The organism is Streptomyces sp. NPDC051109 (assembly GCF_044455885.1).
Lineage (GTDB): Bacteria > Actinomycetota > Actinomycetes > Streptomycetales > Streptomycetaceae > Streptomyces.
The window spans coordinates 286,948-402,290 of the sequence record NZ_JBITFF010000006.1; the positions used below are offsets into that span (position 1 = coordinate 286,948).

92 protein-coding genes and 1 riboswitch (1 of these 93 running past the window's edge) are annotated in these 115,343 nt (G+C 72.8%); of the genes, 19 read left to right on the forward strand and 73 right to left on the reverse strand.

Annotated features, from left to right (window positions below; translation table 11 throughout):
* The first annotated feature begins 454 nt into the window (after window positions 1–454).
* Window positions 455–1,483, forward strand: a complete 1,029-nt coding sequence (gene sepH / locus ACIBAD_RS14410; RefSeq protein WP_398906753.1) for a septation protein SepH — start codon at window positions 455–457, stop codon at window positions 1,481–1,483.
* A gap of 54 nt (window positions 1,484–1,537) precedes the next feature.
* Here sepH and ACIBAD_RS14415 read toward each other — a convergent pair whose 3' ends face one another.
* Entirely contained in the window at window positions 1,538–2,392 is an 855-nt protein-coding gene (locus ACIBAD_RS14415) for a sulfurtransferase (RefSeq protein WP_398906755.1), read from the reverse strand.
* A 175-nt stretch (window positions 2,393–2,567) separates the two neighbouring features.
* Between ACIBAD_RS14415 and ACIBAD_RS14420 the strand changes: the two genes are divergently transcribed.
* Window positions 2,568–3,365: a VOC family protein gene (locus ACIBAD_RS14420; RefSeq protein WP_398906757.1), complete on the forward strand. Its 798-nt coding sequence runs from the start codon at window positions 2,568–2,570 to the stop codon at window positions 3,363–3,365.
* Window positions 3,366–3,484: 119 nt separating this feature from the next.
* On the opposite strand, the gene ACIBAD_RS14425 is transcribed toward ACIBAD_RS14420, so the two are convergent.
* The 24 genes from ACIBAD_RS14425 to ACIBAD_RS14540 form a co-directional block, all read right to left on the reverse strand.
* Entirely contained in the window at window positions 3,485–3,886 is a 402-nt protein-coding gene (locus ACIBAD_RS14425) for a DUF4357 domain-containing protein (protein ID WP_134070523.1), read from the reverse strand.
* A gap of 186 nt (window positions 3,887–4,072) precedes the next feature.
* Entirely contained in the window at window positions 4,073–5,551 is a 1,479-nt protein-coding gene (locus tag ACIBAD_RS14430; protein ID WP_398906759.1) for an aldehyde dehydrogenase family protein, read from the reverse strand.
* 40 nt (window positions 5,552–5,591) lie between these two features.
* On the reverse strand, window positions 5,592–6,485 hold the full coding sequence (locus ACIBAD_RS14435; RefSeq protein ID WP_134070525.1) for an isocitrate lyase/phosphoenolpyruvate mutase family protein: 894 nt from the start codon (window positions 6,483–6,485) through the stop codon (window positions 5,592–5,594).
* Window positions 6,486–6,576: 91 nt separating this feature from the next.
* Window positions 6,577–7,167, reverse strand: coding sequence for a thiamine pyrophosphate-dependent enzyme (locus ACIBAD_RS14440; protein ID WP_134070527.1), 591 nt, complete (start codon window positions 7,165–7,167; stop codon window positions 6,577–6,579).
* Complete coding sequence (locus ACIBAD_RS14445) at window positions 7,167–7,691, reverse strand: hypothetical protein (protein WP_376018118.1); 525 nt, start codon at window positions 7,689–7,691, stop codon at window positions 7,167–7,169. The genes ACIBAD_RS14440 and ACIBAD_RS14445 overlap by 1 nt, the downstream gene beginning before the upstream one ends.
* A 21-nt stretch (window positions 7,692–7,712) precedes the next feature.
* A complete protein-coding gene (locus tag ACIBAD_RS14450; RefSeq protein WP_134070529.1) occupies window positions 7,713–9,035 on the reverse strand; it encodes an ATP-grasp domain-containing protein in 1,323 nt (440 codons plus the stop codon).
* On the reverse strand, window positions 9,032–10,081 hold the full coding sequence (locus ACIBAD_RS14455; protein ID WP_134070531.1) for a hypothetical protein: 1,050 nt from the start codon (window positions 10,079–10,081) through the stop codon (window positions 9,032–9,034). The genes ACIBAD_RS14450 and ACIBAD_RS14455 overlap by 4 nt, the downstream gene beginning before the upstream one ends.
* Before the next feature lie 49 nt (window positions 10,082–10,130).
* Complete coding sequence (locus ACIBAD_RS14460; protein ID WP_398906764.1) at window positions 10,131–10,988, reverse strand: TauD/TfdA family dioxygenase; 858 nt, start codon at window positions 10,986–10,988, stop codon at window positions 10,131–10,133.
* A 43-nt stretch (window positions 10,989–11,031) separates the two neighbouring features.
* Window positions 11,032–11,436 (reverse strand): hypothetical protein, encoded by a 405-nt coding sequence (locus ACIBAD_RS14465; protein ID WP_134070535.1) that lies wholly within the window; start codon window positions 11,434–11,436, stop codon window positions 11,032–11,034.
* Window positions 11,433–12,815 (reverse strand): cation:proton antiporter, encoded by a 1,383-nt coding sequence (locus ACIBAD_RS14470; RefSeq protein WP_398906766.1) that lies wholly within the window; start codon window positions 12,813–12,815, stop codon window positions 11,433–11,435. The genes ACIBAD_RS14465 and ACIBAD_RS14470 overlap by 4 nt, the downstream gene beginning before the upstream one ends.
* Complete coding sequence (locus ACIBAD_RS14475) at window positions 12,808–14,115, reverse strand: GTP-binding protein (RefSeq protein ID WP_134070539.1); 1,308 nt, start codon at window positions 14,113–14,115, stop codon at window positions 12,808–12,810. The genes ACIBAD_RS14470 and ACIBAD_RS14475 overlap by 8 nt, the downstream gene beginning before the upstream one ends.
* 2 nt (window positions 14,116–14,117) lie before the next feature.
* The gene (gene cysD / locus ACIBAD_RS14480) at window positions 14,118–15,038 is read right to left on the reverse strand and encodes a sulfate adenylyltransferase subunit CysD (protein ID WP_134070541.1); all 921 of its coding nucleotides are present in this window, start codon (window positions 15,036–15,038) and stop codon (window positions 14,118–14,120) included.
* A complete protein-coding gene (gene cysC, locus ACIBAD_RS14485) occupies window positions 15,035–15,580 on the reverse strand; it encodes an adenylyl-sulfate kinase (protein WP_134070544.1) in 546 nt (181 codons plus the stop codon). Before cysC ends, cysD begins: the two co-directional genes overlap by 4 nt.
* Window positions 15,577–17,571 (reverse strand): inositol monophosphatase family protein, encoded by a 1,995-nt coding sequence (locus ACIBAD_RS14490; protein ID WP_398906769.1) that lies wholly within the window; start codon window positions 17,569–17,571, stop codon window positions 15,577–15,579. Before ACIBAD_RS14490 ends, cysC begins: the two co-directional genes overlap by 4 nt.
* Window positions 17,537–18,805 (reverse strand): MFS transporter, encoded by a 1,269-nt coding sequence (locus tag ACIBAD_RS14495; RefSeq protein WP_398906771.1) that lies wholly within the window; start codon window positions 18,803–18,805, stop codon window positions 17,537–17,539. The genes ACIBAD_RS14490 and ACIBAD_RS14495 overlap by 35 nt, the downstream gene beginning before the upstream one ends.
* Before the next feature lie 148 nt (window positions 18,806–18,953).
* Window positions 18,954–20,000 carry an aspartate carbamoyltransferase gene (gene pyrB / locus ACIBAD_RS14500; RefSeq protein ID WP_134070548.1) on the reverse strand — a complete coding sequence of 349 codons (1,047 nt, stop codon included), beginning with the start codon at window positions 19,998–20,000 and terminating at the stop codon, window positions 18,954–18,956.
* A 138-nt stretch (window positions 20,001–20,138) separates the two neighbouring features.
* Entirely contained in the window at window positions 20,139–21,248 is a 1,110-nt protein-coding gene (locus tag ACIBAD_RS14505) for a TauD/TfdA family dioxygenase (RefSeq protein WP_134070550.1), read from the reverse strand.
* Window positions 21,249–21,325: 77 nt separating this feature from the next.
* Window positions 21,326–22,600 carry a hypothetical protein gene (locus tag ACIBAD_RS14510; RefSeq protein WP_134070552.1) on the reverse strand — a complete coding sequence of 425 codons (1,275 nt, stop codon included), beginning with the start codon at window positions 22,598–22,600 and terminating at the stop codon, window positions 21,326–21,328.
* A complete protein-coding gene (locus tag ACIBAD_RS14515; RefSeq protein ID WP_398906774.1) occupies window positions 22,575–24,530 on the reverse strand; it encodes an alpha/beta hydrolase family protein in 1,956 nt (651 codons plus the stop codon). The genes ACIBAD_RS14510 and ACIBAD_RS14515 overlap by 26 nt, the downstream gene beginning before the upstream one ends.
* Entirely contained in the window at window positions 24,527–25,549 is a 1,023-nt protein-coding gene (locus ACIBAD_RS14520) for a histidinol-phosphate transaminase (protein ID WP_134070556.1), read from the reverse strand. The genes ACIBAD_RS14515 and ACIBAD_RS14520 overlap by 4 nt, the downstream gene beginning before the upstream one ends.
* A gap of 43 nt (window positions 25,550–25,592) precedes the next feature.
* The gene (locus ACIBAD_RS14525; protein ID WP_398906776.1) at window positions 25,593–26,837 is read right to left on the reverse strand and encodes a hypothetical protein; all 1,245 of its coding nucleotides are present in this window, start codon (window positions 26,835–26,837) and stop codon (window positions 25,593–25,595) included.
* 334 nt (window positions 26,838–27,171) lie between these two features.
* On the reverse strand, window positions 27,172–27,996 hold the full coding sequence (locus ACIBAD_RS14530) for a DNA-binding protein (RefSeq protein ID WP_134070561.1): 825 nt from the start codon (window positions 27,994–27,996) through the stop codon (window positions 27,172–27,174).
* A 43-nt stretch (window positions 27,997–28,039) separates the two neighbouring features.
* Window positions 28,040–28,207, reverse strand: a complete 168-nt coding sequence (locus tag ACIBAD_RS14535; protein WP_166682036.1) for a hypothetical protein — start codon at window positions 28,205–28,207, stop codon at window positions 28,040–28,042.
* A gap of 595 nt (window positions 28,208–28,802) precedes the next feature.
* Complete coding sequence (locus tag ACIBAD_RS14540; protein ID WP_134070563.1) at window positions 28,803–29,837, reverse strand: LuxR C-terminal-related transcriptional regulator; 1,035 nt, start codon at window positions 29,835–29,837, stop codon at window positions 28,803–28,805.
* 97 nt (window positions 29,838–29,934) lie between these two features.
* Between ACIBAD_RS14540 and ACIBAD_RS14545 the strand changes: the two genes are divergently transcribed.
* Window positions 29,935–31,323, forward strand: coding sequence for an FAD/NAD(P)-binding protein (locus ACIBAD_RS14545; protein WP_398906779.1), 1,389 nt, complete (start codon window positions 29,935–29,937; stop codon window positions 31,321–31,323).
* 12 nt (window positions 31,324–31,335) lie between these two features.
* On the opposite strand, the gene ACIBAD_RS14550 is transcribed toward ACIBAD_RS14545, so the two are convergent.
* From ACIBAD_RS14550 to ACIBAD_RS14570, 5 genes are all read right to left on the reverse strand, one after another.
* Window positions 31,336–31,893 (reverse strand): NUDIX hydrolase, encoded by a 558-nt coding sequence (locus ACIBAD_RS14550; protein ID WP_134070565.1) that lies wholly within the window; start codon window positions 31,891–31,893, stop codon window positions 31,336–31,338.
* Between the two features lie 80 nt (window positions 31,894–31,973).
* Entirely contained in the window at window positions 31,974–32,624 is a 651-nt protein-coding gene (locus ACIBAD_RS14555; protein ID WP_134070567.1) for a thymidine kinase, read from the reverse strand.
* Between the two features lie 78 nt (window positions 32,625–32,702).
* Window positions 32,703–33,905 carry an alkaline phosphatase family protein gene (locus ACIBAD_RS14560; protein WP_398906782.1) on the reverse strand — a complete coding sequence of 401 codons (1,203 nt, stop codon included), beginning with the start codon at window positions 33,903–33,905 and terminating at the stop codon, window positions 32,703–32,705.
* Window positions 33,905–34,510, reverse strand: coding sequence for a DUF5998 family protein (locus ACIBAD_RS14565; RefSeq protein WP_078988504.1), 606 nt, complete (start codon window positions 34,508–34,510; stop codon window positions 33,905–33,907). The genes ACIBAD_RS14560 and ACIBAD_RS14565 overlap by 1 nt, the downstream gene beginning before the upstream one ends.
* Window positions 34,511–34,574: 64 nt before the next feature.
* Entirely contained in the window at window positions 34,575–37,349 is a 2,775-nt protein-coding gene (locus ACIBAD_RS14570) for a GNAT family N-acetyltransferase (protein WP_398906785.1), read from the reverse strand.
* Between the two features lie 184 nt (window positions 37,350–37,533).
* Between ACIBAD_RS14570 and ACIBAD_RS14575 the strand changes: the two genes are divergently transcribed.
* Complete coding sequence (locus ACIBAD_RS14575) at window positions 37,534–37,815, forward strand: HPr family phosphocarrier protein (protein ID WP_053691473.1); 282 nt, start codon at window positions 37,534–37,536, stop codon at window positions 37,813–37,815.
* 173 nt (window positions 37,816–37,988) lie between these two features.
* On the opposite strand, the gene ACIBAD_RS14580 is transcribed toward ACIBAD_RS14575, so the two are convergent.
* The 4 genes from ACIBAD_RS14580 to ACIBAD_RS14595 form a co-directional block, all read right to left on the reverse strand.
* Window positions 37,989–38,654 (reverse strand): GntR family transcriptional regulator, encoded by a 666-nt coding sequence (locus tag ACIBAD_RS14580; RefSeq protein WP_398906787.1) that lies wholly within the window; start codon window positions 38,652–38,654, stop codon window positions 37,989–37,991.
* A 158-nt stretch (window positions 38,655–38,812) separates the two neighbouring features.
* On the reverse strand, window positions 38,813–39,607 hold the full coding sequence (locus tag ACIBAD_RS14585) for a M23 family metallopeptidase (RefSeq protein ID WP_134070573.1): 795 nt from the start codon (window positions 39,605–39,607) through the stop codon (window positions 38,813–38,815).
* A gap of 13 nt (window positions 39,608–39,620) precedes the next feature.
* Window positions 39,621–39,779: riboswitch (cyclic di-AMP (ydaO/yuaA leader) on the reverse strand.
* Window positions 39,780–39,963: 184 nt separating this feature from the next.
* Window positions 39,964–41,331 carry a pitrilysin family protein gene (locus ACIBAD_RS14590; RefSeq protein ID WP_134074351.1) on the reverse strand — a complete coding sequence of 456 codons (1,368 nt, stop codon included), beginning with the start codon at window positions 41,329–41,331 and terminating at the stop codon, window positions 39,964–39,966.
* Between the two features lie 20 nt (window positions 41,332–41,351).
* Complete coding sequence (locus ACIBAD_RS14595) at window positions 41,352–42,701, reverse strand: pitrilysin family protein (protein ID WP_166682037.1); 1,350 nt, start codon at window positions 42,699–42,701, stop codon at window positions 41,352–41,354.
* Window positions 42,702–42,948: 247 nt separating this feature from the next.
* Between ACIBAD_RS14595 and ACIBAD_RS14600 the strand changes: the two genes are divergently transcribed.
* On the forward strand, window positions 42,949–45,405 hold the full coding sequence (locus ACIBAD_RS14600) for a DNA topoisomerase IV subunit A (RefSeq protein WP_134070577.1): 2,457 nt from the start codon (window positions 42,949–42,951) through the stop codon (window positions 45,403–45,405).
* A gap of 100 nt (window positions 45,406–45,505) precedes the next feature.
* Entirely contained in the window at window positions 45,506–47,596 is a 2,091-nt protein-coding gene (locus tag ACIBAD_RS14605) for a restriction endonuclease (protein ID WP_398906791.1), read from the forward strand.
* 13 nt (window positions 47,597–47,609) lie between these two features.
* On the opposite strand, the gene ACIBAD_RS14610 is transcribed toward ACIBAD_RS14605, so the two are convergent.
* Together ACIBAD_RS14610 and ACIBAD_RS14615 are read right to left on the reverse strand one after the other, a co-directional pair.
* Complete coding sequence (locus tag ACIBAD_RS14610; RefSeq protein ID WP_398906902.1) at window positions 47,610–48,770, reverse strand: CobW family GTP-binding protein; 1,161 nt, start codon at window positions 48,768–48,770, stop codon at window positions 47,610–47,612.
* A gap of 89 nt (window positions 48,771–48,859) precedes the next feature.
* The gene (locus ACIBAD_RS14615) at window positions 48,860–50,026 is read right to left on the reverse strand and encodes a citrate synthase/methylcitrate synthase (protein ID WP_134074354.1); all 1,167 of its coding nucleotides are present in this window, start codon (window positions 50,024–50,026) and stop codon (window positions 48,860–48,862) included.
* A 55-nt stretch (window positions 50,027–50,081) separates the two neighbouring features.
* Here ACIBAD_RS14615 and ACIBAD_RS14620 point away from each other — a divergent pair, with 55 nt between their 5' ends.
* From ACIBAD_RS14620 to ACIBAD_RS14630, 3 genes are all read left to right on the forward strand, one after another.
* Window positions 50,082–51,323: a citrate synthase gene (locus tag ACIBAD_RS14620; protein ID WP_134070579.1), complete on the forward strand. Its 1,242-nt coding sequence runs from the start codon at window positions 50,082–50,084 to the stop codon at window positions 51,321–51,323.
* A 507-nt stretch (window positions 51,324–51,830) separates the two neighbouring features.
* Window positions 51,831–53,447 carry an ATP-binding protein gene (locus ACIBAD_RS14625; protein WP_398906793.1) on the forward strand — a complete coding sequence of 539 codons (1,617 nt, stop codon included), beginning with the start codon at window positions 51,831–51,833 and terminating at the stop codon, window positions 53,445–53,447.
* Window positions 53,444–54,160, forward strand: coding sequence for a response regulator (locus ACIBAD_RS14630; protein ID WP_134070581.1), 717 nt, complete (start codon window positions 53,444–53,446; stop codon window positions 54,158–54,160). Before ACIBAD_RS14625 ends, ACIBAD_RS14630 begins: the two co-directional genes overlap by 4 nt.
* Before the next feature lie 27 nt (window positions 54,161–54,187).
* Here ACIBAD_RS14630 and ACIBAD_RS14635 read toward each other — a convergent pair whose 3' ends face one another.
* The 3 genes from ACIBAD_RS14635 to ACIBAD_RS14645 form a co-directional block, all read right to left on the reverse strand.
* Window positions 54,188–55,780 carry a cation acetate symporter gene (locus ACIBAD_RS14635; RefSeq protein WP_398906795.1) on the reverse strand — a complete coding sequence of 531 codons (1,593 nt, stop codon included), beginning with the start codon at window positions 55,778–55,780 and terminating at the stop codon, window positions 54,188–54,190.
* The gene (locus tag ACIBAD_RS14640) at window positions 55,777–56,274 is read right to left on the reverse strand and encodes a DUF485 domain-containing protein (protein WP_398906797.1); all 498 of its coding nucleotides are present in this window, start codon (window positions 56,272–56,274) and stop codon (window positions 55,777–55,779) included. Before ACIBAD_RS14640 ends, ACIBAD_RS14635 begins: the two co-directional genes overlap by 4 nt.
* 150 nt (window positions 56,275–56,424) lie before the next feature.
* Complete coding sequence (locus ACIBAD_RS14645; RefSeq protein WP_398906799.1) at window positions 56,425–58,545, reverse strand: type IIA DNA topoisomerase subunit B; 2,121 nt, start codon at window positions 58,543–58,545, stop codon at window positions 56,425–56,427.
* 445 nt (window positions 58,546–58,990) lie between these two features.
* Here ACIBAD_RS14645 and ACIBAD_RS14650 point away from each other — a divergent pair, with 445 nt between their 5' ends.
* Window positions 58,991–59,224 carry a hypothetical protein gene (locus ACIBAD_RS14650; RefSeq protein ID WP_030154305.1) on the forward strand — a complete coding sequence of 78 codons (234 nt, stop codon included), beginning with the start codon at window positions 58,991–58,993 and terminating at the stop codon, window positions 59,222–59,224.
* Between the two features lie 109 nt (window positions 59,225–59,333).
* Here the strand turns inward: ACIBAD_RS14650 and ACIBAD_RS14655 are convergent, their stop codons facing one another.
* The 8 genes from ACIBAD_RS14655 to ACIBAD_RS14690 all read right to left on the reverse strand — a co-directional run bounded on the left by ACIBAD_RS14655 (window position 59,334) and on the right by ACIBAD_RS14690 (window position 71,861).
* Window positions 59,334–60,314 carry a serine protease gene (locus ACIBAD_RS14655; RefSeq protein WP_398906801.1) on the reverse strand — a complete coding sequence of 327 codons (981 nt, stop codon included), beginning with the start codon at window positions 60,312–60,314 and terminating at the stop codon, window positions 59,334–59,336.
* A gap of 127 nt (window positions 60,315–60,441) precedes the next feature.
* Window positions 60,442–62,025 carry an RNA polymerase sigma factor gene (locus ACIBAD_RS14660; protein ID WP_134070585.1) on the reverse strand — a complete coding sequence of 528 codons (1,584 nt, stop codon included), beginning with the start codon at window positions 62,023–62,025 and terminating at the stop codon, window positions 60,442–60,444.
* Window positions 62,026–62,292: 267 nt separating this feature from the next.
* The gene (locus ACIBAD_RS14665) at window positions 62,293–63,234 is read right to left on the reverse strand and encodes a FadR/GntR family transcriptional regulator (RefSeq protein WP_398906804.1); all 942 of its coding nucleotides are present in this window, start codon (window positions 63,232–63,234) and stop codon (window positions 62,293–62,295) included.
* 151 nt (window positions 63,235–63,385) lie between these two features.
* Complete coding sequence (locus ACIBAD_RS14670; RefSeq protein WP_134070589.1) at window positions 63,386–65,155, reverse strand: ATP-binding cassette domain-containing protein; 1,770 nt, start codon at window positions 65,153–65,155, stop codon at window positions 63,386–63,388.
* 116 nt (window positions 65,156–65,271) lie between these two features.
* Window positions 65,272–66,018, reverse strand: coding sequence for an NUDIX hydrolase (locus ACIBAD_RS14675; RefSeq protein WP_398906806.1), 747 nt, complete (start codon window positions 66,016–66,018; stop codon window positions 65,272–65,274).
* A 69-nt stretch (window positions 66,019–66,087) separates the two neighbouring features.
* Complete coding sequence (locus ACIBAD_RS14680) at window positions 66,088–68,055, reverse strand: glycogen debranching N-terminal domain-containing protein (RefSeq protein ID WP_134070593.1); 1,968 nt, start codon at window positions 68,053–68,055, stop codon at window positions 66,088–66,090.
* A gap of 233 nt (window positions 68,056–68,288) precedes the next feature.
* Window positions 68,289–69,551 carry a DUF4192 domain-containing protein gene (locus ACIBAD_RS14685; RefSeq protein ID WP_398906808.1) on the reverse strand — a complete coding sequence of 421 codons (1,263 nt, stop codon included), beginning with the start codon at window positions 69,549–69,551 and terminating at the stop codon, window positions 68,289–68,291.
* Window positions 69,552–69,701: 150 nt separating this feature from the next.
* Window positions 69,702–71,861, reverse strand: a complete 2,160-nt coding sequence (locus ACIBAD_RS14690; protein ID WP_134070597.1) for a RecQ family ATP-dependent DNA helicase — start codon at window positions 71,859–71,861, stop codon at window positions 69,702–69,704.
* Between the two features lie 365 nt (window positions 71,862–72,226).
* On the opposite strand from ACIBAD_RS14690, the gene ACIBAD_RS14695 reads away from it, so the two are divergent.
* Window positions 72,227–72,859, forward strand: a complete 633-nt coding sequence (locus tag ACIBAD_RS14695) for a hypothetical protein (RefSeq protein WP_134070599.1) — start codon at window positions 72,227–72,229, stop codon at window positions 72,857–72,859.
* A 198-nt stretch (window positions 72,860–73,057) separates the two neighbouring features.
* Here the strand turns inward: ACIBAD_RS14695 and ACIBAD_RS14700 are convergent, their stop codons facing one another.
* The 3 genes from ACIBAD_RS14700 to ACIBAD_RS14710 form a co-directional block, all read right to left on the reverse strand.
* Entirely contained in the window at window positions 73,058–73,711 is a 654-nt protein-coding gene (locus ACIBAD_RS14700; RefSeq protein WP_398906811.1) for a hypothetical protein, read from the reverse strand.
* 59 nt (window positions 73,712–73,770) lie between these two features.
* Complete coding sequence (locus ACIBAD_RS14705; RefSeq protein ID WP_134070601.1) at window positions 73,771–74,481, reverse strand: ribonuclease HII; 711 nt, start codon at window positions 74,479–74,481, stop codon at window positions 73,771–73,773.
* A 69-nt stretch (window positions 74,482–74,550) separates the two neighbouring features.
* Window positions 74,551–75,153: a TetR/AcrR family transcriptional regulator gene (locus ACIBAD_RS14710; protein WP_134070603.1), complete on the reverse strand. Its 603-nt coding sequence runs from the start codon at window positions 75,151–75,153 to the stop codon at window positions 74,551–74,553.
* Between the two features lie 140 nt (window positions 75,154–75,293).
* Between ACIBAD_RS14710 and ACIBAD_RS14715 the strand changes: the two genes are divergently transcribed.
* Window positions 75,294–76,847: an MFS transporter gene (locus tag ACIBAD_RS14715; RefSeq protein ID WP_134070605.1), complete on the forward strand. Its 1,554-nt coding sequence runs from the start codon at window positions 75,294–75,296 to the stop codon at window positions 76,845–76,847.
* A gap of 81 nt (window positions 76,848–76,928) precedes the next feature.
* Here ACIBAD_RS14715 and ACIBAD_RS14720 read toward each other — a convergent pair whose 3' ends face one another.
* The 7 genes from ACIBAD_RS14720 to nrdR all read right to left on the reverse strand — a co-directional run bounded on the left by ACIBAD_RS14720 (window position 76,929) and on the right by nrdR (window position 85,638).
* Window positions 76,929–78,689 carry a DUF4173 domain-containing protein gene (locus ACIBAD_RS14720; protein WP_398906814.1) on the reverse strand — a complete coding sequence of 587 codons (1,761 nt, stop codon included), beginning with the start codon at window positions 78,687–78,689 and terminating at the stop codon, window positions 76,929–76,931.
* A gap of 156 nt (window positions 78,690–78,845) precedes the next feature.
* Window positions 78,846–79,769 (reverse strand): ADP-ribosylglycohydrolase family protein, encoded by a 924-nt coding sequence (locus tag ACIBAD_RS14725; protein WP_134070609.1) that lies wholly within the window; start codon window positions 79,767–79,769, stop codon window positions 78,846–78,848.
* Window positions 79,770–79,780: 11 nt separating this feature from the next.
* Window positions 79,781–80,440 carry a histidine phosphatase family protein gene (locus ACIBAD_RS14730; RefSeq protein ID WP_398906817.1) on the reverse strand — a complete coding sequence of 220 codons (660 nt, stop codon included), beginning with the start codon at window positions 80,438–80,440 and terminating at the stop codon, window positions 79,781–79,783.
* 72 nt (window positions 80,441–80,512) lie between these two features.
* Entirely contained in the window at window positions 80,513–81,118 is a 606-nt protein-coding gene (locus ACIBAD_RS14735) for a YdbC family protein (RefSeq protein ID WP_030859610.1), read from the reverse strand.
* A gap of 32 nt (window positions 81,119–81,150) precedes the next feature.
* Window positions 81,151–82,002, reverse strand: a complete 852-nt coding sequence (locus ACIBAD_RS14740) for an arylamine N-acetyltransferase (protein ID WP_398906819.1) — start codon at window positions 82,000–82,002, stop codon at window positions 81,151–81,153.
* A 102-nt stretch (window positions 82,003–82,104) separates the two neighbouring features.
* On the reverse strand, window positions 82,105–84,993 hold the full coding sequence (locus ACIBAD_RS14745; protein WP_134070615.1) for a vitamin B12-dependent ribonucleotide reductase: 2,889 nt from the start codon (window positions 84,991–84,993) through the stop codon (window positions 82,105–82,107).
* Between the two features lie 132 nt (window positions 84,994–85,125).
* Window positions 85,126–85,638 (reverse strand): transcriptional regulator NrdR, encoded by a 513-nt coding sequence (gene nrdR, locus ACIBAD_RS14750; RefSeq protein WP_398906822.1) that lies wholly within the window; start codon window positions 85,636–85,638, stop codon window positions 85,126–85,128.
* Window positions 85,639–86,111: 473 nt separating this feature from the next.
* Here nrdR and lexA point away from each other — a divergent pair, with 473 nt between their 5' ends.
* Window positions 86,112–86,903 (forward strand): transcriptional repressor LexA, encoded by a 792-nt coding sequence (gene lexA / locus ACIBAD_RS14755; RefSeq protein WP_030154280.1) that lies wholly within the window; start codon window positions 86,112–86,114, stop codon window positions 86,901–86,903.
* A gap of 126 nt (window positions 86,904–87,029) precedes the next feature.
* Here lexA and ACIBAD_RS14760 read toward each other — a convergent pair whose 3' ends face one another.
* The 5 genes from ACIBAD_RS14760 to ACIBAD_RS14780 all read right to left on the reverse strand — a co-directional run bounded on the left by ACIBAD_RS14760 (window position 87,030) and on the right by ACIBAD_RS14780 (window position 95,161).
* Complete coding sequence (locus ACIBAD_RS14760; RefSeq protein WP_398906824.1) at window positions 87,030–89,000, reverse strand: ATP-dependent DNA helicase; 1,971 nt, start codon at window positions 88,998–89,000, stop codon at window positions 87,030–87,032.
* Window positions 89,001–89,052: 52 nt separating this feature from the next.
* Window positions 89,053–90,933, reverse strand: a complete 1,881-nt coding sequence (locus ACIBAD_RS14765; RefSeq protein WP_398906826.1) for an IucA/IucC family protein — start codon at window positions 90,931–90,933, stop codon at window positions 89,053–89,055.
* Between the two features lie 87 nt (window positions 90,934–91,020).
* Window positions 91,021–91,719 (reverse strand): GNAT family N-acetyltransferase, encoded by a 699-nt coding sequence (locus ACIBAD_RS14770; protein WP_134070623.1) that lies wholly within the window; start codon window positions 91,717–91,719, stop codon window positions 91,021–91,023.
* Window positions 91,720–91,725: 6 nt separating this feature from the next.
* Window positions 91,726–93,705 (reverse strand): IucA/IucC family protein, encoded by a 1,980-nt coding sequence (locus ACIBAD_RS14775; protein ID WP_398906829.1) that lies wholly within the window; start codon window positions 93,703–93,705, stop codon window positions 91,726–91,728.
* 16 nt (window positions 93,706–93,721) lie between these two features.
* Window positions 93,722–95,161: a diaminobutyrate--2-oxoglutarate transaminase family protein gene (locus ACIBAD_RS14780; RefSeq protein ID WP_398906831.1), complete on the reverse strand. Its 1,440-nt coding sequence runs from the start codon at window positions 95,159–95,161 to the stop codon at window positions 93,722–93,724.
* A gap of 270 nt (window positions 95,162–95,431) precedes the next feature.
* On the opposite strand from ACIBAD_RS14780, the gene ACIBAD_RS14785 reads away from it, so the two are divergent.
* Complete coding sequence (locus ACIBAD_RS14785; RefSeq protein ID WP_134070627.1) at window positions 95,432–96,607, forward strand: hypothetical protein; 1,176 nt, start codon at window positions 95,432–95,434, stop codon at window positions 96,605–96,607.
* Window positions 96,608–96,702: 95 nt separating this feature from the next.
* Here the strand turns inward: ACIBAD_RS14785 and hflX are convergent, their stop codons facing one another.
* The 6 genes from hflX to miaA all read right to left on the reverse strand — a co-directional run bounded on the left by hflX (window position 96,703) and on the right by miaA (window position 104,751).
* Window positions 96,703–98,208, reverse strand: a complete 1,506-nt coding sequence (gene hflX / locus ACIBAD_RS14790; RefSeq protein ID WP_134070629.1) for a GTPase HflX — start codon at window positions 98,206–98,208, stop codon at window positions 96,703–96,705.
* Window positions 98,209–98,377: 169 nt separating this feature from the next.
* Window positions 98,378–99,823, reverse strand: a complete 1,446-nt coding sequence (locus tag ACIBAD_RS14795) for a M1 family metallopeptidase (protein WP_398906834.1) — start codon at window positions 99,821–99,823, stop codon at window positions 98,378–98,380.
* Window positions 99,824–99,934: 111 nt separating this feature from the next.
* The gene (locus ACIBAD_RS14800; protein WP_134070633.1) at window positions 99,935–102,019 is read right to left on the reverse strand and encodes an HD domain-containing protein; all 2,085 of its coding nucleotides are present in this window, start codon (window positions 102,017–102,019) and stop codon (window positions 99,935–99,937) included.
* Between the two features lie 140 nt (window positions 102,020–102,159).
* Window positions 102,160–103,035 carry a diaminopimelate epimerase gene (gene dapF, locus ACIBAD_RS14805; protein WP_134070635.1) on the reverse strand — a complete coding sequence of 292 codons (876 nt, stop codon included), beginning with the start codon at window positions 103,033–103,035 and terminating at the stop codon, window positions 102,160–102,162.
* Window positions 103,036–103,144: 109 nt separating this feature from the next.
* Window positions 103,145–103,681: a hypothetical protein gene (locus ACIBAD_RS14810; protein ID WP_134070637.1), complete on the reverse strand. Its 537-nt coding sequence runs from the start codon at window positions 103,679–103,681 to the stop codon at window positions 103,145–103,147.
* Between the two features lie 131 nt (window positions 103,682–103,812).
* Window positions 103,813–104,751 (reverse strand): tRNA (adenosine(37)-N6)-dimethylallyltransferase MiaA, encoded by a 939-nt coding sequence (gene miaA / locus ACIBAD_RS14815; RefSeq protein ID WP_134070639.1) that lies wholly within the window; start codon window positions 104,749–104,751, stop codon window positions 103,813–103,815.
* A 173-nt stretch (window positions 104,752–104,924) separates the two neighbouring features.
* Here miaA and ACIBAD_RS14820 point away from each other — a divergent pair, with 173 nt between their 5' ends.
* On the forward strand, window positions 104,925–105,161 hold the full coding sequence (locus tag ACIBAD_RS14820; protein WP_134070641.1) for a gliding motility protein: 237 nt from the start codon (window positions 104,925–104,927) through the stop codon (window positions 105,159–105,161).
* Window positions 105,162–105,184: 23 nt separating this feature from the next.
* On the forward strand, window positions 105,185–105,433 hold the full coding sequence (locus tag ACIBAD_RS14825; RefSeq protein ID WP_134070643.1) for an antitoxin: 249 nt from the start codon (window positions 105,185–105,187) through the stop codon (window positions 105,431–105,433).
* Between the two features lie 61 nt (window positions 105,434–105,494).
* On the opposite strand, the gene ACIBAD_RS14830 is transcribed toward ACIBAD_RS14825, so the two are convergent.
* On the reverse strand, window positions 105,495–106,202 hold the full coding sequence (locus ACIBAD_RS14830; RefSeq protein WP_398906838.1) for a class III extradiol dioxygenase subunit B-like domain-containing protein: 708 nt from the start codon (window positions 106,200–106,202) through the stop codon (window positions 105,495–105,497).
* Between the two features lie 149 nt (window positions 106,203–106,351).
* A complete protein-coding gene (miaB, locus tag ACIBAD_RS14835) occupies window positions 106,352–107,878 on the reverse strand; it encodes a tRNA (N6-isopentenyl adenosine(37)-C2)-methylthiotransferase MiaB (RefSeq protein ID WP_398906840.1) in 1,527 nt (508 codons plus the stop codon).
* Between the two features lie 92 nt (window positions 107,879–107,970).
* On the opposite strand from miaB, the gene ACIBAD_RS14840 reads away from it, so the two are divergent.
* Complete coding sequence (locus tag ACIBAD_RS14840) at window positions 107,971–108,966, forward strand: TAXI family TRAP transporter solute-binding subunit (RefSeq protein ID WP_398906842.1); 996 nt, start codon at window positions 107,971–107,973, stop codon at window positions 108,964–108,966.
* Here ACIBAD_RS14840 and ACIBAD_RS14845 read toward each other — a convergent pair.
* Complete coding sequence (locus ACIBAD_RS14845) at window positions 108,956–109,924, reverse strand: ROK family protein (protein ID WP_398906905.1); 969 nt, start codon at window positions 109,922–109,924, stop codon at window positions 108,956–108,958. The genes ACIBAD_RS14840 and ACIBAD_RS14845 overlap by 11 nt on opposite strands.
* A gap of 126 nt (window positions 109,925–110,050) precedes the next feature.
* Window positions 110,051–111,142, reverse strand: a complete 1,092-nt coding sequence (locus tag ACIBAD_RS14850) for a LacI family DNA-binding transcriptional regulator (protein WP_398906844.1) — start codon at window positions 111,140–111,142, stop codon at window positions 110,051–110,053.
* A gap of 265 nt (window positions 111,143–111,407) precedes the next feature.
* On the opposite strand from ACIBAD_RS14850, the gene ACIBAD_RS14855 reads away from it, so the two are divergent.
* Complete coding sequence (locus tag ACIBAD_RS14855) at window positions 111,408–112,673, forward strand: glycosyl hydrolase (RefSeq protein WP_398906846.1); 1,266 nt, start codon at window positions 111,408–111,410, stop codon at window positions 112,671–112,673.
* Window positions 112,674–112,729: 56 nt separating this feature from the next.
* A complete protein-coding gene (locus ACIBAD_RS14860) occupies window positions 112,730–114,895 on the forward strand; it encodes an endo-beta-N-acetylglucosaminidase (protein ID WP_398906848.1) in 2,166 nt (721 codons plus the stop codon).
* A gap of 24 nt (window positions 114,896–114,919) precedes the next feature.
* Here ACIBAD_RS14860 and ACIBAD_RS14865 read toward each other — a convergent pair whose 3' ends face one another.
* Window positions 114,920–115,343 carry the 3' portion of an ATP-binding protein gene (locus ACIBAD_RS14865; protein WP_398906850.1) on the reverse strand. It continues 989 nt past the right edge of the window, so only the last 424 of its 1,413 coding nucleotides appear in the window; the start codon falls outside the window, past its right edge; it ends in the stop codon at window positions 114,920–114,922.

Consider the following 115,343-nt stretch of genomic DNA (forward strand, 5'->3'; position numbering starts at 1 on the left):
TAGTTCCGTTTCTGGGGATTCTGTGAAGCAGGACACGCGAAATCGGGCGGGGACACAGGTCCCGCCCGATTCGGGGCAGCCCAACTGCCGCCACCCACGACAAGTTCGGCGGCGCGGCGGTCCACCCAGGTGGCCCGAATGGAGTACTGTGGCGAGCCCTGGGGCCGTCCTTCCTTACGGATGTCCGGACTCGGGAGAGGGGGCCGACTGATGGAGAAACGGCACTCGGACCGGTGATGCCGCGGCATTGCACGCATTCCTGATGCGCACAGTAATCATTCGGTCACTGTGTGTGCCCAACAGGTAACCGTGCCATAACGGCGATCAAGGGCGCATGCCCGACACGCCGGTTGAACTCGGCAAGGTTGTGGCAGGCTGCACCCGGGCAGGCCACACTCGACTAGCGGAAGCAGCGACGCACGTGACGTCGGCAGGCACCACCCGGGAGGTCCCCATGCCCGAACTGCGTGTCGTGGCCGTCTCAAATGACGGCACACGACTGGTGCTCAAGGCTGCGGACAGCACGGAGTACACGCTTCCGATCGACGAGCGGCTGCGGGCTGCCGTGCGCAATGACCGCGCGCGCCTGAACCAGATCGAGATCGAGGTGGAGAGCCACCTCCGCCCCCGTGACATCCAGGCCCGCATACGGGCCGGTGCCTCCGCTGAGGAGGTCGCTCAACTCGCGGGCATCCCCGTCGACCGGGTACGCCGCTTCGAGGGCCCGGTGCTGGCCGAGCGCGCGTTCATGGCCGAGCGGGCCCGCAAGACCCCCGTGCGCCGCCCCGGCGAGAACACCGGACCCCAGCTCGGCGAGGCCGTGCAGGAGCGGCTCACGCTGCGCGGCGCCGAGAAGGAGTCCGTGCAGTGGGACTCCTGGCGCCGCGACGACGGCACTTGGGAGGTCCTGCTGGTCTACCGGGTCGCGGGCGAACCGCACTCGGCCAGCTGGACGTACGACCCGCCGCGCCGGCTGGTCGTGGCCGTGGACGACGAGGCCCGTTCGCTGATCGGCGAGGCGGACGACCTGCCGGCGACGCCGGAGCCCAGCTTCCCGTTCGTGCCGCGGATCGCGCGGCTGCCGAGGGACAGGCCGCTGGACCGCGCCCTGGACCGCCAGTTGGAGCGGGCTGCCGCCAGCGCGGCGCCCGCGCCGGAGCCGGAGGAGGAACGGGACACCCTGACGAGCCTGTTGGAGGCCGTACCGAGCTTCCGCGGCGACCTGGTGGTCCCGGAACGCCCCGAGCCCCCGGCGGAGGAGGAGCCGGAGGCGGAGGAGCCCCCGGCGGCCTCGGCGAGCGCCGGCGCAGGCTCCGCTTACGCGGACGTGCTGATGCCGCGCACGGTGGCGGGCCACCGCGACCGCCTGACGGGCACCACGGACCGTCAGGCGGAGGCCGACGGCGTCCGCCCGGGCCGCCGTGCGGCGGTCCCGAGCTGGGACGAGATCGTCTTCGGCACCCGCCGCAAGAAACAGGAGTAGCCCGGGCGGGGCACCGCCCGCCCGGGACGCGGGTCGTGCCGGGCGCAGCCCCCGCTACTGCGGGTCCGGGCCCGTGGCCACGGGCCGGGCCGGGTCCGCGGACCACTCCGACCAGCTGCCCGCGTACAGGGCGGCCGGAATCCCGGCCACCGCCAGCGCGAGCACCTCGTGCGCCCCCGAGACGCCCGAACCGCAGTACACCCCCACCGGCGCCCCGCCCGCGGCGCCCAGCCCGGCGAACCGCGCCCGCAGCGCGTCCGCCGCGAGGAACTTCCCGTCCGCGTCCACGTTCTCCGCCGTCGGCGCCGACACCGCTCCCGGGATGTGCCCGCCGACCGGGTCGATCGGCTCGACCTCGCCCCGGTACCGCTCCCCCGCCCGTGCGTCCAGCAGGACACCGCTGCGCGCGAGCGCCGCCGCCCCGTCCGCGTCCAGCAGCCCCAGCGCCCCCGCGTTTGGCTTGAAATCGCCCTCCGTAACGGTGACGGCATCGGCTGTCACCGGGCCGCCCGCAGCCGTCCACGCGGCCAGTCCCCCGTCCAGCACCCGTACGTCCGTGTGACCCGTCCAGCGCAACAGCCACCAGGCCCGTGCGGCGGCCCAGCCGAGACCCCCGTCGTACACGACCACCGGCGCGTCCGCCGAGACCCCGGAGCGGCGCATCACCGCACCGAACTCCTCCGGCTGCGGCAGCGGGTGGCGCCCGCCGGCTCCCGGCGGACCTGCCAGTTCGCGGTCGAGGTCCACGTACACGGCCCCCGGCAGGTGGCCCGCCTCGTACGCGGAGCGCAGGTTCGGACCGCCCAGCTGCCAGCGGACGTCGAGCAAGGCCGGCGGCCGTGGCCCGGCCAGCTCGTCCATCAGTTCGGCGGCGGAAACGATCACGGGGGGCGCAGAGTTCGCAGTCATACGGCCCATCTTCCTCCCCCCTCCGCAACCCGTGTCACAAGCCCGGCACCGACAGGCCGCACCGATTCGGTCATCTCTCCCCGCGTCGGTGAAACCCGGCCGGTCGAGGCGCGCCGGACCCGCCGTAGTGGAAGCATCTGGTCCGGGATGAGCGACGACGGAGGAGACGGCTGACATGACCGAGGAACCGGAAGAAACGCGGCGCCCGCCCGGCACGCCGTGCTGGTCGAGTCTGATGGTGCGCGGCCTCGGGACCACCGAGGCCTTCTACACCGACCTGTTCCGCTGGGAGTACGAGCCCGGCCCCCAGCCCTTCGGCCCGTACGTCCGCGCCCTGCTCGACGGCCAGGAGGTGGCCGGCATCGGCGAGATGCCGCCGGACCGGCACCTTCCGGTGGCTTGGACCACGTACTTCGCCACCGACGACGCGGACTCGACGGCCGAGACGATCCGCTCCTGCGGCGGCACGGTCGCGGTGGGCCCGCTGGACGCGGGCGGCGAGGGGAGGGTGGCGATCTGCTCCGACCCGCTGGGGGCGATCTTCGGGATCTGGCAGGCCGAGGAGCACATCGGGACCCGGCTGTCCGGCGTCCCCGGCACCCCGGTCTGGGCCGAGCTGGTCACGCAGGACACCTCGACCGTCGGCAAGTTCTACGAGCACGTCTTCGGCCACGAGGCCGAGACGCACGCCACGGCCACCTCCGACTTCGACTACGTGACGCTGCTGCTGGACGGACGTCCGGTCGCCGCCGTGCACGGGGTGGGGCGCTCGCTCCCGCACGACCGGGGCCCGCACTGGATGACGTACTTCGAGGTGGAGGACGTCGACACGGCCGCGGCCCGGGTCCAACGGCTCGGCGGGCGCGTCGTCCAGCCGCCGCGCGAGGGGCTGACCGGCAGGGTGTCCACGGTCGCCGACCCGGAGGGCGCGGTGTTCACGCTCGTCGAGTCGCGGCCCGCGAACGGCCGCTGACCGCCGACGCGCTCGGGCGCCGGGAGCCGGGAAGGGTCGATAAGTCATGCACATGACAAGGATGAAGGTGTGCGGCACGACGGGTGTCGCGTCCGCGGCGGGGCCGGCGGTAACGCTCGTCAGTCCGCTCCGGCTTCGTGCCTGAGGTCCTCGAGGGTCCGCCCGTCCGGGGTGTGCCACACGGTCCAGCCGTTGACCATGTTTCCGGTGACGGCGGTCGCGGCCGTGGACGGCGACGGGAAGGGCGTCTCGCGGCCTTCGACGAGGAGCTTGCCCCGGGGGGTGACCACCGCTGAACCGGCCCAGTCCGTCCCGGGCCGCCGGAGCGCCAGGACCGTACCGGCGGGCAGCAGGCCGGCGTTCATGAGCGGGGCGAGAGGGCCGTGCGGTACGACCGGCTCCGCTGCCTGGAGTCCACCGGCAGCGCCGAGCGTGAGCGTGACGTGGAGCGTCTCGTCCTCGGCGGCATCGACGATGCGCGCTATCAGCGACTTGTCGTAGTGGAAGCTGATCGTGGGCATGCGCCCTCCAGTCGGGTCGGGGAGCGGGGCGCCCGCGCTCTCCCGCGGTTTCAGGGACGAGTAGATCTTAGGGTCACCGGCCGCACCCGAGACCGGGGCGCAGTACCGCGGTCCCGGGACGCCTGAGGTCCGGGACCGCGGTACTCCGTGTCGAACGCTTCGGTCGGCAGCGGCCGTCGGCCGCGGTCAGTACGCGATGCAGGCCGTGCGCCACTCCAAGTAGAAGTCCCACACCTGGGGCGAACACTCGGCCGGCCCGTACTGGGACTCCTTGGCGCCGATGTGGGGCATGTGCGGGTAGGCGCCGACGCCCGGGCGGTTGACGTGGAGCATGCCCGCGTCGATGCGCTCCAGGGCCTCCAGTGCGAGGGAGGTGTCGGCGGTGAAGACGGCCGCGGCCATGCCGTAGCGGACCGAGTTGACGATGCGCAGACCGTCCTCGAACCCGTCGCAGACGAGTACCGACAGCACCGGGCCGAAGATCTCCTCCTGGGCGATGTAGCTGTCCTCCCGCACCCCGGCCAGGACCGTGGGGGCCATGAAGTAGCCGTCGGGGACGCCTTCCGTGAGGCGGTCCCCGCCGGTGACGGCCACGGCGCCCTCGGCGAGCGCATGCCGGGTCCCGTCCAGACAGGCCCGGAGCCGGTCGGCGCTGACCACCGGACCGAGCTGCGCATCGGCGTCGAGGCCGCTGCCCACCCGCAGCGTGGCCGCACGCGCGGCCAGTTTCTCCACGAGTACGTCGTGGACGGCCCGGTCGACGACGACGCGGCTCGTGGCGGAGCACCGCTGGCCCGCCTGCCCGAACGCCCCGGTCACGATGGCGTCGGCCGCGGCGTCGAGGTCGGCGTCCGCGAGGACCAGCGCGGCGTTCTTGCCGCCCATCTCCAGCTGGGTGCGCAGGAACCGCGGCGCACCGGCCGTGTGGATGGCGCGGCCCACCTCCACCGAGCCGGTGAACGAGATCCCGGCGACGGCCGGGTCCTTGACCAGCGCCTCGCCGACCTCGCGTCCGCCGTGGACCAGGTTGAGCACGCCGCCCTGCGCCCCGGCCTCCAGGAAGCAGTCGACGAGCAGGGAGGCGGTGAGCGGGGTGAGGGGGGACGGCTTGAGGACCGCGGTGCACCCTGCGAGGAGGGCGGGAGCCACCTTCCACGCCGGGATCGCCAGCGGGAAGTTCCAGGGCGTGACCAGTGCGACCACGCCGATGGGCTCCCGCCGGGTCAGTGCGAGCGTCCGCGGGTCGTCCGCGGGGAGTGTGGTGCCGCCGAGCCGCCGCCCCTCTCCCGCCGTGTACTCGAGGAGGGCGACCGTCCGGTCCACCTCTCCCAGGGCCTCGCGCAGCAGCTTCCCCTGTTCCCGGGTGATCGCCTCGGCGAACTCCTCCCTGCGGGCGTCGATCAGACGGGCCGCCTTCATCACGATGGCGCCTCGCCGGATCGGCCCCAGGGCCCGCCAGGCCGGGAGCGCGCGTTGCGCGGCCCCGACCGCCTCCTGTGCGTCGGCCGCCGTGGAATCGGGGCTCCGGCTGACGAGATCCGCGAGGTCGCCCGGATTGCGGTTCTCCTGGGTCCGGCCCGATCCTGCGGGGCACCGCTGGTCCGCGATGACGTTCCACACCTCGGCGGTCCGCTGGTCACCGGCCGTTCGGCGAGGCTCCATCATGTTCCCTTTCTGTGGGTCGGCACTCTGCGCTGCGGCAGCGTCAGCCGATCGCGGAGTAGGCGGCGGTCAGCTCGTCGTGGCGCTCCTGGCGGGCGAGCAGCTCGTCCACGTTCTGCATCGCGAAGACGTCCTTCAGGGTGGCGATGGAGCCCTCCACCGTGTAGGTCGAACCCGCGCCGGCGATCTGGGCGAGGACGTCGCGCATCGCGCTGATCGAGGCGCGCAGGCCCTGGTTGGCGTAGATCACCCCGCCGAAGCCGTTGTCCCCGAGCTCGGCGGCCGTGACCTGCGGGTACGTGGTGGGCACGACGATGACCGGGAGCGCTCCCCGGTACGCGGCGCGGAAGGCGTAGACCTCCTCGGCGGTGGAGCGCTTGGAGTGGATCAGGAGGGCGTCCGCACCGGCCGCCTCGTACACGGCCGCTCGGCGCAGCGCCTCGTCCAGCCCGGCACCCGCGATGAAGGCCTCGATGCGGGCCACCACCACGAAGTCCTCGTCGGTGCGGGCCTCCTTCGCCGCGGTGATCTTCGCGGCGAAGTCACCGATCGGGGCGAGGTCCTGGTTGCCCTCGACGAAGCTGTTCATCTTGGGGAACTGCTTGTCCTCGATGCACACGCCGGCCAGCCCGCGGGCCTCGTACGAGCGGACCATGTGGACGACGTTGCCGACACCGCCGAAGCCGGAGTCGCAGTCGGCCAGCACCGGGATGTCCACCGCGCCCGCGATCTCGGCGGCCGCCTCGAGGCATTCCGCCATGGACAGGATGTTCGCGTCCGGCAGCGCGCGGGCGGCGGAGATCTCCAGCCCGCTCGCCCAGATGGCCTCGAAGCCCGCCTCCTCGCCGAGCTTGGCGCTGAGTGCGCTGTGCGCGCCCATGAATCGGGTGATCGAGGAACCGGTGAGGGCGGCGCGCAGCGTACGGGTCTTGGACATGGGTGTCTCCTTCATGAGGATCTCGATGAGGTGGAAGTCGATGGGTCGAGGAGAACGGCCTCGAAGAGCGGAAGGGCGCAAGCTCGGAGTGCTAGCTCGCCGGGCGTCCGGCCGCCGCGCGCACGCGCTCGACGATCTCCTGCGGAGAGTGCGTGACCCGGCGGCCGGGTCCGTCCGCGCGCGGGCCGGTGAGGGCGTGCAGCAGCGTGGGACCGGCGGGCAGCTCGACCGCGCGGAGTTCTTCGGAGGTCTCCACCCGGGCGGCGGCCCGGTAGCCCGCGGCCAGCGCCAGAGCCACGAAATCGGACCGCTGCACGGTGGACTGGCCGCCGGTGCTCTCGTGCATGCCGTTGTCGACGACCACGTGCAGCAGCTCCGTTCCCGAGGCGGCCACCAGCGGGAGCACGCTCAGGTTCATGAGCAGCGAGCCGTCGCCGTCGAGCGCGATCACGGTGCGTTCGGGGCGGGCCAGCGCGAGGCCGAGCGCGACCGGGGCGGACATGCCCATGGAGCCGACGAGGTAGAAGTTCCCCGGCCGGTCGGCGGCGTTGAACAGTTCCCGGCTGGTGAATCCGCAGGTCGACACGATGAGGGCGTCCGGGTGACGGGCGATCATCTCGCGCATGACCTCGGAGAGGCTCAGCTGCGCGGCGGGGACGGTTGCGGCAAGCGGTGCGGGCATCAGATGCCTTCCCGGACGATGAGCACGCCGCAGCGCTGCTCCTTGTCCATCATGTCGATCGCGGTGGAGACGGACCCGGCAGGATCCGCGGGGTCGAGGACCGTGTACGGCAGGCGGAACAGGTCCAGGAGCCGCAGGAGTTCGGCGCCGATCACGTCGTGTTCGACGGCGTCGTTGCCGTCGTGGCCGCGCCAGCTGACGATCAGCAGCACGGGCACGTCGTAGATGAGGTTGAACGAGGTGATCACGTTCAGGCAGTAGCCGAGGCCGGAGTTCTGCATGAGGACCACGGCGCGCTCCCCGGCCACGACCGCCCCGGAGGCGATGCCGATCGCGCTGTCCTCGCGCGGCGCGGGCAGGTAGTGCAGGCCGGCGAGCCGGGGGTCGTCACCCGGCTCCTCCAGCAGTCGGAACGCGCCGTTGAGCAGGCTGCAGGGGACACCCGTCGCGAGGGTGTAGCCATGGTCCACCAGGCTGTGCAGCAGATCGCGGGCCGTGGTCGAACCCGCGGTGGTGGTGTGCATGTTGGCCTTCCGTCGGATGGGTCAGTGGGACGAGGCGGAGAAGGGGACGGGGCTGCCGTCGGCCGGCGAGACGAAGTCGGCGCGGTAGGCGGCCGTCACCCGCTCGGCGGTGGCCAGGCAGGACGTCACGTCCTCGCCCGTCACGAGGAACGTCAGGACGTTGTAGGGCTGCTCGGGCCGCAGTTCCGCGCCCGGGGCGAAGCGCGTCTTGCAGAACACCAGCTCCGGGAAGCGCTCGAGCAGTTCTTCCCGCGGCGTCTGGCCGACCAGCGTGACGGCCACCGGGGGCGGCGGTACGGAGCGGTACAGCGCGTACCGCCGCCCCTGGTAGTTCCCCTCCGGGGAGCGTCCGAGCGCGAGCCGGATGATGTCCGCCTCGATGTCCGCCCCGCTGGCGGCGCGCAGCAGGTGTCCCACCGGGCCGCCCAGACGGGCGTTCAGCTCGATGCAGGCCGGGCCGTCCGGGGTGAGCTTGAGCTCCAGATGGGTCGCTCCCCACCGGATGCCCATGGCCTCGATGATCCGGCCCGCGTGGTCGAGCACCTCCTGGCGCCGGTCGGCGGGCAGCGAGGTGGGGACCACGTCGCCGGTCTCCACGAAGCCGTGCAGCGGGAGCTTGTCCGTGACGCCGACGTGGACGACGCGGCCGTCCTCGACCAGCGATTCCACGCTGACGTAGTCGCCGAACCCCGTCTCCTCGTACCAGGGGGAACCCACGAGGAGCTGCTCCAGGACGAACAGCGCCTCGGGGTCGAACAGCGGCGACGACCGGTACGCCTCCAGTGCCTCGCGCAACCGCTCCCGCAGCTCCGCTTCGTCGTGCACCTTGCTCACGAGGAAGCTGGCTGCGCCGTGAACGGGCTTCAGGACGGCGGGGAAGCCGACGGCGGCGACGGCCACCGGTATGTCCGCCTCGTCCGCGATCTCGTGGAAGCGGACCTTCTCCACCCCGGCGTCCCGCAGCCGGCGCCGCTGTGCCAGCTTCGACTGGGCGGTGCGGACGGTCTCGGGCGGGTTTCCCGGCAGGCCCAGCCGCTGCTGCGCCTCGGCCTGGACCACGATCAGCGGCTCACCGAAGGTGGCCACCCCCTGCACCGGCCGCCGCCCGTGCAGGTCGACGAGCACGTCGGGGATGGTCAAGTGGTCGGCGACGGCCAGCCACTCGCCCGTGAACGACCCGGCCCACTGTCGGCGGAGCCCCTCGACCGCCGCGCCGGAGGCGTTGCCCTCGTACCACACGACGCTCACCTCGGACGTGACCTTCGCGGCCGCCCGCAACGCGGCGTCCGGGGATATCCCTCCGGCGCCGAGCAGGAGGACGAGGTGGGAGGAGTGCTCGCTCATCGCGCGCCCGCCCCGCTGCCGGCCGGCGCGAGGGCGGGCAGCAGCACCTCGCGGACCATGCGCTCCATGTCCTGCTCGTCGTGCGGGTCGACCAGCTGGACGCCCATGCCGCGCCCGACCCGCTCCCGGGCGGCCATCACGTTGCGGTGCGGCACGCCGTGGACCGCGGGGATGGTGATGCCGTTCAGGGACAGCCAGGTGTCCGCCCCGAGCGAGGCCATCGTGTCCGAGGGGACCAGGACCAGGGCGCGGGCCGCGGCGACCAGGTCCGCGTCGCGCAGCACGTCCGGGATGCCGGCACCCCACAGGTCACCGCCGAGTTCGGCGACGATGATCTCCGCGCCCTGCTCGGTCAGCCGCCCCACCAGGTGACGGGCCGAGCCCACCACGGTGTCCGCCGCGTGGCCGTAGGTGGTGGCGAGACCGGCGTCCACGAAGTCGGCCGCGCAGTGCGCACCCGCGTCCGCCAGGGTCAGCAGATCGCGCAGCCGCCCCGTACCGGCCAACTTGGTGACTCCGACGCGGAGTCCGTGACGGGTGGCCAGGTGGTTCACCAGGGCGGAGGCGAACGTCGTCTTGCCGACCTCGGCGGCGGTGCCGCCGATGAACACGATCGGTGTTCCGGCCACGGAGGACGCGGTCTGCGGCTCCAGGCGCACGACGCGGCCTTCGGCGTCCGTGGCGAGACCGACCAGTTCCAGGGCGGTCGCGGTGCCGAGGGAGGCCGGGGAGGAGGCGGCGATGCCGATGACGCCGCCGACCGCCAGCAGGTCGGCCGGGGTCCCCGCCGTGACGGCGAGTCCGCCCTCGGGCAGGCCGCCGTAGATCGAGGTGGTGGAGTGGCGGTCGCCGAGCACGCCGACGATCTCGTCACCGGCCCTGATCCGGACGTCCCGCCCGTGGGTGTTCTCCACCTGCCGGTAGGCCCCCACCTTCACCACACGGGCGATGACGAGGTCGCCCGGCCGTCCGATTCCCTCGGCGGCGGTCAGGTGTGCCGGGAGCGCCTGTGCTCCGCGGGTGCAGCTCGCAATGACTGTGCTCATGTTCCGTTCCAGAAAGAGAAGATCGATGTGTGGACGAGCGCCGGCACGGCTACTGGATGTTGACGCTCCAGATCGTCCGCGGATTCACGGACAGGGCACCGTCGGCCTCGGTCCGGGTGGCCACGACCTCCTGGCGGCCGTGTCCGTAGCGGTCGTTGTCGATGACGACCACGTCACCGGCGGCCATCACGTACACCTGCTGTACGGCGGGGTCGTTCGCGACGTCCTTGAAACGGAGCACTGCCTCGAACCAGCGCTCACCGCCCTTGACCGATTCGGCCGCCGTCCGCAACCGGTCCACGTTCTGCGGCAGTCGGGCCGCGTAGTCGTCCGGCACCGCGGTGCGCCGCGGGCTGCCGGGGACGTAGAGGAAGGGCAGCTCTGAGGCGTCCTCGTCCAGGTGGGACGCGGGGAAGCTCATCGCGTAGCCGGTGAGCAGCCGCAGGTCCTCGACCCAGTGCTCGGGGTGACGGCGCCGCATCTCGGCGAGCACGTCGCCCCATCGCACGATGAGGGACTCGCCGTTGTGGCCGGGCCGGAAGTCCTGCCAGCCCGGGTCGGCCATCAGCATCGCCAGGTGCAGCGGGCGCCGGCGGGCGAAGGAGCGGCCCGAGTGCATCGGCAGGGATCCGGCCTTCTCCTGGACCCGCTCGGTGCCCTCGGACTGCGGCGCGCGGCACCGGACGGTGTTGATGGCCGGGTGCAGCGCGTACGCCGCCTTCGTGGAACCGGCGGCGTAGTTGGGGCAGAGCTCGCCCAGGGCCTCCAGCAGGCCGATGTACCGGTCGACGTCGAGCGGGAAGTTCCGCAGGTACGCGAGCCGGTGGTCGGCCACGGAAGCGGTGGTGGCCGCTTCGATCTCCGCCGGCGAGAGGCCGGCGCAGTCGATGGCGATGGTGTCGAACATGGCGTGCAACTCCAGGGAGGAATGTCGGTCCGGACGGCGGAGGTCAGCCGACGGGGACGAGACCGTGCTCGGCCAGCAGGGCGAGGAGCACGTCGACGGTCGGGGTGGCGGCATCCGGGCCCGCCGGGGCCGTTTCGAGGAAGACGGCGTCGGCCCGCCGGTGGCGGGAGCGAACCCGGTCCAGGTCCGCCGCAGCCCCGTCGGGCGCCGTGACCACGGCGAGGATGCCGTGGCGGGCGAGGATCTCGGCCACGAGGCCGACCCGTTCGGCGGCGGCCCGTCGGCTCTCGCCGGGCACGGCCGATGCCGCCGGGTCGAGCACCTCCACGCGGCGGTGGTGGCCGTCGCGCAGACGGTCGGCGAGTTCTTCGGCGACCGGGTGCCGCAGGGCGCCGTTCAGCCACAGGGTGGCTCCCGGCAGACAGGTGCAGAGGGCGGGCGGGGTCATGGGGACACCGCCTCGGCGGGTTCCGGCCGCCGGGTGGCGGAAGGCGACGGGAGCGGGTCCGCACCGTTCGTGCGGGGCAGCTGCCCGGCCTTGACCGCCCTCTCCAGCCAGCTTCCGGCCATCAGCGAGGTGAAGACGGCGGTGAGGACCAAGGTGGTGAACAGGGTGGCGTTGATGATCTGCGCGTCGTACGCGAGCGTGGCCAGCACGATTCCCGGGCCGCCTCGCGCGTTCATGGCGATCGCCAGGTTCACGGCGTTGTCGGGGGGCCGGCCCGCCCAGCGGGCGCCCACGTACACGCTGGCGGCCTTGACCGCGCAGGCGAAGGCGATGAACAGCAGGGTGTACAGGGGGTCGAACGCGTGGACGAGGTCCAGCTTCAGGCCGACGACGGCGAAGTACACCGGGATGAAGAACCCGGTGGCGAAGGAGTGGATGGCCTGCGTCGGCTCGCTCCCCTTCAGGCCGACGGCCTGCGAGTCGGCGCCGCTGCGTGCCCGGCCCGCTACCAGACCGACGACGAACGCCCCGTACATCGGCGTGATGCCCAGGAAGAGGCAGCCCGCGGCGGCCGTCAGGACCAGGGCGAGCTGGAACGGGATCCCGCCGGTCGGACGGTCCTGGCCGGCGGCGCCCCGGCGGGCGGCCAGGGACCGGCGTACGAGGGTGCTCACCCCGGCCACCAGCCCGAAAAAGCCCACCGAAACCAGCGCGTGGTAGGCCGCGGACCCGTATCCGGAGCCGGCGCCGACCAGTGTCGCGGCTCCGAACGTGTCGTGCTTGCCCCGGTCGACCATGCCGAGGGCCACCGCGATCACCACGTTGAGGACGATGTCCTCCAGTACGGCGACCGAGAGCACCACGCGGGCGAAGGGCGTTCCCGCGATGCCCAGGTCCAGCATGATCCGTGAGATCACCGGAATGCTCGTGATGGCCACGGCGCAGGCGATCACCAGGGTCAGGGCGGTCTCGTTCGAGGCCCTCCCCATCACTGCGGACAGGTCGACCAGCCGCACCAGCAGCAGCCCGAAGGCGAACGGGACGACCATGCCGACCACCGCGATGATCCCGACGGCACGGCTGTCCTGCCGGGAGAACACCGTCCGCATCTGGATGCCCGCGAGGAACATCAGCAGCAGGGTGCCCAACTGGTAGACCAGCGCCAGGCCGGCCGCCGCCGGACCTGTCTTCGGGAACAGCCAGGCCTGTGCGTCCGGGGCGATCAATCCGAACAGCGACGGGCCGAACAGCAGACCGCCGAGGATCTCGCCGATGACGGGTGGCTGGCGGAACCGCCCGAACAACCGGCCCGTGAACACGGCGGAGACCATCAGTACCGTGAGGCCGGCGAAGAGGCGGAAGAGGTCGACGTCAGGCACGTGCGCCTCCGTCGAGCGTGGTGGAACCGGTCATGCCGGCCGCGCGGGTGGAGCCGTCCGCCGGGTCGATCAACAGGAAGGCTCCGGTGCTCCGGTTGTCCCGGTAGTCGTCGAGTGCCAGCGGCTCGGCCGTCCGCAGCACCACGCGGCCGATGTCGTTCACGAACAGCCCCTCCTCCCCCGGGTGTCGTTCGAGCGTGTCGATGTCGATCCGGCAGGACACCTCCCGTACGACGGCGCGCACCGTGCGGGTGGTGTGCTTCACCAGCACCCGCTCGCCGGCGCGCAGGGGGCGCTCGTGGAGGTGGCACACGGTCGCCTCGACGTCCTGGGTGAGCCGGGGCGGTTCCCCGGCCACGATCAGGTCGCCGCGCGAGACGTCGAGGTCCTCGGCGAGCCGCAGGGTGACGGACCGGCCCGCCGAGGCGGTTTCCACGACGGCGCCGAGGGCGTCGATCCCGGCGACGGTCCCGCGGTGCCCGGAGGGCAGCACGGTGACGGTGGCACCGGTGCACAGCGAGCCTGAGGCGATCTGGCCCGCGTAGCCGCGGTAGTCGGGGTGTTCGGCGCTCTGCGGCCGGATCACGTACTGCACCGGGAAGCGGAACGGCAGGTCGACGGGGGTCCCGTCGGCGGGGACCGTCTCCAGGTGCTCCAGCAGGGTCGGGCCGCCGTACCAGTCCATGTGGGCGGAGGGCTCGACCACGTTGTCCCCGGCCAGCGCCGAGATCGGCACGGCCAGGACGTCGCGGATGCCGAGCCGGGTGGCGTAGGCCGTGAACTCCTCGGCGATCTTGGCGAAGACCTGCTCCTCGTAGCCGACCAGGTCCATCTTGTTGACGGCGAGGACCACGTGGGGCACGCGCAGCAGGGCCGCGACGGCGGCGTGGCGGCGGGTCTGCTCGATGACGCCGTTGCGGGCGTCGACGAGGACGACGGCGAGGTCGGCGGTGGAGGCGCCGGTGACCATGTTGCGGGTGTACTGCACGTGGCCGGGGGTGTCGGCGAGGATGAACCGGCGGCGGGCGGTGGCGAAGTAGCGGTAGGCGACGTCGATGGTGATGCCCTGCTCGCGTTCGGCCCGCAGGCCGTCGGTGAGCAGCGCGAGGTCCGGGGCGTCCTGGCCGCGGCTGGCGGAGACCCGCTCGACGGCCTCCAGCTGGTCGGTGAGGACCGACTTGGAGTCGTGCAGCAGCCGTCCGACCAGGGTGGACTTGCCGTCGTCGACGGAGCCGGCGGTCGCGAAGCGCAGCAGGGTGGTCGCCGAGACGTCGGCGAACTGCTCGGTGGTGGAGGTCATGGCTAGAAGTACCCTTCGCGCTTGCGGTCTTCCATCGCGGCCTCGGACATCTTGTCGTCGGCGCGGGTCGCGCCCCGCTCGGTGAGCCGGGAGGCGGCGATCTCGCTGATCACGGCGTCCAGCGTGGTGGCGTCGGAGTCCACGGCGCCGGTGCAGGACATGTCGCCGACGGTCCGGTAGCGGACGAGCCGCCTCTGGGTGCTCTCGCCGTCCTTGGGGCCGCCCCATTCGCCGGCGGTCAGCCACATGCCGCCCCGCTGGAACACCTCGCGCTCGTGGGCGAAGTAGATCTCGGGGAGTTCGATGTTCTCGCGGGCGATGTACTGCCACACGTCCAGCTCGGTCCAGTTGGACAGCGGGAAGACGCGCACGTGCTCGCCGGGGGCGTGGCGGCCGTTGTAGAGCTGCCACAGCTCGGGGCGCTGGCGGCGCGGGTCCCAGGTGCCGAATTCGTCCCGGAGGGAGAAGACGCGCTCCTTGGCGCGGGCCTTCTCCTCGTCGCGGCGGCCGCCGCCGAACACGGCGTCGAAGCGGTTGCGTTCGATGGCGTCGAGGAGCGGAACCGTCTGCAGCGGATTGCGGGTCCCGTCGGGCCGTTCACTCAGCCGTCCGTCGTCGATGAAGTCCTGTACGCGGGCCACGTGCAGGGTCAGCTCGTGTGCCTTGACGGCCCGGTCGCGGTAGTCGAGCACCTCGGGGAAGTTGTGCCCGGTGTCGACGTGCAGCAGGGTGAACGGCACCGGCGCGGGCGCGAACGCCTTGAGCGCCAGGTGCAGCATCACGATGGAGTCCTTGCCCCCGGAGAACAGGATGACCGGGCGTTCGAACTCGCCCGCCACCTCCCGGAAGATGTGGACCGACTCCGCCTCCAGGACGTCCAGGTGCGTGGGGCGGAGGGCGGGGGCATGCGTAACGGTGGTCACGCCATTCCCTTCTTGATGAGCAGGCCGTGCAGCAGGCCGACGGATTCGGCGACCGGTCGGCCCGCGGTCTGCAGCCGCAGGTCCGGTGCCTCGGGGATCTCGTACGGGTCGTCCACACCGGTCAGGTGGGCGATCTCGCCCGCCGCCTGCCGCGCGTACAGGCCCTTCACGTCGCGGACGGCGCACACTTCGACCGGGGTCGCGACGTGCACTTCCAGGAAGGGGGTCCGCGCGGCCGTGTGCTGCGCGCGGACGGCGGCACGCGCGTCCGCGTACGGGGCGATGACCGGCACCAGCACCTTCACTCCGTGCCGGGCCAGCTTCTGGGCTACGAAACCGATCCGGGCGACGTTGGTGTACCGGTCCTGCCGGCTGAAGCCCAGTCCGCGCGAGAGGAACTCGCGGATCTCGTCGCCGTCCAGGACCTCGGTGCGATGGCCGTCGCCGCGCAGCCGCTCGGCCAGAGCCAGCGCCAGGGTGGTCTTGCCCGCACTGGGCAGACCGGTCAGCCAGAGCGTGCAGCCGCTCTCGGCCGGCGTCACCGCTGCACCTGCGCTTCCAGCGCCTCGCGCAGTACGGCGAGCAGGACCGGAGCGTCCGCCGCCTGGCAGACCAGGAGGTCGGGCAGGTACGGGTCGCTCTGGTTGTACCGGAGCGGGGTGCCGTCGAGGCGGGAGGCGTGGAGTCCCGCGGCGAGCGCCACGGCGGCCGGGGCGGCCGAATCCCACTCGTACTGGCCGCCGGCGTGGATGTAGGCGCGTGCCCGGCCCTGGACCACGGCGGCGGTCTTGGCGCCGGCCGAGCCCATGCCGACCAGTTCCGCGCCGACCCGCTCGGCGACCTCCTCCAGGAAGGCCGGCGGCCGGGAGCGGCTGCCGAGGATGCCCAGGTTCCGGGCAGCGGCGGGGGCGACGACGGGAGCGGAAGCCGTCGAGAGGACGACGCCCTGGGCCGGGAGGGCCACGGCACCCGCCACGAGTCGGCCGTCGGACCACAGGGCGACGTGCACGGCCCAGTCGTCCCGGCCCGCCTCGGAGAACTCGCGGGTCCCGTCCAGCGGGTCGACGATCCACACGCGCCCCGCGGCCGGCCGCGCGGGATCGGCCGCGCCCTCCTCGGAGAGCACGGCGTCCAGCGGCCGGTGCCGGGCGAGTTCGGCGGTCAGGAACTCGTGCGAGCGGGTGTCACCGAGGTCCTTGAGCGCCTTGGCGTCCGCGAAGGCCTCCTCCGTGCGCAGGCCGAGGAGCAGGGTGCCGGCCTCCTCCGCAAGCCGGTGGGCCAGTTCGTGGTCGTCGGGGCCGCAGCCGAGGCCGTCGTACGCCTCGGTGCAGGACGGGGAACGGGTGACCACGGTCGTGGTGTCGAGCAGCCGGCGGAGCCAGCGCTCGACCTCCGCCGGGTCCTTGCCCGCGACCACTCCGGACAGCGGCAGGTGCTCCGGGCGGTAGGAGTTCTTCCGGCTCGTCGGCGTGCCGGGCGCCACGATCCGGTGGCTCAGCACGAGCGGGTCGTCGAGCAGGCCGTCGGCCACCTCCACGATGACCTCGGCGCCATCGTGGACGTGTCCGGGGAAGAGGAAGAAGCCGTGGCTGAGGTCGGCCCGGGCGGGTCCGATGAACCGGGTGGCCAGCGCGGACTCGACGTCCGAGGCCATGTCCAGGGTATGCAGATAGGCGCCGGTGCGCAGTTCGGTGGCCCGCACGATGTAGCCGCCACCGCAGCGTGCGGCGGCCTCCATGAAGACCGGTCCGTCCTCGGTCATGATCGCTTCCAGGTGAAAGGTGAGCGTCTCGCCGCCGAGCGCGCGGACGCAGCGCACGGCCCACTCGGCCAGCTCCGGGTCGTCGATCTGGACCGAACCGAGCGGCTCGCCGTTCTCGAAGCGAAGCGGCGTCCCGACGTACCGGGACGGCTGCACCACGACGGCCCGCCCCTCGAAGAGGAAGCCGTCGACGTGCCAGATCGGCCCTTCGACGTACTCCTCCAGCTCGTACGCGGCCGCGAAGGCGGCGTTCCGCCCGCTCTGCTCCCGGACGAACGCGATGGCGTCCTCGAAGGTGGCGAAGAGCTCGATGCCCTGGCTGCCGCTCTCGTCGCGCGGCTTGACGATGGTGGCGCCAGACCAGCGGGCGGCGGTGCCCTCCGGCTGGTCGAGGGTCGTGTAGCGCGGCACCCGGAACCCGGCCTCGGCCAGGGTGTGCTTCATCGCGACCTTGTCGCGGAAGTTGCGGGCGGTGCCGGGCCCCATGCCGGGGATGCCGAATTCGGCCCGCAGTTCGGCCGCCGGGGTGATCAGCAGCTCGTGCCGGGCGATGATCCGGTCGTACGGGGGCCGCTCGGCCAGGAGCGGGCGCAGCTGATCGGTGACGGGCAGCGCCGGGTCCCAGGCGTACGTGTCGCAGCGGATGTGGTCCGGGATGTTGCCGAGGTACTCCGCGGCGCCCGCGTACGTGACATCGTGCGCGGCGTGGTCGATGGCCTGCTCGTAGCCGAGCCTCTCAAACAGGTTCTGATGAAGGATCAGTATGCGCACCGGGGTTCTCCCTGAGGGTGAGGTGGACGACGGCCCAGGCGGCCGCGCCGCACAAGCCCATGAATACGAAGAGCAGCCCGCGGTCGAGGAAGGCCAGTACCAGGCCCCCCAGGGCCGGTCCGGCGCCGAGGCCGAGGTTGCGCAGCGTCGCCGCGCCGAAGTAGGTGCCGCGCATGGTGGGCGGGGCCAGCTCGTCGACGACGACGCTGACCGTGGGGACCACGAGTACTTCGGCCATGCTGACCAGCACGACGAGGGCGATCAGCCCCGCCTTGCCGAAGGTCACGAGGGAGAAGAGCAGGCAGACCACTGTGAACAGGCCGTTGCCCAGGAGGATCGTGCGACGCGGGTCGAGCCTCTTCGAGATCACCGTGGCGAGCGGCTGCAGGGCGATCACCGCGACCGCGTTGACGGTGAGCAGGATCGAGAAGAACCGCACTCCGTCGGCGAAGCCGTCGTTGACGACCGCGGACAGGTTCGACTCGATCTGGCAGTACGCCAGCGTGAACAGGATCATCGAGACGGTCAGGCCCCGGAACACCCGGTCGCCGGCGAGCACCTTGAGGGCGCCGGTGAAGCTCCGCCGCTCCGTGGGTCCGGCCGAGAATCCGAAGCGCGTGCCTCGTGTGAGCCACCAGAAGGCGATGGCGAACACGAGGTAGGAGCAGCCGGAGATGACGAACGCCGCCCGGGCCGACGCGATGCCGAGCAGGGCTCCGGCCGGCGGGCCGATGCCCACGGCGAAGTTGGTCAGTACGTAGCGGTGCCGGAAGACGGCGGGCCGCCGCTCCTTGGGCAGACTGTCCGCCATCAGCACCTGGGTGACCGGCCAGAAGAAGGCCGACATGACCCCGTAGCCGGCGTTGAGCAGACCGAACACCACGGGGAACAGGGCGCTCCCGCGCAGGAACGTCGCCACCAGGAAGAACATCAGGAAGACGAACGCGCTGCCGAAGAGGCCCACCAGCAGGACGAGCCGCTTGCCGACCCGGTCGGCGAGCATCCCGCTGAAGAAGCCGGCCGTGAGGGAACCGATCTGGCTCAGCCCGACGATGACGCCGATGACGTAGAGCGGGGCATCGACGTTCTTGCTCAGGTAGATCGTCATGAACGGGATGCAGAGGAACGAGACCAGCTTCAGGAAGAAGGTGCTCGCCATCGTGACCGAGACCAGCGGGTTGCGGTAGGCGGCGAAGTCGCTCGTGGATTGCGCCGCTTTCGTATCCACGCTCATGCAATACCTCTCATCCGTCGTTCTGGCTGCCGCGCTGTCCCGCTTGTGGGACGGGCAGAAGCCGAGAACGCCGAAGCGGGCCGGTGGTGACCGGCCCGCTTCGGCGTTCTCGGGGGTGTGGTGTCGTGTGGTGTGGTGTGACTTGCCGTCAGAGGGCGACGTTCTTGTAGAACGGTGCGTCCTCGGGTCCGGTGTAGTCCGGGCGGTACCAGGCCGCCGGCCGGAGCGAGCCGGGGACGGCGTCGGCCACGCCGAGCACCGAGGCGAACAGGGCCATCCGCATGGGGATGCCGGCGTCGGTCTGCCGGAAGATCGCCAGACGGGGATCGTCGTTCAGGTCGGTCGCCAGGTCGTTGGAGCCCGGGCGCCCGTCCCGCGGCAGCGGGTGCATGATCACCGCATCGGCCCGGCAGGCGCGGCTCACCAGCGCCTTGTCCACGCGGAAGGCGTCGCTGTAGGGGACCGGCCGGTCCGTGAACCGCTCGGTCTGCAACCGCGTCGTGTAGACGAGGTCGGCGTCCTTGAGGCCGCTCTCCGGGTCGTCGCTCAACTCGATGCGGTGGCCCCGGCTCTCGGCGAGTTCCAGCAGGTCGGCGGGCATACCCAGGGATTCGGGGGCCACGCACACGATGGTCAGGTCCTCGTACCGCGAGACCAGCTTCATCAGGGAGTGCACGGTGCGGCCGTGTCGGAGGTCGCCGACCAGGGCGAGGCGGCGGCCGTCCATGCGGCGGCCGGTCCGGGCGAATTCCCGGTGCAGCGCGAACATGTCGAGCAGGGCCTGCGTCGGGTGTTCGCCGGCGCCGTTGCCCCCGTTGATCACGGGAACGTGGGTGGCGGCTGCGAACTCGTGCACCGCGCTCACTTCGGGATGCCTCATCACGACGAGGTCGCAATAGCCGCTGACCACGCGGCTGGTGTCGGCCAGCGACTCGCCCTTGGCGATCGACATGATCTCCGCGCCCGTCGTGCTGGTCACTCCGCCGCCCAGGCGCAGGAACGCGGACTCGCAGCTGAGCCTGGTGCGGGTGCTCGCCTCGAAGAAGAGGCTGGCCATGACGGCGCCTTCGAGCACCCGGGTCACCTGACGGCCCCGGGCCACCGGCGTCAGCAGATCCGCCAGTTCGAAGAGCTCCTCCAGTGATTCCCTGTCGAAGAGGTCGCTGGAGAGGACGTGCTTTCCGGTCAGTGACATGGGGCGGATCCGACTTCCTCTGGGTGCTCGACTGCTTTGGGGCGCCGACAGTGTACGGGCACGGGTTCTGGCCTGCGGGTACGGGTCTCTCCGCCCCGGCGGGGGCGGGGGCGGAGAGACCGGGGAGCGGTACGGGGATCAGCGGTGCGAGAGCGCCACCAGCTGTACCGACGAGACGTTGCGCTGCTCGACCTCCTTGAGGGAGGCCACTGCGGTGTCCAGTGACTGGGCGGCCGCGCCGCCGCTCGTCCCGCCGATCAGCGCGTCGAGCTCTCCCTGGAGCTCGGCGCAGACGGCGACCAGGTCCTCCTGCCCCCCGGCGGGCTCGGCCTGCTCGGCCCCGTCGGCCGCCGACGGGGCCTTCGCACCCTCGCGGGGCGAGACCGTGACGCTCCACAGCTCACGGTTGTTCGTCCGGGTCTCGCCGTCGGCCAGGTACTCGCCGACGATCTTCAGACGGCCGTGGGCGAAGCGGTGGTTGTCCAACAGCAGCAGGTCACCGCTCTCCAGCGGGAAGCAGGCGAAGAACGCCTCGTCCGCGCTGGCCGCGAGCAGGTAGTCCAGCGAGCGCTGGTACGCCTCGAAATCCGGGATGTGCTCCCGGATGGCCACGATCTTCTCGCTCAGGTCCTGCTTCAGCCGCACGCCCACGTCGTACGGCCCCCGGGCGTCGGGCAGCGGATACAGCAGCGGCAGGCTGCTGAGCTCTTCGCGGACGTTGTTCGCCTCGAAGGTGATCGGGGTGGTGGACAGCCGCGCGAAGTGCTCCTGGAACACCTCCGCGTCGCGCTCCGCGAGACGCGTGAACAGGTCCTCCCAGCCGACCACCACGGACTCTCCGCGCTCGCCGGCCGGTACCTCGCGCCAGCCGGCCTCGACCATCAGCATGGCGAAGTGCGAGGGCCTGGGGGAACGCCAGGACCGGGCGGAGTGGGGTCGCAGGCCGCCCGCGACGTAGTGCACCGACTGGGCGCCCTCCGCCTTCTTCTTGTACTTGACCCGGTTGATCTGCGGGTGCGGGTCGGTCTTCGCCAGCGCGCTGAGCGAGGAGTAGTTCTTCAGCGGCTCGCCGAAGTGGCCGAGGAACTCCAGGTAGCGGTCGGGGTCCAGGGGGAAGTCCCGGATCAGGCAGATCCGGTTCTTCTCCATGACCTCCCGCGCGTCGGCGGCGATCTGCTCCACCGACTTGCCCGCACTGGTCACGTGCTCGTCCTGGATGGCCCGGGCCAGTGCGTTCTCCGTATGCAAGATCTTGTCTCCTTGGGCGATGTTGTGCGGGGGGAACGGTGCGGCGCGCGGCCGCCCCCGTTCGTTCGGCCGCTGGACTACGCGGCTTCCGGGACGGCCGCGGCCCGCGCCGCGGCCCGCCCCTGGAAGGTTCGCGCCTCGGCAACACGGCCGGACCGGGCCAGCAGCGAGGCGTGCGTGAGCAGCGTCAGCCGGTCGGCGTCCTGGCGTTCGGCCGCCGGTGCCAGCAGGTCCAGCGCCTCCTCGGCCCGGTCCTGCCGGTCGAGGAAGTTGGCGAACTCGACCCGCAGCTCCTGCTGGTCCGCGTTGGCGATCAGGCTCTGCCGGTAGAGGACTTCCGCGAGGGCCGGGTCGTCCAGCGGACCGGCGGTCAGCCAGGCCAGCTTGCCCAGCGTGTAGGGGTGGTTGGGGCGACCGCGCAGCGCCCGCAGCATCAGCGTCCGGGCCTGCGCGACGTCTGCCTCGTGCTTCGCCACGTACAGCGCGTAGTTGCACAGGGTCCGGGGGTGGGCCGGGTCCAGCCGCAGCGCCTCGCGGTAGCGGCCGCCCGCGTACTGCGGGTCCTGCTTCTTGTGCTCGGCGTACAGCGCGAAGTTGCTGTTGACGCGGGCGTGGCGGGTTGCCGCGGGCACCGGCCGGCCCGCCTCGCGCTTCTTGTCGTCCGGCGCCCAGTGGATCTTCTCGGTCCACAGTGAGAGGAGCCGCAGGTCGTTCGCGTCCTCGGGGTAGCGGGCCTGCATGTCGGCCAGCGCGATGGGGTCGGGTCGGTCGGCGAGGTAGCCGAAGCGCCCCATCGTCTCCCATTCGGAGAGCGTGATCAGCTCCTTGAGCTCCTCCGGGTAGTCCGGACGGATCGTCGTCGCGTTGACGCGGCTGCCCCGGGCGAGGACATCGGCGTCGAACTCCTCGCCCGCCAGGGTGAGGAAGCGGGCGAAGTCCGACTGGAGGTCCTCCTGGCGCCCGATGAAGTCGACCTCCTCCCCCGGGGTGCCCACGTACGAGCTGTAGATGTTGCCCAGGGCTCCCGGCAGCGTCGTCACCGCGCGGCGGACGAAGGTCTCGAAGACATCGCTCTCGCAGTGCTCGTCCAGCGCGTACTGCGGACGCCAGCCCTTCTCCATCCGGTAGGACCAGTAGGAGCGGTACCACTCCAGCGGGTCACGGACGAAGGCGCCGACCAGGCCGTACCGCGACCGGTCGAAGTCGGCGAGCAGATCGTGTTCCCGCATGGCGGGGTCGCCGACCTCCTCGACGGGGATGCCCAGCTCCCTGATCTTCCTACGGATCCAGGTGCTGCCGGTCTTCGGGGTCAGCAGCAGCAGCGCGTTACTGCGCGTCAGATGAAGTGCCATGCTCCGCTCCAGAGTTGGGTGCCCGGCCCGCCTTGCGGCGGGTGGCGCGTGGTGAGTCGAACAGCTTCATGCCCGTGCCCTGCGGGCCGGCCGCCGGTCCGTCCGCGCTCGGCCCGGGTACGCCGAGACCCTCGGCCAGGTACCGGGCGAGCAGGACGTTCAGGGCGTTGCGGTTGCCCGTGGTGACCACCTCGTGGCCCTCGTCGGGGAAGAGGGCGAGCGAGGCGTCCCGGTCCGCCTGGGCCAGCGCCATGAACATGCGGGTGGACATCTCGGCGGGCACCCGGCTGTCGGTGGTGCCGTGCACCAGCAGCACCGGGCAGCGGAAGCCTTCGGGACGGTTGACCGGCGAGGACGCGGCCAGCCGCGCCCGCTGCCCCGGTTCGGCCGGATCGCCGATGCGCCGCCTCAGCATGGGAGCGGCGGCCAGCCAGAACGCGGGCGGCTCCTCCAGGAACCGGACGAGGTCGGTCAGCGGCGAGGTCGCCACCACCCGGCGCAGCTCGCGATCCGTGGTCGCGGCCATCTGGAGCACCGCGTAGCCGCCGTAGCTGCCCCCCAGCAGGGCGATGCGGTCCGGGTCGGCGAGGCCCTCGGCGACCGCCCAGTCCAGGGCGTCCTCCAGGTCGTCCTGCATGGCGTGGCCCCACTGCCGGTCGGCGGCGTTGATCCAGGCCGAGCCGAAACCGGTCGAGCCGCGGAAATTGGGCTCGACCACGGTGTACCCCTGCTCCGCGAGCCAGGCGCGCCGCTCGTTGTACTCCCAACGGCTGCGCCGCCAGGGACCGCCGTGCACCAGCAGGACGGTGGGCCCCGGCGCGCCCGCCCGCCACGCCCGCACACTGCGGGTGACGTAGACGACGGCGTGACCGCCGTCGCGCAGCGGGACCGAGCTCGGCCGGCACTCCACCGCCGACGGCTCCCGGCCGGGCCGTGCCTCGGTCAGGGTCCAGGTCTCGCCGGTGCCCACGTCGTGTACGGCGTACACCACCTCCCGCTCGGGACGGTGCGAGGCGGCCAACCACAGACCGCCGCGACGCTCCAGGACCACGGGTTCGGTGCCGAGCGCGGTGCGCAGCCGGGCGATGTGCTCGCTCCCCGGCTCGTCCAGCGCGACGCATTCCCGCTGGGCCCGCTCGACGTGGGCCAGGTCCGGCACGCCGGTGTCCGGCGCGTACAGCACGTCGGCGAAGTCCCCGCCGCGGACCTGGTACAGGGTGCGCGGCTCGCCGGCCGGAACCCCCGGCCGGAAGTCCAGAACGGCGAGCTGGACGCCGTCGGGGCCGTGGGGCAGGACGAGGTACAGGCTGTGGCCGTCGTCGCTGAACCGCAGCACCCGCACGGTGAGCGCGTCCTCGTGCGCGATGCGCAGGTACGGCGCGTCCTCGGGGTCCCGGCCGGGGCCCGGCATGTGCCGCAGCTCCCGGCAGCCGTCCGGGAGGACGGTCTCGGTCAGCCGGGGGCGCAGGTCGCGGTCGAAGTACACGGCGGAGTGCGCGGACCCGCGCAGCACCGGCTCGCTCTCGCCCGTGAGCAGACAGACCCTGAGGTAGTCGCGGCGGCCCGCGTCGCCGCTGTCGGCGCTGAGCACGACCTCGCCGGGACGCCGGTCCGAGAGCCCGACGACCTGCGTGCGCGCGGCCGGATCGACACCGAGCGGCGTCCACTCGGACGTTTCGGCCCGGACCCGGTAGAGGGCCCAGTTCTCGGCACCGTCCGCATCCGCCACGGCCAGCCCGACACCGGGCAGGTGGGTCCAGGTGAATGCGCGGCAGCGTGCCGCCCCGACGCTGGAGCGGCTCAGCTCGCGCCGTGCCGCCACGTCGTACAGCACCAGCCTCGGGGCGGCGGAGCCACTGGAGAGCCAGCCGGCGAAACGGCCGTCGGCGCTGAGCGACGGCGGCCCGTTCACCTCTCCGGAAGGGCTCACCGGTGTGCCGTGGCCGGGCGCACCGCCGCCTCGTGCACGCGGGCGACGCACCCGACGATCGCGTCGAGCTCGCTCTCCCGTGGTACGGAGATACGCAGGCCGAGCGGCCAGTCCTCGGGATAGCCCTTCAAGTCGTGCAGCAGGCGGGTCCGGTATCCGGCTTCCAGCAGCGCCTCGACGACGGCCTGTGCGTGCGGGGTCTCCAGGCAGAGGTAGTTGGCGTCGGAGGCCCAGACCCGCACACCCCCGATCGCGCTCAGGCCGGCCGCCAGCTCCTCCCGGCACGCCCTGGCCCGCAGGACGCTGTCGTGGACGGCACCGGGTTCGGCGAGCAGTCGAAGGGCCGTGCGCTGGGCCACCCCCGAGACGCTGTTGGGCATGAGCCAGAAGCGGAAGTCCTCGCGGGCGAAGGCCTGCGACACCGCGAAGCCGATCCGCAGGTTGGCGAGACCCCAGGCCTTGGAGAAGGTCCGCATGACGACGAGGTTCGGGTACCGGGAGACGAGTCCGAGGGCCGTGCGGGGAGCGAAGTCGGCGTACACCTCGTCGAGGACCACGAGCCCTTGGGCCCGGCTCAGCAGCGCGGAAATGTCTTCAAGATCGAATTGGTAGCCCAGCGGATTGCGCGGCGAACACAGCACAATGACGGCTTCGGGGCGGTCGAGGTACGGCTCCAGTGCGGGAAGCAGCTCGTGCGCTTCGCGCACCGGGACGCTCGTGTAGTTCCACCCCTGCTGCCGGGACACCGTCGCCGTGAGATGGAAGTTGGGGGTGACGTCGACCACGAGACCCCGGTAGGCGCTGCGCAGCAGGGTGTCGATGAGCTGGGTCGCTCCCGCGCCGACGCGCACGAACTCCTCGGGCACGTCGAAATGCGCCGCCGCTGCGGCGGCCACGCTCTCGCCCCAGACGTCGTCCTTGTTGGTGATGTCCATCGACTTCGTGGCCGACATCATCTGTTCGGCCTGTTCACTCGGGTCCAGGAATTGGTTGCCCGTCCAGGTCAGGTTTAGCGTCATCGAAGTATCCAGACGTTGGTGTGGTGCCTCTGCATGAGGGAATTCAGAGCAGGAAGCGCCGCTTCTTCCCGCCCAGCGGGGTGATGCGCGCGCGCCGCTCCAGCTGCGGGTCCTCGCCGGGGAGGAGTGCGGCCAGGGTGTCGCGGAGGGCGGCCTCCACGGCCGCCGGGTCGGCGCAGGAGGCTTCCGCGGACCAGTACAGGAGGGTGCGGCCCCCACCGTTCGACACGAACTGGAAGTCCGCGAGGCCCGGGAGGAAGCCGATGGCCCGGGTCACCTCGTCCGCCGAAAGCTCGCCGGAACGGAAGCGCACGGTCCGCGGTTCCCGGCCGTGCAGTGACAGCAGCCGCTGGCTGCCGTCCTCGGCGGTCTCCAGCTCGGCGAAGTCGCCGGTCCGGTAGCGGGCGAAGACCGTGCTGCGGTTGACCAGATTGGTGAGCAGCAGCTCCCCCCGGCCGCGGGGCGAGGGCTGTCCGCTCCCGTCGAGCACTTCCAGGCGGACGTTCTCGCCGAACACGTGGAAGTGCGACCCGTTCGGCTCCGTCGCGGCGATCAGCCCGCCCTCCGTCGACGCGAGGGCGTTCACGACGGGCGCCCGGAAGTAGCCGGTGAGCCGCTCACGGTCGTCCGGGTGCAGGCACTCGCCGCTGACCAGGATCAGCTGCGGCCGCCACGGCGCCCGCGCGGCGCCCGCGGCCAGCAGCGCCGCCCGCAGGTCGAGCAGGTAGGTCGGCTTGCCGTAGAGCACGGGAGCCTGGAACTTGTGGAGGAGCGCCAGTGTGTCCGCCGGTGCGTCCGGCAGCTGGAGACGCAGGTACAGCGCGTCGTCCAGGGAGGGCAGGGGGCGGACGAAGCTGGGCCGGCCCGGCTTGTTGCTCACGAAGAGCACGCCGGGCGCCCCACGGCGGAACACCCCGCGGGAGAGTCCGGCGAGCCTCCGGATCTGGGCGAAGAAGTGATAGTTGACGGCGTACCAGGAGGCCTCGTCCAGGGTCACTTCCAAGGGCCGGCCGGTGGTGCCGCTGGAGGAGATCCGGAATTGCCTGCCGGCCTCGGGTTCCGCGCGGAAGCGGTGGCCGTGGTCCTGGTGGTCGGCCCGCCCCACGAGCGGCAGGCCCGCCCCGGCGTCCGCGTCCCGGTAGAAGGGGACCGACGTGCGCAGGTGGATCAGGAATTCCTCGTACGCGGTCCCCGCGGACGCGGTACCGGACGCCCGTTCCTCCCAGGCTTTCCGGGACCGGCGGACTTCGTCCAGGGCGTTCGCGATGACGGCGTCGGAATTAATCACTGTGAACCCTGTCAGTTCGGCAACGTGGCGGCACGGCGCGATGCGCGGGACGAGCGGTGCGGAGCATTCGGAATCCAGCACGTCCGTGACGGTCTCTTCACATCAGGGAGGGGATTCATCGAGCGGTCGAAAATTTCGACACTTCTTCCGCCACCAAGAGCGTGACACTTCCGCGGCACCGTGTCAAACAGGTGGGGAAATCAGGGAAGGGGGAAAAAGAGGGAACGCCGAAATGGCCCCCGTCCGGCAATGTCGATTACCGGGCGAGGACCTTTTCGACGTTCTTATGAAGGCACCGGAAGTGCCGTCGGCACCGAACTGATACTGATTCCGATCAGTCGACCGTGAGCGCCATGAGTTCGTCGATGTTGAACTCGGCGCGCGACGGGCTTCCGTAGCGGGTGAGTTTTCCGCGGCTCACCCATTTGCGCACGGTGGCCTCGGACACCCCGGCGGCCTGCGCCGCGAGCCGTGTCGGCAGCATCCGTCCCCGAGGGGCGGGAGCCGGGGCGCCCGCCGACAGAAGACGCCGCAGCTCCAGCCATGCGCCGGCGGGCCAGGAATGACCGCTCCTGCAGCGCACTCCGCCGCCCGCCTCCTGTCCGCCACCCATCCGCGCCTCGACCACGTCGGCGCATCCGGGGTGCGGACAGCTGCCGAGCGCGACCTGCCGGACGGCGGCCGGGCCGATCACCTTGCGGGCGTCCGCCGTCAGCGCCTTGACCTCCTCGGCCAGATCGGCGGCGGCCGGGTGGGCGGCCAAGAGGTCCAGGTGCCGGAGCAGGAAGGCGGCGAGCGGTCCTACTTTCCGCTCCGGCACGACTGCCGTCACCCCGAGGCCCGCGACCACGCCCGACCAGGAGGCGAGTACGCCGAGCATCGACGTGCGGACGGCCGAGGCCTCCTCGTTGAAGAGGGGGCCGGGGCTCCGGCTGCCGCTGACCCGCTCGCCCCGGGCGGTCGCCGTCGGTCCGAGGAGGTACTCGATCTCCCGGTGCAGGCCCGGCAGTTCGGACAGCGCGACGGCGAGGCGGTCCCGGCAGGCCCGGCACAAGCGCCCGGCCGGCGCCCCGTTCGGGACGGGGCCCGGTAGGCGCCGGCCGCGCCCCGCGGGGCAGTGGGACAGTACGCAGTCGCTGGTCTGGGCGGTTCGGTGCATGGAAATTCCTGAAAGACTGAGTCGGCCGGAGGGGGACGGGTGCCTAGTCCCAGCCCCAGCTGTACGGCACGGCTGCGACCGCCGGCCCCTCGGCGACGACCTCGTGGGCGGTGGACGCGTCAGAGACGGCGCGCCCGGCCGGGGCGGCGAGCAGTACGGCGGCCAACACCGCCACGCAGCCGGTGAGGGAGGTCAGAAAACGGGTCGACATGGAAATCCTCTTGAGATCTGTGCACGGTCGGCATGACTGGGGACCGCAAGCCGGAAGATCTCCCGGGAATTGTGTTCTCCGTGAATTCATCGGCTCGCCGCATTGCCAAGGTGGCATACACGGCAAGCCGGATTCCAGACGTTTAGATGGCCATAAGCTGCCCAGGCCACATGGTGCCACTCAAGAAGCGTCGGACGCGGCCACGCGGATCGTCCCATCGCACAGGCCTGCGGATCGGGGATCGGCAGAAGTCACCAAATCCGCTCTCATTAGGCTACCTGTGAGTACTTTTCGGACTGCGGCCAGCACCGAGGCCCCCGCCGCTACCGCAGAAGGCCCAGTGACGTAGAGCACTCCGCTATGTCCGAATTCATTCGATCTAGGCGCGTAGATATGTTCCAGGACGCCTTCCCGAGCGTCCGACAATTCCATGGCGACATCATTGATGTCCAGTCGCCCGGGCATAGGCAGCATCTGGCGGATATGGATCGCGTACATGGGAGCACATGGTGGCACCGCTGTGCTCGGGTCAAGCGGATTGCTCCCGGCCGCTCGCTGCCATGGCACGGGACTGCCACGCGCGGAGGGCCGCGCCCTACATCCAGCCCGCCCTGACCGCCAGCAGCCCGGCCTCGAACCGGCTGCGCGCGCCCAGCCGCCCCATGATGTCCGCCATCATCCTGCGCACCGTCCGCAAGGAGACACCGAGCTTGCGGGCGGCCACCTCGTCCGTGCTTCCCAGTTCCAACAGCCTCAGCAGCTCCAGCTCCTGGGCCGTCACCTCGCCCGGTCCCGAAGGCCTGGCTCCGTCCAGTGTCTGCCCCTGCACCCAGGCCGCTTCGAACGTGTGCACAAGAGCCGCCAGGACACCCGGGGCCTTCACCACGACGGCTCCGGCCCTGCTGTTCTCCGGGTCCGTGGGCAGGAGGGCCACGGACCTGTCGACGACGAGCATGCGCACCGGCAAGGAGGGAATCGTACGGATCTCGCCACCGAGCCCGGCCAGCCAGCGGGCGTACTCCGTGGTGGCCCGGTCGTTGCGGACGCTGTCGAGGTACAGGGTCCGGATCCTGACCCCGGCCGACAGGCTCTTCTCGTCCAGGGGCCGGCTGGCGTCCAGCGCTTCGCTGCTCTGCGCTCCGCCCGGCATGAACGAGAGCAGCTCGTGCTGGGCCTGCTCGGCGAGCTCGACCAGCCGCGCCCGTACCATGGTCAGGTCATCGAGCTGCTCCAGTCCGCGGTTGCCCCAATACCCGTGGTGGCTGGAGTAGACGGCGGCGAGCTCGGCCACTTCGGTACGGGCCGCGGCGAGCTGGGCCTGCTGGTGCTGGATCTCGGTGTCCCGCCGGTTCAGCAGGGCGGCCAGGCCGACCTCGGGGTTCAGTGCGACCGGGGTGGTCGAGTGCGTGACCGGGTAGAGCATCGAAAGTTCCGCGAGCTCGTCCAGGCAGCTGCGCACCTGGGCCTCCGCCATCCCCAGATGACCGGCGATCTCGCCGACGCCCCATCCGGGGCGGCGCACCACGCTCCCGTAGACGTCCAGGAGCCGGTCGCTCACACCCAGCAACGCGGCCAAGTGCGCCCGCCCCGGCTCTCGCGGTGCCTCGTCGCCGACGGTCGAGCCAGTCATCGGTACTCGCCTCCCGATGCCGTCACCCTGCATACCCGTTGCCCCGTCCCCTCACCCTCGGTGCAGATAGTAGACGGCCATGGGTAATGATCTCGCCATGTTGATGATGCACGACGAGACGGGGCGCGCCCCGTTGGCAGGGCCGACCGTAGGGGTGGTCGGGGCCGGGGCCGCGGGGATACTGACAGCGGTCAACCTGCTGGTACGTGCCGAACTCCAGGGCGAGCCGTGTACCGTCCTGCTGATCGACCCCGCGGTCGGCGAGGCCCCTGGGCCCGCCTATCGGACGACGGATTCCCGCCACGTCCTCAACACCCCGGCCGGCCGCATGGGCATCACTCCCCGCGACTTCCCCGACTGGCTCTCCGCGCGGGGGCACCAGGACGTCCACGGCTACCCGGCACGCCGGCTGTACGGCCGGTACCTCCTGGACCTGTTGGCGGACACGGCCGCGCGGAGCAGCACCGCCGGCCTGCGCGCCGTACCTGACCGGATCACCGGCATCGGGATGGAGCCCGGCGGCGGTGTGCTCGCCCTGTACGGAGCGAGCGGACGCACCCTGTGCGCCGACGCCGTCGTCCTGGCCGTCGGCGGCCTTCCGCCGGGCCGGTCCTGGGCGCCGGCGAACCTCCGCTCCTCCCCCTGCTTCGTACCCGACCCCTGGGCCCCCGGTGCGCTCGATCGCGTGGCGGCGGCCGGCGATGACCTGCTGCTCGTCGGCACGGGCCTGACGATGGTCGACGTGGCACTCGCTCTGGCGCGCCCCGGCCGCGTGCTCCACGCCGTGTCCCGCCACGGTCTCCTGCCCCAGTCCCACACCACCCGCCCGGCCCCGCCCGTCGCACCCCCCGGCCTCGACGGCCCGGACACCCTCGATGCCCTGCGCCGCGCCGTGCTGCGGCACGTGGCCGCGACCCGTCGCATCCACGGTGACTGGCGGCCCGCGCTGGACGGCCTGCGCCCCGTGACGGCGGACCTCTGGCAGCGCTTGAACCCCGCGGACCAGGACCGCTTCCTCAGCGAGGACCTGCGCGTGTGGGAGACCCACCGGCACCGGCTGGCACCCGCGTCCGCCGCCGCCCTCCAGGAGCTGCGCGGGGAAGGCCTGCTGGAGGTTTCGGCGGGCGAGGTCGTCCGGAGCGACCCCGACGGTGCAGGGGTGCGGGTGGGGTTGCGCGACGGGAGGGAGCTCCGCGTGGGCGCGGTGGTGAACTGCACCGGCCCGCAGACCTCCGTGGCGGCTTCCGGCGACCCCCTGCTCACGGATCTGCTGGCTCGTGGACTTGCCCGGCCCGGACCCTGCGGAATCGGCCTGGACACCGGTCCCGACGGCCGTCTGCGGCCCGCCGAGACGCAGACCGTGCCCGGCGCCGCCCGCGTCTGGGCGCTGGGTGCGCTGCGCCGGGGCAACCTCTTCGAGACCACGGCGGTCCCCGAGATCAAGGCCCAGGCCGCTGCCGTCGCGCGGGCGGTACTGGAGCTCTGACCACTGCCGGGGTCACGCCTGCGGGACCGCTGCGGCAGCCACCCCGTCCACGAGCTCAGCCGGGCCGCCTCCTTGCGACAGCACCGCGAGCGCTGCGGCCAGCTGTCCCCGGCTCGCCTCCGACAGCAGTGCCTCGGCCTCCCGCGGGGTGCACATCCGCCACTCCGCCAGTTCCGCCCCGTCCAGCCTGATGCCCTCCAGCCGTTCGTCCTCCAGCAGCCCGCCGTCGAAGACGTGGACGATCCGCGGCTGTTGGCCGTCGCTCCGGTTGACCCAGTCCAGGGCGAGGAGCCGTCCCGGCACGCACGACAGACCGGTCTCCTCCGCGATCTCACGCACGGCCGCCTGCCGCGGAGCCTCCGTCCCGGCCTCCACGGTTCCCCCCGGCAGGCCCCAGTGCACACCGCCGTGCCAGGGCTGGAGCCGTACCAGCAGCACTCGTCCCCGGAGGTCGCTGAACAGCACCCGCGCCTTGGCCACGACCGCGGGCAGGCGCCGTACCGGAGGGTCTCCGGCGGGCCCTCCGTCGAGGGCCCGGGCACCGCTGTCCGTCAGCAAGGGATCATCCATGCCGCGAGCCTAGTGCCGCATCCGTCGAAGGGTGTCTTCCGCTTCCCGGGAACGGCCGGGGGCGGGTACGGCCAAGGGGCTCAGGCGTGGTTGACCGGGAGGACGTCCGGGGAGAGGGCGGCGGCGTGGGCCGCGGCACTCGTCATGCGGCGACGGTGGTGGCGGCGGCACAGCACCTCGTAACCGACCTCCTCCGACGAGCGGTTGACGTCGCCGACGACGACCTGCTCGCCCTCCACGACCATCTCGCCGCCCACCGTGCGGGCGTTGTGGGTGGCGCGCGCCCCGCACCAGCACATCGCCTCCACCTGGAGGGTCTCTATCCGGTCGGCCAGCTCGATGAGGCGCTGCGAGCCGGGGAACAGCTTGGTGCGGAAGTCCGTGGTGATGCCGAAGGCGAAGACGTCCAGGTCCAGGTCGTCCACGACGCGCGCCAGCTGGTCGATCTGCTCGGGGGCGAGGAACTGCGCCTCGTCCACGATGACGTAGTCGACCTTGGCGCCCTTCGACATCTGGCCCACCAGGTACCCGTAGAGGTCCATGCCCGGGCGCGCCTCGACGGCCTCGGTCACCAGGCCCAGGCGCGAGGAGAGCTTGCCCTCGCCCGCGCGGTCGTCGCGCGTGAAGATCACGCCCTGCAGGCCCCGGGCCGAGCGGTTGTGGCCGATCTGGAGCGCCAACGTACTTTTCCCGCAGTCCATCGTGCCGGAGAAGAACACCAATTCGGGCATGGAGGGAACGGGACCTTTCGGGTCGTCGTGGTCGGCAGGAGGGGCGTGCGGGGCGGACGGGGCGGACGGGGCGGGCGGTCAGGTGCGGATTTCGAGCAGCGGGACCAGCTGCTCGGCCGCGGTCATGGAGCCGTGCATTCCGGCGAGGGCCGATTCGTTGGGCTCGTTCACGGACGCGGTGATCGCGGCATCGGCGTACGCGGCGGCGACCACGTCGCCGATCCGTCCGAGCACGCGCTCGTCGCACTCCCCCGGCGGCCCGAACCAGCCCAGTTCCAGGGCCTCTTCGCGGCTCGCGATCCAGAACCGGTCGCCCAGCACCTCGCGCCACACGGTCAGGACGTCGGCCTCGGCACCCGGTACGGCGTACACGTGCCGGGCCCGGCCCTCGCCGCCGAGCAGGGCCACGCCCGCGCCCAGCTCCCAGTCCTCGTCGTAGTCGATCCGGGAGTCCTCGTCGAAGGGGACGTCCACCATGCCGTGGTCGGCGGTCACGTACAGCGCGGTGCGCGGCGGGAGTTGTTCGGCGAGCCGCTGCACCAGCCGGTCGACGTACATCAGCTGGCCGCGCCAGGCGTCGGAGTTCACGCCGTGCCGGTGGCCGGCCCCGTCGAGCTCGCTGTAGTACGTGTACACCAGCGAGCGGTCCCCGGCCGCGAGCCGCTCGGCCGCCAGGTCCATCCGCTCCTCGCCGGTCATCCGGCCGAGGAAGGTGCCGCCGCTCAGCGCGATCTTGGTGAGCGGGGTGGTCTGGAAGGCGGGCGAGGACACCTGCGCCGTCGCCACCCCCGCCTTGTCGGCCTGCTGGAAGACGGTCGGGTAGGGCTGCCAGGGCTTCGGCGGGGTCCAGGGGTGCCAGCGGAGCTGGTTCATCAGCTCGCCGGTGGCCGGGTTGCGCACTGCGTAGCCGGGCAGGCCGTGCCGGGCGGGCGGCAGGCCGGTGCCGACGGAGGCCAGCGAGGTGGCGGTGGTCGCCGGGAAGCCCGCCGTGATGGGGCGGCCGGTGCCGCCGCGTGAGCTGCCGAGGAGGGAGGTCAGGTAGGGGGCCTCGTCCGGGTGGGCCTTGATCTGCTCCCAGCCCATGCCGTCGACGAGGAACACGCAGTTCCGGTCGGCGGGGGTGAGCTCGGGGATCGCGGCGGTGAACCCGGGGACGCCCTGGCCGGCCACGAGGGTCGGCAGCAGGTCGGCGAGCGAGCCGGTGCCGTACTCGGGGACGGGGGCGCCGGTGAGGTCCAGCAGCTCCGGCTCGTCCCAGTTGGACGGTGCGGAATAGGACATCAGCGGGCGGAAGTGGACGTGGCCGCCGTCGCTTCACTGAGCGCCTGAGCGAACACGAGGGTCTGGCGGACCGCCTCCGGGCCGTCGCCGGCCTCGCTGACACGCAGGCTGAGGTCGTCGGCGGTGGAGTTGCCGGTGTAGCCGTGGTCGGAGTCGCAGTTCGGGTCGCCGCAGGCGGCGGGCTCCAGGTCGATCCGGGAGACCGCGCCCCAGCCGATGGTCAGGACGACCTCGCGGGGCAGGGTGCCGGGCGTGTACGACTCGGGGTTGGCGACGACGCGGCTGAGCACCACGGAGGAGATCGCGCCGATCTTGACGGACTCGGTGGAGGTGGTCGCGTACGGGGACGGGGAACCGGCGTCGGCGGCCTGCTCGTCGGTGTGGCTCACGATGAAGCGGTTGCCGGTCAGGACCAGGACGGTGACGTGCCGGCGCACCTCGTTGGAGTCGAAGGTCGTCTCCTGGTGGACCAGGTACGACGAGACCGGCTCGCCGCCCACCGCGGCCTCCACGGCCTCGGCCACGAGGGCCGGGTAGTAGCCGCTGCGCTCGATCGCCGTGCGCAGCCCCTGGGTCGTCGTACCGGATTTCGCCATGAGGTCCATCCTAAGGCCCGCAGGGGGCGCCCCGGGCGCCCAAGGTCGCGTCTTCCCGAGGTTGGCGGGCCGGTCAGTAGCTGGGGAGTGTCCGGGGGCCGAGATCGGTGCGGGCCGGCGGGTGGGCCACGCGGACGGCGGCGCTGAGCACGGAGAGGCCCTCGGTGGCGACGACGACGGGTTCGAGCGTGACGCCCACCACTTCGGGGTGGTCGTCGACGAGCCGGGACAGCCGCAGCAGGAGCTCTTCGAGGGCGGGGGTGTCGACGGGGTCGCTGCCGCGCCAGCCGAAGAGGAGGGGGGCGGCCCGGATGGACCGGATGAGCCCGGCGGCGTCCCGGTCGGTGGCGGGGACGAGCCGGTGGGCGGTGTCGCCGAGCAGTTCGGAGGCGACGCCGGCGAGCCCGAAGGAGAGGACGGCGCCGGCGGCGGGGTCGATCACGGACCGCACGACGGTGTCGACCCCGCGGGGCACCATGGCCTGGACGACGGGGAGCAGCTCGTCGGCCGTGCCGAGGAGGTCGGTGAGCTCCTCGTACGAGCGGCGCAGGTCGGCCTCGGTCGCGAGGTCGAGGCGTACGCCGCCGAGGTCCGCGCGGTGGCGCAGGTGCGGGGCGGTGGTCTTGAGGGCGACCGGGTAGCCCAGGCTCCGCGCGGCCCGGACCGCGGCGTCTGCGCTGGGCGCCGGCAGGGTCGGGAGCACCCGGATCCCGTAGTGGGCGAGCAGTGCGGCGGCGTCGGGCTCGGTGAGGGTGAGCACGCCGTCGCCGACGTCGGCCAGGAGGTCGGCGAGCCGGGCGGCGGCTGCGGCCTCGTCGATGTCCTCGTATGCGGGGACCTGCCCGGCCTCGGCGTTGGCCCGCCGCCACTGTCCGTACCGGACGGCCTCGGCGACGGCCCGTACGGCCCGCTCGGCGGCCGGATACGCCGGGATCCGCACGTCAGGTCCGGCGAATCCGCCGCCCTCCTCGTCGGTGGGGCGGGGGCGCGGGGACGCCGCCGTCGCGGGCGCCGCGCCCGGCCCCGCCGGGGACAGGGCGTCGACGAGCTCGGCCAGTTCCACGTGGACCACCGCCACCGGCTTGCCGGGGTACCCGGCCGCCGCGTCCCGCAGGGCCTCGGCCAGGTCGTCCTGCGGCTCCTGCTCGTTCACCCACGGGATCACGGTGACGATCACCGCGTCGTTCTCGGCGGAGCCCAGCGCCGCGGCCAGCGCCGCCCGGAAGTCCTGCGGCCTCGCCGCCGTCGTGAGGTCCTGCGGGGCGCCGGGCCGCAGCCCCTGCGCGAGGCAGGCGTCGTACGTGAGGACGCCGAGCGACTCCGAGTTCCCGAGGATCGCCACGCGCGGACCGGCCGGCAGCGGCTGCGAGGCCAGCAGCAGCCCGACGTCCACCAGCTCGGTCACCGTGTCGACCCGGATCACCCCCGCCTGCCGCAGCAGGGCCGAGACCGTGGCGTCCGGCAGCCGGGTCCCGGGGACCACGTGCCCCGCCGGGGTGTGGCGGCCGCCCCGCGCGACGACCACCGGCTTCACGGCGGCCGTCCGACGGGCGAGGCGGGTGAACTTCCGCGGGTTGCCGAGGGTTTCGAGGTACATGAGCGCGACGTCGGTGGCCTCGTCCTCGTACCAGTACTGGAGGATGTCGTTCCCGGAGACGTCCGCCCGGTTGCCCGCCGAGACGAAGGACGACAGTCCCTCGCCCCGCCGCAGCAGTGCGGAGAGCAGCGAGATGCCGATCGCCCCGGACTGGGTGAACAGCCCGATGCGGCCCCGGATCGGCGCGGGGGCCGGGGTCAGGGAGGCGTTGAGCCCGACCTCCGGGGCGGTGTTGATCACGCCGTACGCGTTCGGCCCGATCAGCCGCATCCCGTACGAGCGCACCTGGCGCACCAGTTCGCGCTGCCGGTCGAGGCCGGCCGGGCCGCTCTCCCCGTACCCGGCGGAGAGCACCACGAGCCCCTGCACCCCGTGTTCGCCGCAGGCGGCCACGGCCTCGGGGACCCGCTCGGCCGGGACCGCGATCACCGCGAGGTCGACGGGCGCGTCGACGGCGCCGAGCGCGCGGTAGGCCCGTACGCCGTCCAGCAGGTCGGTGGTGACGGCCTCGTTCACGGCGTAGAGGTGGCCGCGGAATCCGCTGTCGCGCAGGTTCCGCAGGGCCGCCGCGCCGACGCCCGCGCCGGAGCGGCTGACTCCGATGACGGCCACGGAGCGGGGGGTCAGCAGCCGCTGCACGGAGCGGGCCTCGGCGCGCTGCTCGCGGGCGCGCTGCACGGCCAGGGACTCGGCGGTGGGTTCGAGGTCGAGGGTGAGGTGGACGGAGCCGTCCTCGAAGCTGCGCTTCTGCTCGTACCCGGCGTCCTTGAACACCTTGATCATTTTATTGTTGGCGGGCAGCACCTCGGCCGCGAACCGGCGGACGCCCCGCTCGCGGGCGACCGCGCCGATGTGTTCGAGGAGCGCGGAGGCGACACCGCGGCCCTGGTGGGCGTCCTGGACGAGGAAGGCGACCTCGGCCTCGTCGGCGGGGGCGGAGGCGGGCCGGCCGTCGGGGCCGATCCGGTCGTAGCGGACGGTGCCGATGAACTCCTCGCCGATGGTCGCCGCGAGGCCGACCCGGTCCACGTAGTCGTGGTGGGTGAAGCGGCGCACGTCACGGGCGGAGAGCCGGGGGTAGGGCGCGAAGAAGCGGTAGTACTTCGACTCGTCGGAGACCTGCTCGTAGAAGCTGACCAGCCGGCCCGCGTCCTCCGTGGTGATCGGCCGGATCCGTGCGGTGCCGCCGTCGCGCAGGACGACGTCCGCCTCCCAGTGGGCCGGGTACGAGGGGTCCGACGCGGTGGTCATGCCGCGATCTTACGGCCGGTACTGGCCGAATGGCTCCTGCGCGGCGCGCGCGGCAAGGTCGGGCGAACCGGTGCAAGCTGGGGTAGGTCAAACGGCGGTGGAGTCGGGCCGAAGGTCGGTCGGAGCATCAGGGACGTCGTGAGAGACTGGTCTAGACAACCGTAAGAACCTGAAGGGCATCACCATGGCAGAGCGCCGCGTCAACGTCGGCTGGGCCGAGGGCCTGCACGCTCGTCCCGCCTCGATCTTCGTCCGCGCGACGACCGCTTCCGGCGTCCCGGTGACCATCGCGAAGGCCGACGGGAACCCCGTCAACGCCGCGTCCATGCTCGCGGTGCTGGGCCTGGGTGCGCAGGGCGGCGAGGAGATCATCCTCGCGTCCGACGCCGAGGGCGCCGAGGCGGCGCTGGACCGCCTCGCGAAGCTGGTCGCCGAGGGTCTCGAAGAGCTCCCCGAGACCGTCTGACCCTTCGGGTTCGCCCCGGGCACACGGAGAAGCCGCGGCCACCACCGGTATTCCGGTGGTGGCCGCGGCTTCTTCGTTCTGCCGATTTTGGGAATTCATCGCATGCGCGCAGGGCGAGGGCGTATGCAGCGGGAATTCAGCCGCAGCCTTCACTCTTTGATACGCGGCCTTTGTTAATGCGGACCGCTCGCCGTGTTTACGGCATGTTGCGAAATCCTCACCCGCAGCCGGTGCGCCCCGGCCGCGCGGTCCGCGTGGAGCGCGGTCAGCGCCCGGGCCCGCTCGGCGTCCCCGCGGACGATCGCGTCCACGATCGCTCCGTGCTCGGCCCAGGAGTCCACCGGCCGGGCCGGCGCCTGCACGGAGTACATCCAGGCGACCTTGTGGCGCATCTGTGTGAGCAGCGAGATCAGCCCGGGGCTGCCGGAGGCCTGGGCGAGGGTCTCGTGGAACCAGCCGCCCAGGGACCGCAGATCCTCCCCCTGCCCCCGCCGGGCCCGCTCCTGACCCAGCCTGACCAGCCCGCGCAGCACCTTGAGGTGGCCCTCGGTACGACGCCGGGCGGCGCGGGCGGCCGCCAGCGGCTCCAGCAGCAGCCGCAGCTCCAGGAGGTCGGCCGCCTCCTGCTCGGTGGGCTCGGCGACGCAGGCGCCCGCGTGCCGCCGGGTGGTGACGAAGCCCTCGGACTCCAGGGTCCGCAGCGCCTCGCGGACGGGGACGCGGGAGACCCCGTACCGGCGGGCCAGCAGTTCCTCCGTCAGCCGGGCGCCCGGCTCGAAGACCCCGGAGACGATGTCTTCGCGGATGGCCGTGCATACCGCGTGCGCAGGAATACGCAAGTCCGGACCTCCGCCTAATTCCGACTTCCGACTGTCGTTACGCGGACTCTATTGCACCGGGCGATAAATTCCGAGCGCGGGCGGAAATAGGCGATGTTTACAGCCAACACGAAGGCCCCGGCTCGGGGAGCCGGGGCCTTCGGTTTCGGTGCTGCGGGTCAGACGTTGACGCCGTGCTGGCGCAGGTACGCGACCGGGTCGATGTCCGAGCCGTACTGGGCGCCGGTACGGGCCTCGAAGTGCAGGTGCGGGCCGCTGGAGTTGCCGGTGGAGCCCGACAGGCCGATCTGCTGGCCGGCGGTGACCTGGTCGCCGACGGAGACGCTCAGCGAGGACATGTGGCCGTACTGCGTGTACGTGCCGTCGGCGTGCTTGATGACGACGTTGTTGCCGTACGCGCCGCCCCAGCCGGCCTCGACCACGGTGCCGATGCCGACCGCGTGCACCGTGGTGCCGGAGGCCGCGTGGAAGTCGATGCCGGTGTGGCTGCCGGAGGACCACATGCCGCCGCCCGCGTGCCACTGGGTGCTGATGTAGGACTCGTCGACGGGGGCGACGAAGGTGTTGAGGCGCTTGCGCTCCTCCTCGCGGGCGGCGCGCTCGGCGGCCTCGCGCTCGGCCTTCGCCTTCTCCTCGGCCTTCTGCTTGGCCTCGGCGGCGCGCGCCTTCGCGTCGGCCTCCGCCTTCGCCTTCAGGGCCGCGGCCTCGGCCGCGTGCTCCTGGGCGTCGGCCTGGGCCTCGATCTGGCCCGGGAGGTCCTCGGCCGTCACGACGGCGTTCAGACCGGTGTCCTCCATGGAGGGGGCCTTGTCCGACGCGGCGAACGCCGGGCCTGCGAGGGAGCCGACGACACCGGTGGTGGCGAGGGCGGCTATGCCGGCGTAACCGGCGGTCTTGCGGCTCAGACGACTGGAACCACGGTGCTTACCGGCGGCACGACTGCCAAACGCCATGAAGGGGCTGATCCTTTCCTTCCTTCTCGCCTACCGGGTTAGCTGACGGGTTCGGAGCAGGAAGGTCTCCTACGGGCCCCCTCTGGCGAGGCGGTCCGATTCACCCCAGGGACACATGTGGGTCCCCGGCTCCCCAGGCTCGCGCCTGACGGGGACTCGGCGATCGCTGCCCGGTGCCGCGGATGCGGCGCGTACAACTGACGGACAGCACGGCCGACGCTAGGCGGATCATCAGTCAATCGCCAAACAGACACGCGTTTTTGTTGCATACGCCACACCCCATACGAGCAACCTCTCCACGAAACAGACAAAAGGGGCCCCGGCGGACAAGCCGCCGGAGCCCCTTGGAATGTCCGTCAGTTGGTGACGACGGTGACCTCACCGATCCCGAGCGCCCGCACGGGCTCCTCGATCTGCGCGGCGTCGCCCACCAGGACCGTGACCAGGCGGTCCACCGGGAAGGCCGCCAGGACGGCCGACGTCGCCTCCACCGTGCCCGTTTGGGCCAGCTGCGCGTACAACTGCGCCTGGTAGTCGTCCGGAAGCTCCTGCTCGACCTGGTCGGCGAGCGTGCCGGCGACGGCCGCGGCCGTCTCGAACTTCAACGGGGCCACGCCCACCAAGTTCTGCACCGCCACGTCCCGTTCGGCGTCGGTCAGGCCGCCCTCCGCGAGGGTGCGGAGCACCTTCCAGAGGTCGTCCAGCGCCGGGCCGGTGTTGGGGGTGTCGACCGAGCCGCTGATGGCGAGCATCGAGGCGCCCTTGCCGTCTGCGGTGGAGCGCAGCACCTGGCCGAAGGCGCGCACGCCGTACGTGTAGCCCTTCTCCTCGCGCAGCACCTTGTCCAGGCGTGAGGTGAGGGTGCCGCCCAGGCAGTAGGTGCCGAGCACCTGGGCCGCCCAGACCCGGTCGTGCCGGTCCGGCCCGATCCGGCCGATGAGCAGCTGCGTCTGGACCGCGCCGGGCCGGTCCACGATGACCACGCGGCCCGTGTCGTCGGCGGTGACCGGCGGAACCGGGAGCGGCTCGGCGGAGTTGCCGCTCCAGGAGCCCAGGGTGTCCCCCAGGACGGCGTCCAGGTCGATCCCGGTCAGGTCGCCGACGACCACCGCGGTGGCGGTGGCGGGGCGTACGTGGGCCTCGTAGAAGGCGCGTACGGCAGCGGAGTCGATCCGGGCGACCGTCTCCTCGGTGCCCTGGCGCGGCCGGGACATGCGCAGGGTCGACGGGAAGAGCTGCCGGGAGAGCTCCTTGGCGGCCCGGCGCTGCGGATTGGCCAGCTCGTGCGGGATCTCGTCGAGCCGGTTGCGCACCAGCCGGTCGACCTCGCTGTCGGCGAAGGCGGGTGCGCGCAGCGCCTCGGCGACCAGGCCCAGCGCCTTGGCCAGCCGGGAGGCCGGGACCTCCAGGGAGACCCGCAGGCCCGGGTGGTCGGCGTGCGCGTCGAGCGTGGCGCCGCAGCGCTCCAGCTCGGCCGCGAACTCCTCGGCGGAGTGCTTGTCGGTGCCCTCGGACAGGGCGCGGGCCATGATCGTCGCCACCCCGTCCAGGCCCTGGGGCTCGGCGTCGAGCGGGGCCGCGAGGTTGACCTCGACGGCGACGACCTGCTGGCCGGGCCGGTGGCAGCGCAGCACGGTCAGGCCGTTGGGCAGCGAGCCGCGCTCGGGCGCCGGGAAGGCCCACGGCCTGGCCTGGCCGGCCTGGGGCTGCGGGTGGAAGGTCATCGTGACGGCTGCGGTGTCGCTCACTGCTCCGCCCCCTCGTTCTCGTCGCTCTCACCGTTCTCGCCGGCTGCTGCCGGGAGCGGCTCGTACACCAGCACCGCGCGGTTGTCGGGGCGCAGTCGGGCGGCGGCCACGGCCTGCACTTCCTCGGCGGTGATGTCGAGGACGCGTCCGACCGCGCTGAGCGCCAGCTGCGGGTCGCCGAACAGCACCGCGAAGCGGCACAGTTCGTCGGCGCGCCCGGCCACCGTGCTCAGCCGGTCCAGCCACTCGCGCTCCAGCTGCGCCTGGGCGCGCTCCATCTCCTCGGCGGTCGGGCCCTCGGCGGCGAACCGCGCGAGCTCCTCGTCGACGGCCGCCTCGATGGCGGGCACCTCGACGCCGCTGGAGGTCTTCACGTCCAGCCAGCCCAGCGAGGGCGCACCGGCGAGGCGCAGCATGCCGAACCCGGCCGCGACGGCGGTCTGGTCGCGGCGGACCAGGCGGTTGTGCAGCCGGGAGGACTCGCCTCCGCCCAGCACGGTCAGCGCCACGTCGGCCGCGTCGCACTCGCGGGTGCCGTCGTGCGGGAGCCGGTAGGCGGCCATCAGCGCACGGGCCGGGACCTCCTCGACGATCTCCTCGCGCAGCTCGCGGCCCATGATCTCGGGCAGCGCCCCGTCGCGCGGCGGCTGCTTGCCTTCGTGCCCGGGGATGGTGCCGAAGTACTTCTCGACCCAGGCGAGCGTCTGCTCGGGGTCGATGTCACCGACGACCGACAGCACCGCGTTGTTGGGCGCGTAGTACGTACGGAAGAAGGTGCGGGCGTCCTCCAGGGAGGCCGCGTCCAGGTCGGCCATGGAGCCGATGGGGGTGTGGTGGTACGGGTGGCCCTCGGGATAGGCGAGGGCGGTCAGCTTCTCGAAGGCCGTGCCGTAGGGGACGTTGTCGTACCGCTGGCGGCGCTCGTTCTTGACGACGTCGCGCTGGTTCTCCATGGACTCGTCGTCCAGGGCGGCCAGCAGCGAGCCCATCCGGTCGGCTTCCAGCCACAGCGCGAGCTCCAGCTGGTGGGCCGGCATGGTCTCGAAGTAGTTGGTGCGCTCGAAGCTGGTGGTGCCGTTGAGCGAACCGCCGGCCCCCTGGACCAGCTCGAAGTGCCCGTTGCCGGGTACGCTCGCCGAGCCCTGGAACATCAGGTGCTCGAAGAGGTGAGCCAGGCCGGTCCGCCCCTTGACCTCGTGGCGCGAGCCGACGTCGTACCAGAGGCAGACCGCGGCGACCGGGGTCAGGTGATCCTCGGAGAGCACCACGCGCAGGCCGTTGGCCAGCCGGTGCTCGGTCGCTGTCAGGCCGCCGGAGCCGGCCTGGGCTGTGGCCGTGTGACCCATGGGCATGTGGTCCCTTCGATCGCGATGCAGAGTTTTCCGTCAGACCTGCCACTGTATGCAAGCGCGTCGGGCACCGGAGAAGTTCCCGGCTCACACTCACCCACGCCTCCGTCCGGGGGTGACCCCAGGGTCGGAGTCGGCGTTGTCGGTGCCTCGGGCCACAATGGTCCGCGACAACCCCGTCAACGCCGATCAGACCGGCCGCCAGACCCCCAGCACACTTTCTTGGTTAAGGAGCCGCGCAGCGATGGCCCGCCGCAGCACGAAGACCCCGCCGCCGGAGGATTTCGAGGAGAAGATCCTCGACATCGACGTCGTCGACGAAATGCAGGGCTCCTTCCTCGAGTACGCGTACTCGGTGATCTACTCCCGCGCCCTGCCCGACGCCCGGGACGGCATGAAGCCGGTACACCGGCGCATCGTCTACCAGATGAACGAGATGGGCCTGCGCCCCGACCGCGGCTACGTGAAGTGCGCCCGCGTCGTCGGCGAGGTCATGGGCAAGCTCCACCCGCACGGTGACGCGTCGATCTACGACGCCCTCGTGCGCATGGCCCAGCCCTTCTCGATGCGGCTGCCGCTGGTCGACGGCCACGGCAACTTCGGTTCGCTCGGCAACGACGACCCGCCGGCCGCGATGCGTTACACCGAGTGCAAGATGGCGGACGCCACGTCACTGATGACGGAGTCGATCGACGAGGACACCGTCGACTTCACCGCCAACTACGACGGCCAGGAGCAGGAGCCGGTCGCGCTGCCCGCCGCGTACCCGAACCTGCTGGTCAACGGCGCCTCCGGGATCGCGGTCGGGATGGCCACCAACATGCCGCCGCACAACCTGGGCGAGGTCATCGCGGCCGCGCGCCACCTGATCCGCTACCCGCAGGCCGACCTGGAGGCGCTGATGCGCTTCGTGCCGGGTCCGGACCTGCCCACGGGCGGCCGGATCGTGGGGCTCTCGGGGATCAAGGACGCCTACGAGAACGGCCGCGGCACGTTCAAGATCCGCGCGACGGTGGCCGTGGAGAACGTGACGGCGCGCCGCAAGGGCCTGGTCGTCACGGAACTGCCCTTCACGGTCGGCCCCGAGAAGGTCATCGCGAAGATCAAGGACCTGGTCGGCTCCAAGAAGCTCCAGGGCATCGCGGACGTCAAGGACCTCACCGACCGCTCGCACGGCCTGCGCCTGGTCATCGAGATCAAGAACGGCTTCCACCCGGAGGCCGTCCTGGAGCAGCTGTACAAGCTGACGCCGATGGAGGAGTCCTTCGGCATCAACAACGTCGCGCTGGTCGACGGCCAGCCGCTGACCCTGGGCCTCAAGGAGCTGCTGGAGGTCTACCTCGACCACCGCTTCGAGGTCGTGCGGCGGCGCAGCGAGTTCCGCCGCGGCAAGCGGCGCGACCGGCTGCACCTGGTCGAGGGCCTGCTGGTGGCCCTGATCGACATCGACGAGGTCATCCGGATCATCCGGGACAGCGACAACTCGGCGCAGGCGAAGGAGCGGCTGATCGAGCACTTCTCGCTGAGCGAGATCCAGACCCAGTACATCCTGGACACCCCGCTGCGCCGGCTCACCCGCTTCGACCGGATCGAGCTGGAGTCCGAGCGCGACCGGCTGACCGGCGAGATCGACGAACTGACCGGGATCCTGGAGTCCGACACGGAGCTGCGCAAGCTGGTCTCCACGGAACTGGCCGCGGTCGCGAAGAAGTTCGGCACCGAGCGCCGGACGGTCCTGCTGGAGTCGGCGGGCACGGCGATCGCCGCGGTTCCGCTGGAGGTCGCGGACGACCCCTGCCGGGTCCTGCTGTCCTCGACGGGCCTGCTGGCGCGCACCGCCAACGGCGACCCGCTGCCGGAGGAGGAGGGCGGGTCCCGCGCGAAGCACGACCTGATCGTCTCGCAGGTGGCCGCGACCGCCCGGGCCGACGTCGGCGTGGTCACCTCGTACGGGCGGCTGCTGCGGCTCGCGGTGATCGACCTGCCGCAGCTGCCGGACACCCACGCCGCGCCGAACCTGGCGGGCGGGGCACCGGTCTCGGAGTTCCTCTCCGGACTGGAGGCGGACGAGAAGGTGGTCTGCCTGACCTCGCTGGACGAGTCCTCGCAGGGCCTGGCCCTGGGCACCGAGCAGGGCGTGGTCAAGCGCGTCGTGCCGGACTACCCGGCGAACAAGGACGAGCTGGAGGTCATCACCCTCAAGGACGGTGACCGGATCGTCGGCGCGGTCGAACTGCGCACGGGCGAGGAGGACCTGGTCTTCCTCACCGACGACGCCCAGCTGCTGCGCTACCCGGCGGGCCAGGTGCGCCCGCAGGGCCGCCCGGCGGGCGGTATGGCGGGCATCAAGCTCTCCGAGAACGCCAAGGTGATCCACTTCTCGGCGGTGGACCCGGCGCGCGACGCCGTGGTGTTCACGGTGGCGGGCTCGCACGGGACGCTGGACGACTCGATGCTGTCCGGGAAGCTCACCCCGTTCGACCAGTACCCGCGCAAGGGCCGGGCCACCGGCGGCGTGCGCTGCCAGCGGTTCCTGAAGGGCGAGGACCTGCTGGTCCTGGCCTGGGCCGGCAACGCGCCGGTCCGCGCGGCCTCGGCGAACGGCAGCCCGGCCGAACTCCCGGCAGTTGACCCGCGCCGCGACGGATCGGGGGCCGCGCTGCCCGCGGTCGTCGCCGCTCTGGCGGGGGGCGCGCTGTAGGACGTACGGCGGCATTCGGGTGGTGCGACCGGGGGGACGTACCACCCGAATGCCGACTAGTGTTTTCCCTCTGGGTGTTGGTGGGGGGAGTACACAGCTGATGAGTCGTCGGTCGGGCGGATTGATCGGGGACTGGGCCGAGGCCCAGCGCCGGCAGCAGCAGACGCAGGTGATCCAGCAGCGGGAGGCCGAGCGCCGGCTGCTGGCGTACGAACGGGACCGGCAGCGGACCCACGAACGCGACGCGAACCGCAGCCACCGGCAGTACCGCGAGGCCGAGGCCCTGCGGCGGACCGCGCAGATCGACGCCGAAGTCGACGCCCTCAAGGGCCTGCTGGTGGCGGGCTGCCGGGCGCCGGCGTTCCGGATGGCCGCCCTGGCCCGGCCCGAGCAGCTGGAACCCTTCGACGCCGGGGCCCTGGCGCATCCGGTGCCGATGCCGCGCATCGACCAGTTCCAGCAGCAGAGCAGCGGCTGGACGCTCGGCTCCGGCCACCGGGCGCAGGCGGAGCGGGAAGCCCACGCCCGGTACACCGAGGCCTGGCGGGCCGCGAGCGCCGCCGAGGCGCAGCGGCAGCAGCAGCTGGCCGCGTACCGGCAGCAGTACGACCGGTGGGCCGCCGAGCAGCTCGCCGGGGTGAGGGCGCACAACAGCGGGCTCACCGAGCTGGCCGCCGCCCTGCGCACGGGCGACGCGGAAGCTGCGGTGGAGTACTTCTCGGCGGCCCTGTACGCCTCGGCGGCATGGCCCGAGGCGCTGCCGCGGCAGGTGGCGGCCGCCTACGACCCGGCGGCGCGCCAGCTGGTGCTGGACTGGGAGCTCCCCGGGTACGCGGTGGTGCCGGAGGCCAGGGCGGTGCAGTACCTGCCCAGTACGGACCAGGACAGGGTGAAGCCCCGCCCGGTGACGGAGCGCCGGGCGCTGTACCGGGACCTGCTGGCGCAGTGCATGCTGCTGGTGGTGCGCGAGCTGTACGCGGCGGACGAGTTCGGCGTACTGGACTCGGTGGTGGTCAACGGGTTCGTGGAGGGCCACGATCCGGCGACGGGGCAGGAGGCGCGGTGCGTCCTGTCCACGGTGCCGGCGGCGCGGGACGTGTTCGCGGGGCTGCGCCTGGAGCAGGTCAGTGCCGTGGACTGTCTGGTCTCGGGCTTGGGCGGGCAGTTGTCGGCGCGGCCCGACCAGCTGACGGCGGTGCGCCCCGGGCGCCGGCCGGACGAGGTCGGCGGAGGGGTCGTCAGCCACGGCGGGCAGGCGGCCGACGCGGACGAGGACGAGCCGGACCTCTTCGTGATGGATCCGATCGCCTTCGAGAACCTGGTCGCCGAGTTGTTCCGGGCGATGGGCATGGAGGCGGTGACCACGCAGCGGTCGGGCGACGGCGGGGTGGACGTGGAAGCGCTGGACCCGGCGCCGATCCGGGGCGGGCGGATCGTCGTACAGGTCAAGCGCTACCGGAACACGGTGCCGCCGACGGCCGTGCGTGATCTGTACGGCACGGTCCAGGACAAGGGGGCGAACAAGGGGGTGCTCGTCACCACCGCGTCCTTCGGGCCCGGGTCGTACGCCTTTGCCAACGGCAAGCCGCTGGAGTTGGTTCCCGGGGCGGATCTCGTCGAGCTGCTGCACCAGTACGGACTGCGCGGGCGGCTCGGCGGCGGTCCGGCGCGGCCCGCGCCCGAACCGGAGCCCGCCGCCCCTTCGGTCGACCACAACGTGCTCGGCATGTCCTGGTCGGGGTCCGTCGCGCTCGACGTGTGCGCCCTCGTCTGCACGGGCAACCGGGTGCTGAGCGAGGAGCACTTCGTGTTCTTCAACAATCCCCGGACCCCGGACGGTTCGGTCCGGGCCCGCGCGCACGCGGCACCCGACAGGGCGGCGCTGGAGGTATCCTTCGACGCCCTGCCCGGCCCCGCCGACCGGCTGGTCCTGGTCGCCGCGATCGACCCGGAGGTCGATCCGCACGCCGATCTCGCCGGCTTCACCGACGCCCACATCCGCCTGCTGTCCGCGGGTGGGGAGGAACTCGGCCGGCTGGACGTCTCCGACGGGCGCGCCGGGGAGACCGCGCTGGTCCTCGGCTCCTTCCGGCGCCGCTCCAACGGCGACTGGGACTTCGTGATCGGCGGCAAGGGCTACCGCGGCGGTCTGGAGGACCTGCTGGGCGAGTACGGCGTCGAGGTCGCCTGACGGCGGCCGCGGCCTACCGGTCGTCGGGGTCTCGGGCGGAGTCGGGATCGCCGTACGGGTCGGGCTCGCAGGGCTCGGGCTCCGGCTCCGCGTCCGGTTCGGGCTCCGCGTCTGGCTGCGCCGGGCGGTCGACGTAGCGCAGGACGCCCCATATGCTCTCCGGCGGCGCGTGCTGCGGGGCCGGTTCGCGGCAGGACTCCAGCTCGCGGAGCAGGGCGGAGCCGTCGGTACCGGCGCCGATCAGGACCAGTTGGCTCCGGCGCGGCTCCCCCCGGCCCCAAGGGCCCGGCACGAAGCGGAGGAAGCGGCCGACGGCGTGGACCTCGTAGCGCTCCTCGTGGCCGGGGACGCCGAAGTGGACGTAGCCCTTGATCCGGTACAGCCCGGCCGGGCGGCGGTCGAGGAAGTCGATGAACCGCCGCGGGTTCAGGGCCTGCTCGGACACGAACTCCGTGCTCTCGTAGACCGTGTGGGCGTGCCCGGTGTGGTCCCCGTGGCCGGCGGCGCGGGCCCCGGGTTCCGCCTCGGCGGCGTCCCTCGCCTCCGAGATCAGGTCTTCGAAGGACAGCTGGCCCCGGGTCTCGGTCCACGGACGCCGGTCGAAGAGCAGCTCCGGGTCGATCCGGCCGTGGTCGGCGGCCACCACCGGTGTGCCCGGGCAGAGCGTGCCCAGCTCGGCCCCGATCCGGGTGAGGTCGGCCGGCTCCACCCGGTCGGTCTTGTTCAGCACCACCAGGTCCGCGACGGCCAGGTGGCGGTCGGTCTCCGGGTGCTTGGCCCTGGTCTCGTCGAACTCCGCCGCGTCCACGACCTGGACCAGCCCGCCGTACCGGACCGCCGGATTCTCGCTGGCCACCAGCATCCGGATCATCTCCTGGGGCTCGGCCAGCCCGCTCGCCTCGATGACGATCACGTCGATCCGGTGGACGGGCGCGGAGAGCTTCTCCAGGTATGCGTCCAACTCGCTGCCGTCGACCGCGCAGCACAGGCAGCCGCCGCCGAGCGAGACCATGGAGTCGCCGACCTGGCCGGCCACGGCCATCGCGTCGATCTCGATCGAGCCGAAGTCGTTGACGACGACGCCGATCCGGGTGCCTCCCCGGTTCCCGAGGAGGTGGTTGAGCAGCGTGGTCTTGCCGGATCCGAGGAATCCGGACAGCACGACGACGGGGATCGGCTGGACGGGCGGCTGTGCAGGCTGCCGGACGGGCGGCCGAGCGGACTGCTGGGCGGGCTGACTGCTGTTCACACGGCCGATCGTAGTCAGCCGAGCGCCGGAACCGGCGCCGGCGGGTTCGGGCCCACGTACCGGGCGGCCGGACGGATGATCTTCGAATCGGCGGCCTGTTCGAGGATGTTCGCGCTCCAGCCGACCACGCGGGCCGCGCAGAAGGTCGGGGTGAACATCTCGCGCGGCAGCCCGCACAGCTCCATGACGACTCCGGCGTAGAACTCCACGTTGGTGTGCAGCTCCCGTCCCGGCTTGAGCTCGGCGAGGATCTGCTCGACGTGCCGCTCCACCTCGACGGCGAAGTCCACGAGCGGGCCGCCGAAGCGGAGCGCGATGTCCCGCAGCATCCGCGAACGCGGGTCCTCGGTCCGGTACACGGGGTGCCCGAAGCCCATGATCCGGTCCCCGGCGAGCACCCGCTCGCGGATCCACGGTTCGATGCGGTCCGCCGTGCCGATGGCGTCGAGGGTGTCCAGGGCCCGGCTGGGCGCGCCGCCGTGGAGCGGGCCGGAGAGCGCGCCGATCGCGCCGGTGAGGGCGGCGGCGACGTCCGCGCCGGTGGAGGCGATCACGCGGGCGGTGAAGGTCGAGGCGTTGAAACCGTGGTCGATCGTGGAGATCAAGTACTGCTCGACGGCGCGCGCCTTGACCGGGTCGGGTTCCCGGCCGGTGAGCATGTACAGGTAGTTGGCGGCGTACGGGAGGTCCGCGCGCGGCTCGACCGGCTCCAGGCCCTGCCCCAGCCGGTGCAGTGCGGTGAGCAGGGTCGGTACGGCGGCGCAGGCGGCCAGCGCGTCGGCGGCCCGCCGCCCGGGGTCGATGTCGTACACGGGGCGGAACCCGGCGGAGGCGCCGAGCAGCGAGAGCGCGGTCCGCAGCCCGGCGAGCGGGCCGGACAGCGCGGTGGCCCGGGCGAGGGCGGGCAGCGCGTCGCGCACCGCGTCGGGCAGCCGCCGCAGCGGGGCGATCTCGGCGGCGAAGGCGGCGCGCTCGGCGGCGTCGGCCGGGAGGGCCCCGCGGAACATCAGGTGCCACACGTCCTCGAAACTGCGGCTCCCGGCGAGTTCGACGGCCGAGTACTGGCGGTAGTGGTAGAAGCCCTCGCGGCCTCGGACGTCACCGAGCTCGGTCTCGGTGACCACGACTCCCGCGAGACCGCGGGGTACATCGACGGTGGTGTTCATGAATCGACCATCCATCATGGATTGAATCCTTGTCAATATTGATTGAATCAATATATGTAGGGTGGGTGTCATGAACGACCAGGCGGACGGCGAGCGCCGGCTCAGCACCCGGCAGGCGGCGGAACTGCTGGGGGTGAAGCCCGCGACCGTGTACGCGTACGTCAGCCGCGGCCAGCTCACCAGCCGCCGCGACCCCGTCGGCCGCGGCAGCAGCTTCGACGCGCGCGAGGTGGAGGCACTGGCCCTGCGCAGCCGGCGCGAGGCGGCCGCGCCCCCGGGCGCGGAGCTCTCCGTACGCACCTCGCTCACGCTCATCGAGCCCGACCGGTACTACTTCCGGGGCGTGGACGCCGTCGAGCTGGCCTCGCGGTACCGGTACGAGGAGGTCGCCGAGTGGCTCTGGACCGGGACGCTCCCGCGCGGCGCACGCTTCACCGCTCCCCCGGAGGCGCTGGCCGCCGCCCGGCGCGCGGTGGCCGCGCTGCCCGAGCACAGCGGTCCGCTCGACCGGCTGCGCGTGGCGACGGCGGCCGCCGCGGTGGCGGACCCGCTGCGCTTCGACCTGTCCGCGGAGGCCGTACTGGGCTCCGCGCGCTGCCTGATCCCGACGCTGGTCGGCGCGCTGCCCGAGGCGGGCCCGCGCGGCTGGCGCGGTGACGGCCGGCTGGCCCGGCAGCTGTGGACCAGGCTGACGGCGCGTGAGCCGGATCCGGACGCGCTGGCCGCGCTGGACCTGGCCCTCACCCTGCTCATCGACCACGACCTGGCCGCCTCGACCCTGGCCGTACGGGTGGCGGCGTCGGCGCGGGCCCATCCGTACGCGGCGGTCTCGGCGGGTCTCGGCGCGCTCGAAGGGCCGCTGCACGGTGCGGCCGGCCGGCTCGCGCACCGGATGCTGGTGGAGGCGCTGGAGCGGGGCGGCGCCGCTCCGGTGGTCGCGGACCACCTGCGGGCGGGACGGCGGGTTCCGGGTCTCGGGCACCGGCTGTACGAGGGCGAGGACCCGCGCGCCACGGCGCTGTTCGCCCGGCTGGAGGGCGTGCCCCAGGCGGGACCCGCGCTGGCCGCCGCCCGGGAGGTCGTCGCGACGGCGGCGGCCCGGCGGGGCGGGCTGCACGCCAACGTGGACCTGGCGCTGGCGGTGCTGACGGTGTCCTGCGGGATGTCCGCGGAGGCCGGGGAGACGGTGTTCGCGGTGTCCCGGACGGCGGGCTGGATGGCGCACGCGCTGGAGGAGTACCAGGAGCGGCCGCTCCGGATGCGCCCGAGCGGCCAGTACCAGGGGCCCCGCCCGCCACAGCCGATGCCGTGACGCGCGCCGGCCCGCGCCGGCGGTCCGGCCGCGGGGGTCGGGTCCGCAGCCGGACCGCCGTGTCCTGCGGCAGCAGCCCCGCCGCGCCCAGGGCGGAACTGCTCAGCAGGAGGCTCGAACGCGCCGGCAGCGGGATCCGGCCGCCGGACGGGTTGACCACGCGGACCAGCCCGTCGGAGCGGGCCAAGGCCGGCACCCCGGGTGGCGCGGGCAGCCAGGCGAGCGATCCGCCGCCGAGGCCGCCGCCGCCGGCGGCGCAGCTTGAGGGCGGTCCGGTACACGGTGAGCATCGAGTCCGGGTCGCCGTCCTGGCGGTCCGCGGCGTACGCGCCCCGGACCTCGGGTTGCGGCAGCAGGGGTCGCGCCACAGATTCGGGTGCCGAGGGCCGGGGCGGCGACCGGGCGTGCTCGGCGAGGGCCTCCTCGATGGAGGTCCGCAGCAACGCGAGCCATGTGCGTGACACGAGAAATTCCGCTTCGGCCGAAGGCGGCCTACCGTTGCTGGTCATGCGGTTCCTCCACATGAGCGCTCGGCGCCTCGGGCTGCCCAGACGGGCCGTCTCGCAGATCCTGCTGACCCAGCTGGCCATCGCCGCCGGGGTCGTCCTGCTGGCCACCGGGCTCTTCCTGGCCCCGCTCGGCGCACAGCTCGACGACCAGGCCATGCGGCGCGCCCTGGCCATCGCCCAGAGCGCGGCGGCGGACCCCTCACTGGCCGCCGCCCTCCTCGACTCCGGGCCGACGGCCGACAGCCCGGTGCAGGCCTCCGCCGAGCGGATCCGCCGGGCCACGGGCGCCGAGTACGTCGTCGTCATGGACCTGGACGGCATCCGCCGCTCGCACCCCGGTACCGATCGGATCGGACTGCCCGTCTCCACCGACCCGAGCGACGCCCTCGCGGGCCGCGAGGTCATGGAAATCGACGAGGGCACCCTCGGCCGCTCCGCCCGCGGCAAGGTCCCGCTCATCGCGGCCGACGGGGAGATCGTCGGAGCCGTCTCCGTCGGCATCGCCTACGACAGCGTCCACGACCGGCTGCTCGGCGCCATCCCGGGCCTGCTCGCCTACGCGGGCGGAGCCCTCGCTGCGGGCGCGCTCGCCGCCTACCTGCTGTCCCGCCGGATCCAGCGGCAGACCCGCGACCTGGCCTTCTCCGATATCGCCGGGCTGCTCGCCGAGCGCGAGGCGATGCTGCACTCCATCCGCGAGGGCGTGATCGCCCTCGACCGCGAGGGCCGGGTCAGGCTGGTCAACGACGAGGCCGCCCGGCTGCTGGGCCTCGCCCCCGACACGGCCGCCACCGTCGCCGGGCGCCCGCTGGACGACGTCCTGGGCGCCGGCCGCACCACCGACGTCCTGGCCGGCCGCGTCACCGGCCGCGACCTGCTCACCGTCCAGGGCCCCCGGGTGCTGGTCGCCAACCGGATGCCCACCGAGGACGGCGGCGCCGTCGCCACCCTGCGCGACCGCACCGAGCTGGAACACCTCGGCCGCGAGCTGGACTCCACCAAGGGCCTGATCGACGCCCTGCGTGCGCAGGACCACGAACACGCCAACCGCCTCCACACCCTCCTCGGCCTGCTGGAGCTCGGCCTGCACGAGGAGGCGGTCGCGTTCGTCACCGAGGTGGTGGGAGTGCACCGCACCACCGCCGAACAAGTCACCGAGAAGGTCCACGACCCGCTGCTGGCCGCCCTCCTGGTGGGCAAGGCGACCGTCGCGGCCGAACGCGGCGTCCCGCTGCGGCTCTCCGACGCCACCTTCCTTCCCGACGGCCTCGTCGACCCCGGCGGGCTGGTCACCATCACGGGCAACCTCGTGGACAACGCCCTGGACGCCGCGGCGGGCTCCGCCGCGCCCCTGGTCGAGGTCGAGCTGCGCACCGAGGGCCGTACGGCGGTCCTCCGGGTACGCGACAGCGGCCCCGGCGTCCCGGCCGCCCGCCGCGAGGAGATCTTCACCGAGGGCTGGTCGACCAAGCAGCCCAGGGCCCACCGCGAGCGCGGGCTCGGTCTCGCGCTGGTACGCCGCCTCGCGGAGCGCCAGGGCGGCACGGCACGGGCCGGCGAGGCAGCGGACGGAGGGGCGGAGTTCTCCGTCGTGCTCCCGGAGGCCCTGCGATGAACCAGACCCCGATCAACGACATCCACGACATCCACGTACTGGTCGTCGACGACGACGTGCGTGTTGCCCGGATCAACGCGGCCTACGTGGCGAAGGTTCCCGGCTTCCGCGTCGTCGCCCAGGCGCATTCGGCCGCCGAGGCCCTCACCTGCCTCGACGCCCACCCCGTGGATCTGATCCTGCTCGACCACTACCTGCCGGACGAGAACGGCCTGGACCTGGTGCGCCGGCTGCGCCAGCTCGGCCACCGCACCGACGTGATCATGGTCACGGCAGCCCGCGACCTGGCCACCGTCCAGTCCGCCATGCGCCTCGGCGCCCTCCAGTACCTGGTAAAGCCCTTCACCTTCGCGGGCCTGCGCACCCGGCTGGAGGCGTACCGCGCCCTGCGCCGCACCCTGGAGACGGGCGGCGAGGCCGAACAGGCCGAGGTGGACCGGATCTTCGGCGCCCTCGCCGCGGCCGGCTCCCCGAACGAGCTGCCCAAGGGCCACTCCGCCACCACCGCCGAGCTGGTCCGCCAGGTCCTGCGCTCCGCCGAAGGCCCGCTCTCCACCCAGCAGATCGCCGACCGCGCCGGCATCAGCCGCCAGACCGCCCAGCGCTACCTGAAGCTCCTGGAGCGCACCGGCCGGGTCACCCTGGCCCTGCGCTACGGCGAGACGGGCCGCCCGGAACACCGCTACTCCTGGCTCCCGTCCGAGAGCGCCTGACCCGGCGGACGCGGACGGGAGCCGTACTCAGACGGCCCCGGCACCGGTCAGGGAACGGACCTCCGTCTCCGCGTACTTCGCGGTGTCCGCATCCTCGGCCGAGGTGACCGTGCCCATCCAGCCCGCCAGGAAGCCCAGCGGGATCGACACCAGGCCCGGGTTCTGCAGGGGGAAGAACTGGAAGCTCACACCCGGGAACAGGGAGTCCGGGCTGCCGGAGACCACCGGCGAGAGGACGACCAGCACCACCGCCGGAACCAGGCCCCCGTACACCGACCAGACCGCGCCGCGCGTGGTGAACGCCCGCCAGAACAGCGAGTACAGCAGCACCGGCAGATTGGCCGAGGCCGCCACCGCGAAGGCCAGCCCCACCAGGAACGCCACGTTCAGATCCTGCGCGAGCAGCCCCAGGGCGATCGCCACCGCCCCGATCCCGACGGCCGCGACGCGGGCCACGGCCACCTCGCTGCGCTGGCGGGCACGGCGCCGCTTGAGCGAGGCGTACAGGTCGTGGGCCACCGAGGCCGACGAGGCCAGCGTGATCCCGGCGACCACGGCCAGGATCGTGGCGAAGGCGATCGCCGCCACGAAGGCGAACAGCACCGCTCCCCCGGTCGACTCCGCCCCGCCGCCCAGGAAGGCCGCGAGCAGCGGAACCGCCGTGTTCCCCGAGGCATTGGAGGCCCGCACCTGGTCCGGGCCCAGCAGCGCGGCCGCCCCGAACCCGAGCACGATGGTCATCAGGTAGAAGCCGCCGATCAGCGCGATCGCCCACACCACCGACCGGCGCGCCGCCCGCGCAGTCGGCACCGTGTAGAAGCGCGACAGGATGTGCGGCAGTCCGGCCGTCCCGAGGACGAGCGCGAGGCCGAGGCTCATGAAGTCGAAGCGGGAGGTCCAGTCGGCGCCGTACTTCAGCCCCGGGCTCAGGAACCGCCGCCCGTGCCCGCTGCGTTCGGCGGCGCTGGTGAGCAGCTGGCCGAAGTCCCCGTGGAAGCGCAGCAGTACGAGCACGGTGAGGGCGACGGCCCCGCCCATGAGCAGCACGGCCTTCACGATCTGGATCCAGGTGGTGGCCCGCATGCCGCCGAAGGACACGTAGACCACCATCAGCGCGCCCACCCCGATCACGGTCAGCGTGCGGGCGGCGGTGCCCGAATCGCCGAGCAGCAGGCCCACCAGGCTGCCCGCGCCGACCATCTGTGCGACGAGGTAGAGCACCGAGACGGTGACGGAGGAGGCGCCGGCGGCGATCCGTACGGGCCGCTCGCTCATCCGGGCCGCGACCACGTCCGCGAGGGTGAAGCGCCCGCAGTTGCGGACCAGTTCGGCGACGAGGAAGAGCACGACGAGCCAGGCGACGAGGAAGCCCACCGAGTACAGCAGGCCGTCGTAGCCGAAGAGGGCGATCAGGCCGGAGATGCCGAGGAAGGAGGCCGCGGACATGTAGTCGCCCGCGATGGCGAAACCGTTCTCCATCGGGGAGAACAGTCTCCCGCCGACGTAGAACTCCTCGGCGGAGCCGTGCCGGTTGCGGCTGACCCAGGTGGTGATGCCCAGGGTGACCGCGATGAAGAGGCTGAACAGGATCAGGGCGAGCGTCTGGTGTTCGGTGGTCACCGGCCGGACCCCCGGCTCTGGTTCCGGTTCCGCGCCTGGTCGCGCTCCTGCTCGAAGACCGTCCAGCGCAGGTCGAGTGCGGCCCGGTCCCGGCGCAGCCGCGCGTGCCGGGCGTACGCCCAGGTCAGCAGGAAGGTGCTGAGGAACTGGCCGAGACCCGCCAGCAGGGCCACGTTGACGGTCCCGACCACGGGGCGGGCCATGAAGCCGGGCGCCATCGTGGCCGCGACCACGTAGGCGACGTACCAGAGGAGGAATCCGGCGGTCGCCGGGACGACGAACCCGCGGTAGCGGCTGCGGACCTCCTGGAAGGCCGCGCTGCGCTGCACTTCGAGGTAGATGTCGGACGCCCCGGGCGCGGCCCGGCCTCCGGCGGCCGGACGCGGGGGCGGCGCATCCCCGCCCTCGCCCTCCCCCCAGCCGACGGCGAGCGCGTCGTACCAGGGGTCGTCGAGCCGGATCGTTCCGGCATCGGGACCTTCGTGCTTGTCCACCGAACTCTCCTTGTCCGCTGCCGCATTGGCCGCGTGCCCACAAGGATGTGCGGTATGGACGTTTTCCGGACTGGTGTCCCGGTGCTCTTCACTCCAACAGGTGATGGAGCGAAGAGCACCGGTGTGCCGTGATGCCGGTGTGGCCGCCGGTCAGGCGTCGATGCGCGAGCGGTCCAGGGTCGCCGCGGAGCTCGTGATGAACTCCTTGCGCGGCGCCACCTCGTTCCCCATCAGCAGGTCGAAGACCTGCTCCGCGGAGTCCAGGTCTCCGATGTTGATCCTGCGCAGCGTGCGGAACCGCGGGTCCATCGTCGTCTCCGCCAGCTGGTCCGCGTCCATCTCGCCGAGGCCCTTGTAGCGCTGGATCGAATCCTTGTACCGGATGTTCTTGCGCTGGAATTCGAGCAGGGTCTGGCGCAGCTCGTTGTCCGAATACGTGTAGACGTACTTGTCCTGGCCCTTCTTGGGCTGGACGAGTTCGATCCGGTGCAGCGGCGGCACCGCGGCGAACACCCGTCCCGCCTCGACCATCGGCCGCATGTACCGCTGGAAGAGCGTGAGCAGCAGGCAGCGGATGTGCGCGCCGTCGACATCGGCGTCGACGAGCAGGACGATCTTGCCGTACCGCGCGGCGTCGATGTCGAAGGTCCGGCCCGAGCCGGCCCCTATGACCTGGATGATCGCGCCGCACTCTGCGTTCTTGAGCATGTCCGAGACCGACGACTTCTGGACGTTCAGGATCTTGCCGCGGATCGGCAGGAGCGCCTGGAATTCCGAGTTCCGCGCGAGCTTGGCGGTGCCGAGCGCGGAGTCGCCCTCGACGATGAAGAGCTCGCTGCGCTCCACGTCGTCGCTGCGGCAGTCGGCCAGCTTCGCGGGCAGCGAGGAGGTCTCCAGCGCGGTCTTGCGGCGCTGCGCCTCCTTGTGCTGGCGGGCGGCGATCCGGGTGCGGGCGGCCGCGACGATCTTCTCCATCACGGCGCGGGCCTGCTGCTTGTCGTCGCGCTTCGTGCTGGTCAGGAAGGCCTTGAGCTCCTTGGCGACCACGGCCGCGACGATCCGGGCCGCCGCCGAGGTGCCGAGCACCTCCTTGGTCTGGCCCTCGAACTGGGGCTCGGCCAGCCGGACGGTGACGACCGCCGTCAGGCCCTCCATCGCGTCGTCCTTGACCACGTCGTCCTCGGCGACGCGGAGCAGCTTCGCCGAGCGGAGCACCTCGTTCACGGTCTTGGCGACGGAGCGCTCGAAGCCGGTGATGTGGGTGCCGCCCTTGGGCGTGGCGATGATGTTGACGAAGGACTTGACCTGGGTCTCGTACCCGGTGCCCCAGCGCAGGGCGATGTCCACGCCGAGCTCGCGGGTCACCTCGGTGGGGGTCATGTGGCCCCGCTCGTCGAGGACGGGGACGGTCTCCTTGAAGGTGCCCTGGCCGGTCAGGCGCAGCACGTCGCAGACGGCCTTGTCCTGCGCGAGGTACTCGCAGAACTCGCTGATGCCCCCGTCGAAGCGGAACGTCTCCTCCGTCTTGCCCGCCCCGTCGATGGCGCGCTCGTCGCGGACGACGATCGTCAGGCCGGGGACGAGGAAGGCGGTCTGGCGGGCGCGCTGGTAGAGCGTCTCCAGGGAGAGCCGGGCGTCCTTGAGGAAGATCTGCCGGTCGGCCCAGTAGCGGACCCGGGTGCCGGTCTTGCCCTTGGCCACGCGCTTGACCTTGCGCAGGCCGTTGGCCGGGTCGAACGGGCTGTCGGGACCCTGTTCGGTGAACATCCCCGGGACGCCGCGGCGGAAGCTGATCCCGTGGGTGGAGCTGTTGCGGTCCACCTCCACGTCCAGCCGGGCGGAGAGGGCGTTGACCACGGAGGCGCCGACGCCGTGCAGGCCGCCGGAGGCCGCGTACGAGCCGCCGCCGAACTTGCCGCCGGCGTGCAGCTTGGTCATGACGACCTCGACGCCGGACAGCCCGGTCTTGGGCTCGACGTCGACGGGGATGCCGCGGCCGTTGTCGCGGACCTCGACCGAGGCGTCCTCGTGGAGGATCACCTCGATGTGGTCGCAGTAGCCCCCCAGGGCCTCGTCGACGGCGTTGTCGATGATCTCCCAGAGGCAGTGCATGAGGCCTCGGGAGTCGGTGGAACCGATATACATGCCGGGGCGCTTGCGGACGGCCTCTAGGCCTTCGAGGACGAGCAGGTGCCGCGCGGTGTAGTTGGAGCCGTCCCGGTCTGCTCCGGACAGCAGCGCGCTGGAAGGCACGGACGTGTCGGCGGTCACGCAGTTCGCTCCTCGCTGAATTTCTTTTTCTGGCCCGTCGGGCGCAGGGTGGCTCGGTTGCCCGTCGAAGGGTACCGAGGCCTGGTAGAGCCGATGCAACGCCACCCTCGCGCCTTCATCAGCCTAGTGCAGGACCGCACGGATGTTCGATCCCCCGGTGGGGTGAAGCAAACATCACGTTCCCTTCCAGGCATGAACCATTTAGGGTTCGGGCACGTCCTCATGAACAACCCGGCGCTCAGCCGGGGAGGACGGAACTGCTACAAGCGAACGACTGACAACGCGAAACCGTAAAGCAACGCAATACGGCTCCTTCGCCGCCAACCGGCAGCAGCCGGCCAGCTTCGGAAGGAAGTTTCGAGGAAAAGCCGCGAGCGGGAACGTTTTCGGCCTGGTTGGATGTTGACCCTGGTACGACAGCTCGTCGAGCTAGAGAAGAGGCGACGTGACTACTGTTCTGACACCCGCGACCCCGCTGACGGCCGCTGACCGATGCGACCGTTGCGGCGCCCAGGCATATCTGCGCGTCGTCCTGCTGAGCGGCGGTGAACTGCTGTTCTGCGCCCACCACGGGCGTAAGTTCGAGCCGGAACTCAAGAAGATCGCCGCGGATATACAGGATGAGACCGAGCGGCTCACGTCCGCTCCGACGGCCAATGCCGACACCGAGGACCGCTGACACAGGCCTATACCTCGCATCCGACGAGCCAGGACCGGCCAGGCCGGTCGACGGGCGGCACCCCTGAGACCCAGGGGTGCCGCCCGTCCTCACATCCTCAGCCGCGCGGCTAGCGGCCCTCGGCCTGCCGTTTTCCCCCGGGAGCTCCCCCCGCGCCCTGCGGCTCTTCGGCCGCTTGCCCCCGTACGGGCCGTGCTGCCGGTCCGGAGGCCCGTTCGCCACCCCACGCGACGCCCTGGCCGTCGCTTCGCCGCGGGGCCCCCTCCGGGGCCGTGACGAAGCCGGTGAGCGGCGCGATCTTCGTGTACACCCCCGGACTGTCCGGGCGCCCGCAGCCGCGCCCCCAGGACACCAGCCCGATGAGCTTGCCCTGGGCGACCAGCGGCCCGCCGCTGTCCCCCTGGCAGGCGTCCCGGCCGCCGTCGCGGTGTCCCGCGCACACCATGGACTCCGGCCGGTACTGCCCGTCGGCGTCCCCCGGGTAGGCGCGCCGGCAGACCTCGTCCGCCAGCACCGTCACCCGCGCGGCGCGCAGGGCGTACGCGTAGTCACCGAATCCGCTCGTGTCGCCCCAGCCGTAGACGGCCGCCGCGCCACCCGCCGCGTAGCCGGGATGCCCCGCCCCGGCCATGGGGAGCACGTAGTGCGCGGGCACGGCCTCGGCAAGCTCCAGCACGGCCAGGTCCCCGGCATTGCTGCGGGCGTCGTACGCCGGGTTCACCCGGGCCGAGCGGATGGCGATCTCGTGCCCCTCGGCCGCCCGCAGCTCCGTGCGCCCTGTGATCACCCGGAAGTCGGGGACGGACTCGATCGGGCCGCCCAGCACCTGGCGGCCCAGGCAGTGGGCCGCGGTCAGCACCTTGGTCGGGCTCACGATGACACCCCCGCAGAACTGGCCGCCGCGCGTACCCCCGAACCGGTCACGGCTGGCGAGGGCCACCACCCAGGGGCTGTCGGCCGCCTTCACCGGCTTCCCGCCGATCACCACACTGTCCGCGGCTGCGTGCGGCGCCTGGGCCAGCGGCGCCGCGGCCGCCCCCGCCACCAGGGTCAGCGCGCCCGCCAGAGCACGGAAAAAGGGACGACGCATGAGGCCTCCTGACTCTGAGTGTGCATGACTCCACCCAGAGTGGGACGCCAAGTGGCCGTGCGCACCCGCGCACGGCCACCGCCGCAGGACCCCGGCCCGGTGGTCCCGGACCCGGCCGGTCCGGGTATCAGTCCAGGTAGTCGCGCAGGACCTGGGAGCGCGACGGATGGCGCAGCTTCGACATGGTCTTGGACTCGATCTGGCGGATCCGCTCGCGCGTGACGCCGTAGACCTTGCCGATCTCGTCGAGGGTCTTCGGCTGGCCGTCGGTCAGGCCGAAGCGCATCGAGACCACGCCGGCCTCGCGCTCGCTCAGCGTGTCCAGCACCGAGTGCAGCTGTTCCTGGAGGAGCGTGAAGCTCACGGCGTCGGCCGGGACGACCGCCTCGGAGTCCTCGATGAGGTCGCCGAACTCGCTGTCGCCGTCCTCGCCGAGCGGGGTGTGCAGGGAGATCGGCTCGCGGCCGTACTTCTGGACCTCGATGACCTTCTCGGGGGTCATGTCGAGTTCCTTGGCCAGCTCCTCCGGGGTGGGCTCGCGGCCCAGGTCCTGGAGCATCTGGCGCTGCACGCGGGCGAGCTTGTTGATGACCTCGACCATGTGCACCGGGATGCGGATGGTGCGGGCCTGGTCGGCCATGGCACGCGTGATCGCCTGGCGGATCCACCAGGTCGCGTACGTGGAGAACTTGTAGCCCTTGGTGTAGTCGAACTTCTCGACCGCGCGGATCAGGCCCAGGTTGCCCTCCTGGATCAGGTCCAGGAAGAGCATGCCGCGGCCGGTGTAGCGCTTGGCGAGGGACACCACCAGGCGGAGGTTGGCCTCCAGCAGGTGGTTCTTGGCCCGGCGGCCGTCCTCGGCGATGATCTCCAGCTCGCGCTTGAGCTTGGGCGCCAGCTTGTCGGAGTTGGCCAGCTTGTCCTCGGCGAACAGGCCCGCCTCGATGCGCTTGGCGAGCTCGACCTCCTGCTCGGCGTTGAGGAGGGGGACCTTGCCGATCTGCTTGAGGTAGTCCTTGACGGGGTCGGCGGTGGCGCCGGCCACGGCGACCTGCTGGGCCGGGGCGTCGTCCTCGTCGTCGGAGATGACGAAGCCCTTGCTCTCGCCGCCGTCCTCTTCCTCTTCCGCTTCCGCCTTGACCGCGCCGGGGCCCTCCTCGGAGGTCTCCTCTTCGCCCGCCTCGTCGGCGTCCTTCTTGGCGGCGGTCTTCTTCGCGGCCGTCTTCTTCGCGGCGGTCTTCTTGGCAGGGGCGGCCTTCTTGGCGGCGGTCTTCTTCGCCGCGGTCTTCTTCGCGGCGGGCTCGGTTCCGGCCTCCTCCGCGGGAGCGTCCACGGGCTGCTCCGGATCCGCCGTCTCGGCCGCGGGTGCCGCGGCGGCGACGGTAGGCGCGGCCGCCGTCTTCGCCGCGACGGTCTTCGTGGCCGTCCGCTTGGCCGGGGTCTTCGCTGCGACACTCTTGCGGGTGGTGCGCTTGGGCGACTCCGCGGCACTGACCATCAGCGTCACACCCTCTTCCTCGAGGATCTGGTTGAGGCTGCGCAGAACATTCTTCCACTGGGTCGCAGGAATCTGGTCAGCCTCGAAGGCCCGACGCACGTCATCGCCGGCGATCTGCCCCTCGGCCTTGCCCCGCTCGATGAGCGCCATCACAGACTCGGAATCGGCGATCTCCGGCGGGAGCGTACGGGATGTGCTGGCCGACACGAACAACCTCTCGGAACGATGGGAACGGCTTCCGACCCCGGCCGGGTGGTGCTGGACCGGAGCCGACGACCACCGACGGGGGATGGGCCGGGGGCGCGGGCAGGGGCCGGGGAGCTGCACAGCACCCGCAAGGGCTGCTGTCTTCCCTCCGTCGGCCATCACCTCTCTAGGTCATCGCTCGACCTCGCGGAGTGTTACGCCCAATCTTCGTGGCCCGAGTCACACCCCGACCGCCCGACCGCCCCGGCGCCCGCGCCGCCGTACGTCCGCGCGTCAGTGCTCGCGCGGGGCGGGGACCACGCGCTCGACCTCCGGGTGCACCGTCAGGAGCTGGCGCATGGCGTTCTCGGCGCCCAAGGCGTCGCCGGCCGCGAGGGCCTCGACGATGCGCGCGTGGTGCGCGACGCACGTCTCGCTCGGGCGGTCGCAGGCGGTGACGGGGCTGCCGGAGACCTGGAGGGCCGAGGAGACGATGCCGGAGAGGTGCTCCAGCATGCGGTTGCCCGCGACCTGGATGAGGAGTGCGTGGAACTCGTTGTCGGCGCGCGCGAAGGTGATCGCGTCGCCCTGGCCGAGCGCGTGGCCCATGATCTCGACCATGTCGGCGAGGCGCTGCTGGATGTCCGGGCGCCCGTGGCCGGCGGCGAGGCGGGCGGCGAGGGGCTCGATGGTCCAGCGGAGCTCGTTGAGCTCGCGGCGCTGGTCGTCGCGCTGTGGGCCGAAGGCGCGCCACTCGATGATGTCGGGGTCGAGCAGGTTCCAGTCGGCGACCGGCCGGACGCGGGTACCGACGTTGGGGCGGGCGCTGACCAGGCCCTTGGCCTCCAGCACGCGCAGCGATTCGCGGACCACGGTGCGGGAGACCTCGAAGCGCTGGCCGATCTCCTCGGGGACCAGGGGGCGGTCTGCGCCGAGGTCGCCGGAGACGATCATCTGGCCGAGCTGCTGGACGAGTTGGCCGTGCAGTCCGCGGCCGCGGCTGCCTGCCGCGCGGCGGCCGACCCGGCTCAACTCGACGTCGGCGCCGTCCCAGTGGGGCGCTGCGACGCGGTCGGTCCCGGAGGCCTCCGCGTAGGGGTAGCGGTCGAGGTCGCCCGGGCCGGCGAGGCCGGAGTCGGCATGGCGGGCGGCGGTCATCATGGTGTGCGCAAGGGTACTCACGAATCCTTTGTCGGCCGTGCCCGGATGAGCCTTGAGGTCTTTGGTGAAAAGCACACGAAAGGGTGATCGGTGCCACCTACTCAATTGACGACTTATCGTAAAGAACCGGGCTCTTTGCGGGGAGTTGTGGTCTGGTTCACGTGATGCGAACGGGATCGATCCCCTTCAGACTTTCTCCGGCACCGCCGCGATCACCAACGGTCGTTTACCAACGGGCGCGGCTGCGCAGTCCGGTGAACCCATAGGCGCACAACAGGACCATCAGCGACAACAGCAGCGCCGTTCCGACGGGTTGGGCCAGCACCCGCAGGGCGCCCAGGACCAGGCGGTCCGCCTCCGGGGGCCACTGCGCCCAGGCCAGGCCGCGCAGCCGGGCCGCGAGCCCGCTCGCCGCGTACGCGGAGGGCCCGTCCAGCGCCTTGCGGACGAGCGGGACGACGATGACCGGTACGGCGAGCACGGCGGCCAGGCCCGCGACCGCCGACCGGAAGACACCGGAGGCCAGGACCCCGGCCCAGGCGCAGCCGACGAGCAGCCCGGCCCAACTCACCGCCGGGGAGAGCCACTCCCCGGGGGCGCGCAGCGGGCCGCGGTCGAAGACGAGCTTCAGGGCGGCGGCGTCGGCGGTGACCGCGAGGGCGCCGAAGGCCAGGGCGAGGGCGGCACAGACCGCGAGCTTGGCGGCGAGCAGGCCCAGGCGGCGCGGCACGGTGCCGCGGTCGGCGGCGAGCGCGGGGTAGCGGTACTCCTCGCCGAAGGCCAGGGCGCCGAGCAGTCCGGCGCCGAGGGCGGCGGGGGGCAGGGGCAGCAACTCCGGCCAGGCGGCGAGCAGCCGGTTCTGCGGGGTGCCGCCGGCCCGGGCCAGCACCAGGGCGGTGACGGCGGAGACGGCGACGACGACGGCGGCGGTGAGGAGGGGCGTGGCGGTCCCGAAGGCCCGGCACAGCTCGTAGCGCAGGGGCCGCAGCGGTCCGCCCACCCGGCGCACCGCGGAGGCCGGCCGCGCACTGCCTGCGGCGCCGGCGGCGGCCGGGCGCCCCGGGGCCACGCCGCCCGGCTCGGTGCGCGCCTGCGGCACCGGCGGTACGGGCGGGCACGGCGCGCCGGCGTCACCGGTCTCGTCGGCGAGCTGGTGGACGAGCACGCCGTGCCGGAACGCCGCCTCGCCCACCTCCGCGCAGCTGCTGCCGTACACCGACAGGCGGCTGCCGCTCTCCTCGACGATCTCCACCGCGCGCTGGGCCGCCCGGGCCTCGCGGCCGAGCACGTCGGCCAGCCGGGAGGCGTACGGGCTGCGCACGGCGACCCGCGGCCTCAGCCGGGTTCGGGCGAACTCGGCCGCGTCCTGGTCGGCGACGAGCCGTCCCGCCGCGATGCTGACGACCCGGTCCGCACTGCGGGCGGCCTCCTTGGCGTCGTCGGTGGTGAAGAGCACGGCGCCGCCGAGGGAGGCGTGTCCGCGCAGCAGTCCGTGGAGCCAGCCGCGTTCGCGGGGCGAGAGTCCGGCGGCGGGCTCGTCGAGGAGCAGGGTGCACGGATCGGCGAGCAGGGCCGCGGCCAGCGCCACGCGGCGCTCCATGCCGAGCGAGAGCGAGCCGAGCCGCTGGTCGCGCAGGCCGGCGATGCCGACGACCTCCAGCATGGTGTCGGCCCGGGAGGCCGGCACGCCGGCGGCGGCGCACAGCATCCGCAGCTGGCTCAGGACGGTCCGCGACGGGTTGCCGGGCACATCGCCGAGCAGCACCCCGACCTCACGGCCGGGATACGGGATCCGGTGCAGCGGGCGGCCGCGGAAGTAGGTGACGCCGCGGCCCGGTTCGAGTTCGAGCATGAGCCGCAGTGCGGTGGTCTTGCCCGATCCCGGTTCGCCGAGGAGGGCGGTCACGGTGCCCGGGCGGGCCTCGAACGTGAGGTCGTCCACCAGGGGCGGGAGGTCTCGACGGGGTGTGCTGGTGAGTCCGATGGCCTGGAGCATCGCTTCTCTCGCGGGGAGTGAGACCGCTCTGCGGCATGGTGCGTACCGCAAACAAGATAACGCGATATGTCCGATTTTCGGGGTAGTGGAAGCGCGTTCGCGCCCGTGTCGATCCGTCAGACCTCGGGGCGCAGCATCGGCGGATTGAGCAGGGGCGCCCCGCCGGCCCGGAACAGCTGGGCGGGCCGCCCTCCCTGGCGGGTCGTCGTCCCGCCGGCCGGGACCAGGAATCCCGGGGTCCCGGTGACCTTGCGGTGGAAGTTGCGCGGGTCGAGGGCCACACCCCACACGGCCTCGTAGACCCGGCGCAGCTCGCCGACGGTGAACGCGGGCGGGCAGAACGCCGTCGCCAGCGAGGAGTACTCGATCTTGGAGCGGGCCCGCTCCACGCCGTCGGCGAGGATCCGGGCGTGGTCGAAGGCGAGCCCGGCGGCCGCTTGGTCCGAGGCGGCCAGGAGTTCGTCGACGGGGGCCCAGCGCGCGCTGTTGGCATCACCGCCCGCCCGGGGCGCGGGCAGGTCCGGAGCCAGGACCAGATGCGCGACGCTGACGACGCGCATGCGCGGATCGCGCTTCGGATCCCCGTACGTGGCGAGCTGTTCGAGGTGCGCCCCGTTGTCGGAGCCCGGCTCGGCCGGATCGTGCGCGCACAGGCCGGTTTCCTCGGAGAGCTCGCGGGCCGCGGCTGCGGCCAGGTCCTCGTCTTCGCGGACGAAACCGCCGGGCAGGGCCCAGCGTCCCTGGAACGGCTGCTCACCCCGCCGGACGACCAGCGCACAGAGCGCGTGACGCCGCACGGTGAGCACGACCAGGTCGACGGTGACAGCGAAGGGCGGATAGGCCGACGGGTCGTAGGGCGACATGCCGCGATCATAGTCGTCTGCTTGACGATAAACAGAGCTTTGGTCATCCCGGAAGCAGCGGTCGGGAGGCTACCCGCCCAGTTGGAGCGCATCGGCCGCCTCCTCCACCATGCCGAGGCCGAGCCGGCTGATCCGGACGGCGAAAGGTTCCCCCGAGACCCGCAGGTCGCAGAAGCGCAGGGCGCCGAGGGGAGCGCCGGCCAGCGGGACGACGGCGACCGTGCCCGCGGGGGCGTCGGGGCGGAGCCCGGCGAGGGCGGTCAGGGCGTGCACCCCGGCGGCCGCGGCCACCGCGGCGGGGCGGCAGGCCGCCGGGTGGGGGAGCGGCGCGCTGCCCGCGGTGCGCTGCTCGGCGGCGTACATCTCCGGCAGGCGGTACCCGAAGCTCTCGGCGGCGTCCAGCAGACCCCGCAGCAGACCGGCGGCCTCCTTCTCGAAGCCGGCCTGGGCCAGCCCGGCGACCGCCACGGCGCTCTCGTACGCCCGCACCGCGCCCGAGCGGTGGCCGAAGGGGTTGTGGCCCGGCTCCCGGGAGGCCATGCTCCGCAGCCCCCAGCCGGAATCCATGGCGGGGGCGCCGAGGAGGCGGGCGAGCTGCTCCGTACGGACCCGGTCCAGCAGGCCGGGGGCGAGCCGGCCGGCGCCCAGCAGGCCGGTGTCCAGGAGGTGGGCGGCGGCCCCCGTCAGCCGGGGCAGCGGCCGCCCGTCGGGGTGCAGGGCCGCGGCGGGCCGGCCGCCGTCCGGGCCGTCGATCCAGAACCCGTCCCGGAACCGCTTGCGGAGTGCGGCCGCCCACTCCTGCCACTCCTCGGCGCCGGGCCGCCCGCATCCGGCGAGCAGGTCGGCCCCGAGCAGCGCGGCCCGGTGGGCGTGCGCCTGGGTCTCGCAGCGCCGGGGCCCGGGATCGGGATCGGCCAGGAGGCCGTCCTCCCCCAGGGCTCCGCGCAGCCAGTCCAGGCACCGCTCGGCCGCCGGGAGGAGCCGTGCCACCTCCCCCTCGGGCATCCCCCAGCGCCGGGCCTCGGCGAGCACCGCCGGGAAGGCGAGGGTCGCCTCGGTACCGGTGCACCCGGGCGGCAGCTGCGGACCCGCCCCGCGCAGCGGCCCCGGGATCTTCCCGGCATCGGGGCGCCGGCCACCGGTCTGGGTCCGGGCCAGCGTGCGCAGGGTGGCCGCCGCGAGCCCGGTGCCGAGCGGGAGCGCCATCCTGGCGGCCCAGAGGGACTCGGCCGGAGCCAGCCCGAGCCGCCACGGCACCCCGGCGGCGACGAAGGCGTCGGCCGGCTCCTCGCGATCCCGCATCAGCAGCGCGCCGAGGTCCTCGATGCTGCGGCGAAACCAGGTTTCCACCCTCGGGTCGTCCCCCTCGGCGCGGGCGTCGGCCAGCGGGTTGGCCACCTGACCGGCCGGGGCCCGTGAAATGCGGTCCTGCGTGGTCCGCAGCTCGATGGTGCGGGACTCGCCGGGCCCCAGTTCGAGCTGCCAGCGCAGCAGCCCCGCCGAGGCGAGGGCGTCGTCGGGGGCCGGCTCGGCGGTGGTGACGGCCTGGGCCTCCCCGCTGCTCCAGCGCAGCCCGGCGGCGTGCACCCCGGCCGGCAGTTCGGGCCCGGCGCGGCCCGCGGCCACCGCGGCCAGCTCGGCCAGGTCGGTGCCGAGCAGCAGCTCCACGGGCAGGCGCAGCGGCCGGGCCGTGAAACTGCGCACCGTGATCCGCTCGGTGCCGTCGGCGTGCCGGATCCGCTCCACCCCGATGTCGGGATCCGGCCCCGCGTCGGCCCCGGTACGGACGGTCGCGGTGAAGGAGGCCCGGTCGGAGCCGAGGCTGCGCCCCTGGACGGCGACCGGCTCCCGACCGCCGACCCGCAGCACGCAGCGGGAGAGCAGCCTGCGCCCGGAGCGGTAGATCCCGTCGATGCCCCGCCCGGTCAACTGGCCGTGCTCCGGCGAGATGACCAGGCAGGGCGCGGCGACGCAGATGACGGTGCCGTGCACGGGCGGCAACTCGGTCCTGCGGGCGGGCGGTACGGAGTGGGCCATGGGTCGCCTTGTCTGGGCTGTCTGCGCTCCGGCCTGCTTCGCTGGGCGGCGGCGCGGCCGGGCCCCCGCCTCCCTCCAGCTGAACGGCCCCGCCCCCGCCCGGGTCACGGGCCCCGGTGGCGGCTGCGCCCGTACTGGGCCGTGCCGGTGACCGAGCGTGCGCCGAAGGGCGGTGACGGCGGTGTCCCGGACCCGCCGCAAGGAACTCCCCGCGCCCCGGCGCCGGTCCGCGCTCACTGGTCGCTCCCCGCGGTGCGGCGGGGCTCCCGGCGGGGCTGCGCCTCCCGGCGGCCCGGAGGGCGGGTGGTGGCCGCGGCGCGCTTGCGGCGCGGTTCCCGGCGCCGCCGCTCCTCCCGCAGGCAGGCCCTCAGTCCCTCCGGGTCGATGCCCTCGTTGCAGGCGTGGTGGAGCAGCTGGGCGAAGCGGTAGTCGGCGTCGGCCCGCAGGGCCAGCGCCAGGGCGATCCGGGCCGTCGGCTCGTCCCCGGTGGACCACGAGACCCAGCCCGCGAGGGTGAGCGGGGCCGCCGCGTGCTCGCCGTAGGCCCCGACGCAGCGGCGGGCCAGCGCCCGCCACAACCGCAGGGCCGGGGCCGCCTCCTCGCCCTCCATCCACTCGGCGGCGACATCCCGGATCTCACGGTCCTGGAGGCCGAGGATGACGGTGGCGGCCTCGTCGTGGCCGAGCAGCGCGTCGTCCCAGTCGTCGGCTCCCGGTCCGCCGTCCACGGGCGGGGCGAGGGTCATCCGCTGCATCAGGGTGCGGGCCAGCGTGACCGTCTCCGCGCCGACCTCCTCCCGGGTGGCCCCGTCGAGGATCTTCGGCACGAGGACGGCGGCCGCCCGGTCCAAGGCCCGCTCCATCTCCGCCGCCGCACCCCCGCGCGGCGGTACCAGCCGGCCCTCGATCTCCCGGAGGGAGCCGCGGACCTGGAGTCCGGCGAAGGTGGCGGTCGCCGCCATCACCGAGGTGCCGGTCGCGGCCAGCGGACTGCCCTCGGCGGGGCAGCACCGCTCGTCGGGACAGCAGTAGGACCAGTAGCGGCCGGCGGAGATGCACAGCGCCTCCATCACGGGCACGTCGAGGGCGCCGCAGGCGAGCCGGATGCGCTGGGCCAGCGGCCGCAGCCGGGTCATGACCCGCTGCCCGCTCTCGCCCTGCGCCGGGTCCTGGCAGAGGAAGACGACGATGCCGTCTGGCTTGGCACCGCGCCGCTCACTGCCCCGGATCAGGCAGTCGGCGACCTGCCGGGCGGTGTCCTCCCATTCGGCCGGGGCCGTGGGAATGCCGACGCGGAGCCGGCCGCCGAAGCGCCCGCCCTCGCCGTGCACGGTGACCATGACGAGGGAGTCGGTCGGATGGAAGCCGAGCATGTAGGGCAGCGCGTCGGCCAGTTCGGCCGGGCTGCGCAGGGTGATCCGGGGGTCGAGGGCAGCTCCGGACGGACTGATGGCGGGCCGGTCGGACGGGGTGCGTGATTCGCGGTCGTTCGTCATGCCCCGACGGTCCCGCGGACGATCAGATCCCGAAAGCCCTGTGGATAACTCTTGAGAGTTCAACTTCCACAGGTTCGGGCTCCACCTTGACACGGTGTCGCAGCCGTCGGATTCCGGAGCCGGCCGGTCTCGGAATCCGTCTCGTCCGGTTCAGCCGGCCGTCGCGAGGATCAGCGGGAGCACCTGGCCGCTGCCCGCCTGGCGGAGCAGTCGGGCGGCCACCGCCAGGGTCCAGCCGGAGTCCGAGTAGTCGTCCACGAGCAGGACCGGACCGGGCGACTGCGCCAGGGCGGCGGCCAGTTCCTCCGAGACGGCGAACGAGCCGGACAGCGCCCTGAGCCGCTGGGCGGAGTTGCTGCGCCGTGCCGTATGCGCGCCACCCGGCCCGGTGTACGTCAAGGTGCCCAGGTAGGGGAGGCGGCCGATGCTCGCGATCCCCTCCGCGAGGGAGCCGACGAGCCGCGGGCGGGCGAGGGAGGGCACGGCGACGACGCCCACGGGCCGCTCGCCGGCGTCCGGGACACCGGGGGCCCAGCCGCCCGCGGAGCGCGCCCAGTCGGCGAGCACGGCCACCGCGGCGTGCAGGACGTCTTCGGGGACCGGCCCGTCGGGGGCGTTCTCGGCGAGCAGCGGGCGCAGCCGGTTGCCCCAGCCGATGTCCGAGAGCCGGCCCAGGGCCCGCCCGGTGGAGCACTGCTCCCCGGCCGGAATGCGTCCCTTGACGTTGACACCCAGGGCCGCCATGCCGGTCGGCCACATCCGGCGCGGCTCCACCTCCACCCCCGGGCGCTCCAGTTCCCTCGCCGCGCCGGTCAGGGTCTCCGCCGACACGGAGGAATCGGCCCAGGAGCCCGCGCAGTTGTCGCACCGGCCGCACGGGGCCGCCCCCTCGTCGTCCAGCTGCCGGCGCAGGAACTCCATCCGGCACCCGGACGTGCTCACGTAGTCGCGCATCGCCTGCTGCTCCGCGGCCCGCTGCCGGGCGACCCAGGCGTACCGCTCGGAGTCGTACGTCCACTCGCGGCCGGTGGAGCTCCAGCCGCCCTTGACCCGCTTGACCGCTCCGTCGACGTCGAGCACCTTGAGCATGGTCTCCAGCCGGGTGCGCCGGAGTTCGACGGCCGCTTCCAGCGCGGGCACGGACAGCGGCCGTCCCGCGTCGGCGAGGGCCGACAGGGTCTGCCGTACCTGGGACTCGGGCGGGAAGGCCGTATCGGCGAAGTAGCGCCAAATGGCCTCGTCCTCCTTGCCCGGCAGCAGCAGGACCTCGGCGTGCTCCACACCTCGCCCGGCACGGCCGACCTGCTGGTAGTACGCGATCGGCGAGGACGGCGAGCCGAGGTGGATCACGAAGCCCAGGTCGGGCTTGTCGAAGCCCATGCCCAGCGCCGAGGTCGCGACCAGCGCCTTGACCCGGTTCGCCTGGAGGTCGTCCTCGGCCTGCAGGCGGTCGGCGTTCTCCGTCTTGCCCGTGTACGAGGCCACCGGGAAGCCGCGCTGGCGCAGGAAGGCGGCGGCCTCCTCGGCCGCGGCCACCGTCAGCGTGTAGATGATCCCCGAGCCGGGCAGCTCGTCCAGGTGCTCGGCGAGCCAGGCCAGCCGGTGCGCGGCGTCCGGCAGCTCGACCACGCCCAGGCGCAGGCTCTCGCGGTCCAGCGGGCCGCGCAGCACCAGGGCCTCGCCGGCCCCCGTGCCCAGCTGCTCCGCCACGTCCGCGGTCACCCGGGCGTTGGCGGTCGCGGTGGTGGCCAGGACCGGGACGCCGGGGGCGAGCTCGGCGAGCATGGCCCGCAGCCGCCGGTAGTCGGGGCGGAAGTCGTGGCCCCAGTCGGAGATGCAGTGGGCCTCGTCGACCACGAGCAGACCGGTCGTGGCCGCGAGCTTGGGCAGGACCTGCTCGCGGAAGTCCACGGAGTTGAGGCGTTCGGGGCTGACGAGGAGCACGTCGGTCTCGCCGCGCTCGACCTCGCCGTAGATGGCGTCCCACTCCTCCGGGTTGGCCGAGTTGATGGTGCGCGCCTGGATGCCGGCCCGCGCCGCCGCCTCGACCTGGTTGCGCATCAGCGCCAGCAGCGGCGAGATGATCACCGTGGGCCCGGAGCCGCGGCGGCGCAGCAGCGCGGTGGCGACGAAGTACACCGCCGACTTGCCCCAGCCGGTGCGCTGCACCACCAGGGCCCGCCGGCGCTCCTCCACCAGGGCGGCCACGGCCTGCCACTGGTCCTCCCGCAGCCGCGCCCCGCTCCCCGGGGCGCCGACGAGCTCGGCGAGGATGGCGTCGGCTTCGGTGCGGAGCTCCAGGTTGTCCATGCCCCCATGCAACCGGATGGCACGGACAATCGGCCAATTCACCCAGCGTGAGAAGATCGTCGCGGACCGTCCGCGGATCGGACGCGCGCTCCGCCCGCCCTCGACTTGCCCTCGAAGGGGTGTTTCCGCTGGTACTGGCGCTTCCGTCAGTCGAATGAGTCATCTTCGCCCCGACGGGGCAAGGATATGAACGGCATACCGGCGAATTCCGGTCGGCGGCGCCAATTGCTCGTTGCCGCATGCTCACGGGCCACGCGAGAATCGGACTGCTCCCGCACGGCTCGACGGCGCTCTTTCGGGCCTCGCTGCGGCGCGCCCGTACGACAGCTGTGCCCGTCTGCGGGCGTGTACCCGAAGGGAGGACCGTGGCCTTCGGATTCGCCCCGCCCTCGACGTCGTCACTGACAACGGCAGCCGGCGGCGCCAGCCGGCACGGCAGACTGGTGGAACCCGCCGAATGGACCGCGGCGGGCATCCCCCTGCTGCGCAATCCGCGCGAGGTCGTCCACGGGCTGCACTCCCGGCACGGCCCGTCGCCCTCCACCGCGGTGATCGCCGTACTCGGCCCCGAGGAGCGTCTCGTCGCGAGCGCCTCGTTCGACCGCCGCTCGGCCTCGGCCGACGGCTGGGAGTACCGCAACGCCCTGCTCGCCGCGCTGCGCCGGGTCATCCCGCACGACCTTCGGCGCCGGACACCGGTGCGGACCGCGGTGCTGCTGTACTGCCGCGAGGGCGACGAGCGGTGGACCGAGGAGGACGGCGCCTGGATGTGGGGGCTGCGGGACGCCTGCACCCTGCACGGGCTGCGCTGCGGCGCGTACATCACGCTGACCCGCGGCGGCTGGCAGGTGCTGGGCGAGGGCCGGGGCGGCCGGCATCCCAGCTCCGACTCGCGGCCGGAGCGCCTCGGCGACAGCGTGGCCGAATTCCCGCCGGTCACCCTGCGCACCGGCGGCGGCGCGACCGAGGTCCTGCGGCGCCGTACCGCCGCGCGCTGAGGGCCGCGGCGCCGAACCCGGCCGTGCGCCGCAGCCCGCCGTGCGCCGCAGCCCGCGGCACCCACCCGTACGCCGGCCCGGACGCGGGCAGCCCTCGCGGCCGTACACCCTGGATCGGGCGTACGGCAGGTCATGCCTCGGGCTTCAGCGGGGCCGGTGCGACCGGCCCCGCCCCTTGCCCGCGCCGGGTACGGGGCGTCAGACGCCCTTGCCCAGCACGGAGTTGATCTGCTTCGGGTCGCCGCACACGATCAGCAGTGCGCCGGCCCGCGCGAGCGCGGTCGGCAGGGTGGTGGCGGTCGCCCCGGCCGGTCCGCCGTTGGCCGCGAAGACCACGACGGGACGGCCCGCGGCGCGCTCGGCCTGCGCCGCGTCCGCGTAGAAGACGTCGTCCCCGGCGTCGTGCAGGGCCCAGTACGCGGCCTCGCCGAAGGACAGCTCGTGCGCGGCCCACGGGTGCGGGTCGCCGGTGGTGAGCACCAGGATGTCGCCGGGCGCGCGCCCGGTGTCGAGCAGCAGGTCGACGGCCTCTTCGGCCGCGTCCAGCGCACCCTCGGCGGAGGCCGGGATCAGCTGGATCTGGGGCACCGCCGCGGAGACGGACGGTGCGGCGGGGGCTACGGGTCCAGGGGTGGCCTGCGGCGCACGCTGCGCGGGCGGTGCGGGCCTGGGAGCCCCGCCCGTACGGCTCGCCGCCGCGGGGGAGGGACCGGGGCGCCCGGGCCGCGGGACGGCGGCGGGACGCGGACCAGGTACGGGGCGGGGGGTCTGCGCGGTGCGGCTCGCGGCCGGCGTGACGCGGGGACCCTGGGCACTCTCGTGAATCTGAGGCTCCTCGGGGGTGAGAGGCATGAGTTGATGTCTATCAAACACCGGTACGAAACGTACCGGTGGGTGGCACGTGGGTGCGATCAGAAATCGAAGCCGAGTTGGCCTCCGTTTTCCAGCTCCGCCGCCTCCTCGCTGCGCCGCACCTTCTTGAGGTGGCGCCACCGGGGCAGTCCGTCGAGGTACGACCACGAGAGCCGGTGGTACGGGGTGGGCCCCAGCTCCTCAAGCGCGGCCCGGTGCACCGGCGAGGGGTATCCGGCGTTGTCGCCGAAGGCGAACTCAGCGCATCCGCCGCCCTGTTGGCCGAGCTCGGCCATCATCCGGTCGCGCCTCACCTTGGCGATCACCGAGGCGGCGGCCACGGCGACGCAGGACTGGTCGCCCTTGATGACCGTACGGACCCGCCAGGGCGGGCCGAGATAGTCGTGCTTGCCGTCGAGGATCACCGCGTCGGGCCGCACGGGCAACGCCACCAGGGCGCGCTCCGCGGCGAGCCGCAGGGCGGCCGTCATCCCGAGTGCGTCGATCTCCTCGGGGGAGGCGTGTCCCAGCGCGTACGCGGTGACCCAGCCCTCCAGGACGTCGAGGAGCGCGTCGCGTCGTTTCTGGGTGAGCAGTTTGGAGTCGGTGAGACCTGCGGGCGGCCGGCGCAGACCGGTGATCGCCGCGCACACGGTGACGGGACCGGCCCAGGCCCCTCGTCCGACTTCGTCGACCCCGGCGATGACCCTGGCGCCGGTGGTTGCACGGAGGGAGCGTTCGACGGTGTGGGTGGGTGCTTCGTACGGCATGGCGCCAGCAAGGTTACGCCGCCCCGGGCCGCGTGCACACCCCGCCCCGGGCGGAGTCCGTACGGCATCTCACGCCCTGAGCAGCGGCACCATCACCTGGTCGATCATTTCCGTGATGTCCGCATCCGTCCATTCGCTCCCGCACACCTTCGCGCGGTACATCATCATGGCCGGAATGACGTCGGCGACGAACGGACTCGCCGCATCCGGCCGTACGTCGCCCCGCTCGATCCCGCGCTGCACAAGCTCCCTGATCAAGCGGTGGGCGGGCTCGTGCAACCCGGCCCGGACCACCTCTTGGAACCGGCCGGCATGGGCGTGGTCGCATTCGTGAAGTACCGCCCGCAGCGCCTGGCCGGCACGCGACTGCATCACGTCACGCATCCGCACACACAACCGGAGGAAGTCCCCCCGGACCGATCCGCCGTCGGCGATCTCCCCGATCGGCGGCAGCCCCGCCCGCAGCACCTCGGCCACCAGGTCGGCCTTCGACGGCCACCGACGGTAGACCGCCGCCTTGCCGGTGTGCGCACCGGCCGCGACGCCCTCCATGGTGAGCGCGTTCCAGCCGACCGTGCTCAGCTGCTCCAACGCCGCGTCGAGGATCGCCCGTTCGAGTTCCGGACCGCGCCTGCGGCCCGGCGACGCCACTGACCAGCGCGAACCCACCATCACCTCTACCTCCGACCGATCCACGCGCCCCTCGCACGCATTTTCAGTCTTAGTGAACGGTTGCGTTCACTAACCGGGGCTCCTACCGTGGTGCCGCAGTGAACGGCTGCGTTCACTATTTCACTATGGGGGGATCCTCGGTGAAAAGCTCTCCACTCGCCACGCCCCGGATACCGGGCGCGGCCCGCCGGGAAGGGCGGCCCGGCGTGGCACTCGCGGTCATCGCCGCCTGTCAGCTCATGGTCGTCCTCGACGCGACGATCGTGAACATCGCGCTCCCGCACATCCAGACCGCCCTCTCCTTCTCCACCACCGACCTGTCCTGGGTGATCAGCGCCTACACCCTGGCCTTCGGCGGCCTCCTGCTGCTCGGCGGCCGGGCCGGCGACATCCTCGGCCGTCGCCGCGTGTTCCTGACCGGCATCCTGCTCTTCACGGCGGCCTCCCTGCTCGGCGGCCTCGCGGAGGAGCCCTGGCAACTGCTGGCCGCCCGCGCCCTCCAGGGGGTCGGCGGCGCGATCGCCTCGCCGACCTCGCTCGCCCTGATCACCACGACGTTCGCCGAAGGCCCCGAGCGCAACCGCGCGTTCGGCGTGTTCGCCGCGGTCTCCGCGGGCGGCGGCGCGATCGGCCTGCTGACCGGCGGCATGCTGACCGAGTGGCTCGACTGGCGCTGGGTGCTCTTCGTCAACGTGCCGATCGGCCTGCTGATCGCCGTGCTCGCCCCGCTCTACATCACCGAGTCCGAGCGCCACCCGGGCCGCTTCGACATCGCGGGGGCCCTCACCTCCACCGGCGGCATGGCCTCGCTCGTCTACGGGTTCATCCGCGCGTCCGAAGACGGCTGGAGCGACGGGGGCACCCTCGTCTCCTTCGCCGCGGCCGTCGTCCTGCTCACGCTCTTCGCAGCCATCGAGTCGCGGGCCCACGATCCGATCATCCCGCTGCGGATGTTCGCCGACCGCAACCGCGCCGGCACCTACCTGATCATGCTCGGCCTCGCCGCCGCGATGTTCGGGATGTTCTTCTTCATCGTCCAGTTCGTACAGAACGTGCTGGGCTTCTCCCCCATCCAGTCCGGGCTCGGCTTCCTGCCCGTGACCGTCGCGATCGTCACCGCCGCCGGGCTCTCGCAGCGCTTCCTGCCCCGCTTCGGCCCCAAGCCGTTCATGGTCGCCGGATCCGCCCTCACCGGCATCGGCCTGACCTGGCTGACCTTCATCCGCACCGACAGCTCGTACGTCTCCGGCGTCCTCGGTCCGATGCTGCTCTTCGGCTTCGGCATGGGCCTGAACTTCGTGACCCTCACCCTCACCGCCGTCTCCGGGGTCGCCCAGCGGGAGGCGGGCGCCGCCTCCGGACTGCTCAACGCCAGCCAGCAGGTGGGCGGCTCGCTCGGCCTGTCCATCCTGGTCACCGTCTTCGGTACGGCCAGCCGGAACGAGGGCGCGAAGCAGCTGCCGGACTTCATGGAACACGCGGACCCCGACCAGATGGCTGCCTTCAACGAGACCAAGCGGATGGCGGACCCCTGGGGGGACATCGTCCTCACCCAGGGCATCTCCACCGCCTTCATCGCGGCCGTCGCCATGGCCGGACTCGCCCTGGCCACCGCGCTGCTGGTGATCCGCGTGCGCAAGAGCGACCTGGAGGCCCTGAACGGCGCCGCCGCTCAGGCCGGTCCGGCGGCCTGAGCCGCGCGGCGCGGCGCGGCGTACGGGGGCCCGGGCGCGGGAGAGGCGGTCCCGCGCCCGGTTCCCGTACGCCGCCGCCTGCTACCCGGTGCGGCTGTGGAAGATGCCCAGGCTCCGGCACACCTCGTACGAGGCCGTCACCGGGCGCTCGCGGAGGATCTGCCGGGCCCGGTACTCGCCGAGGCTCATCGCGTACCAGGGCACCTGGCCGCGGCCCGCCAGCTCGTTGTTGATCCCGCGCAGGGCGCAGGAGCGGCGGGGTTCGGGCAGCCGGTCCAACGCGGGCACGGCGTCCGCCGACAGGGACTGGAAGTAGGCCAGGTCGAGCTTGCCGGCCTGCTCGAAGCGGGCCACGTTCTTCTCGGCGACCAGCCCGTCGGGGGACAGCAGCCCGAAGGCCAGGACGGCGGCGGCCGCGCCGGCTGCGACCGCGCGCGGCAGCCAGCGGGCGCCGAACACGCCCGCGGCCATGATCAGTACGATGACCAGCCCGAGCCAGAGCTCCATCGCGGCGACCGACACGCGCAGCCGGGTCAGCCCGTACGCGTCCACGTACAGGTCCATCCGGCGCAGCGCGGAAGCGACCACGACCAGGGTCAGCGCGCACAGCGTGCCGAGGACGACGCGGACGAACCGCCGGTCGCCGGCTCCGGCGCGCGGGGCCCAGCGCAGGGCGAGCGCGATCACGGCAAGAGTCAGCAGGGTGGCCCAGAGCAGCTGCCAGAAGCCCTGGCGGGCGTACTCGGCGTACGTGAGTCCGGTGCTCTCCAGGACCTTGTCGTAGCCGCCGAACAGGACGGCCAGCTGGACGGCGTTGAAGCCGGCGAAGAGCAGGTCGAGCACGATGAGCGGCAAGGCCCATTCGACGCGGGAGCGCGGCTTTCCGGGGGCGATCCGGATCCGGTCCCAGCGCGAGGGCGCGGCGGCGGCGCGGGCGGCGGCGAGCGCGAGTACGGCTCCGAGCACGAAGAGCACGAGGCGTACCGGCCCGTCGCCGAGGGAGATCTCCGGGGTGAGCCCGTCCAGCAGGTCGGCGAAGGCCGCGTCGGCGGAGGCGAACAGCGTGCCGAAGAGCACCAGCAGGACGAGGGCCACGGCGGCGGCCTTGGCCACGGGAAGCCAGCGGGTGCGGTCGACCCCGCTGCCGCGCGAGCGCAGGCCGTTCCAGGCCCAGCGGATACCGAGCACGGTGGAGTCGACGAAGCCGAGCGGGCTGAGCAGGACGCCGGGCCAGGTGCGGCTGCCGTGCAGGGCCAGCGCGCCGAGCAGGACGGCGGCGAGCAACGCGAGGGTGGACGGCCAGCCGGCGTCGCGTAGCGCAGGTACGGCGAGGAGGGCGGCGCAGCCGACCGCCCAGGCCACGCTCCAGGGCCGCGCGCGTCGCCGGGCCGCCCGGGCGGCGAGGTACGCACCGGCCATGGCGGGCACGACGGCGATCAGCAGGCCGGGGCCGAGACCGTCACCGAGGAACAACCCGGAGGCGAGGCCGGCCGCCACGGCGGCGAGCAGGACGGCGGTGGGTACGGGTGCGGTCCGGGCGGGGCGCGCGGCCTCGGCCCAGGCGAGCGGTGCGATGGACCAGGCCCCGGACTCGGCCCGCTGCCGACGGACTTGGTAGGCCTGCCACGCCTTGGGGTCCCACCCGGGCGGCGCCCCCGCGGGCCCGCCCGCGGCGCCACCCGCCGCCCCGCCCGCGTGCCTGCCGGCGGCCTGCGCCGGGACGCCCGCCGGCGCGGCTCCCGCGCCGGTGTCCGCGACCGGCCCCGTGGGCGGGTCGACGGGCGCGTCGGCGGGCGGGCCTCCGGCCGCGTCGCCGGGCGCGCCGTCAGTGTTCTCTGGCATCGGGTTCCCCTCCCCTGTCGGCCGGCCGCGTCGTCACGACGGAGGCGGCAGCGCGGACAGGCTAGGCCCGTGACGTGCGGGTTCAGCCCGGCAGGAAGACCCCTGTGGCAGGACCGTGACAATCGGAACGGCTCGTGTCACCCGCCGGTCGTGGACCTAGGGGGTGTCCGCCGCGGTCTCCGGCAGCCAGGCCGGCAGGGCCTCCGTACGGGCCAGCCAGGCAGCCGGCAGCACCGCGTCTCCGCGCGCGCCCAGCACCCCGCCGACGATGGCGCAGGTCGTGTCCACGTCCCCGCCCACCTGCGCGGTGGTCCAGAACGCCCGCTCGTAGTCGTCCAGCGACCGCGCCGCCGACCACAGGGCGAACGGCACGGTGTCGTGCGCGCTCGTACGCCGGCCACAGCCCAGCACCGCCGCGACCGTCGTCGCGTCCCCGTAGTCCAGCATGTCCCGCGCCCGCCGCAGCCCCGCGCCCACGGCACTGCGCGGGACCAGCGCGATCACCCCGTCCAGCAGGTCACCGGCCTTCGGCGGACCGGCCGGGTCCGCCGCCAGCGCGGCCGCCGCCGCGACGGCCATCGCCCCGCACACCGCCTCGCGGTGCTGGTGCGTGGTGTAGGCGGAGATCTCCGCTTGGTGCGTGGCCTGCTCCGGATCGTCGGCGTACCACGCACCCAGCGGAGCGATCCGCATGGCCGCACCGTTGCCCCACGAGCCCTGCCCGTTGAACAGCTCGGCGGCCAGCGTGCGCCAGTCCTCGCCCTCCCGGACGAGGCGGAGCATCCGGTTCACGGCGGGTCCGTAGCCGCGGTCGAAGTCGTGGTGGTGGGCGAAGGAACTCGCCAGGGCGTCCTGGTCGATGCGCCCGTGCGCGGCGAGCACGGCGACCACCGAGCAGGCCATCTCGGTGTCGTCGGTCCACTGCCAGGTCGCGGTGCCGGCGGGCAGCTCGCGGCGCTTGAGGAGGGGGTAGTTCACGGGGACGAAGTACTGGGAGCCCAGGGCGTCGCCCAGAGCCAGCCCGCGGAGGCTGGCCATGGCGCGTGCGTAGCGCCTTGCGGAATCGGAGTCAGCGGTCATCCCGCGTCAGTTTAGCCGTCCAGGTCATAAGGCTCCGGTGTGGTCCACCTCTCAAACGGGCGGTCCATGCGGTAGCGGCCGTCCGGGCCCAGCAGGAGCACCCGGAATTCACCGTTCCCCGGATTGGACAGGGCCTCGAACTCCGCCACCGACCAGTGGAACCAGCGCATGCAGAAGAGCCGCATGGTCAGCCCGTGCGTCACCAGCAGGACGTTCTGCGGGTGGTCCGGGGCCTCGAAGCTCCGGTAGAGGCTCTCCAGGAAGGACCCGACCCGGTCGTACACGTCCGCGCCGGACTCCCCCTGCGCGAAGCGGTAGAAGAAGTGCCCGTACGCGTCGCGGTACGCCTTCTGCAGCCGTACGTCGTCCCGGTCCTGCCAGTTCCCCCAGTCCTGCTCGCGCAGCCTCGGCTCCTCGCGCATCCGGACCCGCGTGGGGTCCAGCCGCAGCTCCCGGAACGTCTGGAGGGTGCGGCGGTAGGGGGAGACGTACGCGCTGATGGCCTCGTCCCCGAACAGCTCGCGCAGCCGTACGCCGGCTTCGGCGGCCTGCTCGCGGCCCAGGGGGGTCAGCCGCAGGGCGTGGTCGGGCTCCCGTTCGTACACCGTGTCATCGGCATTGCCCTCCGATTCCCCGTGCCGGACTAGGACGATGCGCCGTGGTCGTGCCATCCCCCGACCCTATGCGGCGGCCGGCGGGCCGAGCATCCGGGCTCGCCGGTCGGTCCGCCGCTCGTCGTACGGTCATACCGTCCAGGACGGTTCCAGGTCGACGACGTCCCCGGTGAGGGCTTCCACATCGGCCTCGGTCTGGGCGCGCAGCGAGAGCCGCTCGACCCGCTCCTGCCGGTATTTGCCGTGCTCGGCGGCGGCGTGCCACATGGAGAGCACCAGGAACTCCCGGCCCGGCGCCTCCCCGAACAGACCCCGGATCATCCCCGGCGAGCCGGCCATCGCCGGGTTCCACACCTTCTCCTGCATGAGCGCGAAGTGGTCCACGCGGCCCTCCCGCACCCGGGTGTGGGCCACCCGCACGACGTCCGCGTCGGTGAAGCGCGGCTCGAAGCCGGTCTTCACGTCGAAGCGGTGGTCGAAGAGCGTGACCCGCGCGTTCGTGTAAGTCCCGGTCTGGGACGCGGCCAGCCGATCGTGCGAGCGGGCCATGAAGGAGTCGTAGAAGGAACGGCTCTCCCAAAACGCGAAGACATGCGCGACCCCCTGCCGCCCCCGGCTCCAACCGCCGCCCTGTCCCCGGAATCCCGGCTCGCCAGGCAGCCCCGCCCATTTGCGCTGCCCGCGCTCGAACCCGCGTCGGTCCGTCACCGTGCAGCGAATCCACTTGACCAGCACCGCGCCATCGTACGGGCCCGGCGCGGCCCCGGTCAGTCCCCAGCGCGGTTGATCCGCACCAGTTCCTCCGCATCCCGCTCGGACAGCCGAAGCCCGAACTCCCGGTCGAGCAGCGCGAGCAGCTCGTCGGGGTCCGCCGAACGCCGCTCGACCCGTCCGTCAGGGTGCAGCCGGGTGAGCTCCCGCCCCACGAGCGCCCGGCGAACGGGGTGGTGGACACCGTCGCCCGGGTGCTGGACGACGACCCGCGCGACGAAGACGGAGCGCGGGTGGGACGAGCTGTAGTGGTTGAGCAGGACGTAGTCGACGGGGTGGTAGCGCTGCGGGGAGAACGCGTACAGGTCCCGCCAGGCGCCCTCGCGCAGCATGGACAGCGCGAGGATCCCCTCGTCCTCCTCGCGGACGGCGTACGTCCACTCCCCCTGCACCACTTCGGCTCCGGGCCGCGCGAGCGGGACGGGCTCGCGCGGGCCCTGGTGGCCGAACCCGGCGTCGCACAGCCAGGGTTCACCCTCGACGGTGACGACGAGGACGGCGTGCGTCACCGCGAGCAGGGTGTCACCCCGGGTGCGGTTGCGGGCGCCGCGCCCGGAGACCTCGAAGCCGATCCGCTCCAGGGCCGCGGCCAGCAGCGAGTTCTGCTCGTAGCAGTAGCCGCCGCGGCGGCCGTGCACGAGCTTGTCCTCCAAGGCCTTGACGTCCAGCTCGACGGGGCGGCCGAGCAGCACGTCCAGGTTCTCGAAGGCGATGGCACCGACGTGGGCCCGGTGCACTCCGTACAACGTCGCGAGGTCCGCCCGGAGTTCCCCGTCCTCCCCGACCGGTCCGTCGTATCCGATCCGCGCCAGATAGGCGTCCAGATCCAGCTGGTCACCGCTCCACATGTCTCCCCCGCTCCCCTTCGAGAACCCTGTCGACGAAGGGGACCGGCCTGCGGCCGGTCCCCTTCGCTTACTGTCCAGCTACCTGTGCGGGCTAGGCCCGCATCAGCTGCAGCCGCTGGTCGAGCCGCAGCCCTCGCAGATGTAGCAGGAGCCAGCGCGCTGCATCTTCGTACCGCAGGAGAAGCAGAGCGGGGCGTCGGCGGAGACGCCGAGCTGCATCTCGACCAGTTCGGCGTTGGAGTGCGCCGTCTTCGGGGCCTGGGGCTCGGCGACCGCGACCGGCTTCGGGGCCGCCGGGACGGCGGCCAGCGGCGCCGACTGGGCCAGGGCCTCCGTGTCGAGGTCGTCCTCAAGCGGCTCGTACGAGCCGGTGTCCAGGTGGCGCTGGCGCTCCTCGGCGGTGTGGATGCCGAGCGCCGAGCGGGTCTCGAAGGGCAGGAAGTCCAGCGCCAGGCGGCGGAAGATGTAGTCGACGATCGACTGCGCCATCCGCACGTCCGGGTCGTCCGTCATGCCGGCCGGCTCGAAGCGCATGTTCGTGAACTTCGAGACGTACGTCTCCAGCGGGACGCCGTACTGCAGACCGACCGAGACGGCGATCGAGAAGGCGTCCATCATGCCCGCGAGGGTCGAACCCTGCTTGGACATCTTCAGGAAGACCTCGCCCAGGCCGTCGTCCGGGTAGGAGTTCGCGGTCATGTAGCCCTCGGCGCCACCGACCGTGAAGGAGGTGGTGATGCCCGGGCGGCCCTTGGGGAGGCGCTTGCGGACCGGGCGGTACTCGATGACCTTCTCGACCGCCGCGCGGATGGTGTCCTCCGCCTTGGCGGTGACCTCTTCCTTCTCCTCTTCCTTCTTCTTCGCGGAGAGGGGCTGGCCGACCTTGCAGTTGTCGCGGTAGATCGCGAGCGCCTTGACGCCCATCTTCCACGCCTCGAAGTAGATCTCCTCGATCTCCTCGACGGTCGCCGTCTCCGGCATGTTGACCGTCTTCGAGATCGCGCCGGAGATCCAGGGCTGGATCGCGGCCATCATGCGGACGTGGCCCATCGCGGAGATGGAGCGCTCGCCCATCGCGCAGTCGAACACCGAGTAGTGCTCGGTCTTCAGGCCCGGGGCGTCGACGACCACGCCGTGCTCGGCGATGTGGGCGACGATCGCCTCGATCTGCTCCTCCTGGTAGCCCAGGCGGCGCAGGGCCTGCGGGACGGTGCCGTTGACGATCTGCATCGAGCCGCCGCCGACGAGCTTCTTGAACTTGACCAGGGCCAGGTCCGGCTCGACACCGGTGGTGTCGCAGGACATCGCGAGACCGATGGTGCCGGTCGGCGCGAGGACGGAGGCCTGGGAGTTGCGGAAGCCGTTCTTCTCGCCGAGGCGCAGGACGTCCTGCCAGGCCTCGGTGGCCGCGGCCCAGATCGAGTTGTCCAGGTCATCGGTGCGCGGCGCGACGGCGTTGGCGTCGGCGTGCTGCTTCATGACGCGCTTGTGCGCCTCGGCGTTGCGGGCGTAGCCGTCGTACGGGCCGACGATGGCCGCGAGCTCGGCGGAGCGCTTGTACGCGGTGCCGGTCATCAGCGAGGTGATCGACGCGGCGAGGGTGCGGCCGCCGTCCGAGTCGTACGCGTGGCCGGTCGCCATCAGCAGGGCGCCGAGGTTGGCGTAGCCGATGCCGAGCTGGCGGAAGGCTCGGGTGTTCTCGCCGATCTTCTGCGTCGGGAAGTCCGCGAAGCAGATGGAGATGTCCATCGCGGTAATGACGAGCTCGACGACCTTGGCGAAGCGCTCGGCGTCGAAGGACTGGTTGCCCTTGCCGTCGTCGTTCAGGAACTTCATCAGGTTCAGCGAGGCGAGGTTGCAGGACGTGTTGTCCAGGTGCATGTACTCGCTGCAGGGGTTGGACGCGGTGATGCGGCCGGACTCGGGGCAGGTGTGCCAGTTGTTGATCACGCCGTCGTACTGGATGCCCGGGTCGGCGCAGGCCCACGCGGCCTCGGCCAGCTTGCGGAAGAGCGCCTTGGCGTCGACCTTCTCGATGACCTCGCCGGTCATGCGGGCGCGCAGGCCGAACTCGGTGCCGTTCTCGACGGCCGTCATGAACTCGTCGTTCACGCGGACGGAGTTGTTGGCGTTCTGGTACTGGACGGACGTGATGTCGTCGCCGCCCAGGTCCATGTCGAAGCCCGCGTCGCGCAGGGCGCGGATCTTCTCCTCTTCCTTCACCTTGGTGGCGATGAAGTCCTCGACGTCCGGGTGGTCCACGTCCAGGACGACCATCTTGGCCGCGCGGCGGGTGGCGCCGCCCGACTTGATCGTTCCGGCGGACGCGTCGGCGCCGCGCATGAAGGAGACCGGGCCGGAGGCGTTGCCGCCGGAGGAGAGGAGCTCCTTGGAGGAGCGGATGCGGGAGAGGTTCAGGCCGGCGCCGGAGCCGCCCTTGAAGATCATGCCCTCTTCCTTGTACCAGTCGAGGATCGACTCCATGGAGTCGTCGACGGCGAGGATGAAGCAGGCGGAGACCTGCTGCGGCTGGGGCGTGCCGACGTTGAACCACACCGGGGAGTTGAAGCTGAAGATCTGGTGCAGGAGGGCGTAGGTCAGCTCGTGCTCGAAGATCTCCGCGTCGGCGGGCGACGAGAAGTAGTCGAAGTCCTCGCCGGCCTTGGTGTACGTCTTCACGATCCGGTCGATCAGCTGCTTGAGACCGGTCTCGCGCTGCGGGGTGCCGACCGCTCCGCGGAAGTACTTGCTGGTGACGATGTTGACCGCGTTGACCGACCAGAAGTCGGGGAACTCGACGCCGCGCTGCTCGAAGTTCACCGACCCGTCACGCCAGTTGGTCATGACGACGTCACGGCGCTCCCAGCTCACCTCGTCGTACGGGTGCACGCCGGGGGTGGTGTGGATGCGCTCGATCCGAAGGCCGCTCTTGGCAGTCTTGGTCCCCTTGGCGCGGGAACCTCGTGCCGAGCCGCTCGCCGTCTCTGTCATGCCGCTTCCTCCCATATGCGGGCAAAAACGCCCTAAAGTGCCAGCGTTATTCCGCGGCACGGCCTGTCTTGTATCTACGTTTCTTCGCCTGGCTGTCCCGGGTGGCGGCCGCGCTGCACTGCGGCCGCCCGGTCAGTCGGCGGCGGAGGCGGGCACGGGGACCGCAGCGGTCCCCCCGGGCTCGCACTCTTGGGGGTGAGGCCGCTGCACGCGGAGTTCCGCGATGGCGGTCTCGAAGTCTTCGAGCGTGTCGAACGCCTTGTAAACGGACGCGAACCGCAGGTACGCGACCAGGTCGAGCTCCTGCAAGGGGCCGAGTATGGCCAGACCCACGTCGTGGGTGGTCAGCTCGGCGCTTCCGGTGGCGCGCACCGCCTCCTCGACCCGCTGGCCGAGCTTGGCGAGGGCGTCCTCGGTGACCGGCCGCCCCTGGCACGCCTTGCGCACGCCGGAGATGACCTTGGTACGGCTGAAGGGTTCGGTCACCCCGCTGCGCTTGATCACCATCAGCGAGGCCGTCTCCACCGTCGTGAAACGACGGGAGCAGTCGGGGCACTGACGGCGCCGGCGGATCGACGTGCCGTCGTCCGTGGTGCGGCTGTCGACGACGCGGCTGTCGGGGTGCCTGCAGAAGGGGCAGTGCATGGTTCCCTCACCCTCCCTCTTGGCACGACAGAATCACCTCGCGGGGCCCCTGGACGACCGAGACGGGTCTTGGCCGGGGGCTCGCGAAGCAGCCACCAGCATATGCGATGTCGAGGACCTCGGCGGACCGGGGACCACAACTTCTGGGCGGCAGCGCTCATCCAACCACTAGATCTTGGGTTGTGGTGGATTTACTTCGCCCCGCGTGTCGCTGGGCGCGGTACCCGGACGGAGCCCTTTCCGGTGCCACACTGGGCACAGGAGCGGAAGGCGGCGATCCGAGCGGGAAGGGTACCGTAAACAGCGGGCGCCGGTCCGAACCCGCGTTCGGCGGGACCGATCGTCCATACACCCCCCGATGTGCCCAGGTTGGACGATCCGCGTTTTTTCACTCGAACGTGTGTTTGGCGCAACCTTTCGAAAGCTACTACCGTTGTCCAGCTAGGGAGAACATTTCGAGAGGGGCCGCCGACGTGACCACCACCGCAGACAGTGCCACCATCACTGCCCAGAACCGCTCCCAGAGCCGACTCGAGCCGGTGCATCCCATGAACGACGCAAGTCTGAACCCGGAGGCGGAGCCCGCACGCCCCGCGCGCTCGCTGCCGGGCCGACCTCCAGGCATCCGCGCCGACAGCTCGGGGCTCACGGACCGGCAGCGGAGGGTCATCGAGGTCATTCGCGACTCGGTGCAGCGGCGCGGCTACCCGCCGTCGATGCGGGAGATCGGCCAGGCCGTCGGCCTGTCCAGCACCTCGTCCGTCGCCCACCAGCTGATGGCCCTGGAGCGCAAGGGCTTCCTGCGCCGGGACCCGCACCGCCCCCGGGCGTACGAGGTCCGCGGCTCCGACCAGCCCAGCTCGCAGCCGACGGACACCACCGGCAAGCCCGCCGCCTCGTACGTCCCCCTGGTCGGCCGGATCGCTGCCGGCGGCCCGATCCTCGCCGAGGAGTCGGTGGAGGACGTGTTCCCCCTCCCCCGCCAGCTCGTCGGCGACGGCGAGCTCTTCGTCCTCAAGGTCGTCGGCGACTCGATGATCGAGGCCGCCATCTGCGACGGCGACTGGGTCACGGTCCGCCGCCAGCCGGTCGCCGAGAACGGCGACATCGTGGCAGCGATGCTCGACGGCGAGGCCACCGTCAAGCGCTTCAAGCGCGAGGACGGGCACGTCTGGCTGCTCCCGCACAACGCCGCCTACCAGCCGATCCCCGGCGACGAGGCGACCATCCTCGGCAAGGTCGTCGCGGTCCTGCGCCGGATCTGACCCTCGTCGCTTCCTAGCCAGCCCCCGGGACCCACTGCGCCGGTCCCGGGGGTTGTTTCATGCCCGGGGCCGGCAGCGGAACCGCTCGGACCACTTGCCGCCGGCCGGCCGATTACAGGCGGCTGGCTACTTGCCGTCGGCCTTGGCCTTCGCGTCGATCGCGGCGAGGGAGCGACGGGCCTGGTTGCGGTCCGTGGTGTACCAGAAGTCCGGCAGGGTGGCCCGCAGGAAGCTCCCGTACCGGGCCGTGGCCAGCCGGGGGTCCAGGACCGCGACGACACCCCGGTCGCCGGAGGCCCGTACGAGCCGGCCCGCACCCTGGGCCATCAGCAGCGCCGCATGCGTGGCCGCGACGGCCATGAAGCCGTTGCCCCCGTGCTCCTCGACCGACTTCTGCCGGGCGCTCATCAGCGGATCGTCCGGGCGCGGGAACGGGATGCGGTCCATCACCACGAGCTGGCAGCTGGGGCCCGGTACGTCCACGCCCTGCCAGAGCGACAGGGTCCCGAACAGGCAGGTCTTGGGGTCCGCCGCGAACGCCTTGATCAGCTCGCCCAGCGTCTCCTCGCCCTGGAGCAGGATCGGGTTGTCGAGTCGGCCGCGCAGCTCCTCGGCGGCGGCCTTCGCGCCCCGCATGGAGGAGAACAGGCCGAGGGTACGGCCGCCGGCCGCCTCGATCAGCTCGGCGAGCTCGTCCATCATGTCGCCGCGGGTGCCCTCCCGGCCGGGCGTGGCCAGGTGCTTCGCGACGTAGAGGATGCCCTGCTTGGGGTAGTCGAACGGCGAGCCGACGTCCAGCCCCTTCCAGACCGGGGCGTCCTCCCCCTCCACTCCCTCGGGGGACAGGCCCAGCGAGGCCGCGACTCCGTTGAAATCGCCGCCGAGCTTGAGGGTCGCCGAGGTCAGGACCACGGAGCGGTCTTCGAACAGCTTTTCGCGCAGCAGCCCGGACACCGAGAGCGGGGCGACCCGGAGCGTGGCCCCGAACCGATCGTGCCGCTCGTACCAGACCACGTCGTACTCGGAGCCGAGCAGGATCCGCTCGGCCACCGCGTGGACGCTCTCCACCGCGGCCAGGGCCTGCTTGCGGACGGCGTCCTCGTCCTGGACGGACTTGTCGCGGGTCGCGCCGATCGCCGAGATGACGTTGCGAGCGGCGTCCCGCAGGGCCGCCAAGGCGTACCCGAGATCCTCGGGGACCTCCTCGAGCCGACCCGGAAGGGCCAGCTCCATGACCCGCTCGAACGACTCGGAGGCCGTCTGGAGCGAGTCCGCGGCCTTCTCGTCGACCAGCTTGGCCGCGCGCTTCACGGCGCGGTTGACCTGGCCGGGGGTGAGCTCGCCGGTGGCGACCCCGGTGACCCTGGAGACCAGCTCGTGCGCCTCGTCCACGATCAGCACCTCGTGCTGCGGCAGCACCGGGGCGCCCTCGATGGCGTCGATGGCCAGCAGCGCGTGGTTGGTGACGACGACGTCGGCGAGCTTGGCCCGCTCGCGGGCGGCCTCGGCGAAGCACTCGGCGCCGTACGCGCACTTCGTCGCGCCCAGGCACTCCCGGGAGGAGACGGAGATCTGCGACCAGGCCTTGTCCGAAACGCCGGGCGTCAGGTCGTCCCGGTCGCCGGTCTCGGTCTCATCCGCCCAGTCGCGCAGGCGCAGCAGGTCCTGGCCGAGCTTGCTGGTGGGGGCGGCCGCCTCGAACTGGTCGAAGAGGCCCTCCTCCTCGTCCTGCGGGGCGCCCTCGTGCAGCCGGTGCAGGCACAGGTAATTGGATCGGCCCTTGAGCATGGCGAACTGCGGGCGGCGGCGCAGCTGCGGGTGCAGCGCGTCCACCGTCCGCGGCAGGTCGCGCTCGACGAGCTGCCGCTGCAGGGCGAGGGTGGCGGTGGCCACGACCACGCGCTCGCCGTGGGCGAGGGCCGGCACCAGGTAGCCGAGGGACTTGCCGGTGCCGGTGCCTGCCTGGATCAGGCGGTGCGTGTTGTCGTCGATCGCTTCGGCGACGGCTTCGGCCATGGCCACCTGGCCGGGCCGCTCCGTGCCGCCGACGGCGGATACGGCGGCGTGCAGCAGGTCGGGGAGGGAGGGCTTCGTCATAGCAATGCCAACCCTACGGGGCTCCACCGACAGCGACCGCCATGACGGTGGTTCACGGCCGGTACAGGGGGTTGGGCACGGTGCCGTGCTCCACCGCGTGCGGGCGGTCGGAGCGGTCGCGGTAGCCGTCCTCGTACAGCCGGTTCCGGTTCAGGCAGAGCCGCCCGATCCGCTCGCCGAGCAGGTCGAAGAGCTCGTGGCGCTCCTTGAGCTCCGGGAAGCGGGCCTGGTGGCGCAGGATCTCCGCCCGTACGAGGGACCAGAACTCCTCCTCGGGGACGCCGAGGCGGTCCTCGCAGAGGGCGGAGAGGTAGCGGAAGACCCCGACGAAGAGGCCGGAGTGGATGTACTGCGGCAGGAAGTCCGCGGGCTTGTCGCGCAGTGCGGCGCGCACCTCGGCGGGCACGGAGGCGAGCTCGGGCAGCGGCTCCCGGCAGATGTTGATCTCGTCCACGAAGTCCTTCAGGGCGATCCGGACCGGGACCTCGTGCTCGTCGAAGATCACGGTGGCGTTCTCGCCGTGCGGGGAGAAGACGGTGCCGTAGCGGTAGAGGAAGTGGAGCAGTGGGGGCAGCAGGGCTGCGAAGAGCCGCTGCAGCCAGCGGGCCGGGGTCAGCCCGGACCGGGCGACGAGCTCGGCGGTGAAGGACCGGCCGCGCGGGTCGACGTGGAGCAGGGAGGCGAGCGTACGGGCCCGCTCGCCGGGGGCGAGCCGGCTGGTCAGGGGCTCGCGCCAGATGGCCCCGAGGAGCTCCTTGTACTGGTACGGGGCATCGGGGAGCGCGTCGTAGACGGGGTGGCGGACGGTGACCGAGGCGACCTCGCCGAGGAGGACCACGCGGCATTCCTCGCGGAGGAAGGCGTCCGTGTCGTGGAGGGAGCGGATCCAGGCGGTGACGGCGGGGGCGGCGGCGCAGTGATCGGAGGGCAGGCCGCGCCAGACGAGGGTGTTGAAGACGGAGAGCGGCAGCTTGACGCTGTGCCGGTCGGGGCGGGTGAGGTTGAGGAAGGTGCGGACGGACTGCTGCGGGATGCGTATGTCGGGGTCGGCGGGGAGAGGGACCAGGGCGCCCGAGGCCAGGGCCGGGGCGAAGAGGGGGAGCACGATCTCGTCCCACTGCCAGGGGTGGACCGGGAGGTACAGGTAGCCGAGCGGGTCGAGGCCGCGGGCGCGCAGGGTCCGGTCGAAGGCGGCGCGGGTGACGGGGTCGAGCTCTTGGGCGTAGAGGCGGGCCGGGTCTTCCAGGCCGGCCGTGCCGCGGTAGGCCGCGAGGGAGGTGTGGACGGCGAGCCAGGGCAGCCGCTGGCGGGTGCGGGCCTCGGGTGCCCAGGCGGCGGTGTCGGCGGCGGACAGTCCTATGCGGCCCTTGTTGAGGACGAGCCAGGGATGGCCGGTCTGGTGGCCTTCGAGTTCGGCGTGGTCGAGATCGGCGAGGACGTCGGCGGTGAGCGCGGTGTGGTCGATGCGGGCGTCGGCGGCGAGGGTGGCGCTGAGCTCGCGGACGAGGTGGCCGAGGGTGGGGCCGTCAAGGCCTATGAGGGTGCGGGTGCGGATCAGGAAGGCGAACGGGTCCCCGAATGCGGTCGGCGGCTCCGCGGAGGGGGGCGGCGGGGTGAGCGTGATGGTGTCGGGGGCGACGTGCCAGCTGCCGTACGCGCGGTGGCGGGCCCGGAAGCCGAGGCTGCTGCCGTCGTCGAGGGTCAGCTGCCAGGCGTCGCCGGACGCGGTCGCCGGGGCGGGGGCCCGGAGGGGGCTGATGATCTCCTCGTAGGCGAACTCGGCCAGCATCTTGGCGAGCAGCCGGCGCGCGGCGAATTCCCAGGTCGCGGTGGTGAGTTCGGGGGGCGTGCAGGGGTGTTGGGGCGACGGCGGAACCGGTTCTTCCGAGAAGTGGGGGCCGGCGGAGTCGGGGGTGGCGGGGAAATTCGGCACGGGACTCCTCGGGATCGGGAACTTTGCTGCGTGACGCAGAGTTTTCGAAGGGTGAGGCGTGAACGGGGAGGGTGAGGCTCGGATGGATCAGATGAGATTGCGCAGGGCGCGCTCCCGGATCATCAGCGCGGCCCGCTTCCCGGGGAGGTCGATCTCCGCGGAACAGCGGAATCCGGAGTTGAGGAAGGCTGCTACGGAGGGGGTGTTGCGGATGTCCGGTTCGGCGATGACGCGGGTGCAGCGCGGGCGGTTGTCGAGCACCAGATCGGCGACGGCGCGCAGCAGGACGGTGCCCAGACCGCGACCGCGGTTCGTGCCGTCCCCGATGAGCAGGTGGATACCCGTGTCGTGGGGGCGCGCCGGATAGTGGCGGGAGAGCGGGTCGAGATCGGCCCGGTAGATCTCCCAGTAGCTCATCGGCGTGCCGTCGAGGAGGCCGAGGCAGGGGATGCTGTGGCCGTTCCCGTCGAGCTGGGACCGTACGTGGGCGGCGGTGGCGGCGGCGGGACCGGCGAGCTCCCAGTACGCGGCCACCTCGGGGTCGTTCATCCAGCCGGCCAGCAGCTCCAGGTCGCGGCCCAGGCGTACGGGTTCGAGGCGGAAGGCGCCGGCCGGGGTGGTGGCGGCTCCCCAGCCGGCCGGCGAGTCGAGCAGTTCGGCCTCGGCGAGCAGGGGCAGCAGGCGGGCGGTGAGCCGCCGTCCTGGGATGCGGGCGGTGGCGGAGTCGATGGCGATGGTGGCGGTCGCGGTGACGGTGGGCGCGTAGGGGGAGGTGTCGGTGGGCATCGGCACTCAATCGTGGAGGGGGTTGGTGATGGTGACGTAGACGGACTGGGAGTCCACGGGGCCGACGAGCTCGTCGAGGCCGCCCAGGCGGGTGAGGAGGTTCGCCTTGCAGCGCAGGGTGGGTGAGTCGAGCAGCCGTGCGGGGAGCGGTCCGAGTCCGGAGGCCTTGCCGAGGAAGCGGCGGAAGGCGGCGAGCAGGACGCGTTCGTCGGCGAGTTGCTGGGATCCGAAGGCGCCGATGAGGCCGAGCACGTTGTTGATGCCGAGGTAGTAGGTGAAGCGTTCGTCGGTGACGGCGTCGGAGACGAAGGTGTCGCTGGCGTTGCCGATACCGGGGAGTCGGCGCTCCAGTTCCGCGCGGTGGGAGGCGCGGAAGTAGTAGCCCTGGTTGTCGCGGTAGCGGCCGCCGACCGGCCAGCCGGCCGGGTCGAGGAGGACCAGCGTGTTCTGCTGGTGCGCTTCGAGGGCGATCCCGGCGAGCGCGTCGAAGGCCAGGACCGGCAGGACGACGTGGTCGAGGTAGCGCAGGAACCACTCGGCGGCGACGGCGGCCGTGGGGCGCCCGGTGGCGGCGGCAAGCCGGTGGACGGTCTCGGCCAGCCGGGAACGCATGGTGGTCCGGCCCGGCCATGGGCGGGGCGAGGTGAGTGCGGCGACGCAGACGGCGTCGTCGTGGGAGCGGAAGGGGTTGTGTCGGAGCACGGCGTCGAGTCCGGGGACGGGGATTCCGTCCGGGGCGTCGACGGCGATCCAGGCGGGGTCGCGCACGATGTCGAAGCCGGGGTGGGCCGCCTGCCACTGTTCCGCGAGGCCGGTGCGGAGCAGCCGGTGCACCTCGACGCCGCGGTGGAGTTCCTTGCGGAGGTTCTCGCGGCGGGAGTTGGTGATGCGCAGGCCCAGGGAGAGCTTGAGCATCGCCGGGGCGCCGGGGCGGTGGACGGTGCGGACGGAGGAGGTGGGGTGCCAGGGCTCGCCGAACGGGCCCAGGTCGTGCAGGAGTCCCGCGTCTCGGAGGGCGGCGACGGCGGGGCGCTGGAGCAGGTCGCGGGCCTGCCAGGGGTGCAGGGGAAGGGGGGTCGTGCCGTCGGGCAGCGGGAGCCCGGGGGTGAGCCGGCCGAGGAGCCGGGCTGCGGAGACCGGGCGGCCGCGTTCGGTCCAGGCCGAGTCGGTGGCGAGGGCGGAGGGGGCGACGGCGAGCCAGTGCAGGGGGAAGGAGCCGTGGAGTTCGGGTGAGTAGCGGCGGATCTCGGCCTCGGAGAGTCCCTCGCGGCTCTTCGGGTCCGGCTGGAGGGGGTGGCCGAGGAGGAGGGACTGTTCGGCGGTGAGGAAGAGGTCGCCGGCGACGGGTTCGGGCGGGGTGGGCCGTTCGCGCCGGTCGGCGATGAACTCGGCTGTGCGGCGCACCGAGTCGGCGACCCGGCCGACGAGGTCGGCGCCCCCGCGGCCGCGGGAGTCGCCCTCGCGGGCGAGCAGCGAGGCGAGGGTGACGGCGTCCAGGGCGGGGGCGTGGGCGGGCGTGCCTTCGAGCCGGGCGGGGCCGAAGCGGTGCCAGCCGGTGGCGGACCAGTACCGGACGCCGACGGTCAGCGCGGTGCCGGATGCGGGGAGGGGGATGCGCAGCACGCTGCCGACGGCCCCGCCGGACCGTCCGATCCCGCTCTCCCGAACCCAGCACCGCAGCAGGTTCTCCACCGCGGCGCCCTCGGCGGCGACGCCCGGATCGGGATGGTCCAGCATCTCGGCCGGCGCCCCGGGGCCGTTGCCGACCCGGGCTCGCGGTACGCCGTCCAGCCGCCGCAGCGCGCCCCCGCCGTGGTCGCTGCGGGCATCGGGGCCGCCGGGTCTGCCGGGGGCGACGGCCCATGGGGCCGGCCACGGGGTGGCTGCGGCGGTCTCCGGCGCCGGGCTGCCGGGGGCTGCGGCCGGGGCGGTGGCGGCGGTCGGGTCGGGGGCGGCGGTCGGGTCGGGGTGCGGGGCTTCGGGCACGGCGGGGTCCTTGTGGTCAGTGGGGATGGCGGGAGGCGGCGGCGGGGATGGCGTCGGACAGCCGGTCCAGGACCGCCGCGGCCTGGTCGTCGGTCAGGGTCAGCGGGGGCAGCAGCCGGACCACGCAGGCGTTGCGGCCGCCGAGTTCGACGATCAGGCCGCGGTTCAGGCACTCCTGGCGGACCGCAGCGGCGAGGGCTTGCGCCGGGGCCCCGGTGTCCGGGTCGACGAGTTCGATGCCGATCATCAGGCCGCGGCCCCGGACGTCCCCGATGCAGGGGTGCGCGGAGGCCAGGCCGCGCAGGGCGGTCAGCATCCGCTCGCCCAGGGCCGCGGCGCGCTCGGCGAGACGGTTCTCCCGCACGTACGCCAGGGTCGCCGTCCCGGCGGCCATCGCCAGCTGGTTGCCCCGGAACGTTCCGGCATGTGCTCCTGGTGCCCAGACGTCCAGGCCCGACCGGTACACGATCACCGCCAGCGGGAGGCTGCCGCCGATCGCCTTGGACAGGACCATCACGTCCGGCACCACCCCGGCGTGGTCGACGCCCCAGAAGGCGCCGGTACGGCCCACGCCCGTCTGCACCTCGTCCGCGATCAGCGGGATACCCCGGGCCTCGGTGATCTCGCGCATCCGGCGCAGCCAGGCGTCGGGGGCCGGGAGGACCCCGCCCTCGCCCTGCACCGGCTCGACGATCATCGCCGCGGGCAGGGGGACCCCGCTCTTGGGGTCGTCCAGCAGGCTCTCGGTCCAACGGGCCCCGAGCCGCGCGCCTTCGGGGCCGCCGACACCGAACGGGCAGCGGAAGTCCTGCGGGAACGGCAGCCGGGTCACCCGTACGTCCGGCGCTCCGCCGGAGGCGCCGAGGGCTCCGGCGGTCATCCCGTGGTAGGCCCCCGTGAAGGCCAGCAGCCCCGAGCGCCCGGTGGCGGTCCGGACCAGCTTGAGCGCGGCCTCGACCGCATCCGTGCCGGCGGGCCCGCAGAACTGGATCCGGGCGTCGGCGGCCAGGGCCGGCGGGAGGCAGGCGAACAGCTCCGTGGTGAAGGCGTCCTTGACCGGGGTCGCGAGGTCCAGGACGTGCAGCGGGGCTCCGGAGTCGAGGACGGCCCGTACGGCTTCGAGCACCACGGGGTGGTTGTGCCCGAGGGCGAGGGTGCCGGCCCCGGAGAGGCAGTCCAGGTAGCGCCGCCCGTCGGCGCCCTCGATGGTCAGCCCCCGGGCGCGCACCGGGACGATGGGCAGCGAGCGCGCGTACGTCCGTGCGGCTGACTCCCGCAGGGTCTGCCGCCGCAGGATGCCGTCCACCTCGCCGGGCCCCACTGCCCGAGTTCCCTGCGCCGGCACCTGCGCCGACACCTGCGCCGGCACGTGCGCGGCAGCCGCGCCCTGCTCGGTCAAAGCCACGACTCTCGGACCTCCCGCACGGACTGCTCCATCGGATTGCGCCTCGAACATGAACGCCGCCCCCCATCCCCCGTACGTACCAACGACGGTGGCGGCGGCGGATCACGGGTGGCCCGAAGATCCTTGCCCGGCCGGTACTTCGCCCCGGAACCGCCCGGAGTGCGCGGCCTCTGCCGGTCGCGGAACCGCGGCCCCGGGCTGTGCCGTCCCCAACGGCAGCGGCATAGTGGGGTGCTGCACTCGGCGGCCCGCACCTCGCGTGCCCCACCTACCTCAACTGCACCGCGTCTGACACCCAGAATCACCAGGGGGATTCACGACATGCGACCGAACCGACCGGTCACCGCGATCCTGTGCGCGGCGGCACTCGCCATGACCGCCGCGGCCTGCGGACCCGGCGACGGGGAGGCCGGCGGCGACGCCAAGCCGACCGTGGCGGCGAGCCTCCCGTCCGGAGTCGACGGGATCAAGATCCCGGACCAGCTCAAGGAGAAGCTCAAGCAGCACGGCATCGACCTGGAGAAGTGGAAGGGGGGTGCGTGGAAGAACTGGAAGCAGGAGGACTGGCTCCGCGAGGCGGGCGACTACATCAACCCGATCATCGAGGACCTCTGGGACCCGGACCGGATGCGTGAGGCCGACAAGACCCCGCAGCCCCCGGCCGTCGACCCCGACGCCGGCAAGGACCAGGGAGTCACCGACCCGACCCCGGCGCCGGTGCAGGCCAAGGCCGCCAACGCGCCGTACCACACCAGCGTTCCCGTGTCCGGCAAGGTGTTCTTCGACGGACCCGAGGGCTCCATGGTCTGCTCGGCGACCGTGGTGAAGGACCCGGCGCACCCCGGCAAGTCGAACATGGTCTGGACGGCCGGTCACTGCGTGCACGCGGGCAAGTCCGGCGGCTGGTACCGCAACATCGCCTTCGTCCCCTCCTACAACAACGCGGGCAAGCCGGCCGCGCAGCTCAAGGGCGCCCCGCGCGAGCAGGTGGCACCGTACGGCGTGTGGTGGAGCGACTGGGCGCAGACCTCGGACCAGTGGATCGCTAACGGCGGTCCGACCGGCGGCGCGGGCGCCCCGTACGACTTCGCGGTGCTGCACGTGACCCCGGAGAAGAGCACGGGGAAGTCCCTGGAGGAGACCGTCGGTGCGGCGCTCCCGGTGGAGTTCAACGCCCCGGCGGTGCCGAAGGTCGCGGGCATCACGGCGACCGGCTACCCGGCGGCGGCCCCGTTCGACGGCCAGAAGGCCTTCCAGTGCACCGACAAGCCGGGCCGGCTGTCGCTCGCCGCGAACTCCCCGGTGATGTACCGGATCGGCTGCACGATGACCGGCGGCTCCTCCGGCGGCGGCTGGGTGGCCGCGGGCAGTGACGGCAAGCCGGCGCTGGTGTCGAACACCTCGATCGGCCCCGCCAAGGCGGGCTGGCTGGCCGGACCCCGGCTGGGCCCGGAGGCCAAGGGGATCTTCGACGCCGTGAGCGCCAAGTTCAAGTAGGCGGGTAGCCGCAGTCCCGTCCGCATTCCGCATGCACGGAAAACGGAGGGCCCCCTGCACCGCAGGGGGCCCTCCGCCTTGCATCCGGCCGCGCGTTACCGCTTCGCCGGCACGTACGGCGCCAGGTCCGACGCCAGTTCCTGGTGCACCCGTACCTTGAGCAGGGTGCCCTCCGGAGTGTGCTCCTCGGAGATCACCTCGCCCTCGGCGTGGGCCCGGGCGACCAGCGAGCCGCGCGTGTACGGCACCAGCGCCTCGACCTCGACCTCGGGCCGCGGCAGCTCGGAGTCGATGAGCGCGAGGAGCTCCGCGATGCCCTGTCCCGTGCGCGCCGAGACGGCGATGGAGTGCCGTTCGATCCGCAGCAGCCGCTGCAGTACGAGCGGGTCCGCCGCGTCGGCCTTGTTGATCACCACGATCTCGGGCACGTTGACCGCGCCGACCTCGCGGATGACCTCGCGGACGGCCGCCAGCTGTTCCTCCGGGGCGGGGTGCGAGCCGTCCACGATGTGCAGGATGAGGTCGGAGTCGCCGACCTCCTCCATCGTGGAGCGGAACGCCTCGACCAGGTGGTGGGGCAGGTGCCGGACGAAGCCGACCGTGTCGGCCAGCGTGTAGATCCGGCCTGACGGCGTCTCGGCCCGGCGCACGGTCGGGTCGAGGGTGGCGAACAGTGCGTTCTCCACCAGCACGCCCGCGCCCGTGAGGCGGTTGAGCAGCGAGGACTTGCCGGCGTTGGTGTAGCCGGCGATGGCGACCGAGGGCACCTTGTTGCGGCGACGCTCCTGCCGCTTGATGTCGCGGCCGGTCTTCATCTCCGCGATCTCCCGGCGCATCTTCGCCATCTTCTCGCGGATCCGGCGCCGGTCCGTCTCGATCTTGGTCTCACCGGGGCCTCGGGTGGCCATGCCGCCACCGCCGCCGCCACCCATCTGCCGGGACAGCGACTGACCCCAGCCGCGCAGACGCGGCAGCATGTACTGCATCTGCGCGAGGGCGACCTGCGCCTTGCCCTCTCGGGACTTGGCGTGCTGGGCGAAGATGTCGAGGATCAGGGCGGTCCGGTCGACCACCTTGACCTTGACGACGTCCTCAAGGGCGATGAGCTGGCCGGGGCTGAGCTCGCCGTCGCAGACGACGGTGTCGGCTCCGCTCTCCAGCACGATGTCGCGCAGTTCGCGGGCCTTGCCCGAGCCGATGAAGGTGGCCGGGTCCGGCTTGTCACGGCGCTGGATCACACCGTCGAGTACGAGGGCGCCGGCCGTCTCGGCGAGGGCGGCGAGCTCCGCGAGGGAGTTCTCGGCGTCCTGCACCGTGCCGGAGGTCCAGACGCCCACCAGCACGACGCGCTCCAGGCGCAGCTGCCGGTACTCGACCTCGGTGACGTCTTCGAGCTCGGTGGAGAGGCCGGCCACGCGGCGCAGCGCCGCGCGCTCGGAGCGCTCGAACTGCTCGCCGTCCCGGTCTCCGTCGACCTCGTGGCTCCAGGCGACGTCCTCTTCCATCAGGGCGTCGGCCCGGAGGCTCTCGGTGAAGCTCTGCGAGTCCGGCACGTCCCGTGCGTCCCGCGCGTCCTGGGAAGGGGAAGAAGAGGAGGTCATTGGATCCTTACGTCGAAATCGAATGCGGTCGTGTCACGCATGGCCGTGGCCAGTCGCAACAGTGACTCTCACACTGTCACGTCCAACGTGTCACATCGCCGGGAGATTCCCCCGGCCTGCGGCTCCGTCGATCGGCCCTGTCGATGGTGACATGCCCGCTCCCCGGGGGTCACACGCTTTTCGGCCCGCCCCACTCCGGGTGCCCGGGCATCGCCGGGGTCGTCTTCCCGTACAGCCAAGGGTTCAGGAAGGCGGTGAGGTCCCGTCCGGCCACCTCCGAGGCCAGGCGTACGAAGTCCTCCGTGCCGGCGGTCCCGTCCTTGTACTCCGCCACCCAGCGCCGCTCGACCCGGTCGAAGGCCTTCACGCCGATCTCCTGCCGCAGCGCGTACAGCGCCAGCGCGGCCCCGTCGTAGACCGCCGGCCGGAACAGCCCGATCTTCTCGCCGGGGGCGGGGGCCTTCGGTGCGGCCGGGGCCCCGCCGGCCGCCCGCCACTGGTCGGAGCGCTGGTACGCCTCGCGCATGCGCCGCTCCATGGAGTACTTGCCGAGGCCGTCCGCGTACAGGGCCTCGTACCAGGTGGCGTGGCCCTCGTTGAGCCACAGGTCGGACCAGGTCCGCGGGGTGACGCTGTCGCCGAACCACTGGTGGGCCAGCTCGTGGACCATCACGGCCTCGACGTACCACTCGGGGTAGCCGGTCCCCGAGAACAGGCCGCTCTCGAAGAGCGAGAGCGTCTGCGTCTCCAGCTCGAACCCGGTCTTCGCCTTGGCGATCAGCACGCCGTAGTTCTCGAAGGGGTACCTCCCGACGCGCGCCTCCATCCACTGGACGTGCTTGGCCGTCTTCTTCAGCCAGGGCTCCAGGCGTGCCCGGTCCGCGGCCGGGACCACGCTGCGCAGCGGCAGCCCGTGCGGACCGGCGGCCCCCACCACTGCCGAGTCGCCGATGGAGACCTGCGCGAGCTCGGTGGCCATCGGGTGCAGGGTGCGGTACGTCCAGGTGGTCGTGCCCGCGGCCCGGGGGGCCGGGAGGGCGCCCGCCACCCCGTTGGCCACGGCGGTCAGACCGGCCGGGGCGGTGATCCGGAAAGTGAAGTACGCCTTGTCCGCCGGGTGGTCGTTGCACGGGAAGACCCGGTGGGCGGCGTCGGCCTGGTTGGCCATCGCCAGCCCGTCCTCGGTGGGCACCCAGCCCCCGTCGGCGATGCCGCGCGGATCGCTGGTGTGGCGGATCTCGATGTGCAGCGGCACGTTCGCCGTGACCGGGCTGGCCGGAGTGAGCACGAGGTCCTCCCCGACGCTCTCGAACTGCGCCGGCTCGCCGTTGACCTGGGCCGATGCCACGGTGCCGTGGCTGAAGTCCAGGTTGACCCGCTCCAGCGGCTCCAGCGCGCGGGCGTCGATGACGGTGACGGCGTCGAGCGGGCTCTTGTTGTGCTTGTAGGCGAAGGACAGGTCGTACGAGAGGACGTCGTACCCGGGGTTCCCGAGCTCCGGGAACAGCGGGTCGCCGATGCCCAGTGCCTTCGGCGGGGGCAGCACGGCGGCGACGAGGGTGAGGGAGGCCGCTGCCAGCAGGGCGGCGCGCAGGCGCGGGGAGGAGAGCTGCATCCCCCACCGCTTACCAGCGCCCGCCTCCCTCCCGCGTACGGCGCGCGACGGTTCCACCCGAACGGGACCTTCCGCGGCCGCGTGCCCGGTTCCAGGGCCGCGGCGCCGCTTCTACGCCCGGCGCACGTCGTAGACCCCCGGTACGTCCCGCATGGCCCGCATGAGGGAGGGCAGCCCGGTCGCGTCGGGCAGTTGCAGGGTGTACGTGTGCCGGACCCGCTGCTCCACGGGGGGTTCCACGGTCGCGGAGACCACCTCGACCCCTTCGCGGGCGATGGCCTCGGTCAGGTCGGCCAGCAGGTGCGGGCGGCCGAACGATTCGGCGAGCAGCGTGACCCGGCAGTCGGCCGTGGCCCGCCAGTGCACGGCGACGGAGGTCCGCCCCAGCGCGCGCATCTGGGCCACCGCGGCGCAGTGGATGCGGTGGACGGTGACGGCCCCGCCCCGTACGACGAACCCGGCCACGGCGTCCGGCGGCACGGGCGTGCAGCAGCCGGCCAGCCGTACGGTGGCGTCCGGCAGGTCGGCGACGGCGTTGCCGCCGCCGCCCCGGGCGCCGACCACGGACAGGGGTGCCCGGGCGGGCGTGGCGGCGGGCTTCACGGTGTCGGGGTGGGCCTGGAGCCAGCTGCCGATGGCGATCCGGGCGGCCGGGGTCCTGGCGTGCTCCAGCCAGTCGGCGGCGGGCCCCGAGGAGGCGTCCTGGGCGAGCAGCAGCTGCACGGTGTCCCCGTCGGACAGCCGGGAGGCCAGAGAGGTGAGGCGCCCGTTGACCCGGGCGCCGATACAGCCGTGGGCCGCCTCGCCGTGCTGCGCGTAGGCGGCGTCGATACAGCTGGCCCCGGCGGGCAGGCCGAGCGTCCCGCCGTCGGCCCGGAAGACGGTGATCTCCCGGTCCTGTGCCAGCTCGGCGCGCAGCACGCTCCAGAAGGTGTCGGGGTCGGGCGCGGACTGCTGCCAGTCGAGGAGGCGCGAGAGCCAGCCGGGCCGGGTCGGGTCGACCCGCTCCTCGTCGCAGTCGGGGGCGGCCTCGGCGGCCGGGGCGGTGGCGTAGGGGTTGCCGAGGGCGACGACCCCGGCCTCGGCGACCCGGTGCATCTGCCGGGTGCGGACGATGACTTCGGCCACGTACCCCTCGGGCGTGGCGACGGCGGTGTGCAGCGACTGGTAGAGGTTGAACTTCGGGGCGGCGATGAAGTCCTTGAACTCCGAGACGACCGGGGTGAAGCAGGTGTGCAGCTCGCCCAGCGCCGCGTAGCAGTCGGCGTTCTCGCCGACGAGGACGAGGATGCGGCCGAAGTCGGAGCCGCGCAGCTCGCCGCGTGTGAGGGCGATCCGGTGCACGGAGACGAAGTGCCGGGGGCGTACGACCACCTCGGCGGCGATCCCGGCCTCCCGCAGCACGGCGCGTACGGACTCGGCGATGGCGGGCAGCGGGTCGCGCTCCCCCGCGTGGGCCGCGATGAGCGCGCGGGTGTGCTCGTACTCCTCGGGGTGCAGGATCGCGAAGACGAGGTCTTCCAGCTCGGTCTTGAGGGCCTGTACGCCGAGCCGTTCGGCGAGCGGGATGAGGACGTCGCGGGTGACCTTGGCGATGCGCGCCTGTTTCTCGGGGCGCATCACGCCGAGGGTGCGCATGTTGTGCAGCCGGTCGGCGAGTTTGATGGACATGACGCGGACGTCGTTGCCGGTGGCGACGAGCATCTTGCGGAAGGTCTCGGGCTCGGCGGCGGCCCCGTAGTCGATCTTCTCGACCTTGGTGACGCCGTCCACGATGAAGCAGACCTCGTCGCCGAATTCCGCGCGGACCTGATCGAGGGTCACCTCGGTGTCCTCGACCGTGTCGTGGAGCAGAGAGGCCGTCAAGGTGGTGGTCTCCGCGCCGAGTTCGGCGAGGATCAGGGTGACGGCGAGCGGGTGTGTGATGTACGGCTCACCGCTTTTGCGCATCTGGCCGCGGTGCGAGGACTCCGCGAGCACGTACGCGCGGCGCAGGAGCGAGAGGTCCGCGTCCGGATGGTGGGCGCGGTGCGCCTCGGCCACGTGGCCGATGGCGTCGGGGAGCCGGTCTCGGGACGTGGGTCCGAGAAGGGCCGCGCGCCCGAGTCGTCGCAGGTCAAGGCGGGTCCGGCCTCGTCTGCGGAGTTCAGGGCGCGCTTCGGGGCGTGCTTCGGGGTTCGTGGCCTCTGCACTCATGGGCACCTCCGGCGGCTTCGACCGGCGGTGGCGGGCATGGGGTGAGCCCTCAGGGCCGGTGCCTGATGCTACCGACCCCACCACGTGGCGCAGTCCGCCTCTCGCTCAGCGTGAAACGGATCACCCATTAGAGGGAAGCCTCAGCCGAAAGCCGTTTCGGTGAGCCAGGCCGCGTCGAACTCGCCCGCGGCGACGATGACGGCAGCTCCCGTCATGTCGATCTGCCCGTCGGGGTGTTCGGTGATGACGAGGGTGCCGCCGGGGAGGTCGACGGTGTACGTGACGGGCTCGCCGGTGACGGCCGGGTCGGCGCCGTCGCGGCGGATGGCGGCCACGGCGACGGCGCAGGCGCCGGTGCCGCAGGAGCGGGTCTCGCCGGAGCCGCGCTCGTGGACGCGCATGGCGACGTGCCGGGGGCCGCGGTCGACGACGAACTCCACGTTGACCCCCGTCGGGTAGACCTCGGCCGGGCTGACCGGGGGCGGGTCGAGCAGCCTTCCGGCGTGGTCCAGGCTGTCAACGAACGCGACGGCGTGCGGGTTCCCCATGTTGACGTTGCGGGCGGGCCAGGCGCGGTCGCCGACGCTCACGGTGACCTGCTCCTCGGGGAGGACGGCACGGCCCATGGAGACCGTCACGTCGCCGCTCTTGTCGAGGTGCACCCGCTTGACGCCGCCGCGGGTGGCGATGGCGAGGTCGCCGGGCTCGACGTGGCCGGCGTACTGGAGGTAGCGGGCGAAGACGCGGACGCCGTTGCCGCACATCTCGGCGATGGAGCCGTCGCTGTTGCGGTAGTCCATGAACCACTCGGCCTCGTCGGCCAGGTGCGCGGCCTCGGGGTGCGCGGCGGACCGGACCACGTGCAGCACGCCGTCCGCGCCGATGCCGGCGCGCCGGTCGCACAGCTTCGCGACGGCGGTCGCGGGCAGCTCGACGGCGTTGTCCGGGTCCGGAACGATCACGAAGTCGTTCTCGGTGCCGTGGCCCTTGAGGAAGGAGAGGCTCGTCTGCGTCACGCGCCCATGGTAACCAGCGGGGCGTTCGGGCAGGTGGGCGGCGCCCTCGGGAGCCGCGGCGGGCGGGGCGGGGCCCCGGCCGGCTCGGGCGGGATCCCGAAGGGGCGGTCTACCGCAGCCGCGCGACCCGGTACACGGCCAGGGCCACGACGGCCAGCGCGACCAGGGCGTACAGCCCCGCCATGCGCCAGTCGGGGCGGCGGCCGCTGCCCCGGGCCGGGAGCCCGGGCCAGGTGTGGCCGACGCGGCGGGCGGCCATCATCCCCCAGCCGCCGGCGCAGGAGCAGATGAGGAAGCCGAGCATGGCGACCACGGCTCCGCCGTCGCCGAACTCGAAGGCGAGGGGGAAGGCGAACATCAGGGAGCCGGCGGCGGCCAGCATCACGATCGGGGCGATCTGCCAGATGCGCAGGCGGGGCTGCGGGCGCAGCTCGACCTCGAACTCGGGACCGGCGGCGGCCTCCGCCTCGGCGGTGTCCGGTGCGTCCGGGCCGTCGGGGGTCAGCCGTGCGGGATCGGCGGGCAGGCCGAGGGCCTCGGGCTCGGGAGCCTCGGCGCCGGCGGCTGCCGGGTGGCTGCCCCAGAGCGCCTCGTCCGCTTCCTGCCTCGTACCGTCCTGCCCGGTGTCGCGAGGGCCGGCCTCCATCGCCACGCGCCCTCCCCACTCGGACTTCGTACGCCGTTGTTCACCGCCGGTGACCGCACCCGCGGAATTTGATGATGGCACGGCTCAGGGCCCCGAACGGGCGCGAGGGGCGTCCCGATGCCATCACGTGATCAGGCTGTGACCGGTCGTTCGACCAACGACTGCGCGAGTCCGAGGAGTTCCCCCCGGTCCGCGACGGCGCCGCTGAGCCAGTGCACACGGGGGTCCCGGCGGAACCAGGAGTCCTGTCGGCGGGCGAACCGCTTGGTGGCCCGTACGGTCTCGGCCCGGGCCTCGTCCTCGGTGCACTCGCCGGCCAGGGCGGCCAGCACCTGCTGGTAGCCGAGCGCCCTGGAAGCGGTGACTCCGTCACGCAGGCCCTGCGCCTCCAGCGTGCGGACCTCGTCGACGAGCCCGGCCTCCCACATCCGGTCCACCCGCAGGGCGATCCGCTCGTCGAGCTCCGGCCGGGCCACGTCCACGCCGATCTGCACGGTCTCGTAGACCGACTCGTGGCCGGGGAGGTTCGCGGTGAACGGCTTCCCGGTGATCTCGATGACCTCCAGGGCCCGGACGATGCGGCGGCCGTTGCTCGGCAGGATCGCCTGGGCGGCGGCCGGGTCGGCGGCGGCGAGGCGGGCGTGCAGGGCGCCGGGGCCGCGCAGCGTGACCTCCGCCTCCAGCCGGGCCCGGACCTCCGGGTCGGTGCCGGGGAACTCCATGGCGTCGAGGGCGCCGCGGACGTAGAGGCCCGATCCGCCGACGAGGACCGGCGTACGCCCCTGGGCGAGCAGCTTGTCGATTTCGGCGCGGGCCAGGCGCTGGTATTCGGCGACGCTCGCGGTCTCGGTCACGTCCCAGATGTCGAGCAGGTGGTGCGGGACGCCGCCGCGCTCCTCGGTCGTCAGCTTGGCGGTGCCGATGTCCATCCCCCGGTACAGCTGCATGGAATCGGCGTTGACGACTTCGCCGTCGAAATGGCGGGCCAGGGCTACGCCCAGATCGGACTTTCCGGCCGCGGTGGGGCCGACGACGGCGATGACCCGCGGAGCGGGGGCTGCATTGCTCACCGCCCCAGTCTCGCAGCCCCCGGTCAAGACACCGGCATGTACCCGATCGAGTTACGTGACGGGGTGATGGCGGGGTCGTTGCCCTGGCGGGGTTCCGCCGGGTGCACGCCCGGCGGAGGCCGGGCCGCACAAGGCGGAACTTCACCCGCACGAGTAGCGTTATGGGAGTAGACATGGGCGTTTTTAGTCGGTTTCGCCGCAAGGTCGCGGAAGCGCGCACGGAGGAAGCCGCGGCCGCGACCGTGACGGCGGAGTCCGAGGCCGCGGTCGTCGAGAACGAGGCGGAGACCGGGGTCGAGGCCGGGTCGGCTGAGCCGGAGGGCGCCGCGCCGGAGGGCGTGGAGATCCCGAAGCAGCAGTCGGCGGAGAAGGCCGCGGACAGCGAGGCCGGCGAAGGCGCCCGTAAGTAGCTACCGCCATTGGAAGGTGACCCATGGGCCTGCTGGACACGCTGAAGGCCAAGCTCGCACCGGCGAAGGAGAAGGTCGGCGACCTCGCGCAGCAGCACGAGGGGAAGATCGGCCAGAACCTCGACAAGGTGGCCAGGGCCGTGGACTCCAAGACCAAGGGCAAGTACCACGGCCACATCGAGTCCGGCACGAGCAAGGCGAAGGACGCCCTGGGCAAGATCGCGCACAAGGACGCACCCGGCGGGCCGACGCCGCCGCCTGCGTCTTCCTGACGGGGTCAGCGGAAGGGGCGCGGGTTCGGCCGAACCCGCGCCCCTTCCTCGTGGGCGCCGGTCAGGACCAGGTGGCGACGAAGTAGCCGACCCCGTACGGGGCGTCCTCGTACAGCAGCCTCCCGTCGAGGCCCGCGCCCTCGGCCGCGCCGGCCAGCACCTGCCAGGGGGCGCGGCCGGCGGCCTTGAGCTCGTACGCGAGCCCGGCGTCGAGGGCGGAGAGCGCGGTCACGTCGGCCCCGGCCAGCGCGCGGGCCGCGGCGGCGTCGAAGGCGGCGGCGCGGTCGTCGAGGTACCCGGGGGCCTTCAGGGTGCGGCAGGCGCTGCCGTCGCCCATGACGAGGAGCGCGACGCGCGCCTCGCGCGCGGCGAGCCCCCGGCCGGCTTCCAGGCACCGCGCGGTGTCGAGGGGTTCCCCGACGCCCAGCCCTTCGACGGGGGCGGCGCCCCAGCGGGCGTGCCGCAGCAGCCACGCGCCGACGGCCAGGGACGGCGGCAGCAGGCGCGGCCCCTCTTCGCCCTCCCCGAGCCGTACGTCGGCCTCGACCCCGAAGCCGTGGAAGGTGCCCCGGGAGCCCTGGGGGTAGGGCCCGCGGTGGTCCTGGTCGGCGGCGCCGACGACGACCAGGAGGTCGGGGCGGGACGCGGCGAGCACCGCGAGCGCGTCGGAGCAGGCGGTACGGGCGTCCGCGAGCTCCGGGGCGGCCCCGGCGGCGACCTCGGGCACGAGCAGGGGCGGGGCGGGGCACACGGCGGCGGCAACAAGCATGATCCGCACCCTAGCCCCGCGCGGCCGCCCGCGGGGCACCGCCGGGCCACTCCCGGCCCGGGCGCTCCGCCCCCCTGGACCGCGAGCCTGTGAAGCCCGCTCACCCCGAAGCCGCGCCCGAACGCCGGCGGGGCCGGAAGGCGCAGCCGTCAGGAAGACGCCGGCAGGGCGCAGCCCGAAGTCGCCTCGGGGAGGGGGGTGGGGACGCCCAGGGTGGGGATGCCCAGCATGACGCCCTGCGGCTGCGCGGGGGCCGCGTTGCGCTTCTCCCAGGCATCGCCCGCACGCGTGCGGCGTACGGACCGTGTCGGGCCCTCCGCCAGGAGGTGGTGCGGGGCCGCGTAGGTGATGTCCACCGTCACCACGTCACCGGGGCGGACCTCCCCGTCCGGCTTGGTGAAGTGCACCAGCCGGTTGTCGGGCGCCCGCCCGGACAGCCGGTGCGTCGCGCCGTCCTTGCGGCCCTCGCCCTCCGCGACCATGACCTCCAGCGTCCGCCCGACCTGCTTCTTGTTCTCCTCCCAGGAGATCTCCTCCTGGAGGGCGACCAGCCGCATGTAGCGCTCCTGGACGACCTCCTTCGGGATCTGCCCCTCCATGTCCGCCGCCGGGGTCCCGGGGCGCTTGGAGTACTGGAAGGTGAAGGCGTTCGCGAAGCGCGCCTGGCGCACCGTGTGCATCGTCTGCTCGAAGTCCTCCTCCGTCTCGCCGGGGAAGCCCACGATGATGTCGGTGGAGATCGCGGCGTGCGGAATGGCGGCGCGGACCTTCTCGATGATCCCGAGGAAGCGCTCCTGCCGGTACGAGCGGCGCATCGCGCGCAGGATGGTGTCCGAACCGGACTGCAGCGGCATGTGCAGCTGCGGCATCACGTTCGGGGTCTCGGCCATCGCCGCGATCACGTCGTCCGTGAAGTCCCGCGGGTGCGGAGAGGTGAACCGGACCCGCTCCAGCCCCTCGATCTGCCCGCACGCCCGCAGCAGCTTGGAGAACGCCTCCCGGTCCCCGAGGTCGGACCCGTACGCGTTCACGTTCTGCCCGAGCAGGGTGATCTCGGAGACGCCCTCGGCGACCAGGGCCTCCACCTCGGCGAGGATGTCGCCGGGCCGCCGGTCCTCCTCCTTGCCCCGAAGCGCCGGGACGATGCAGAAGGTGCAGGTGTTGTTGCAGCCGACGGAGATCGAAACCCATGCGGCGTAGGCGGACTCACGCCGCGTCGGCAGCGTGGAGGGGAACGCCTCCAGCGACTCGGCGATCTCGACCTGCGCCTCCTCCTGGACGCGGGCGCGCTCCAGCAGCACGGGCAGCTTGCCGATGTTGTGCGTGCCGAAGACCACGTCGACCCAGGGGGCCCGCTGGACGATCGTGTCGCGGTCCTTCTGCGCGAGGCAGCCGCCGACGGCGATCTGCATGCCGGGGCGCTTGGTCTTCATCGGGGCGAGACGGCCGAGGTTGCCGTACAGCTTGTTGTCGGCGTTCTCCCGCACGGCGCAGGTGTTGAACACCACGACGTCGGCGTCACCGTCGGAGCCCTCGGGCGCCCGCGTGTAGCCCGCGCCCTCCAGCAGACCGGACAGCCGCTCGGAGTCGTGCACGTTCATCTGGCACCCGTAGGTGCGCACCTCGTATGTTCCCTTGACGTCCACTGCCGTGCTCCGGTCGCTGCTGCTGGTCATGGAACAAGGGTAGGCGGTGCCCGGAACCGCTCCGGCCCCCTCCGCCGCGGGCGGGCCGTGACAGCGGCCCCGCCCGGTGGCAGGATCGCCGCATGGCTCACGTACCGCCCCGCATCCGCAGGCGCACCGCCCTGTGGGGGCTGGTGGCCGTACTGGCGGTGCTCGGGCTGCTCGCCTGGTGGCTGAGGCCCTTCGGGGAGCCGGAGCTGCGGGGCGGGCTGACCTTCAGCACGGGGGTGCGCACCGGCGTCTACCACCGCTACGGCCAGCTGCTGGAGCAGGCCCTGGCCCGGGACATGCCCGGCATGAAGGTGGCGCTGCAGCCCAGCGAGGGCTCGCAGGAGAACCTCCGGCGGGTGGCCACCGGGAAGGCCGACTTCACCATCGCGACCGCGGACGCGGTCTCCAAGTACCGGGCCGACGGAAAGCCGGGCGCCGAGCAGCTGCGCGGCGTGGCACGCCTCTACGACGACTACGTGCAGCTCGTGGTGCCGGCCGGCTCGGACGTGCAGTCGGCGCGGGACCTGAAGGGCAAGCGGGTCGCGATCGGCCAGCCTGGATCGGGCGTGCGGTTGATCTCCGAGCGGCTGCTGGCGGCGGCCAAGCTGGACCCGGCACGGGACATCACCCCGGTGTCGATCGGCATCGACACCATGCCGGCGGAGCTGGAGGCGGGCCGGATCGACGCCTTCTTCTGGTCCGGCGGCCTGCCGACGCAGGCGGTGCGCGAGTTGTCGGAGCGGTACGACATCCGGCTCGTGCAGCTCGGCGACCTGGTGGAGTCGCTCCAGGCGAGCGGGACCCCGGCGCGGTACTACCGGGCGGCGGTGATGCCGCAGGACGCGTACGCCCGGGCCCGGAACACCTCGTCGGTGGCGACCCTTGCCGTGCCGAACCTGCTGGTCACGACCGAGGCGACGGATCCGGAGCTGACCGAGCAGTTCACCCGCACGGTGATCCTCAGCCGCGACCGGATCGGGCACGAGGTGCACGCCGCTCAGCTGGTGGACCTGCGTACGGCGATCTACACGGAGCCGTTGGACCTGCACGAGGGCGCGCAGCGGTACTACCGGTCGGTCAAGCCGTAGGTCCCGACGGGGCCGCCGGCCCATCCGGGAGCAGCATCACCGCCGCCGCAGCGGCCCCGATCAGCCCCGCGTGCGTCCCCAGGGCTGCCGGGACCACCCGCAGCCCGCTCACGAAGGACAGCGAGGCGTAGTCGGCCAGGTGCGCGCGGACCGGCGCGAACAGCGTGTCCCCCGACGTGGCGACGCCCCCGCCGATGACCGCGATGTCCGTTTCGACCAGCGTCGCGGTGGCGGCGATGGCGGCGGCCAGAGCCCGCCCCGCGCGGTCGAAGGCGGCCACGGCGACGGGGTCCCCGGCCGCGGCGGCGACGGCCACGCCCGCCGCCGAGCGGTCCCCGTCGGGGCCTGTCGGGGTCCAGCCCTGGGCGAGGGCCCAGCGGGCGATGGCGGTACCGGACGCGATGGACTCCACGCAGCCGCGGCTGCCGCACACGCACGGCTCACCGTCGAAGGCCACGCTGATGTGGCCGATGTGACCGGCGTTGCCGGTGGGGCCCGGGTGGAGTCGGTTGTTCAGGATCAGCCCGCCGCCCACCCCGGTGGAGACCACCATGCACAGGGCGTTCGCGTGGCCCCGGGCCGCGCCCAGCCAGTGCTCGGCGGCGGTCATCGCCACACCGTCGCCGGCGAGCACGGTCGGCAGCACCGCCCCGTGCCGGGCCAGTTCGGCCTCGACCCCGGCCTGGATGGGGAACTCCCGCCACGCCCCGATGTTCACCGGGCTCACCGTGCCGCGCGAGGTGTCCACGGGGCCCGCGCTGCCGATGCCGCAGCGGACCGCAGAGGGCCACAGCGGGGAGAGCGCCAGCTCGGCGACGACCTCGGCGACGGCGGCGAAGACGCCGTCTGCGTCCGCGCCGCGCGGGGTCGGGCGGCGGGTGGTGGCCGTCATCGTGCCGTCGGGGTGCACCAGCGCGCCGGCGATCTTCGTGCCGCCGATGTCGATGGCCACCGTCAGACCGGCGGCCGGCTCCCCGGCCGCCGCAGGGGCGTCAACAGCGACAGCGGCATCGACGGCGGCCTGCGGTGCGGGCACGTCGGAGGTGGGACTGGTCACGGAAGCGGCTCCAGGAAGGGGTCGGAATCAGTATGCGGCCGCCGGCGGGGCCGTACTCTCCCGGGGCTCCAGCCGCGGCCGCTCGCTCTCCCGTGCCCGGGGCGGGCTCCCGGCGAGTACGGCGAGCAGCTCCTCGGCGGCGAGCCGGCCGAACCCCGCGGTGTCGCGTACGAGCGCGGTGAGCCGGGGGTGGGTGACCCGGCACAGCGCCGAGTCGTCCCAGGCGACCATGGAGATCCGGCCGGGGACCGCGATGCCCAGCTCGGCGGCGACGGCGATGCCGGCCACCGCCATCACGTCGTTGTCGTAGACGAGGGCGGTCGGCGGTTCGGGCTCGGCGAGGACCCGGCGGGTGGCGGCCGCCCCCTCGGCGTCGGAGTAGTCGGTGACCACCGAGCGCACGTGCTCCGGGTCCAGCCCGCGCGCCTCGGCCTCGGCGCGCAGCGAGGCCATGCGGCGGGCGGTGTGGGCGAGGCCGGGCAGCCCGGCGATGTGGGCGATCCGCCGGTGGCCCAGCCCGCAGAGGTGGTCCACGACCTGGGCCATGGCCCGGGCGTCGTCGGCCCAGACGGTGGACAACGCCCCACTCCCGCCCGGCCCACTCCCGCCCGGCCCACTTCCGCCCGGCCCGCTCGCGCCGCCCGTCGTCCCGCCCGCGCCGCCGACCACCACGGCCGGGAGCCCGAGTTGCGCCAGGAGCTCCGGCCGCGGGTCGTCCGTACGCGGGTCCACGACGAGGACCCCGTCCACGCGCCGCTCGGCCCACCAGCGGCGGTACACGGCGCATTCGCCGTCGATGCCGTCCACGACCTGGAAGAGCAGCGCGACCCGGCCGGCGGAGAGCACCTCCTGGATACCCGAGACCAGTTGGAGGAAGAAGGACTCGACGCCGAGGGTCTGGGCGGGCCGGGCGAGCACCAGCCCGACGGCGCCGGAGCGCTCACCGGACAGGGCCCGCGCCGCGCTGTTGGGCTGCCAGCCGAGTTCCTCGGCGACCCGGCGGATCCGGGCGCGGGTGTCCCGGGAGACGCCGGGCCGGTCGTTGAGAGCGAACGACACGGCGCTCTCGGACACCCCGGCCCGCCGGGCGATGTCCTTGATGGTGGGTCGACGCGCCATGCCCAGCCTGCCTGTTCTTCGCCCCGATGGGCCGGTCCATCGCTGTTCGCTGTCCTTTTCCGGACGCTTTCCCGCACCCTGACTAAACCGCATTAGTTCCACCAGCTTGAGAGCCGTGAACCCTTCTGTCAACGGGACTGAAGCGCATAAGTTCCGCCGTGGGACGCCCTGTTGACTAAACCCCACGGTACCCGGCAGTTTGTGTGCCGCCGGCGTATTTCCGAGACCTTCCGAGAACTCACGCGAACTCCAGGACGGACGCCCCATGCACGACGAACTCACACCTCGTCCGCTCCGTTTCGGCGCCAACTACACCCCGTCCCGAGGCTGGTTCCACCACTGGCTCGACTTCGACCTCGACGACGTCAGGGCCGACCTCGACTCCGTCGCCGCGCTCGGGCTGGACCACGTACGGGTCTTCCCGCTGTGGCCGGTGTTCCAGCCGAACCGGACGCTCATCCGGCCGCGCGCCGTCGAGCAGCTCGTCGCGCTCGCCGACGCGGCCGCCGAGCGCGGGCTCGACGTCAACGTGGACGGTCTGCAAGGGCACTTGTCGAGCTTCGACTTCCTGCCCGCGTGGACCGGGACCTGGCACCGGCGGAACATCTTCACCGACCCGGACGTCGTCGCCGCGCAGGAGGAGTACCTGCGCACGCTGGCCGCCGCCCTCGCCGACCGGCCCAACTTCCTCGGCATGACCGTCGGCAACGAGATCAACCAGTTCTCCGGCGCCCCCCACCCGGACCCGGACCGGATCACCCGGGGGCAGGCCGGCCGCTGGCTGGAGCGGATGCTCGCCGCCTGCGAAAAGGGCGCCCCGGGCCGGTTCCACGTGCACGCCGAGTACGACGCCGCCTGGTACCTGGACGGGCACCCCTTCACCCCGGCCCAGGCAGCCGGGCTGGGCGCGGCCACGGCCGTGCACTCCTGGGTGTTCAACGGCACCGCGCAGCGCCACGGCCGGACCGGCACGGCGACCGAGCACCACGCTGCGTACCTGGTCGAGCTGGCGAAGGCCTGGGCGCGCGATCCGCACCGGCCGGTGTGGCTCCAGGAGGTCGGGGCGCCCGCGCCGCTGGTCCCGGCGCGGCACGCGGCCGCGTTCACCGAGGCGACCGTGGCCAACGTGCTGGACTGCCCGGACCTGTGGGGCGTGACCTGGTGGTGCTCCCACGACGTGTCCCGCGAGCTCGCGGACTTCCCGGAGTTGGAGTACGGGCTCGGCCTGCTCACCAACGACCGCAGGGCCAAGCCGGCCGGGGAGGCCGTCGCCCGGATCGCCGCGCAGTGGCGGGGCCGGGACCACCGCCCGGCGGTACGGTCCACCGCGCTGGCCGTGGACGTCGGCGGGGCGCGGGGCGCGCCGGGGCGCTCGGTGTGCGCCCCCGGGGGTGCCTTCTTCGAGGCCTGGGCCGCGCTCACGGCCCAGGGTGTCCGCCCCGCGGTGGTCCTGGCGGAGCTCGCCGAGGACGCCGCCCATCTGTCGGCGCGCGGCATCACGGAGGTGCTGCGCGTTCCGGACGTCACCTGACCGTCCATGGCCCGTCCCGTCACCGCTCACCCGCCCCCCTCACCGAGGAGCCCCGCATGTCCCGGACCGACAACGGCGCCGATCCTCGCACCGCCCGTTCGTTGCGCACGGCCCCGCCGAGCCGCCGCGGCGTCCTCGCCGCCGGGGCCGGGGCGGGAGCCGCCGCACTGCTCGGCACCACCGGCGCCGCCACCGAAGCCCAGGCCGTCCCGGCCGCCGCCCCGGCCCCCGCCCCCGCCTCCGCCTCCGCGCCGACGCCCCCCGCCGGCCTGGCCCCGTACGCCTCCTACTGGTTCCCCGACTCCCTGCCCCACGGCGCCCCCGGCCCCGGCATCACCTGGCGCTCCCTCAAGCAGTGGACCCCCGAGTCCGATCCGGACCTCGCGTACAACACCGCGACCGTGCCCCTCGCGCCCCGCTTCACCCCCGTGCCCCCGAACGCGGGCGCCCGCGCCGGCCAGGCCCGGATCTCCTCGCTCGTCTCCTTCGGGCCCACCGCCGAGAACCCCTCCCAGGGCTCCGCGACCGCCGACCACTACGCGCTGACGCACTGGGCGTACCTCGACGAGCTGGTGTTCTGGGGCGGCTCCTCCGGCGAGGGCATCGTGCTCGCCCCGAACGCGCCCGTCGTCGACGCCGCCCACCGCAACGGCGTCCCGGTGCTGGGCAACGTCTTCCTGCCGCCCGTCGCCTACGGCGGCGACCTCCAGTGGACCCGGGACCTCGTCCAGCGGGACGCCCTCGGCCGGTTCCCGATCGCCGAGAAGCTCGTACAGGTGGCACGGACGTACGGGTTCGACGGCTGGTTCGTGAACGCCGAGACCGACGGCGGGGACAGCTCGCTCGCCGCCCGGATGCGCGAGTTCCTGCGCGCCCTGCGGGCGGCCGGAGCCCCGTACGGCCTGCGGATCACCTGGTACGACGCCATGAACAGCACCGGCCGGGTCGGCTGGCAGGGCGCGCTCAACCAGCTCAACCAGGAGTTCTTCGAGGACCGGGCGGGCCGGGTCGCGGACACGCTGTTCGTCGACTTCCGCTGGACCCCGCAGACCCTGACCGCCTCCGGGGCGCTCGCCGACCGGCTGGGCCGCTCCCGCCACGAGCTGTGGGCGGCACTCGACATGGAGTCCAACGGCTGGAATTCCAGCGTCCGCTGGGACGCGATCATTCCGCGCGACCGCGACCACGTCGTCAGCTTCGGCTTCTACCGCCCCGAATGGACCCGCAACCACCTCACCGACCGCTCCCCCGGCGCCTTCCACCGCGCCGACGACCGGTTCTGGACGGGCGAGTCCTTCGACCCGGCGCACCCCGCGCCCGAGGGCACCTGGCGGGCGCCCGCCACCGCCGTCGCGGACCGGTCCACCGTCACCGCCCTGCCGTTCGCCTGCGCCTTCAACACCGGGCACGGGGAGCGCTGGTACGAGGACGGCAGGGTCGTCTCCGACACCCCGTGGAACCACCTCGGGCTCCAGGACCGGCTCCCGGGTCGCCGCTGGGTCGTCGAGACCTCCGGAGCGCGCCCGTCCGTCACGCTGGACTTCGCGAAGGCCTGGCGCGGCGGCTCCAGCCTCCTCGTGTCCGGCCCCCTGAGCGCCCCGGCGGTCATCGGGCTGCACTGCACCCGGCTGCCCCTGTCCGGCTCCGCGGCCTTGGAGCTGGTGCACGCGACCGAGGCGGGCACGGTCACCGTCGAGGTCGGCGTGGCCGTCCGCGAGCCGGCCGCCCCGGGCGAGCCCGTCCCGTACACCTGGCTGAAGGCGCCGGTCCACGGCTCCGGCAAGGGCGGCTGGCGCACCTCCCGGGTCGGGCTCGCGGCCCTGGCGGGCAGGACCGCGTACGGGCTCGCCGTACGGATCACGGCCGGCGGGAACAGAGCGGTGTCCTGGCGGCTCGGCGCCTTGTCGGTACGCGACGACACCGCGCGGCGGCGCCCGGCGGCTCCGAGCGCACTGACCTTGGACGCCGCGGCCCAGCAGGACGGCAAGGCTTGCGTCCGACTGTCCTGGCGCCGGGCGGCCGGGCCGGTCCGGCACTACGAGCTGTACCGGCTGCTCCCGGACGGCACGCGCCGCTTCCTCGGCGGCACCTGCGGCACGGCCCTGTACTTCCCCTCCGTCGTCCGCGCCGGGCGGGAGCGCGCGGCCGCCTTCGAGGTCCGTGCCGTGGACGAGCTGTACGCGGCCTCCGCCCCGGCCGGCGCCACGCTCGCCTGGAGCTGACGCGCCCCCGGGCCCGCCGGCTTCTCAGACGGTGTGCGGATCGCTGCGCGGGACGGCCACCGTCACCCGCAGCCCGTGCGGCGGGTTCCTCTCGTACGCGAGGGACCCGCCGCCCGCGGCGAGCAGCGCCCTGGAGATCGACAGGCCGAGCCCGGAGCCCTTGACGTTCTGGTGGCGGCCGCTGCGCCAGAACCGGTCGCCGACGCGGAGCAGCTCCTCGTCGGTCAGCCCGGGGCCGCGGTCGGCGACGACGACGTGCACGAAGGGCCCGGCCGGGGCGACCGACACCTCGACCTCCTCGCCCTCCGGGGTGAACTTGAGTGCGTTGTCGATCACCGCGTCCAGCGCACTGGAGAGCGCGATCGGGTCGGCCCAGCCCGTCACCGCGGTCCGGCCCGTCTCGGTGAGCCGTACGCCCTTCTCCTCGGCGTACGGGCGCCAGGCGGCC

Coding starts and splice junctions, on each gene's coding strand:
- sepH (WP_398906753.1), top strand. CDS start 455: ATGCCCGAACTGCGTGTCGTGGCCGTCTCAAATGACGGCACACGACTG.
- ACIBAD_RS14415 (WP_398906755.1), bottom strand. CDS start 2,392: ATGACTGCGAACTCTGCGCCCCCCGTGATCGTTTCCGCCGCCGAACTG.
- ACIBAD_RS14420 (WP_398906757.1), top strand. CDS start 2,568: ATGACCGAGGAACCGGAAGAAACGCGGCGCCCGCCCGGCACGCCGTGC.
- ACIBAD_RS14425 (WP_134070523.1), bottom strand. CDS start 3,886: ATGCCCACGATCAGCTTCCACTACGACAAGTCGCTGATAGCGCGCATC.
- ACIBAD_RS14430 (WP_398906759.1), bottom strand. CDS start 5,551: ATGATGGAGCCTCGCCGAACGGCCGGTGACCAGCGGACCGCCGAGGTG.
- ACIBAD_RS14435 (WP_134070525.1), bottom strand. CDS start 6,485: ATGTCCAAGACCCGTACGCTGCGCGCCGCCCTCACCGGTTCCTCGATC.
- ACIBAD_RS14440 (WP_134070527.1), bottom strand. CDS start 7,167: ATGCCCGCACCGCTTGCCGCAACCGTCCCCGCCGCGCAGCTGAGCCTC.
- ACIBAD_RS14445 (WP_376018118.1), bottom strand. CDS start 7,691: ATGCACACCACCACCGCGGGTTCGACCACGGCCCGCGATCTGCTGCAC.
- ACIBAD_RS14450 (WP_134070529.1), bottom strand. CDS start 9,035: ATGAGCGAGCACTCCTCCCACCTCGTCCTCCTGCTCGGCGCCGGAGGG.
- ACIBAD_RS14455 (WP_134070531.1), bottom strand. CDS start 10,081: ATGAGCACAGTCATTGCGAGCTGCACCCGCGGAGCACAGGCGCTCCCG.
- ACIBAD_RS14460 (WP_398906764.1), bottom strand. CDS start 10,988: ATGTTCGACACCATCGCCATCGACTGCGCCGGCCTCTCGCCGGCGGAG.
- ACIBAD_RS14465 (WP_134070535.1), bottom strand. CDS start 11,436: ATGACCCCGCCCGCCCTCTGCACCTGTCTGCCGGGAGCCACCCTGTGG.
- ACIBAD_RS14475 (WP_134070539.1), bottom strand. CDS start 14,115: ATGACCTCCACCACCGAGCAGTTCGCCGACGTCTCGGCGACCACCCTG.
- ACIBAD_RS14495 (WP_398906771.1), bottom strand. CDS start 18,805: ATGAGCGTGGATACGAAAGCGGCGCAATCCACGAGCGACTTCGCCGCC.
- pyrB (WP_134070548.1), bottom strand. CDS start 20,000: ATGTCACTGACCGGAAAGCACGTCCTCTCCAGCGACCTCTTCGACAGG.
- ACIBAD_RS14510 (WP_134070552.1), bottom strand. CDS start 22,600: ATGGCACTTCATCTGACGCGCAGTAACGCGCTGCTGCTGCTGACCCCG.
- ACIBAD_RS14520 (WP_134070556.1), bottom strand. CDS start 25,549: ATGACGCTAAACCTGACCTGGACGGGCAACCAATTCCTGGACCCGAGT.
- ACIBAD_RS14530 (WP_134070561.1), bottom strand. CDS start 27,996: ATGCACCGAACCGCCCAGACCAGCGACTGCGTACTGTCCCACTGCCCC.
- ACIBAD_RS14535 (WP_166682036.1), bottom strand. CDS start 28,207: ATGTCGACCCGTTTTCTGACCTCCCTCACCGGCTGCGTGGCGGTGTTG.
- ACIBAD_RS14540 (WP_134070563.1), bottom strand. CDS start 29,837: ATGACTGGCTCGACCGTCGGCGACGAGGCACCGCGAGAGCCGGGGCGG.
- ACIBAD_RS14545 (WP_398906779.1), top strand. CDS start 29,935: ATGTTGATGATGCACGACGAGACGGGGCGCGCCCCGTTGGCAGGGCCG.
- ACIBAD_RS14550 (WP_134070565.1), bottom strand. CDS start 31,893: ATGGATGATCCCTTGCTGACGGACAGCGGTGCCCGGGCCCTCGACGGA.
- ACIBAD_RS14555 (WP_134070567.1), bottom strand. CDS start 32,624: ATGCCCGAATTGGTGTTCTTCTCCGGCACGATGGACTGCGGGAAAAGT.
- ACIBAD_RS14560 (WP_398906782.1), bottom strand. CDS start 33,905: ATGTCCTATTCCGCACCGTCCAACTGGGACGAGCCGGAGCTGCTGGAC.
- ACIBAD_RS14565 (WP_078988504.1), bottom strand. CDS start 34,510: ATGGACCTCATGGCGAAATCCGGTACGACGACCCAGGGGCTGCGCACG.
- ACIBAD_RS14570 (WP_398906785.1), bottom strand. CDS start 37,349: ATGACCACCGCGTCGGACCCCTCGTACCCGGCCCACTGGGAGGCGGAC.
- ACIBAD_RS14575 (WP_053691473.1), top strand. CDS start 37,534: ATGGCAGAGCGCCGCGTCAACGTCGGCTGGGCCGAGGGCCTGCACGCT.
- ACIBAD_RS14585 (WP_134070573.1), bottom strand. CDS start 39,607: ATGGCGTTTGGCAGTCGTGCCGCCGGTAAGCACCGTGGTTCCAGTCGT.
- ACIBAD_RS14590 (WP_134074351.1), bottom strand. CDS start 41,331: ATGACCTTCCACCCGCAGCCCCAGGCCGGCCAGGCCAGGCCGTGGGCC.
- ACIBAD_RS14595 (WP_166682037.1), bottom strand. CDS start 42,701: ATGGGTCACACGGCCACAGCCCAGGCCGGCTCCGGCGGCCTGACAGCG.
- ACIBAD_RS14600 (WP_134070577.1), top strand. CDS start 42,949: ATGGCCCGCCGCAGCACGAAGACCCCGCCGCCGGAGGATTTCGAGGAG.
- ACIBAD_RS14605 (WP_398906791.1), top strand. CDS start 45,506: ATGAGTCGTCGGTCGGGCGGATTGATCGGGGACTGGGCCGAGGCCCAG.
- ACIBAD_RS14615 (WP_134074354.1), bottom strand. CDS start 50,026: ATGGATGGTCGATTCATGAACACCACCGTCGATGTACCCCGCGGTCTC.
- ACIBAD_RS14620 (WP_134070579.1), top strand. CDS start 50,082: ATGAACGACCAGGCGGACGGCGAGCGCCGGCTCAGCACCCGGCAGGCG.
- ACIBAD_RS14625 (WP_398906793.1), top strand. CDS start 51,831: ATGCGGTTCCTCCACATGAGCGCTCGGCGCCTCGGGCTGCCCAGACGG.
- ACIBAD_RS14630 (WP_134070581.1), top strand. CDS start 53,444: ATGAACCAGACCCCGATCAACGACATCCACGACATCCACGTACTGGTC.
- ACIBAD_RS14655 (WP_398906801.1), bottom strand. CDS start 60,314: ATGCGTCGTCCCTTTTTCCGTGCTCTGGCGGGCGCGCTGACCCTGGTG.
- ACIBAD_RS14670 (WP_134070589.1), bottom strand. CDS start 65,155: ATGCTCCAGGCCATCGGACTCACCAGCACACCCCGTCGAGACCTCCCG.
- ACIBAD_RS14675 (WP_398906806.1), bottom strand. CDS start 66,018: ATGTCGCCCTACGACCCGTCGGCCTATCCGCCCTTCGCTGTCACCGTC.
- ACIBAD_RS14680 (WP_134070593.1), bottom strand. CDS start 68,055: ATGGCCCACTCCGTACCGCCCGCCCGCAGGACCGAGTTGCCGCCCGTG.
- ACIBAD_RS14685 (WP_398906808.1), bottom strand. CDS start 69,551: ATGACGAACGACCGCGAATCACGCACCCCGTCCGACCGGCCCGCCATC.
- ACIBAD_RS14690 (WP_134070597.1), bottom strand. CDS start 71,861: ATGGACAACCTGGAGCTCCGCACCGAAGCCGACGCCATCCTCGCCGAG.
- ACIBAD_RS14700 (WP_398906811.1), bottom strand. CDS start 73,711: ATGCCTCTCACCCCCGAGGAGCCTCAGATTCACGAGAGTGCCCAGGGT.
- ACIBAD_RS14705 (WP_134070601.1), bottom strand. CDS start 74,481: ATGCCGTACGAAGCACCCACCCACACCGTCGAACGCTCCCTCCGTGCA.
- ACIBAD_RS14710 (WP_134070603.1), bottom strand. CDS start 75,153: ATGGTGGGTTCGCGCTGGTCAGTGGCGTCGCCGGGCCGCAGGCGCGGT.
- ACIBAD_RS14720 (WP_398906814.1), bottom strand. CDS start 78,689: ATGCCAGAGAACACTGACGGCGCGCCCGGCGACGCGGCCGGAGGCCCG.
- ACIBAD_RS14725 (WP_134070609.1), bottom strand. CDS start 79,769: ATGACCGCTGACTCCGATTCCGCAAGGCGCTACGCACGCGCCATGGCC.
- ACIBAD_RS14730 (WP_398906817.1), bottom strand. CDS start 80,440: ATGGCACGACCACGGCGCATCGTCCTAGTCCGGCACGGGGAATCGGAG.
- ACIBAD_RS14740 (WP_398906819.1), bottom strand. CDS start 82,002: ATGTGGAGCGGTGACCAGCTGGATCTGGACGCCTATCTGGCGCGGATC.
- ACIBAD_RS14745 (WP_134070615.1), bottom strand. CDS start 84,993: ATGACAGAGACGGCGAGCGGCTCGGCACGAGGTTCCCGCGCCAAGGGG.
- nrdR (WP_398906822.1), bottom strand. CDS start 85,638: ATGCACTGCCCCTTCTGCAGGCACCCCGACAGCCGCGTCGTCGACAGC.
- ACIBAD_RS14760 (WP_398906824.1), bottom strand. CDS start 89,000: ATGACGAAGCCCTCCCTCCCCGACCTGCTGCACGCCGCCGTATCCGCC.
- ACIBAD_RS14770 (WP_134070623.1), bottom strand. CDS start 91,719: ATGCCCACCGACACCTCCCCCTACGCGCCCACCGTCACCGCGACCGCC.
- ACIBAD_RS14780 (WP_398906831.1), bottom strand. CDS start 95,161: ATGTTCGAGGCGCAATCCGATGGAGCAGTCCGTGCGGGAGGTCCGAGA.
- ACIBAD_RS14785 (WP_134070627.1), top strand. CDS start 95,432: ATGCGACCGAACCGACCGGTCACCGCGATCCTGTGCGCGGCGGCACTC.
- hflX (WP_134070629.1), bottom strand. CDS start 98,208: ATGACCTCCTCTTCTTCCCCTTCCCAGGACGCGCGGGACGCACGGGAC.
- ACIBAD_RS14795 (WP_398906834.1), bottom strand. CDS start 99,823: ATGCAGCTCTCCTCCCCGCGCCTGCGCGCCGCCCTGCTGGCAGCGGCC.
- ACIBAD_RS14800 (WP_134070633.1), bottom strand. CDS start 102,019: ATGAGTGCAGAGGCCACGAACCCCGAAGCACGCCCCGAAGCGCGCCCT.
- ACIBAD_RS14810 (WP_134070637.1), bottom strand. CDS start 103,681: ATGGAGGCCGGCCCTCGCGACACCGGGCAGGACGGTACGAGGCAGGAA.
- ACIBAD_RS14820 (WP_134070641.1), top strand. CDS start 104,925: ATGGGCGTTTTTAGTCGGTTTCGCCGCAAGGTCGCGGAAGCGCGCACG.
- ACIBAD_RS14825 (WP_134070643.1), top strand. CDS start 105,185: ATGGGCCTGCTGGACACGCTGAAGGCCAAGCTCGCACCGGCGAAGGAG.
- ACIBAD_RS14830 (WP_398906838.1), bottom strand. CDS start 106,202: ATGCTTGTTGCCGCCGCCGTGTGCCCCGCCCCGCCCCTGCTCGTGCCC.
- miaB (WP_398906840.1), bottom strand. CDS start 107,878: ATGACCAGCAGCAGCGACCGGAGCACGGCAGTGGACGTCAAGGGAACA.
- ACIBAD_RS14840 (WP_398906842.1), top strand. CDS start 107,971: ATGGCTCACGTACCGCCCCGCATCCGCAGGCGCACCGCCCTGTGGGGG.
- ACIBAD_RS14850 (WP_398906844.1), bottom strand. CDS start 111,142: ATGGCGCGTCGACCCACCATCAAGGACATCGCCCGGCGGGCCGGGGTG.
- ACIBAD_RS14855 (WP_398906846.1), top strand. CDS start 111,408: ATGCACGACGAACTCACACCTCGTCCGCTCCGTTTCGGCGCCAACTAC.
- ACIBAD_RS14860 (WP_398906848.1), top strand. CDS start 112,730: ATGTCCCGGACCGACAACGGCGCCGATCCTCGCACCGCCCGTTCGTTG.